101 protein-coding genes (2 of these 101 only partly in view) are annotated in these 115343 nt (G+C 44.9%); 54 read left to right on the top strand and 47 right to left on the bottom strand.

All coding sequences use genetic code 11. The features are described from left to right. The 3 genes from ilvB to ilvC all read left to right on the top strand — a co-directional run. Positions 1-479, top strand: partial view of a biosynthetic-type acetolactate synthase large subunit gene (gene ilvB / locus ON006_RS24420; protein ID WP_244822639.1) — the 3' end only. 1282 nt of this gene lie to the left of the window's left edge; the window shows 479 of its 1761 coding nt (coding positions 1283-1761); its start codon lies off the left edge, out of view; it ends in the stop codon at positions 477-479. An 18-nt stretch (positions 480-497) separates the two neighbouring features. Beyond that, the gene (gene ilvN, locus ON006_RS24415) at positions 498-1031 is read left to right on the top strand and encodes an acetolactate synthase small subunit (protein WP_244822638.1); all 534 of its coding nucleotides are present in this window, start codon (positions 498-500) and stop codon (positions 1029-1031) included. Between the two features lie 65 nt (positions 1032-1096). Further along, a complete protein-coding gene (gene ilvC / locus ON006_RS24410; RefSeq protein ID WP_244822637.1) occupies positions 1097-2143 on the top strand; it encodes a ketol-acid reductoisomerase in 1047 nt (348 codons plus the stop codon). 63 nt (positions 2144-2206) lie between these two features. Here the strand turns inward: ilvC and ON006_RS24405 are convergent, their stop codons facing one another. Both ON006_RS24405 and ON006_RS24400 read right to left on the bottom strand, forming a co-directional pair. Next, positions 2207-2653, bottom strand: a complete 447-nt coding sequence (locus tag ON006_RS24405; protein ID WP_244822636.1) for a lipocalin-like domain-containing protein — start codon at positions 2651-2653, stop codon at positions 2207-2209. A gap of 82 nt (positions 2654-2735) precedes the next feature. Further along, positions 2736-3296: a short chain dehydrogenase gene (locus tag ON006_RS24400; RefSeq protein ID WP_244822635.1), complete on the bottom strand. Its 561-nt coding sequence runs from the start codon at positions 3294-3296 to the stop codon at positions 2736-2738. 85 nt (positions 3297-3381) lie between these two features. Between ON006_RS24400 and ON006_RS24395 the strand changes: the two genes are divergently transcribed. The 11 genes from ON006_RS24395 to ON006_RS24345 all read left to right on the top strand — a co-directional run bounded on the left by ON006_RS24395 (position 3382) and on the right by ON006_RS24345 (position 13775). Beyond that, positions 3382-4239 (top strand): AraC family transcriptional regulator, encoded by an 858-nt coding sequence (locus ON006_RS24395; protein WP_244822634.1) that lies wholly within the window; start codon positions 3382-3384, stop codon positions 4237-4239. Next, positions 4236-5495: a threonine ammonia-lyase gene (ilvA, locus tag ON006_RS24390; protein ID WP_244822633.1), complete on the top strand. Its 1260-nt coding sequence runs from the start codon at positions 4236-4238 to the stop codon at positions 5493-5495. The genes ON006_RS24395 and ilvA overlap by 4 nt, the downstream gene beginning before the upstream one ends. Positions 5496-5500: 5 nt before the next feature. After that, positions 5501-6349 carry an AraC family transcriptional regulator gene (locus ON006_RS24385; protein ID WP_244822632.1) on the top strand — a complete coding sequence of 283 codons (849 nt, stop codon included), beginning with the start codon at positions 5501-5503 and terminating at the stop codon, positions 6347-6349. Between the two features lie 87 nt (positions 6350-6436). Then, positions 6437-6643: a DUF2683 family protein gene (locus ON006_RS24380; protein ID WP_244822631.1), complete on the top strand. Its 207-nt coding sequence runs from the start codon at positions 6437-6439 to the stop codon at positions 6641-6643. Next, positions 6634-6891 (top strand): Txe/YoeB family addiction module toxin, encoded by a 258-nt coding sequence (locus ON006_RS24375; protein WP_244822630.1) that lies wholly within the window; start codon positions 6634-6636, stop codon positions 6889-6891. Before ON006_RS24380 ends, ON006_RS24375 begins: the two co-directional genes overlap by 10 nt. Before the next feature lie 211 nt (positions 6892-7102). Continuing rightward, on the top strand, positions 7103-8506 hold the full coding sequence (leuC, locus tag ON006_RS24370; protein WP_244822629.1) for a 3-isopropylmalate dehydratase large subunit: 1404 nt from the start codon (positions 7103-7105) through the stop codon (positions 8504-8506). A 51-nt stretch (positions 8507-8557) separates the two neighbouring features. Next, positions 8558-8917, top strand: a complete 360-nt coding sequence (locus tag ON006_RS24365) for a four helix bundle protein (protein ID WP_244822628.1) — start codon at positions 8558-8560, stop codon at positions 8915-8917. A 60-nt stretch (positions 8918-8977) separates the two neighbouring features. Then, entirely contained in the window at positions 8978-9574 is a 597-nt protein-coding gene (leuD, locus tag ON006_RS24360; protein WP_244822627.1) for a 3-isopropylmalate dehydratase small subunit, read from the top strand. 81 nt (positions 9575-9655) lie between these two features. Further along, on the top strand, positions 9656-11227 hold the full coding sequence (locus ON006_RS24355; RefSeq protein ID WP_244822626.1) for a hydroxymethylglutaryl-CoA lyase-like TIM-barrel protein: 1572 nt from the start codon (positions 9656-9658) through the stop codon (positions 11225-11227). Positions 11228-11286: 59 nt separating this feature from the next. Further along, positions 11287-12357 carry a 3-isopropylmalate dehydrogenase gene (gene leuB / locus ON006_RS24350; protein ID WP_244822625.1) on the top strand — a complete coding sequence of 357 codons (1071 nt, stop codon included), beginning with the start codon at positions 11287-11289 and terminating at the stop codon, positions 12355-12357. Between the two features lie 263 nt (positions 12358-12620). Next, positions 12621-13775: a 2-isopropylmalate synthase gene (locus ON006_RS24345; protein ID WP_244822624.1), complete on the top strand. Its 1155-nt coding sequence runs from the start codon at positions 12621-12623 to the stop codon at positions 13773-13775. 141 nt (positions 13776-13916) lie between these two features. Here ON006_RS24345 and purU read toward each other — a convergent pair whose 3' ends face one another. After that, positions 13917-14750, bottom strand: coding sequence for a formyltetrahydrofolate deformylase (gene purU, locus ON006_RS24340; RefSeq protein ID WP_255772966.1), 834 nt, complete (start codon positions 14748-14750; stop codon positions 13917-13919). 170 nt (positions 14751-14920) lie between these two features. On the opposite strand from purU, the gene msrC reads away from it, so the two are divergent. Further along, on the top strand, positions 14921-15406 hold the full coding sequence (msrC, locus tag ON006_RS24335) for a free L-methionine (R)-S-oxide reductase MsrC (protein WP_244822623.1): 486 nt from the start codon (positions 14921-14923) through the stop codon (positions 15404-15406). A gap of 56 nt (positions 15407-15462) precedes the next feature. Here the strand turns inward: msrC and ON006_RS24330 are convergent, their stop codons facing one another. Beyond that, the gene (locus tag ON006_RS24330) at positions 15463-15759 is read right to left on the bottom strand and encodes a muconolactone Delta-isomerase family protein (RefSeq protein WP_244822622.1); all 297 of its coding nucleotides are present in this window, start codon (positions 15757-15759) and stop codon (positions 15463-15465) included. Between the two features lie 278 nt (positions 15760-16037). On the opposite strand from ON006_RS24330, the gene ON006_RS24325 reads away from it, so the two are divergent. The 6 genes from ON006_RS24325 to ON006_RS24300 all read left to right on the top strand — a co-directional run bounded on the left by ON006_RS24325 (position 16038) and on the right by ON006_RS24300 (position 22076). Further along, complete coding sequence (locus ON006_RS24325) at positions 16038-16607, top strand: RNA polymerase sigma factor (RefSeq protein WP_244822621.1); 570 nt, start codon at positions 16038-16040, stop codon at positions 16605-16607. Beyond that, the gene (locus ON006_RS24320) at positions 16579-18129 is read left to right on the top strand and encodes an outer membrane beta-barrel protein (protein ID WP_244822620.1); all 1551 of its coding nucleotides are present in this window, start codon (positions 16579-16581) and stop codon (positions 18127-18129) included. The genes ON006_RS24325 and ON006_RS24320 overlap by 29 nt, the downstream gene beginning before the upstream one ends. A gap of 123 nt (positions 18130-18252) precedes the next feature. Then, positions 18253-19491 (top strand): serpin family protein, encoded by a 1239-nt coding sequence (locus tag ON006_RS24315; protein ID WP_244822619.1) that lies wholly within the window; start codon positions 18253-18255, stop codon positions 19489-19491. 220 nt (positions 19492-19711) lie between these two features. Continuing rightward, a complete protein-coding gene (locus ON006_RS24310; protein WP_244822618.1) occupies positions 19712-21013 on the top strand; it encodes an LVIVD repeat-containing protein in 1302 nt (433 codons plus the stop codon). Position 21014: 1 nt separating this feature from the next. After that, positions 21015-21599, top strand: a complete 585-nt coding sequence (locus ON006_RS24305) for a hypothetical protein (protein WP_244822617.1) — start codon at positions 21015-21017, stop codon at positions 21597-21599. A 9-nt stretch (positions 21600-21608) separates the two neighbouring features. After that, entirely contained in the window at positions 21609-22076 is a 468-nt protein-coding gene (locus ON006_RS24300; protein WP_244822616.1) for an META domain-containing protein, read from the top strand. Positions 22077-22096: 20 nt separating this feature from the next. Here ON006_RS24300 and ON006_RS24295 read toward each other — a convergent pair whose 3' ends face one another. Beyond that, positions 22097-23218, bottom strand: coding sequence for a glycosyltransferase family protein (locus ON006_RS24295; RefSeq protein WP_244822615.1), 1122 nt, complete (start codon positions 23216-23218; stop codon positions 22097-22099). Between the two features lies 1 nt (position 23219). Further along, positions 23220-24089, bottom strand: coding sequence for a UDP-2,3-diacylglucosamine diphosphatase (locus tag ON006_RS24290; protein ID WP_244822614.1), 870 nt, complete (start codon positions 24087-24089; stop codon positions 23220-23222). A 175-nt stretch (positions 24090-24264) separates the two neighbouring features. Between ON006_RS24290 and ON006_RS24285 the strand changes: the two genes are divergently transcribed. The 5 genes from ON006_RS24285 (at position 24265) to ON006_RS24265 (ending at position 29898) form a co-directional block, all read left to right on the top strand. Further along, the gene (locus tag ON006_RS24285; RefSeq protein WP_244822613.1) at positions 24265-25713 is read left to right on the top strand and encodes an energy transducer TonB; all 1449 of its coding nucleotides are present in this window, start codon (positions 24265-24267) and stop codon (positions 25711-25713) included. A gap of 135 nt (positions 25714-25848) precedes the next feature. Further along, positions 25849-26712: an SPFH domain-containing protein gene (locus tag ON006_RS24280; protein ID WP_244822612.1), complete on the top strand. Its 864-nt coding sequence runs from the start codon at positions 25849-25851 to the stop codon at positions 26710-26712. Between the two features lies 1 nt (position 26713). Beyond that, positions 26714-26896: a type II toxin-antitoxin system antitoxin gene (locus ON006_RS24275; protein ID WP_244822611.1), complete on the top strand. Its 183-nt coding sequence runs from the start codon at positions 26714-26716 to the stop codon at positions 26894-26896. Positions 26897-26950: 54 nt separating this feature from the next. Further along, positions 26951-29128, top strand: coding sequence for a S9 family peptidase (locus ON006_RS24270; protein WP_244822610.1), 2178 nt, complete (start codon positions 26951-26953; stop codon positions 29126-29128). Between the two features lie 17 nt (positions 29129-29145). Beyond that, a complete protein-coding gene (locus tag ON006_RS24265; RefSeq protein ID WP_244822609.1) occupies positions 29146-29898 on the top strand; it encodes a hypothetical protein in 753 nt (250 codons plus the stop codon). Positions 29899-29950: 52 nt separating this feature from the next. Here the strand turns inward: ON006_RS24265 and ON006_RS24260 are convergent, their stop codons facing one another. The 5 genes from ON006_RS24260 to ON006_RS24240 form a co-directional block, all read right to left on the bottom strand. Next, positions 29951-31474 (bottom strand): M28 family peptidase, encoded by a 1524-nt coding sequence (locus ON006_RS24260; protein WP_244822608.1) that lies wholly within the window; start codon positions 31472-31474, stop codon positions 29951-29953. A 43-nt stretch (positions 31475-31517) separates the two neighbouring features. Continuing rightward, positions 31518-31925, bottom strand: coding sequence for a type II toxin-antitoxin system VapC family toxin (locus ON006_RS24255; protein ID WP_244822607.1), 408 nt, complete (start codon positions 31923-31925; stop codon positions 31518-31520). A 3-nt stretch (positions 31926-31928) separates the two neighbouring features. Beyond that, positions 31929-32165, bottom strand: coding sequence for a hypothetical protein (locus tag ON006_RS24250; RefSeq protein WP_244822606.1), 237 nt, complete (start codon positions 32163-32165; stop codon positions 31929-31931). 72 nt (positions 32166-32237) lie between these two features. Continuing rightward, on the bottom strand, positions 32238-33218 hold the full coding sequence (gene hemB, locus ON006_RS24245) for a porphobilinogen synthase (RefSeq protein ID WP_244822605.1): 981 nt from the start codon (positions 33216-33218) through the stop codon (positions 32238-32240). A gap of 100 nt (positions 33219-33318) precedes the next feature. Next, entirely contained in the window at positions 33319-34005 is a 687-nt protein-coding gene (locus ON006_RS24240) for a response regulator transcription factor (RefSeq protein ID WP_244822604.1), read from the bottom strand. Positions 34006-34067: 62 nt separating this feature from the next. Here ON006_RS24240 and ON006_RS24235 point away from each other — a divergent pair, with 62 nt between their 5' ends. The 3 genes from ON006_RS24235 to ON006_RS24225 all read left to right on the top strand — a co-directional run bounded on the left by ON006_RS24235 (position 34068) and on the right by ON006_RS24225 (position 36987). After that, on the top strand, positions 34068-35087 hold the full coding sequence (locus ON006_RS24235) for an alpha/beta hydrolase (RefSeq protein ID WP_244822603.1): 1020 nt from the start codon (positions 34068-34070) through the stop codon (positions 35085-35087). A gap of 116 nt (positions 35088-35203) precedes the next feature. Further along, on the top strand, positions 35204-36025 hold the full coding sequence (locus tag ON006_RS24230) for an enoyl-ACP reductase FabI (RefSeq protein WP_244822602.1): 822 nt from the start codon (positions 35204-35206) through the stop codon (positions 36023-36025). Positions 36026-36216: 191 nt separating this feature from the next. After that, the gene (locus tag ON006_RS24225) at positions 36217-36987 is read left to right on the top strand and encodes a hypothetical protein (protein ID WP_244822601.1); all 771 of its coding nucleotides are present in this window, start codon (positions 36217-36219) and stop codon (positions 36985-36987) included. Position 36988: 1 nt separating this feature from the next. Here the strand turns inward: ON006_RS24225 and ON006_RS24220 are convergent, their stop codons facing one another. Together ON006_RS24220 and ON006_RS24215 are read right to left on the bottom strand one after the other, a co-directional pair. Further along, the gene (locus tag ON006_RS24220; RefSeq protein ID WP_244822600.1) at positions 36989-37636 is read right to left on the bottom strand and encodes a Uma2 family endonuclease; all 648 of its coding nucleotides are present in this window, start codon (positions 37634-37636) and stop codon (positions 36989-36991) included. A 67-nt stretch (positions 37637-37703) separates the two neighbouring features. Further along, on the bottom strand, positions 37704-39245 hold the full coding sequence (locus ON006_RS24215; RefSeq protein ID WP_244822599.1) for a YifB family Mg chelatase-like AAA ATPase: 1542 nt from the start codon (positions 39243-39245) through the stop codon (positions 37704-37706). Positions 39246-39385: 140 nt separating this feature from the next. Here ON006_RS24215 and ON006_RS24210 point away from each other — a divergent pair, with 140 nt between their 5' ends. Both ON006_RS24210 and ON006_RS24205 read left to right on the top strand, forming a co-directional pair. Next, positions 39386-40378 (top strand): N-acetylmuramoyl-L-alanine amidase family protein, encoded by a 993-nt coding sequence (locus ON006_RS24210; RefSeq protein WP_267609912.1) that lies wholly within the window; start codon positions 39386-39388, stop codon positions 40376-40378. A 148-nt stretch (positions 40379-40526) separates the two neighbouring features. Then, a complete protein-coding gene (locus ON006_RS24205) occupies positions 40527-42923 on the top strand; it encodes an FtsX-like permease family protein (protein WP_244822597.1) in 2397 nt (798 codons plus the stop codon). Between the two features lie 42 nt (positions 42924-42965). Here ON006_RS24205 and ON006_RS24200 read toward each other — a convergent pair whose 3' ends face one another. Continuing rightward, the gene (locus ON006_RS24200) at positions 42966-43814 is read right to left on the bottom strand and encodes a TIGR01459 family HAD-type hydrolase (RefSeq protein WP_244822596.1); all 849 of its coding nucleotides are present in this window, start codon (positions 43812-43814) and stop codon (positions 42966-42968) included. Positions 43815-43859: 45 nt separating this feature from the next. Further along, positions 43860-44900: an aminoglycoside phosphotransferase/kinase family protein gene (locus ON006_RS24195; protein ID WP_244822595.1), complete on the bottom strand. Its 1041-nt coding sequence runs from the start codon at positions 44898-44900 to the stop codon at positions 43860-43862. Between the two features lie 162 nt (positions 44901-45062). On the opposite strand from ON006_RS24195, the gene ON006_RS24190 reads away from it, so the two are divergent. Beyond that, complete coding sequence (locus ON006_RS24190) at positions 45063-46043, top strand: 1-acyl-sn-glycerol-3-phosphate acyltransferase (RefSeq protein ID WP_244822594.1); 981 nt, start codon at positions 45063-45065, stop codon at positions 46041-46043. Positions 46044-46046: 3 nt separating this feature from the next. Here the strand turns inward: ON006_RS24190 and ON006_RS24185 are convergent, their stop codons facing one another. Next, positions 46047-47228, bottom strand: coding sequence for an ATP-binding protein (locus tag ON006_RS24185; protein WP_244822593.1), 1182 nt, complete (start codon positions 47226-47228; stop codon positions 46047-46049). Between the two features lie 65 nt (positions 47229-47293). Next, complete coding sequence (locus tag ON006_RS24180) at positions 47294-48349, bottom strand: VOC family protein (RefSeq protein WP_244822592.1); 1056 nt, start codon at positions 48347-48349, stop codon at positions 47294-47296. Positions 48350-48642: 293 nt separating this feature from the next. Here ON006_RS24180 and aroB point away from each other — a divergent pair, with 293 nt between their 5' ends. Together aroB and ON006_RS24170 are read left to right on the top strand one after the other, a co-directional pair. Next, entirely contained in the window at positions 48643-49677 is a 1035-nt protein-coding gene (gene aroB / locus ON006_RS24175) for a 3-dehydroquinate synthase (protein WP_244822591.1), read from the top strand. 89 nt (positions 49678-49766) lie between these two features. Then, positions 49767-50342, top strand: a complete 576-nt coding sequence (locus ON006_RS24170) for a DUF4136 domain-containing protein (RefSeq protein WP_244822590.1) — start codon at positions 49767-49769, stop codon at positions 50340-50342. A gap of 61 nt (positions 50343-50403) precedes the next feature. Here ON006_RS24170 and mraY read toward each other — a convergent pair whose 3' ends face one another. The 5 genes from mraY to rsmH form a co-directional block, all read right to left on the bottom strand. Further along, positions 50404-51615 carry a phospho-N-acetylmuramoyl-pentapeptide-transferase gene (mraY, locus tag ON006_RS24165; protein ID WP_244822589.1) on the bottom strand — a complete coding sequence of 404 codons (1212 nt, stop codon included), beginning with the start codon at positions 51613-51615 and terminating at the stop codon, positions 50404-50406. 71 nt (positions 51616-51686) lie between these two features. Beyond that, complete coding sequence (locus ON006_RS24160) at positions 51687-53168, bottom strand: UDP-N-acetylmuramoyl-L-alanyl-D-glutamate--2,6-diaminopimelate ligase (protein ID WP_244822588.1); 1482 nt, start codon at positions 53166-53168, stop codon at positions 51687-51689. Between the two features lie 8 nt (positions 53169-53176). Next, entirely contained in the window at positions 53177-55321 is a 2145-nt protein-coding gene (locus ON006_RS24155; protein ID WP_244822587.1) for a PASTA domain-containing penicillin-binding protein, read from the bottom strand. Positions 55322-55388: 67 nt separating this feature from the next. Further along, a complete protein-coding gene (locus tag ON006_RS24150) occupies positions 55389-55802 on the bottom strand; it encodes an FtsL-like putative cell division protein (RefSeq protein WP_244822586.1) in 414 nt (137 codons plus the stop codon). Next, positions 55789-56724 (bottom strand): 16S rRNA (cytosine(1402)-N(4))-methyltransferase RsmH, encoded by a 936-nt coding sequence (gene rsmH, locus ON006_RS24145; RefSeq protein WP_244822585.1) that lies wholly within the window; start codon positions 56722-56724, stop codon positions 55789-55791. Before rsmH ends, ON006_RS24150 begins: the two co-directional genes overlap by 14 nt. A gap of 140 nt (positions 56725-56864) precedes the next feature. On the opposite strand from rsmH, the gene ON006_RS24140 reads away from it, so the two are divergent. The 4 genes from ON006_RS24140 to ON006_RS24125 all read left to right on the top strand — a co-directional run bounded on the left by ON006_RS24140 (position 56865) and on the right by ON006_RS24125 (position 61787). Continuing rightward, complete coding sequence (locus ON006_RS24140; protein WP_244822584.1) at positions 56865-58124, top strand: peroxiredoxin family protein; 1260 nt, start codon at positions 56865-56867, stop codon at positions 58122-58124. A 136-nt stretch (positions 58125-58260) separates the two neighbouring features. Then, a complete protein-coding gene (locus ON006_RS24135) occupies positions 58261-58734 on the top strand; it encodes a MarR family winged helix-turn-helix transcriptional regulator (RefSeq protein WP_244822753.1) in 474 nt (157 codons plus the stop codon). A 39-nt stretch (positions 58735-58773) separates the two neighbouring features. Beyond that, on the top strand, positions 58774-61179 hold the full coding sequence (locus ON006_RS24130) for a 3-hydroxyacyl-CoA dehydrogenase/enoyl-CoA hydratase family protein (protein ID WP_244822583.1): 2406 nt from the start codon (positions 58774-58776) through the stop codon (positions 61177-61179). 164 nt (positions 61180-61343) lie between these two features. Continuing rightward, positions 61344-61787, top strand: coding sequence for an RrF2 family transcriptional regulator (locus ON006_RS24125; RefSeq protein WP_244822582.1), 444 nt, complete (start codon positions 61344-61346; stop codon positions 61785-61787). Here the strand turns inward: ON006_RS24125 and ON006_RS24120 are convergent, their stop codons facing one another. The 7 genes from ON006_RS24120 to dctA form a co-directional block, all read right to left on the bottom strand. Beyond that, complete coding sequence (locus ON006_RS24120; protein WP_244822581.1) at positions 61788-63395, bottom strand: hypothetical protein; 1608 nt, start codon at positions 63393-63395, stop codon at positions 61788-61790. It abuts the gene before it with no gap. Positions 63396-63401: 6 nt separating this feature from the next. Beyond that, positions 63402-64349: a glycosyltransferase gene (locus ON006_RS24115; RefSeq protein ID WP_244822580.1), complete on the bottom strand. Its 948-nt coding sequence runs from the start codon at positions 64347-64349 to the stop codon at positions 63402-63404. A gap of 58 nt (positions 64350-64407) precedes the next feature. Then, entirely contained in the window at positions 64408-65484 is a 1077-nt protein-coding gene (locus tag ON006_RS24110; protein ID WP_244822579.1) for an NAD-dependent epimerase/dehydratase family protein, read from the bottom strand. A 244-nt stretch (positions 65485-65728) separates the two neighbouring features. Further along, positions 65729-65980, bottom strand: coding sequence for a hypothetical protein (locus tag ON006_RS24105; protein WP_244822578.1), 252 nt, complete (start codon positions 65978-65980; stop codon positions 65729-65731). 77 nt (positions 65981-66057) lie between these two features. Then, complete coding sequence (locus ON006_RS24100; protein ID WP_244822577.1) at positions 66058-67791, bottom strand: M3 family oligoendopeptidase; 1734 nt, start codon at positions 67789-67791, stop codon at positions 66058-66060. A 152-nt stretch (positions 67792-67943) separates the two neighbouring features. Next, positions 67944-68126, bottom strand: coding sequence for a DUF433 domain-containing protein (locus tag ON006_RS24095; protein ID WP_244822576.1), 183 nt, complete (start codon positions 68124-68126; stop codon positions 67944-67946). A gap of 51 nt (positions 68127-68177) precedes the next feature. Beyond that, on the bottom strand, positions 68178-69449 hold the full coding sequence (gene dctA, locus ON006_RS24090; protein ID WP_244822575.1) for a C4-dicarboxylate transporter DctA: 1272 nt from the start codon (positions 69447-69449) through the stop codon (positions 68178-68180). Between the two features lie 246 nt (positions 69450-69695). On the opposite strand from dctA, the gene ON006_RS24085 reads away from it, so the two are divergent. From ON006_RS24085 to ON006_RS24065, 5 genes are all read left to right on the top strand, one after another. Beyond that, positions 69696-70535, top strand: coding sequence for a heme/hemin ABC transporter substrate-binding protein (locus ON006_RS24085; protein ID WP_244822574.1), 840 nt, complete (start codon positions 69696-69698; stop codon positions 70533-70535). Positions 70536-70542: 7 nt separating this feature from the next. Then, positions 70543-71658, top strand: a complete 1116-nt coding sequence (locus ON006_RS24080) for a FecCD family ABC transporter permease (protein ID WP_244822573.1) — start codon at positions 70543-70545, stop codon at positions 71656-71658. After that, complete coding sequence (locus tag ON006_RS24075; protein ID WP_244822572.1) at positions 71655-72452, top strand: heme ABC transporter ATP-binding protein; 798 nt, start codon at positions 71655-71657, stop codon at positions 72450-72452. Before ON006_RS24080 ends, ON006_RS24075 begins: the two co-directional genes overlap by 4 nt. A gap of 24 nt (positions 72453-72476) precedes the next feature. After that, positions 72477-73526, top strand: a complete 1050-nt coding sequence (locus tag ON006_RS24070) for a hemin-degrading factor (RefSeq protein ID WP_244822571.1) — start codon at positions 72477-72479, stop codon at positions 73524-73526. A gap of 277 nt (positions 73527-73803) precedes the next feature. After that, positions 73804-76356, top strand: coding sequence for an adenosylcobalamin-dependent ribonucleoside-diphosphate reductase (locus ON006_RS24065; protein WP_244822570.1), 2553 nt, complete (start codon positions 73804-73806; stop codon positions 76354-76356). Between the two features lie 57 nt (positions 76357-76413). On the opposite strand, the gene ON006_RS24060 is transcribed toward ON006_RS24065, so the two are convergent. The 3 genes from ON006_RS24060 to ON006_RS24050 are packed head-to-tail and all read right to left on the bottom strand — an operon-like array spanning position 76414 to position 80495. Then, entirely contained in the window at positions 76414-79548 is a 3135-nt protein-coding gene (locus tag ON006_RS24060) for a T9SS type A sorting domain-containing protein (RefSeq protein WP_244822569.1), read from the bottom strand. Between the two features lie 56 nt (positions 79549-79604). Next, on the bottom strand, positions 79605-80048 hold the full coding sequence (locus tag ON006_RS24055) for a carboxypeptidase-like regulatory domain-containing protein (RefSeq protein WP_244822568.1): 444 nt from the start codon (positions 80046-80048) through the stop codon (positions 79605-79607). Positions 80049-80051: 3 nt separating this feature from the next. Next, a complete protein-coding gene (locus tag ON006_RS24050; protein WP_244822567.1) occupies positions 80052-80495 on the bottom strand; it encodes a hypothetical protein in 444 nt (147 codons plus the stop codon). Positions 80496-80767: 272 nt separating this feature from the next. On the opposite strand from ON006_RS24050, the gene ON006_RS24045 reads away from it, so the two are divergent. Next, a complete protein-coding gene (locus tag ON006_RS24045) occupies positions 80768-80989 on the top strand; it encodes a helix-turn-helix transcriptional regulator (protein WP_244822566.1) in 222 nt (73 codons plus the stop codon). A gap of 57 nt (positions 80990-81046) precedes the next feature. Here the strand turns inward: ON006_RS24045 and purB are convergent, their stop codons facing one another. Next, positions 81047-82402: an adenylosuccinate lyase gene (gene purB, locus ON006_RS24040; RefSeq protein ID WP_244822565.1), complete on the bottom strand. Its 1356-nt coding sequence runs from the start codon at positions 82400-82402 to the stop codon at positions 81047-81049. Between the two features lie 155 nt (positions 82403-82557). Here purB and ON006_RS24035 point away from each other — a divergent pair, with 155 nt between their 5' ends. Continuing rightward, the gene (locus ON006_RS24035) at positions 82558-83298 is read left to right on the top strand and encodes an MIP/aquaporin family protein (protein WP_244822564.1); all 741 of its coding nucleotides are present in this window, start codon (positions 82558-82560) and stop codon (positions 83296-83298) included. A 3-nt stretch (positions 83299-83301) separates the two neighbouring features. On the opposite strand, the gene ON006_RS24030 is transcribed toward ON006_RS24035, so the two are convergent. Together ON006_RS24030 and ON006_RS24025 are read right to left on the bottom strand one after the other, a co-directional pair. Beyond that, positions 83302-88758, bottom strand: coding sequence for an alpha-2-macroglobulin family protein (locus tag ON006_RS24030; RefSeq protein WP_244822563.1), 5457 nt, complete (start codon positions 88756-88758; stop codon positions 83302-83304). Positions 88759-88901: 143 nt separating this feature from the next. Beyond that, positions 88902-90125: a 4-hydroxy-3-methylbut-2-enyl diphosphate reductase gene (locus ON006_RS24025; RefSeq protein ID WP_244822562.1), complete on the bottom strand. Its 1224-nt coding sequence runs from the start codon at positions 90123-90125 to the stop codon at positions 88902-88904. A 168-nt stretch (positions 90126-90293) separates the two neighbouring features. Here ON006_RS24025 and ON006_RS24020 point away from each other — a divergent pair, with 168 nt between their 5' ends. The 3 genes from ON006_RS24020 (at position 90294) to ON006_RS24010 (ending at position 92738) form a co-directional block, all read left to right on the top strand. Further along, positions 90294-90857: an RNA polymerase sigma factor gene (locus tag ON006_RS24020; RefSeq protein ID WP_244822561.1), complete on the top strand. Its 564-nt coding sequence runs from the start codon at positions 90294-90296 to the stop codon at positions 90855-90857. 254 nt (positions 90858-91111) lie between these two features. Then, positions 91112-91720 (top strand): hypothetical protein, encoded by a 609-nt coding sequence (locus tag ON006_RS24015; protein ID WP_244822560.1) that lies wholly within the window; start codon positions 91112-91114, stop codon positions 91718-91720. Then, a complete protein-coding gene (locus tag ON006_RS24010) occupies positions 91680-92738 on the top strand; it encodes a DUF4097 family beta strand repeat-containing protein (RefSeq protein WP_244822559.1) in 1059 nt (352 codons plus the stop codon). Before ON006_RS24015 ends, ON006_RS24010 begins: the two co-directional genes overlap by 41 nt. 9 nt (positions 92739-92747) lie before the next feature. On the opposite strand, the gene bshC is transcribed toward ON006_RS24010, so the two are convergent. The 7 genes from bshC to ON006_RS23975 all read right to left on the bottom strand — a co-directional run bounded on the left by bshC (position 92748) and on the right by ON006_RS23975 (position 103200). Further along, entirely contained in the window at positions 92748-94298 is a 1551-nt protein-coding gene (bshC, locus tag ON006_RS24005) for a bacillithiol biosynthesis cysteine-adding enzyme BshC (protein ID WP_244822558.1), read from the bottom strand. 248 nt (positions 94299-94546) lie between these two features. After that, entirely contained in the window at positions 94547-96361 is a 1815-nt protein-coding gene (locus tag ON006_RS24000) for an acyl-CoA dehydrogenase FadE (RefSeq protein WP_244822557.1), read from the bottom strand. Positions 96362-96504: 143 nt separating this feature from the next. After that, positions 96505-99396 (bottom strand): putative Ig domain-containing protein, encoded by a 2892-nt coding sequence (locus tag ON006_RS23995; protein ID WP_244822556.1) that lies wholly within the window; start codon positions 99394-99396, stop codon positions 96505-96507. 1 nt (position 99397) lies between these two features. After that, positions 99398-100513, bottom strand: coding sequence for a glycosyltransferase (locus ON006_RS23990; RefSeq protein ID WP_244822555.1), 1116 nt, complete (start codon positions 100511-100513; stop codon positions 99398-99400). Beyond that, positions 100510-101517, bottom strand: a complete 1008-nt coding sequence (locus ON006_RS23985) for a glycosyltransferase family 2 protein (protein WP_244822554.1) — start codon at positions 101515-101517, stop codon at positions 100510-100512. The genes ON006_RS23990 and ON006_RS23985 overlap by 4 nt, the downstream gene beginning before the upstream one ends. Before the next feature lie 107 nt (positions 101518-101624). Then, positions 101625-102803, bottom strand: a complete 1179-nt coding sequence (locus ON006_RS23980; RefSeq protein ID WP_244822553.1) for an acetyl-CoA C-acyltransferase — start codon at positions 102801-102803, stop codon at positions 101625-101627. Positions 102804-102966: 163 nt separating this feature from the next. After that, positions 102967-103200 (bottom strand): PspC domain-containing protein, encoded by a 234-nt coding sequence (locus tag ON006_RS23975; protein WP_244822552.1) that lies wholly within the window; start codon positions 103198-103200, stop codon positions 102967-102969. A gap of 298 nt (positions 103201-103498) precedes the next feature. Here ON006_RS23975 and secA point away from each other — a divergent pair, with 298 nt between their 5' ends. Further along, a complete protein-coding gene (gene secA, locus ON006_RS23970; RefSeq protein ID WP_244822551.1) occupies positions 103499-106843 on the top strand; it encodes a preprotein translocase subunit SecA in 3345 nt (1114 codons plus the stop codon). Between the two features lie 224 nt (positions 106844-107067). Next, positions 107068-107727: a phosphatidylserine decarboxylase family protein gene (locus tag ON006_RS23965; RefSeq protein WP_244822550.1), complete on the top strand. Its 660-nt coding sequence runs from the start codon at positions 107068-107070 to the stop codon at positions 107725-107727. On the opposite strand, the gene ON006_RS23960 is transcribed toward ON006_RS23965, so the two are convergent. Then, a complete protein-coding gene (locus ON006_RS23960) occupies positions 107719-108339 on the bottom strand; it encodes a rhomboid family intramembrane serine protease (RefSeq protein ID WP_244822549.1) in 621 nt (206 codons plus the stop codon). The genes ON006_RS23965 and ON006_RS23960 overlap by 9 nt on opposite strands. Positions 108340-108365: 26 nt before the next feature. Next, positions 108366-109337 (bottom strand): polyprenyl synthetase family protein, encoded by a 972-nt coding sequence (locus ON006_RS23955; protein WP_374760232.1) that lies wholly within the window; start codon positions 109335-109337, stop codon positions 108366-108368. 160 nt (positions 109338-109497) lie between these two features. Here ON006_RS23955 and ON006_RS23950 point away from each other — a divergent pair, with 160 nt between their 5' ends. After that, positions 109498-110328 (top strand): aminotransferase class IV, encoded by an 831-nt coding sequence (locus ON006_RS23950; RefSeq protein ID WP_244822547.1) that lies wholly within the window; start codon positions 109498-109500, stop codon positions 110326-110328. 60 nt (positions 110329-110388) lie between these two features. On the opposite strand, the gene ON006_RS23945 is transcribed toward ON006_RS23950, so the two are convergent. The 3 genes from ON006_RS23945 to ON006_RS23935 form a co-directional block, all read right to left on the bottom strand. Then, positions 110389-111246, bottom strand: coding sequence for a hypothetical protein (locus tag ON006_RS23945; RefSeq protein ID WP_244822546.1), 858 nt, complete (start codon positions 111244-111246; stop codon positions 110389-110391). 132 nt (positions 111247-111378) lie between these two features. After that, entirely contained in the window at positions 111379-112398 is a 1020-nt protein-coding gene (gene thiL, locus ON006_RS23940; RefSeq protein ID WP_244822545.1) for a thiamine-phosphate kinase, read from the bottom strand. Between the two features lie 84 nt (positions 112399-112482). Further along, complete coding sequence (locus tag ON006_RS23935; RefSeq protein ID WP_244822544.1) at positions 112483-112938, bottom strand: hypothetical protein; 456 nt, start codon at positions 112936-112938, stop codon at positions 112483-112485. 135 nt (positions 112939-113073) lie between these two features. Here ON006_RS23935 and ON006_RS23930 point away from each other — a divergent pair, with 135 nt between their 5' ends. The 3 genes from ON006_RS23930 to ON006_RS23920 all read left to right on the top strand — a co-directional run. Next, positions 113074-113316: a cytochrome b5 domain-containing protein gene (locus tag ON006_RS23930; RefSeq protein ID WP_244822543.1), complete on the top strand. Its 243-nt coding sequence runs from the start codon at positions 113074-113076 to the stop codon at positions 113314-113316. A 50-nt stretch (positions 113317-113366) separates the two neighbouring features. Continuing rightward, the gene (locus ON006_RS23925) at positions 113367-114212 is read left to right on the top strand and encodes an N-acetylglucosamine kinase (protein WP_244822542.1); all 846 of its coding nucleotides are present in this window, start codon (positions 113367-113369) and stop codon (positions 114210-114212) included. Between the two features lie 61 nt (positions 114213-114273). Then, a protein-coding gene (locus ON006_RS23920; RefSeq protein ID WP_244822541.1) for a sensor histidine kinase crosses the window boundary here: on the top strand, positions 114274-115343 show its 5' portion. Its footprint extends 178 nt past the window's final position; the window shows 1070 of its 1248 coding nt (coding positions 1-1070); it begins with the start codon at positions 114274-114276; its stop codon lies off the right edge, out of view.

The raw sequence follows: 115343 nt of genomic DNA, 5'->3' as shown, positions 1-115343 counted from the left end.
AGTTCAAAAAGGCGAATTCGTTTATCACTTCCGGTGGATTGGGTACAATGGGTTATGCATTACCAGCTGCTTTCGGAGCGAAGGTAGGAGCGCCGGACCGTGAAGTAGTGGCGATCATTGGCGACGGATGTTTCCAGATGACCATTCAGGAACTGGGTACCATTGCACAAAGTGGCTTGCCTGTGAAGATCATTATCCTGAATAACAACTTCCTTGGAATGGTGCGCCAGTGGCAACAGCTTTTTCATGCAAAACGCTATTCGTTTGTAGAGCTTCAAAACCCTGATTTTATCACGATTGCCAAAGGTTTCGGTATCAACGGGCACACTTGTTCGGCGCGCGAAAACCTGAACGATTCACTGGATACGATGCTCGCTTCCGACAAGCCGTATTTGCTGGAAGTATTGGTGGAAAAAGAAGAGAACGTTTTCCCGATGGTTCCAACCGGAGCTTGTGTGGCGGATATCAGACTTGAATAATCAGACACTCATAAAATTATGACATCATACACCATCTGTGTCTTTACTGAAAATACCATTGGTATTCTGAATAAGATCACAACGATTTTTACCCGCAGACGGATCAACATTGACAGCTTAACGGTTTCTGAGACAGAACGTAAGGGTATATCACGCTTTACAATCGTCATTCATCACGAATCCCGCGAGGCAGTGGAGAAACTGGTCCGCCAGATTCGTAAAGTGATAGAAGTACTGGCTGTTTTTGGGTATCTCAATGACGATATCGTGTACAACGAAATTGCAATGTTCAAAATTTCGACACCTATCGGAGCCAAACCGCTTGACATTGAAACAATTAATAAAGTGTACAAGGCTTGGGTCGTTTACTGGCACCTTACTTATGTAATCATTCAGAAAACGGGTACGGAAGAAGAGATTTTTGAATTCTTTGACTATATCAAACCTCACGAAATTCTGGAATTTGTAAGATCGGGACGGGTAGCGGTGAGCAAATCGCCTCAAACCCTGGTAGATTATCTTCCGGAAGCTGAATGGGAGTATTATCAATAGTCAATCAACTTTTAAGTAGTATTGTTTTTTAATTCGTAGTAAATCAATAATCCAATCAATAATCAATGGCAAAATTAAATTTCGGCGGGGTCGAAGAAGAAGTAGTAACCCGTGAAGAATTTCCTCTTGAAAAGGCACGTGAAGTACTTTCTAATGAAACCATAGCTGTAATTGGTTACGGCGTACAAGGCCCAGGCCAAAGCTTGAACATGCGCGACAACGGTTTTAATGTAATCGTTGGTCAACGCAAAGGTGGTAAGTCATGGGACAAAGCCGTTGCTGACGGTTGGGTACCAGGCGAAACACTTTTCGAACTGGAAGAAGCATTGGCAAAAGGAACGATCATTTGCTACCTGCTTTCTGACGCTGCTCAGATTGAATTGTGGCCGACTGTAAAAGCGAACCTTACTCCCGGAAAATCATTGTATTTCTCACATGGTTTCGGTGTAACTTATAAAGATCAGACTGGTATCATTCCTCCTGCGGACGTGGATGTGTACCTGGTTGCTCCAAAAGGTTCAGGAACATCACTTCGCCGCTTGTTCGTTGAAGGAAAAGGTTTGAACTCTTCTTTCGCTGTTTTCCAGGATGCAACTGGCAAAGCACGTGAAAAATGTATTGCTATGGGTATCGGTGTTGGTTCAGGATATTTGTTCGAAACAGATTTCTACCGTGAAGTAACGTCTGACCTTACCGGCGAGCGCGGAACTTTGATGGGTGCTATCCAGGGAATCTTTGCTGCTCAGTATGAAGTACTTCGTTCAAACGGACACACTCCATCCGAAGCATTCAACGAAACAGTGGAAGAATTGACCCAATCATTGATGCCATTGGTAGCTGAAAATGGAATGGACTGGATGTATGCCAACTGTTCAACTACCGCTCAACGTGGTGCGCTTGACTGGTGGAAACCTTTCCGTGATGCTACTAAGCCTGTTTTCGAACAACTTTACAACTCTGTAAAAAGTGGCGAGCAAGCGACAATCTCTATCACACGTAACTCACAACCCGACTACCGTGTGAAACTGGAAGTTGAATTGGCAGAATTGCGTGACTCAGAAATGTGGCAGGCAGGTTCTACGGTTCGTGGCCTTCGTCCGGAACGTAGCTAATCAGCTTAAATGCTATTTCAAGGTCCCGGGAGTTTACGCTTCCGGGATTTTTCGTTTGACAGGCTAAGGTTTTTTCTTTTCCCAGACAACTACCGCCGTCACGGCCCCTCCATTGGTCGTATTCGTGACGACATAAGAAAGCCGGTTGTCTGAAAGCGTGTAAGTTCGTTCTTGAATTGTACCTTCCCAATTTGGATAAAAAGCATGATCAACATGAAACGTGATGGCTTGCTTTGACTCATTCAGGGAGTAAGTTCCAAAATGAGAGTTGTTCCCTTGAACGAGCGCAGCGTTTTCCTCCGGTGTTGCTTTGTTTTTATCATTAGCAGCCACTTTCGGGCGGACAGCCTTCAAAATCTGAATGGCATAATTCCGGTCAGCCAGTACCAGCATACCGACGGGGTTTTGCCCATACGGGAATGTTTTGGTACCGTCAGGATTAGTGTTTTCTACGGCTACCAACGACCAGATTCCTTCCAATGGGCTGATTTTGTGCGATTTGTCGGACACAGTTTGCCCATGAGTTTGGCAAATAGTTGTGATTATCAAGAAGAGAAGTGACATTGTTTTCATTAGTGATATCGTTAAGATTTTAGTAACCAAGTTTGATAATTTCCCCAGACGCGGTGCCTTCAATGCTGTGGAAATAGGCGTTCAAAACATCCTGAGGAGGAATAATGGAAACGAGTCCCGGACTTACAGCATTAATCCTGATGCCTCTTTCCAAATCCATTGCGGCGGCTGTTACAAAGCTGTTGATTGCACCATTGGCGAGTGCTTTCACTGTATTTTGAGGGGCAGGCAATTCGCCCATTTTACCCGGAGTGAGCGTAAAAGAACCACCATCATTCAGATAATGCTGCCCGACGATAACCAGGCCCGTTTGCCCGAGTACCTTATTCTGTATGCCTGAGATTAAATGTTCATTTGTAACATTTTGAATGGGCCCAGAGAAGGTAGTACCGGCGACGCAAACCACGGCATCCAGTTCTTTTACTTCTTTAAAAAGGTTTTCAATGGAAGCAAAAGAGGAAATATCAACCCTGATATCGCCGCTATTTCTCCCGGCTGTAATGATTTCATGCTTTTTTTGCAATTCCGGTAGCAATATGCGGCCAATCATGCCACTGGCTCCTATTATTAAGATTTTCATACGTTAAGATTTTTTGATCAAGGCAAAATTATACAAATATTGAATCGCTACTTTTGTACAAAAAATCACTAATTCTGTACTTTTGATGTCACAGGCCAAAAGCGTTTTACACCAGCCTTTTGAATTTGAATTCAGACAGTTGTCCATTTTTCCCAAGCGTACTTATCAGCATAATTTTTTCCTGCTGATTTACATTGTGGAAGGGACGGGGATACAATATCTCAACAATCACCGGTTCAATTACAGGAAAGGAAATTTGTTTTTGATCACGCCACAGGATACTTATTCGTTTGACATCGCGAATTCCTCACAGTTTTTTTTCCTGAGTTTCAACAGTTCCTACATTAAAGAGAGGCGTGAAACGGATTGGGGGCAGCAGATGGATTTTATTTTGCATAATGCGAGCCACAGACCGGGATGTATATTGAAGAACCGGATCGATAAACCGCTGATTGCGTCGCTGGTGGAAAGCATTATGCAGGAGGATAATAACCGGCAGCTATATCATTCCAAAATAACGGAACAGATCGTGAATACGATTATACTGGTCGTAGCGCGGAACATTGCATTGAAGCTGCCGAAGAATATCAAAGAGACCACGGGAGAGCCGGTACTTGACATTCTGCATTACATTCAGGAAAATATTTTTAGCCCTGAAAACCTGAAAATTGATGTAATTGGGGCACATTTAGGGATTTCGCAGACCTATCTTGGTAAATATTTCAAGAAGCAGACGGGCGAAACTTTGAAACAGTACATTATCAATTATAAACTAAGAATGGTCGAAACGAGACTTTTGCATAGCGACATGCGAATCAATGAAATCGTTTATGAACTTAATTTTACGGATGAAAGTCATTTGAACCGGCTATTCAGAAAATACAAAGGGCTGAACCCATCCGAATTCAGAAAAATACAGCTCCTTAACACTAGTAAATCATGACGTCATCCCCACAAACTGCTCCTACACTCGACAACATTTTCCTCGCTGCCGAACGACTCAGGGGCATTATAAATCATACTCCTATATTTTACAATGCGCATTTATCGGAGCAGTATCAGGCGAATATCTATTTGAAAAGGGAAGACTTGCAGACTGTCCGGTCGTATAAAATCCGTGGTGCGTACAACAAAATGGCCAGCCTGAGTGCGGAGGAGCTTGCGAGCGGGGTAGTCTGCGCCAGTGCAGGTAACCACGCGCAGGGCGTTGCATATGCATGCAGGAAAATGGAAGTAAAAGGGGCGATTTTTATGCCTACAACCACTCCGGCCCAGAAAGTGAAGCAAGTAAGGCTTTTTGGTCAGGAATGGATAGAGATTCATTTGGTGGGAGATACTTATGACGATGCTTACCACGCTTCAATGGAATATCGCGACAGTACCCACGCGATTTTTGTGCATCCTTTCGATGATTTGCAAGTAATTGAGGGCCAGGGAACGGTGGGGCTGGAAATTTTCAAGGATGCCGATTTTAAGATTGATTATCTGTTGATGGCGATCGGTGGTGGTGGATTGGCATCGGGAATTTCTACGGTTTTCAAGCAGCTTTCGCCCAAAACACATTTGATAGGCGTAGAACCGGAAGGATCTCCGACGATGCAAAAATCGATCGCCGAAGGGCATGTGGTCACGCTGGATCACATTGATAAGTTCGTGGACGGGGCAGCAGTGCGGCGCGCAGGGGACATTACATTTGAAATTTGCAGTAAGAGTCTGAACAAGATCCTGCTCGTTCCGGAAGGGAAAGTTTGTTCGTCGATTTTGCAATTATATAACGAAGAGGCGATCGTAGCAGAACCGGCCGGCGCACTCACGGTGGCTGCTCTGGATTTGATCAAAGATGAAATAAAAGGCAAGAATGTGGTCGCGCTGATCAGCGGAGGCAATAATGACATTACCCGGACTGAGGAGATCAAGGAACGGTCGCTGCTTTATGAAGGGTTGAAGCATTATTTCATCATCCGTTTTCCGCAAAGGTCCGGAGCATTCCGGGAGTTTTTGAATGTACTCGGGCCAAACGACGACATTGCCAGATTTGAGTATGTTAAAAAGACAAACCGGGAACAAGGGCCAGCATTAGTAGGGATCGAGTTAAAGAATCGGGAAGATTTTGTGCCATTGATCGAACGAATGAATGATAACAGGATCGTTTATGAATACCTGAATGATCAGCCGGATTTGTTTCAGTTTATGGTTTAGAAAGTATGTTACGAGTTCCCTCCGATATCAGCTCACAGGAATTTGAATCTTTGAAGATTCAGGATATGACCTTTGTTGCTTATCGCAATGAAGTGTATCCATCGAAATATGACGTGTTCTTTGAAGAGCACGCGGTGATTGTTGTTTTGGAGGGGGAGAAGAAATTCACTAGCCCGACACAGGAAGTACATGTTGAAAAAGGGGATATCCTGTTTATTCAGCGTGGTTTTTATTTAATGTCGGAGTCAATCAATGAGTCTTACAAAAGCCTGGTCTTCTTTTTCGACGAAAAACTATTGAAGGAATTTGTCGGCCTGCATCCCGAACTTTTTGATCCGCAGGAAGGCACTACCATTCTTGAAAATCCGATCCTGATCCTGAAATCGGATGATAACTTTGAAAAGTTCATTCAATCAGTGTTCCCCTATTTCCGGTCCAGAACAGAACTGAAAAACCATTTTCTTCGACTAAAATTTCAAGAGCTGCTTTTGCATTTGCTGGAACTCGACAATTCGCGGCAGCTTCGCGCCATTCTTTACAGTTTGTATAAAGGTGAAAAAGTAGATCTGTCATTTTTAATGAACAGTTATTATCTCAAACCATTGACATTAAACGAGCTGGCCCGACTTTCCGGACGCAGTCTTTCCGCATTTAAAAGGGATTTTCAGGACGAATTCAATACTTCCCCTGCATCGTGGCTGAAAAACAAGCGACTGGATTATGCGGATTTTCTGCTGCGGAACAGTACCAAAAATGTTTCTGAAATCAGTACAGAGATCGGGTATGAGAGCGTCTCTCATTTTATAAAAACCTACAAAGAGAAGTTTGGGATGACACCTAAGAGGCAGGGATGACTTAACATTCAAGCTGATTGCAAGGTGTTTGATGTAAAGAAATAAGGAGAAAATCTTAACTTTATACGTTCAAAAAATCGAAAATTCATGGAAACGCTGATATTTCGCTCTGACAGTCAGGAAAAGTTGGATGCCTTAAAAGCTGTTGCTAAGGCTTTGAAAATGTCTTTTGAAACACAAGAAAAACCTTATGACCCTGAGTTCGTTGCGATGATCGCAAAAGGGAAGCAAGATTTAAAAGATGGAAAGGGAATTCCAATGACTCTCGAGGACCTGGAAGGTCTATGCAAATAATTTACACGCCTAAGGCCAAGGAACATCTGGATTTCTGGGTTAAATCAGGTAATAAATCTATTCTCAAAAAGATACTTCTGTTAATCCAATCTGTACAACAAACGCCTTTCGACGGCATTGGTAAGCCAGAGATGCTTAAACATGAGCTTTCTGGCCTATGGTCAAGAAGGATGAATCAGGAGCATCGTTTAGTTTATGAAGTGAGAGACGGAACGATTTTTATTCATTCTTTGAAAGGGCATTATTGAGAATCTAACCAGCACCAACCCCGCAAGTGCCAATTTTCGCTCAAACTGCACGTTCAAACCAAAATCACTACTTTTTGAGCCTTTACCGTTATACTTATTCGCTTGAATTTGTGGTAATTTGTATTCTCAATACTCCTTTAAAGAAGCAGTACATCATTTGATTGATTCTTTAAGGCCAGTCTTGGAGAGGCGAAATTTTAATTTATAAAAAATGAGTAATCAAGCTAGTACCCTTTTCGACAAAGTGTGGGACGCACACGTTGTCCGTAAAATCGCTGATGGTCCCGATGTCTTCTTTATTGACCGTCATTTTATCCACGAAGTAACCAGCCCGGTTGCTTTTCTAGGACTGGAAAGCAGAAACATTGGTGTAATGTATCCTGAGCGCACATTTGCCACTGCGGATCATAACACTCCTACTATTAACCAACACCTTCCCGTTGCCGATCCGCTTTCTGCGAATCAGCTGAAAGCATTGGAAACCAACTCATTGAAATACGGAATTTCACATTGGGGCCTGGGCCATGCCAGAAACGGAATTGTGCACGTAGTAGGACCTGAAAACGGTATTACGCTTCCTGGAATGACCATCGTTTGCGGTGATTCTCATACTTCTACCCACGGCGCTTTCGGTGCGATAGCATTCGGAATTGGTACTTCTGAGGTTGAAATGGTGCTTTCTTCGCAATGCATCATGCAGCCTAAGCCTAAGAAAATGCGTGTAAATGTTACCGGTAAACTGGGCAAAGGTGTTACTCCAAAAGATGTTACATTATATGTTATTTCAAAACTGACCACAGCTGGTGCCACAGGATATTTTGTGGAATATGCAGGTGATGTTTTTGAAAATATGAGCATGGAAGGCCGTATGACGGTTTGTAACATGAGTATCGAAATGGGGGCACGCGGTGGTATGATCGCTCCCGACGAAACCACATTTGCATATATCAATGGCCGTGAGCAGGCTCCAAAAGGAGAGAAATGGGATCAGGCGTTGGCTTATTGGAAAACGCTTAAAACCGACGAAGGAGCTACTTTTGACAAAGAGTACCATTTCGATGCTGCGGACATTGAGCCAATGATTACTTACGGTACCAACCCGGGAATGGGCCAGGGAATTTCAAAATCGATTCCTACTTCCGATCAGGTTGAAGGCGGTAAGTCAACTTATGATAAATCGCTGAGCTACATGGGTTTCCATGAAAATGAATCCATGTTAGGCAAGAAAATAGATTACGTTTTCATTGGTAGCTGCACAAACGGACGCATTGAAGACTTCCGCGCATTCGCATCAATCGTAAAAGGCCGTAAAAAGGCAGATAACGTTACGGCCTGGGTGGTTCCGGGGTCACATATCGTTGAAGCACAGATTAAAGAAGAAGGTATCCTGGATATCCTTACTGAGGCGGGATTTGAGCTTCGCCAGCCAGGCTGCTCGGCTTGTCTTGCCATGAATGATGACAAGATACCAGCAGGAAAATATGCAGTAAGTACTTCAAACCGGAATTTCGAAGGTCGCCAGGGCCCCGGTGCCCGTACGCTTCTGGCTAGCCCGTTGGTAGCAGCAGCAGCAGCCGTAACCGGAGTAGTAACGGATCCAAGAGAGCTTCTTTGAGTACTTCGGCTGTCGGCTTTCGGCAGTCGAGATTTTTACACACACTGATATATGAGAGATTTTCGCAAGTATGCGGTTTGGGAACAAAGCCATAGGTTAGTTCTTGAACTTTACCAGATAACTGCCCGATTTCCAAATGAAGAGAAATTTGGCTTAGTATCGCAAATAAGGCGAGCGATTGTTTCCGTTCCAACTAATATTTGTGAAGGATGCGGAAAGGCTAGTGAAAAGGATTTTGCAAGATTTCTTGGAATTTCATTTGGATCGTGTCAGGAAATCGAATATCTGATGTTACTCGCGAAGGATCTTGAATATTTAAATGAACGAAGTTATGATCCGATTCAAATCGAGATTGTATCGATAAAAAAGCAGTTATACCATTTAATTAAAAAACTAAACGCTGAAGTCTAAGGTTAAGGTGAAGATCCAAAAGATCGACAGCCGACAGCCGACAGCCGACAGCCAATTAACATGGCTTACGATAAATTCACAGTTTTAAGAAGTACGGCAGTTCCTTTGCCGATTGAAAACGTTGATACCGACCAGATTATCCCGGCACGTTTTCTTAAAGCGACTAAGCGCGAAGGATTTGGAGACAACCTTTTCCGCGATTGGCGTTACAATGGAGATGATACTCCAAAACAGGATTTTGTATTGAACAACCCTATCTATTCAGGAAAAATCCTGGTAGGCGGTCACAATTTCGGGAGCGGGTCAAGTCGCGAGCACGCTGCCTGGGCCATTTACGATTATGGTTTCCGTTGCGTTGTTTCCAGCTTCTTTGCAGACATTTTTAAAGGTAACTCGTTGAACATTGGTATCTTACCGGTGCAGGTGAGTCCTGAGTTCCTGGACAAAATTTTCCTTGCTATCGAGGCAGATCCTAATGCAGAATTTGAGATAAATCTGGAAGAACAGACCATTACAATCCTCGGCTCGGGTGAATCGGAATCATTCGATATCAATGGTTACAAAAAGCATAACATGACTAATGGGTTCGATGATATCGACTATCTGCAGGCCATGAAGGGAGAAATTAAGGAGTTCGAAGCAGAGAGAATATATTAATCTGGCTATCGGTTATCGGCTTTCGGCTCTCGGTTTATACTGAATCGCCGATAGCCGGCAGCTGAATGCCGACAGCCGCATATGACTAGTCGCTATATTGAAATAATGGATACGACGCTTCGGGATGGTGAACAAACCAGCGGAGTGTCGTTTTCTGCGTCAGAAAAATTAACAATCGCTCAAATCCTTCTTCAGGAAGTGAAAGTTGACCGCATTGAAATCGCTTCGGCCAGGGTGTCGGAAGGTGAATTTCAGGCAGTTAAGAAAATCACGGACTGGGCGAAAGTGAATGGTTTTTTAGATAAAATCGAAGTTCTGACCTTCGTCGATGGAGAACAGTCTATCAACTGGATGCTGCAGTCGGGAGCGAAGGTGATGAATCTCTTGACGAAAGGTTCGCTAAACCATTTGACTCACCAGTTAAAGAAATCCCCTCGGGAGCATTTTGAAGACATTCGGGCTGTAATTGAACTGGCCGAGTCCAAAGGAATCGATTGTAATGTTTACCTGGAAGACTGGAGTAATGGTATGCGGAATTCTCCGGACTACGTTTTTGCGTCGCTGGATTTTCTGGTAACCCAGCCTGTGAAGAGAATTCTTCTTCCTGATACATTAGGAATATTGACCCCTTCGGAATCCTACACATTTGTGAAGGCGATCGTGGACAAGTATCCCAACCATCATTTTGAATTTCATGCCCATAACGATTACGATCTGAGTGTGGCAAACGTGATGGAAGCATTGCGTGCAGGTGCTCATGGCCTTCATCTAACGGTGAATGGAATGGGTGAAAGAACTGGAAATGCTCCTCTGGCAAGCACAATCGCTGTTTTGAACGATCTGATGCCGGAATTCAAAACCTCCGTTAATGAGCGATCGCTTTACTCGGTCAGCAAGCTGGTCGAGACGTTTTCGGGGATACGGATTCCTTCCAACAAGCCCATTGTCGGAGAGAGCGTATTTACACAGACTGCTGGTATCCATGCTGATGGAGACAAAAAGAATGGTTTGTATTTCAGTAAGTTAATGCCCGAGAGATTTGGCAGACAACGTCTGTATGCACTAGGCAAAACTTCTGGAAAGGCCAATATCGAGAATAACCTGCGTGATCTGGGAATATATTTGTCGGACTCGGACCTGAAAAAGGTTACGCAGCGGATTATTGAACTGGGCGACAGGAAAGAAGCTGTAACTCCTGAGGATCTCCCTTACATTATTTCTGATGTTCTGGCGAGTAATGCCATTGAGGAAAAGGTAGTGATCGTCAACTACGTGCTGACCCATTCCAAGAACCTGAAACCTTCTGCAACGCTGCAGATCAAGTTCGGAGACGAAGTTTTTGAGGAAAGTGCGCAGGGAGACGGTCAGTATGATGCGTTTATGAATGCGCTCAAAAAGATATATTGTCTGAAAGGGATCAGCTTACCGATGCTGACCGACTATGCGGTACGGATTCCGCCAGGGGGAAAAACGGATGCCCTTTGCGAAACCATTATTACCTGGGAGATCAACGGCAAAGAAGTAAAAACCCGCGGCCTTGACTCCGATCAGACAGTTTCAGCGATTATGGCGACTCAAAAAATGCTCAACCTGATTGGCATTCCGGACAGCGTAGCGCTAAAACCTGAACCTCCTTTGGTTAATGCTTTATGAAATCCGGGCCTCAACCCGGATAATGTTTTATTTTACTGATTATCAATCAAAACCACTTAATGAAGAAGAATATCCTAATCGTTCCGGGAGACGGAATCGGACAAGAAGTAACAGAGGTTGGAAAGAATGTGTTGGTAAAAATTGCTGAGAAATTCGGCCATGAATTCAGCTACGATGAAGCATTGATGGGACACGTTGCGATCGAAGCAACAGGTAACCCGCTTCCTGATGAAACATTGGCAAAGATGCGCGCATCGGATGCAATCCTTTTCGGAGCGGTGGGTCACCCAAAATACGATAATGACCCTACTGCGAAAGTACGCCCGGAACAAGGGCTGCTGAAAATGCGTAAAGAGCTGGGATTATATGCCAATTTACGTCCTATCAAGTTGTTCGACGAATTATTGGGAGCATCTTCTATCAAGCCTGAAATTCTGAAAGGTTCGGATATTCTTTTCTTCCGTGAGTTGACAGGAGACATTTATTTCGGAGAGAAAGGACGGAAAAATGATAATAATACAGCATTCGATATAGCTGAATACAGTAGGTACGAAGTGGAGCGCATTGGTCGTAAGGCATTTGAGGCAGCACGTACCCGTGGCAAAAAATTGTGTTCGGTAGATAAGGCAAATGTTTTGGAAACCAGCCGCCTGTGGCGTGAGGTGATCCAGGCGCTTGCTCCTGAGTATCCTGATATCGAAGTTGAACATCAGTTTGTAGATTCTGCGGCGATGATGCTGATCAAAGATCCACGCCGTTTTGATGTGGTTGTAACAGCCAATTTGTTCGGAGATATTCTTACAGACGAAGCAAGTCAGATCGCAGGTTCAATGGGTATGCTGGCTTCTGCCTCTGTTGGGGACAGTACCGGCGTATACGAACCGATTCACGGATCGGCCCATGACATTACCGGAAAGGGAATTGCAAATCCGTTAGCGTCAGTACTTTCAGCTGCTTTGCTTCTCGATATATCATTTGGTCTGAAGGAAGAATCGGATGCGATTATTTCGGCAGTTGACAAATTGCTGAAAGATGGTTTCAGAACCCGGGATATTGCCGATGCAAGCACTCCTGCCGAACTGATCCTGAACACGCAAGCTGCTGGTATTGAACTTTTAAAAAGAATATAATTTACAGCAAGTTTTGCCAAATTATATTTGTTGAAAGCAAAACTTATGTTTTCTTTGCAGAAGAAACTCGCGGCCAGCGAATTTTCGCAAACACAAAATGAACGCACTCGATAGAAACCTAAATCTTCTCATTCTGTTAATTCCGTAATAACGGGAAAGGTTATGTTTTGATTCGTTCCAAACCCTTTCTCTAATCCGGAAAGGGTTTTATATTGTTTGAAAATTATTAAATTCGTCTTCCATTAAAATTTTAATACCCACCAATGAGTAATCGAGTTCAAATCTTCGACACAACTTTACGAGACGGCGAGCAGGTACCAGGCAGCCAATTAACCACGGAAGAAAAGATTGTTGTAGCCAAGCAACTCGAAAAGCTAGGGGTGGATATTATTGAGGCCGGTTTTCCGGTATCAAGTCCTGGTGACTTCCGGTCGGTGGTAGAGATTTCAAAAGCAGTGCGCGAACCTATTATTTGTGCATTGTCACGTGCGGTACAGGGGGATATAGATGCGGCTGCAAATGCGCTGCAATATGCGCAGAGAGGAAGGATTCACACAGGTATCGGATCTTCGGATATTCATATTCAGCACAAGTTCAATACGACCCGCGAAAAGATCATTGAAAGAGCGATTTCGGCTACCAAGTATGCGAAATCGAAAGTAGAAGATGTCGAATTTTACTGCGAGGATGCAGGCCGTGCGGATCTTGTATTTCTTGCTCAATTGGTTGAAGCTGTTATTGGTGCAGGTGCAACGGTTGTGAACATTCCGGATACGACCGGCTACTGCTTGCCTGACGAATACGGTGGGAAGATCAAGTATATATTTGAAAACGTTTCCAACATTCATAAAGCGACTATCTCCATTCACTGCCATAATGATCTCGGTCTGGCGACTGCAAACTCAATTGCGGGAATCAACCAGGGGGCACGTCAGGTGGAAGTTACAATCAATGGTATTGGAGAGCGCGCTGGAAATACTTCGCTGGAAGAAGTAGTGATGGCACTTCAGGTTCATAAAGAGCTTGGTTTGGAAACGGGTGTTAATACCCAGTTTATATATCCAACCAGCCAGCTTGTTTCCAAAATGATGCGTATGCCGGTCCAGGCCAACAAGGCGATTGTGGGCCGTAATGCATTTGCGCATTCATCGGGGATACATCAGGACGGCTTCCTGAAAAATACATTGAATTACGAGATTATGAACCCGCATGATGTGGGTGTAGATAAATCAGACATCGTTTTGACGGCCAGAAGCGGACGTCATGCATTGAAGCATCGCCTTGAACTTTTAGGGTTCAGTTTTGATAAAACTGCCTTGGATGAACTTTACACAAGGTTTCTGGAGGTAGCTGATTTGAAGAAAGAGGTGAACGATGCAGATCTTGTTGATCTTGCCAGGACGGCTATTCCTGTCTGAATTAGAATATCATTAGAATTAGTTAACCCCTTGAATCTGAATTTGATGTTTTAAAGATTTTTTTGTAACATTACATATTCAATAACATCCATCAGATTGCAAAAAGCCCTCGGTGATTCTGACTAAGGGCTTTTTTCTTGCCTAAAGGATAATCGTCCTGTTGTTGTGAATGAAGACACGATCGTTAAAAACGAGCTTCAACGCCTTCGATAAAACCGCTTTTTCTGTATCCTTCCCCAGAGTTGCCATATCAGACGCAGTCTGCTTGTGATCGACGGCCTTTACGTCCTGAGCAATGATTGGCCCTTCGTCCAGATCATTATTGACAAAATGGGCAGTTGCACCAATGATTTTCACCCCTCTTTCGTAAGCTTGCCGGTAAGGGTTTGCCCCGATAAATGCGGGAAGAAATGAATGGTGTATATTAATGATCTTATTGGGGAAATGATTGACAAACTCAGGCGTGATAATGCGCATATATTTGGCCAGTACCAGATATTCGGGCCGGTATACGTCAAGCGTTCTCAAAATAGCTTCCTCATGCTCTTCGCGGGTTTTGTTTTCATGTGAAATGAAATGAAAAGGTATCCCGAATTTACCAACCAGTGGCTGTAATGTATTGTAGTTACTAATAACCGCCAGTATAGTCGCGTCCAGTTCGTTAAATGCGTACCGGATCAGCAGTTCACCGAGACAATGATGCTCTTTGGTGACCAGTAGAACGATATCCTTGCCTTTTTTGGGATTAATGCGAAGGTTTAGTCCGGCAGGTAGCTCGGCTTGAAGCGTTTGCAATAGCTCAGTAACATCAGCCTCACCCTCAAATTCCGTCCTCATGAAGAAGTATTTGGACGGGCTCACATATTCGTCATTGCTTATAATATTCTGATTATGAGCGAAAAGTATCTTGGTTACCAGATAAATCAGGCCCTTGTGATCGGGGCCGTCCATGAGTAAAATATGTCTTTGAACCATTAAAAAGCAATCTTGGGAATGACAATTGAAAATCGCAATGCAACTATGCACCAAATATACTCAGTCGGGGCATTTTACGGGTAGTATTTAAAGTCAATATTGTTTTTAGGCTAGCATGTAACTATTTACTGCACATTGGTGTTTCTCATGCTAATAAAAGAATCATTGAAATGGCAGAAGAATTATTAATTCCAACAGATACGGATCGCGGGACATTGTATGATGTGTTGTTTCCACAAATTCAATCATTGGTTGAAACAGAAAGTGATCTGACTGCAAATCTGGCTAATGTAGCGGCTGCGCTCAAAGAGGCTTTCGGGTTTTTCTGGGTCGGATTTTATATTGTAAAAGAAGGACAGTTGGTACTTGGGCCTTTTCAGGGGCCGATCGCCTGCACCAGAATTCCGTTTCATAAGGGTGTTTGCGGGGCAAGTTACAGCAGGCGGGAAACCATTATAGTGCCTGACGTAGAGCAGTTCCCGGGGCACATTGCATGTAGTTCAGCATCCAAATCAGAAATTGTGCTGCCTGTTTTTCACAGGAATGGCACAGTTGCCATGGTACTGGACGTAGATAGCGATCGTCTGGATGATTTCAGCGAAGCAGACGCTGTTGGTCTGCAAAGGATTATCAAACTGATTGAAAGAAAATTGTAGTTCAATAAAAACCCCACTAAAATATATTAGTGAGGTTCAAAAAATAAGGTCATTTATTAGTTCAATGAAAACATTGGTAACCTCAGGGCAACAACATTATTAAACATCAGCTTTGAAATCTTGGGGTCCATATAATCAATCAAAGGAAACTCCGAGACAAGTGACATTACTTCAAATTCACTTTCAGCTCTTACCACGCACCAGAGTCTGGCGTAATCATCGGACAAGGCATAAGACATTAGTCTGCCTTGCTCCATCAACTCGTTAATCTTTTTTCTCTGAGCAGGTATTTTCGCTGTGAAATCTTCCGACATGACAGCCGGAAGCTGTATTTCAACCATATATTGGCTCATGGGCGATAGAAGTTAGGTGTTCAAAAATACCTTACATTTTACATTACTTGTATTAAAAGGATATGTACCACTGATTAGTTCCTGCAAGTAATGTACTAAATATTTAATAAAACCTTCGGACATTTTCCAACCATTCTGATCATGAACGTGTCATACCCTATACGAATTAGAGCGCTCAGGATTTCGGTCCGGTGCCTGGCCAGGCAGTATTCACTTATCTTTGGGATAGCGGTGCTGATTTTTAACACTAAACCGAACGAAGCACCCCTAAACTTCGGATGACCTTTAACGAACAGGAATTGGTGAAAGGCTGCAAGCAGCGCAACCGCATCGCCCAGAAGCAACTTTATGATGTTTTTGGGGGTAAGTTGTTTGCTATTTGCCTTAGATATACCAAAAACCGTACAGATGCAGAAGATGTTTTACAAGATGCGTTTATTAAAATTTACGAAAATATAGATTCTTTCAGGAACGATAGCCCATTAGAGTACTGGTTGCGTTCTGTTGTAGTGAATACAGCGCTGAATCATTTGAGACAGCAGAAATATTGGAAAGACCTGGATGATATTGATATCCATCATAATGGAATTGCCGACAAAGAGATTACGCTCGGCAATTTTCAGATGCAGCAGTTGCTTGAACTGATCCAGGAATTGCCTCCGGGCTGCCAGACGATCTTCAATTTATATGCAATTGAAGGTTTTCAGCACAATGAAATCGCTCAAAAGTTGGGCATTTCCGAAGGAACCTCCAAGTCGCAGTATGCGCGGGCAAGGGGGATACTTCAACAAAAATTGAACAAGGAAAAAAGATTTGACGATGGATCCGTCCGAAATAAACAATTTTGAAGATCAGTGGCGAAAGGCTTTCAAGGAAGCCTCTGAAACACCTCCTCAATCCGTTTGGGAGGGAATAGAGGCGCGCCTTGATGAAGGTAACAAGAGAGGGGTAATACTTCCGCTTTGGTGGCAATCCAGCAAAGTTTGGTATGCAGCGGCTTCTATTGCGGCCATTTTAATGGTAGGTGGAGGAATCTGGTATAATAATAATTCGGGTGTCAAAAACGATGCGGCCAATACCGGTATTGCCGCAACTCATCATGCTGAAAAGGCTGTGACTGAAAAGGAAGTCTTGCCTGAAACTAAGACCAATGCTCCTGAAGTAATTTCAGAAAACGCTCAACTTGCGAAGAATTCTGCTGGAAATAAGGCTATAGAGAATAAAGTAACGAAGCAAGATGTAGAAATTGCTCATCAAGGTAAGTCACAGAACGCCAATAGCATAGCGGCGAAGTTAAAAGGGAACGCTGCAAGCCAATCTGCTGCGGCAGTAGCAGATCAAAAGCTTGCCGTTACCCGGTCTGCGGGGGAGAATGTTAAAGTTTCTGACAAATCATTTGCAGATCAAAAAGCATTAAATCCTGCTGCTGATCAGATTCTGCCCAATCAGGCGAAAATTGCTTCCAATGAGAATGTATCAGCCAAAGCTACGCAGCAGTCGAATATCGCTGCTGAATCTCTGGCGGCATTGCCTTACAGTGATTTGGATGTGCATGTACAAAAACGATATGTATTCTTTCGTCCGGACATTAAATCAGAAGAACCGGTCAAATTATCGAAACAGAAAGAATATTGGGCAGGCCTGAACCTGATGCCGGCGTCATTTAACCCGGATCTGAAATTAAAAGAAGCGCCGATGGCGTTTGCCAATCAATCGGTAGCGAACAAAAAATCTGTGTCGGGAGAAAGCGAATCGGGTGTGTCCTACGCCGTCCAGACGCAAGGAGGGATGCGACTTTCCAAACATTGGTCCGTTGAGCTGGGTGTCAGCTATCTGAAAGGGAATTCGGATTATATAGGAGGTGGATATGTGTTAAGTGCCTATAATAGCCAATCATCCAATGTGTTGGAAGATGCGTTGGCAGGTTTGGCAGCAAGCCCCAATCCTGGTTCCGATAAGTCTGCGGGCTTTGTCAACAATGGAGCGCTTTACATTGATGTTGCGAAGAAAGTAAGTAACAATTATCAATATTTGCAGCTACCGGTTCAGGCGGGATTTACGGTTAATCCTGATAAAAAGTTGAGCTATTCGGTTCTGGGCGGAATGTCGGCTAATTTTTTCCTGACCAATGAACTGGAATCAGCGTCGGGTGAAATTATTACGACAACAGCCAATGATGAGATTTATAGGACCACAAACTGGTCTGCGACCACCGGTTTAAGACTGAATTACAAGCTTTCGACCAAATGGAAAGCCAGTTTGACAGGATCATATCAAAAGGCGATTACTTCCGGTTTCAGATCGAATCAAAGCCTCGAATCACATCCTTATTTGTATGGAGTGGCGTGGGGTGTGCGCTATTCTTTTTGAAATAATATAAAAGGCTTTCCAACCATCGGGCGGCTTTTTGAATCTAACTAATGTAGATTTATTTGAGGGACTAGATAGTGATTGACTATTTGTTTCGAGAGAATGCTCTAACATTTATTAGCCATGAATAAAATTCTTAAACGATCCTTAATAGTACCTGTTCTCTCGGCAGGCCTCTTGTTTGGATGTACCAATGACGGTAATGTTGGTCCCGACGTAGAGGTTAACCCGGTTAGCATTCCAACGGGTGTTTCAGAGGGGACTACTGCCTTTGCCTTCGATTTTCTTCACACATTACAAGAAACCCAGCCAGCTAATGACAATTTGTTCGTGTCGCCACTGAGCCTGCACATGGCTTTGGGGATGCTGTTGAACGGCGCTGAGAATGGAACTGCTCAGGAAATCCTGAAAACACTCAAAATGGAAGGGGTTTCTATTTCAGATCTGAACAATGCCTACAAAACGCTCATCAACGATTTACCGGTTGCAGATTCAAAAGTAAGTCTGGGTTTGGCTAACTCAGTTTGGTACAAAAGTGGTTTTCAGGTTGAATCAGATTTTCAGAATGTGTTGAAAAATGATTTCAATGCAGAAGTAACCGGGCTTCCTTTTGACAATGCGGCCAAAGACAAAATCAATCAATGGGCGAATGATAAAACCAAAGGAAAAATCACCAAGGTAATCGACCAGATCAGTCCCGAACATGTAATGTTCCTGCTCAATGCGCTGTATTTCAAAGGCGATTGGAAAACTCAGTTTGATAGTAAGAAAACACTGGATGCATCATTCAAACTGGAAAACGGTTCGGATAAGAATGTAAAAATGATGTATGCGAAGTCTGACTTTAATGTTGCCAGCACATCAAAATATAATGCGGTGAGATTGCCTTACGCCAACGGGCAGTTCAATATGACGCTGCTGATACCAAGTGGTCAAAATACAATAGATCAGGTACTGAAAGAATTCACAGCCTCACAATGGAATGACTTGCAATCAACTGGGTTAAGGCAAGCAGCTGTGACGGTGGGTCTCCCGCGGTTTAAGCTGGACTATTCAGGAAAGCTGAACAAGACGTTGGAGCAAATGGGTATTCAAAAAGTATTTACAAATGCAGCAGAACTTGGTAAAATCAATAAAACTGCGGATTTATTCGTCGATTTTGTAAAACAGGATGCATACCTGGGCATCGACGAGCAGGGAACCGAGGCTGCGGCCGTGACGACCATCGGGATTGGCCTTACATCGGCTGGCCCGGAAGGTCCGAGATACATTTGTGACAGACCGTTCGCACTGGTGATCAGTGAAAACACGTCCAACACGATTTTGTTTATGGGAAGAATCAAAAACCCGTACAGCAAGTAAAAAGGAATTTCAATGACTGACTCGTCAGTTCTATCTATTAGCCATTAAAGAAATCAAAAATAAAAAATGCCGTTAGTTACGGCATTTTCGGGGTGCGTTATCGTCCGGAGGCATTGCTTTCGGACGATTTTGTTTGGTGTTCCAACCAATTATTATTAAACGGTGTCATCATTATGCCAAGTCGGAATGTAATAATTATTAGCCTCTAACTCTCAATGCTATGAAACTCAAACTTTTACATCTACTTCTTCTTTTTGCTACTACTGCACTCTGGTCGTGCAATGACCAGTGCAAAGAAACCCGGGTTACCCGGCGCTTTTCCAATGTTACCCGCTCCCTCATGGAGCTTCGTACGCAGGTCAAATCGGAAGCTCCGCGAGCCATGGAAAGACCCGGTAAAATGTACATTAAGGGTAGCTACCTTTTTGTCAATGAAATAAAAGAAGGTATTCATGTCATCGACAACAGCAATCCTTCCAGTCCGAAATTTGTATCGTTTATAAAAATCCCGGGCAATGGAGACATTGCCGTTCGCGATAATATCCTTTATGCCGACAGCTTTTCTGATCTGGTAGCATTGGATATTGCTGATCCTACTAAGCCGAAAGAAGTGGAAAGGATCAAAAACGTCTTCAAATTCGGTCTGTTCGACGGTGGTTCGTGGTCTTTGAATGAGTCCGTTGGCGCCATTAATGATCAAAATGTAGAGTATGTTACGGAAACAGTGACCGTTAACTGCGAAGAAAATGTCTCTCCTAATTTTTGGTGGACTGCTGGTTGGGCTTTGGCCGATCGAGCATTTTTGAGCAGTTCAGCGTCATCTGCCTCGCCACAATCGTCAGGCGGAAGCAGCGGCCAGGCCGGTTCTATGGCCCGTTTTGCGTTGCATCATAACTTTCTTTATACCGTTAGCCAGAATGATCTCCATTTGTTCAACATTGCCACTCCTTCCAAACCCGTCGATTTCGCGATAGTCAATGTAGGTTGGGGGATAGAGACGATATTCCCTTATGAGAACAAACTTTTCATTGGGTCTTCCACAGGCATGTTCATTTACGATAACAGTAATCCAGCCGCCCCTAAACAACTTTCAACATTTCAGCACGGCAGAGCCTGCGATCCCGTGGTCGTACAAGGCGACATTGCCTACGTGACATTGCGTACCGGCACGGCATGTGCAGGAACACAAAATCAAATGGATCTGGTGGATGTTAGCAACCCCTCAGCCCCCCAGCTGATCAAAAGCTACCAAATGCAGAATCCGCATGGGCTAAGTATCGATTTCCCGACATTATACCTTTGCGAAGGCGAGAATGGTCTTAAAGTGTTTGACGTAAAAGACAAATTCGCAGTGGATCAACACTTACTGGCGCATTTCAAGGATATGGATGCCTATGATGTGATTTCTCTTGGAAAAACATTACTACTGATCGGTAAAGATGGCTTCTATCAATACGACTCGTCGAACCCGCTCGATTTGAAATTACTTAGCAAAATACCCGTCGGCAAAGCCACCATATAACATGAGAAAATCCCTATACTTCCTCTGTGGCTTGTTGTTCATCACCAATGCACTCAGAGCGCAGGACCAATTTGTAAAGCACTATGTCAATCACACTGAATTCGGCGGGTTATTTGGCCGGGTTAAGTTTCCCAATCAGTACAACGGGAACCAGGAGCAGGTGGATAACCGGCTTAGTATGACGATACAGACGTTCAACGGCATGCAATTAACCAAACGCATGTCGGCGGGCGTAACCATTGGCATGGATTGGTATAAGACTGCGCTGCTCAACCCCGTTGCGGCCGGATTCCGGTACGATCTGACGCAAAAAGGGAACGTGAAAATATATGGTACCGCCGATGTTGGTTATGCTTTTGCGTGGTTTCACGATGATGCGGAAGGATTTAATACCAAAGGAGGTTTAATGGTCAATCCGGGAGTTGGTTTGCGAATTGGCAAACCGGGAGCTACCGGAGTAACCCTGGCCTTTACTTATAAAAGGCAGGAAGCGGATATCAGCAAACCACCACTCTGGGATCAGACTGAGCGATCTGAAGAAAGAGTTTATAATCGTTTAGCAATCAGACTAGGAATTAGTTTTTAAGTATTGGCTATGAAAAAAATAGCATCGTATCTAGCAATCTTCGCCTTTTTTGGACTGACGGCTTTTGAATGTGGTAACCATGTTGACTGCTGCGTCATGCCGGCATGCAGTGAAAAGGCTACTTTAACAGGTACCTGGCGATTGGAAAGCTACCAGAACGTTTCCACCGGTGCAGAGGAAAAAGACCCGGAACCTGAGGGAAAAGGCGCGGTATTCACTTTTAAAGATGATGAAAAAGAGGGGACGATAACCGGGCATACATTCGCCAATGAAATTAGTGGAGCGTACACTTTGATGGGTGGCTGCTCCGTGAAGATCACGGCATTCGGAGGAACAAAAGTGGGAGAACCGGGATGGAGCGGAAAAGCATGGCTCAATTCAAACGCGACCGCTAATTTCCAGGTTTCAGAAAGCAAGTTCATACTTACCTACCCGAATGCTGCTGAAAGAATGATCTTTAAAAAGACGCAGAAATAAGGTTATAGCAACCGAAATGATCAGGCTTCCGATTTAACTTTTGGGTTAACGGAAGCCTGTTTGTCAAATGTATGGATCTCTTTGACAAACGTTTCCTCTCCCGAATGATACCAATTCCTGAATTTCTCTGACTGATCAATGTGCTTGGGAAGGTAATCCAGCAGAATGGAAAGATCGAAGGATTTGGTAGTGACGCCAGCACCCGAAATTACACCGTCGATCGCATTACATTCCTGCTCAAAATGATTGGGTACCGGGACCATCATTACCGGCTTGCCAAGATACATAGCCTCACAAACTGATTCGAAACCAGCCGTAGTGACCAATGCGCCACAAGTAGCCAGCATATCCAGATATTTACGGCTGTTGATCCGATGAAATGTCAACGTTTCGTCAAAGGCAAACTCATCGGAAACATCGGCATTGTCCCAAAAACAATGCAGCACAACCTCCGGATGGGCCAGATGCCAGTCAATGACTTGGCGGCTGAGGCTGTGGTGGGTCATGTATACCAAAAAGAAATTTCCCCTGGTTGGTACCAGCTGTACAACTTCTTTCCGCAAGAGCGGCGGTACTACCGTGATTTTAAGGTCGGGCCGTGACGGAATTTCACGGAAGGAAAGTGCCAGACGCTTGGCTGCAAACCAAGATGTTGATTTTGAATTAAGATTGATCAGCAACTGGTTGATCAGGCTGTTTTTGGGGAAAATAAACTTAGGATGCATGAGCAGGTACTGGTGCGCAATGCAAACCATCGGTATCCTCGACCTGTAAACGAGGTTGTACAGGCCACCAAAAGTGTCGTAAAAGCTAATGATCAGGTCGGGCCTGATTTCCTGAATGGCTTTGTTGATCTTACCGAGGCTTTTGAGATATTTCGGTAAGTTGGAAAAATGGGTATACAGCGTTTTTTTGAGGTTCATTCCACCGCCCTGCGCATTGTAAATGATGTTTGGGGCATCGAAATGAAGTACCGGAGCTAAAATCTGTTCGTCAAAAAAAGATGGGACCTGCCGGCCTGGTGAAGTACCGACCATAGCAGCCACAATCTTATGACCGCGCGAACGCAGGATTTGACCCATTGAAATAGCCTGGGTCAAATGACCGCGGCCTTCTCCCTGTACCAAAAAAAGGATCTCCATATTATAAGTAACGTTGGTTTCTCCCAGTCAAAAATCCGGTGAAAGCCACTTGTTTTTCGACAGTCGGGAAATTTTCAACCACAGGCTGGTCCGGTGTCTTTTTAGTTTCCGGCATCGGCACAATGTTGTGTTGGTCGTAATACAAAAGACTCCAGTTACCGTCGAAATCTTCCACCAATGCGCTGAGTGTCTCCACCCAATCACCGGAATTCATATACATAACACCATCAATTTCCCGGATTGCGGGATGGTGAATGTGCCCGCATATCACGCCGTCGCAGTTACGTGAGCGAGCAAGTTCGGTCAGTTTTTCTTCGAAGTCGGTCATATAATTCACCGCCATCTTCACCGACTGCTTAATCCGTTGAGAAAGGGAATAATAGGATAACCCTCTCCATGCACGGTATTTGTTGTAAAATTTATTGACCCAAAGCAAAAAGGTATAACCCATATCGCCGAGGTATGCCAGCCATTTCAAATGCGTGGTAATGGAGTCGAATACGTCGCCATGGGTAACGTAAAAGCGCTGGGAGCCCGAATTGAGGATATAATCTTTGCGGATCTGGAAGTGTTTACCCAACCGCAGAGGTATGATCTGATCCAGGAAATCGTCGTGATTTCCCCGAATATAAATGACCTTTGTTTTATTCTCCTCGATCATTTTCAACACCCGCTTGAAAAACATAGTGTGTTTACGTTTCCACACACCATATTTTTTAAGTTGCCAGGCATCAATGATGTCACCATTCAAAATAAGCTTTTTGCAAGAATAGCTTTTCAGGAAATTAGTGACTTCTTCTGCCTTTGAACCACCCGCGCCGAGGTGCAAATCAGAAATAATTATTGTCCGAAAGTGAGTTGTATCTCCCATGATACAAATTTTCTCATTTAATATTACCTGGATATTACTGGCAGGTTATCAGTTGGTTAAGTTTTTACTAAAAACTAGTTCTACAAGTAGCCATGGTAATTAATAAATAGTAACTATGAGTTAATAAAGAAAAATGGATACATTTTTTATATTTGTTTAAATCAACTCATCAACTATGAAAGGAATTTTTTTAATCCTCGTTCTTTGCAGTACGGCTGTTTTTGGCCAAAATATTTACCTCCCGCACGAAGTTGAAAAACAGGCTGAGCCAGCAGGAGGATTAATACATCTGAATCAGTTCATTGCATCCAATCTTCAGATACCTTTCAAAAGTGCCATCAAGGGGCTTAATGGACGTGTTTACATTAAAGCCGTAGTAGAGCCGGATGGTAGCATGAGCCAGATAGAAGTTACCAGGGGCATCGACTCATTGTGCAATCAGGAAGCGATCCGGGTCATGAGTTTGTTCCGCGCCTGGAAACCGGGCACGATCAAAGGGGAGAAGGTCCGGCAGTTTGTGCATTACCCGATGCCATTCAAATCCCGTGCAAAAACCGCCTATGACAGTACCAAAGCAGCGCTGGTAGATTACTTTGACGAAAAATATAATCCTGTATCTGATCCCAAAAAATACGAATACCGCAGCATTTTACCGGTTGATGATAATGGCTATATCAGGGCAGATGTCGTTTACGAGCAGTATAGGAGTGGCAAATGGAAGGAAATCGGGAAGGCGAATTTTGAGAAAAAGGAAATATGGCACAAGACCGGATATGCAGGAAGTGTCGCGGACTCGGTGAAGGCTTACTGGATTTCCGCAAGGGATAAGAATTTGGCTAGCCATTCCTCTGAGGCCATTTTTCAAATGAACGGCAAGCTGCTTTCTTACACGGAATATGAATTGCACAACAAGGCATCCATGCATAAAGAGTATGATTTGACTGGTATGGTGAGGGTATTACGCCTTTTCTCAGATTCGTTGACATCAGAGCTCTCGTGGTTTGACAATGGGCAGATTAAGAGCGTAATAGAAACGCCTGTCAGTAAACAGAATGAATTTGTGGAGTCGATTTATGTTAATGCGTGGGATAGGAATGGTACGCAGCTGATCAAAGACGGCGATGGTTATTGGCGGTCGGTAGACGAGACTAATGATCGAAAATTGCTGGTGGAACAAGGGCGGGTAGTGGCTGGGGCTAAAACCGGCCGGTGGATAGGCAAATGGGCGGACAGCACCTTGTTTTATCAGGAAAATTACGAAATGGGCGTATTGCGGGAGGGCTTTTCTTTTTATGACGGGGAGAAGCGAAACTATACCCAGTCGCAAATTAATCCTCAGTTCAAGGGAGGTATCAAAGAGTTCTACAGGTTTCTTGGGAGCAATATGCGCTACCCAGTCGAAGCCGCGAGGCTTGGCGTTACCGGGAAGGTTAATCTTTCTTTTGTGGTTTGCGAAGACGGCACAATGTGTGAATATAAGGTGGAGAGTGGTGTGGGGTTTGGCCTTGACGACGAGGCTCTGCGGGTTATCAAGAAAATGAATGGATTGTGGGAGCCGGGTTCTCTGCGTGGGAAGACGGTGCGTGTGAGATACAACGTACCAATTAACTTCCAGCTCAACTGATTTACAATCATATATACCATTTATCCGATCCCGGAGCCGATCAAAAGCTCCGGGATTTTTTTATCCGTAATTTAACCGGAATATGATTTTGATTTGATAATATTGTGATATCATTTTACTATCACAATTAAAGCTATGAATGAGAAAGAATTACGTTCGATGTCAGGGTATTTTCTTTTCCTGATAGGCCTGGTCTTATTGTTTGGCGGGGTTATTTATGTAGTGACAACCGGCAGCCCTATTGCCGGTATTATCATCTCGGTTACCGGATTCATTATTTTAATCGGATTGACGGTCATTAATCCCAATGAAGCGGTGGTTACCACGTTTTTCGGGGATTATATGGGTACTATGAAACAAAGTGGCCTGCGTTGGGTTAACCCATTATTTCGCAGAAAAAAAATGAGCCTTCGTGCCCGAAACCTGAATGGTCAGAAATTAAAGGTGAATGATAAGCTGGGTAATCCTATTGAGATCGCGGCGGTAGTGGTATGGCGTGTGGGAGATACTGCCAAGGCCTCTTTTGAAGTGGACGATTATATCAAATACGTGGAAATTCAGTCGGAAGCGGCGGTTAGGCACCTTGCCGGGATATACGCCTATGACACGATGGAGGCAGAGGAACTCGAAATTCATGAAGTGACATTACGCGACGGAAGCGGTAAGATCAACGAAATGCTCGAAGCTGAATTGACCGAACGCCTTAGCCGTGCAGGTGTGGATGTGTTAGAATCACGGATCAGCCACCTGGCCTATGCACCGGAAATTGCCGGAGCAATGTTACAGCGCCAGCAGGCATCAGCCGTTGTCGCTGCACGCCGCCAAATCGTGAATGGAGCGGTTGGGATGGTAGATATGGCCTTGGCTATGCTGTCGGATAAGGGAATTGTAAATTTGGACGAGGAACGGAAGGCGGCGATGGTGTGTAACCTGTTGGTGGTATTGTGTGGAGAGAAGTCTGTTACGCCCGTTTTAAACGCCGGTACTTTGTATCCCTGATATGGCAGAGAAGAAACCATTTGTTTTAAGAGTAAATCCTGATATGCTCAAGGCCCTGGAAGCCTGGGCACAGCAGGATTTTCGTAGTTTGAACGGTCAGATTGAATTCTTGCTTAGCGAGGCTTTGAAGAAACAAAAACGTTCAAAAATAAAAGGAACGGGTCCGGAAGATGTAAAAGAATAATTTATGTGTTAAAATTGTGTAATTATAGTTGTCGTACTAATTTTTAGAGCTCCGATGAAGCACATTATAAGGACATTGATCCTCGCATTTTTTTCAGTTCAACTTTTTGCACAAATCCCTGATACATTTCAATGGCTACCCGACGGGAGCGGTTATCGTGATGTGAGTGACGATGGCATCGTGGAAATATCACTGCCGTCGATGCAGGAAAAAATCCTGGTTTCGAATGCTCAGCTCAAAAATGGCGATAAGCCATTGACTATAAGAAGTTATACGATTAGCAAGACGGGTGACAAGGTGCTGATTTATACCAACACAAAAAGAGTTTGGCGCTATGATACGCGTGGCGATTACTGGGTTTTTGATATGGTTTCCAAGACATTAAAACAGCTTGGAAAAGGACTTCCGGCATCGTCCCTGATGTTTGCAAAGTTCTCGCCTGACGGTAAAAAGGCCGGATATGTGAGCCAGCACAATGTATATGCCGAAGATCTGCAAAGTGGCCAAGTAACGCAGCTGACTAAAGACGGTACCGACCGGGTTATCAACGGAACATTCGACTGGGTTTATGAGGAAGAGTTTGATTGCCGTGACGGTTTCCGGTGGAGCGACGATAGCAAATCTGTCGCGTACTGGCAGCTGGATGCAAGGAAGATCCGTAATTTCCTGATGATCAACACCACGGATTCTATTTATTCTTTCAATGTCCCTGTGGAATATCCCAAAGTAGGCGAAACGCCTTCACCTTACAAGATCGGGGTAGTGGACGTGGCTTCGGCCCAAACCAAGTGGATGAACATTCCGGGAGATCCGCAGAACACTTATTTGCCAAGAATGGAATGGTCGGGAGTGCCGGATGAGCTCGTCGTGCAGCAGCTGAACCGTAAGCAAAATGAAAGTACTTTATTATATATCAATACCAAAGACGGCAGCGCCAAGCCATTTTATACAGAAAAAGATGCAGCCTGGATCGACATTAAAAGCCGCTGGGAGGATGACCCGATGGGCTGGGATTGGATCAATGGAGGAAAGGAATTTTTGTGGGTGAGTGAAAAGGACGGCTGGCGACATACTTACCGCGTGAGTCGTGACGGCAAGAAGGAAACGCTCATTACTGCCGGCAATTTCGATATGATCAATCCGGTGCGCATTGATGAAAAAAATAACGCCTACTATTTCATGGCTTCACCGGATAATGCAACTCAAAGCTATTTGTACAAAGTGTCATTGGACGGTAAAGGAAAAGCGGAACGACTGACACCCGCGGACCAGTCAGGTACGCACGCTTATGAGATTTCACCGGCTGCAAAATTTGCGCAACACAGTTTTTCCAATGCGAAAACAGCTCCATTGAGAGAATGGCTGGCGTTGCCGAAGCATATAGCTCTTGATCCTGAGCATTCAATCGCAAGATCGGCCTCGAAAATTAATTCAGCCAAAACCAACATTGAGTTTTTTAAAGTAAAAACCGCGGAGGGTGTCGAAGTCGACGCATGGATGGTGAAGCCGACGAATTTTGATCCGGCTAAGAAATATCCAATTGTGTTTACGGTTTACGGCGAAGCTGCGGGTAGTACCGTGAAGGATGTCTATGGAACCGGACGTAATCGCTTGTACGCAGGAAGCATGGCCGATGACGGATACATTTATGCTTCTATGGACAACAGGGGAACGCCTTCGCCGAAGGGAAGCGCGTGGCGAAAGGCGATTTACAAAAATATTGGGACCATTAACATCAGGGATATGGACGGAGCTGCGACAGCAATGTTCAAGCAATTTCCATTCATTGATACCAGTCGCGTGGCGGTGCATGGTTGGAGCGGAGGTGGTTCGTCTACATTGAATTTGTTGTTTCAATATCCGGAGCATTTCAAAACCGGAATTGCGGTAGCGGCAGTGGCCAACCAGCTAACGTACGACAACATTTACCAGGAGCGTTATATGGGCATTCCGCAGGAAAACCGGGAGGATTTTGTAAAAGGATCTCCGATCACGTATGCTAAAAACCTGCGGGGAAATTTGCTTTACATCCATGGTACCGGCGATGACAATGTACACTATCAAAATGCAGAAATGCTTGTTAATGAGCTGATCAAGAACAATAAGGTATTTCAGTTTATGCCTTATCCGAACCGGTCACACGGGATTTATGAAGGGGAAGGCACTTCGCAGCATTTGAGAACATTATTTACCGACTATTTAAGAAAAAATTGTCCTCCCGGCGGGAGGTGATCTGGCAAGTTAGAAAAATGAAAAAAAAGCATATCACTGGCTATTTACTAGCTTTAATAATCAGTTCATCAGCAGCATTTGCGCAAGTTTCTGACGGGACCAAAGTTGGAATAAACAGTGGAAGAGGCCTTAATGCATTAAAATCAGACGTATTCTGGACTTCGCCTACTGAGGCACCCAACGTGATCGGGGACTTTTACATTGATTCGTTGTGGCAGGAAGGGAAAGTGAAATTTACCTCCATTGTACCGCAGTTAGGCGGCTGGAATTCAGATAGTTTGGCTGGAATTCAAATGCGTTATAACACGCTGAATGATGAGCTGGAAGTACTGGCGGATAAAAGCAAAAATGACATCCGGGTGATCCGCGGCAGTCAGCTGAAAAACTTTACGATAAATGCAGGGACTGATCCGGTCATGTATGTGAATGCCGCGGCGTTTAAATCCGATAAGCCATTGAAGGGTTTTGCAAGAATGGTGGCAGACGGCAATTTATCGCTTGTTGAATATTTTTATCCAAAAATCACAAAGCCCAACTACAACCCAGGATTTAATACCGGCGAGAAAAACACGGTTGTCCGCCAGGGAAGCGACTATTATGTGATTTCTAATGGTACTGCGGAAAAAGCATCGCTAAGTAAGAAAGGCATTCTGGCTTTCATGAAGGAAAAACAGAAGGATGTGGAAGCTTATGTGAAGGAGAAGAATATAAACTTCAAAAACGAATACGACGTCGTGCAGTTGTTTAAGTTTTATAATGGGTTGAAATAAAAACGAGGGCTGGCTGAATCATTCAGCCAGCCCTCGTTTTTTTAAACGGTTATTACTTTCCGTATAATTTCTTCGCAGCCGGTTCATATTTGTCTCCCGCTGACCATTGCGGAGCCACTTTGCGATCAGCGATTAATCTCGTAGCATAAGTATAAGCCTGACTGAATTTCAGCAGATAGTTAAAATCAATCGTTTCAGGATTGTCGGAAACCTGGTGGTAGTTTTTCATGATATCACCGTTGAATTCCTTAAAACCAGGCGTGAATGTAGGCGCAGGAACGCCTTCTTTGGCAAAACTCACATTGTCCGATCTGTCGAACAGGCCTTGTTCCGGCGAAGGATCAGCGAACACGCCCAGTCCAAAAGCCTTGCTAGCCGTTTCAATTTCAGCTCTTGCTCCCGTTCTTTCAAGCCCCATTACGGACACAATGGTCGTGTCATTATAACCAGCTCCGTCCGAGTTCATATTGAAAATGCATTTGTTCAAAGGCATCAATGGATGAGCGGCGTAGTATTTACTTCCCAGCAGCCCCACTTCCTCGCCTGTCAGTGCCACGATCAAAATCGAACGTTTAGGAGGATTCTTGGAAAGTGCCTCGGCAGCTGTTAGCAAGGCGACAGTACCAAATGCGTTGTCACGGGCGCCATTGAAAATGCTGTCCTCCGGCGTGAATGCCTGGCCACCCTGCTTGCCTACCCCTACGTGATCATAATGCGCGGTGAGCAAAACATACTCTTCTTTCAACTTAGGATCGGTTCCTGGAATGTACCCGACGACATTGTAGCTGTTTACCAACTTTGATTTCCGTCCGGCGGTTTTAAATTCCACTTCTTTCACAGCGCGTAAAGCACGTGCATATCTAGCTTCCTTGCCATTCACCCAAGCGTGAGGAATGGATTTTGCTTTGTTGCTTTCTGCCAGTGAGATTTTTTCTCCTGCAAAGTTGCGGGTTACAATATTCCAGGGAACAGGGGCATTGAAAAGCTCTATAACGGCTATTGCACCTTTATCCATGGCTATTTTACGTTTCTCAACGGAGGTAGCGATGATTTCTGATGGCGTTTGCGTTTCGGGCGTGCCGCTTTCAACAAGCACGATCTTGTCTTTTACATCAAGACCTTTGTAATCGTCCCAATTTTTGGAAGCATTTTCAAGCCCGAAACTGGCGTAAACGATCGGAGCTTTCAGATCAACGGCTTCGCCATTCATCAGCAGCCAATCTTCTCCGCTTTTCATGATCTCAGCGTCGGCCGAAATGAGTCCAGCACCATTGGACCCCATTTTTTCAAAAGGGACATTCTGAAAATAAGAAGATGTACCAGCAGTGGCGCTGGGAACAGGAACCACACCCAGCTTCCTGAACTGCTCGGCAATGTACCTGGCAGCAACAAAGTTACCTTGCTCGCCGGTACGCCGCCCAAGAAGTTCGTCCGCCGCCAAAAACCGCATATGAGCCTCCGCATCCGCTTTTTTGATCTGAAATTCGGGGAGGGTAGTGTTTTTCTTTTGGGAGAATGCGGGAATTGAAATGATCAAACATCCTAAAAGGGCGATCAATGGACTACTTCTTTTCATTACTAAAAGGGTAAAGTTTTGTAAAATTATCTCAAAGGAATGTTTATAAAATTACAATTTCCAAACTGGTAAGTTTTTGGATTCGCTTGAAATCCGACTTGTTATAGGTATACAGAACTTCGCAATTCAAACTTTCGGCAACAGCGACGTGAACGCAATCATTGATATGCTTGAATCCGATCACTTTCGAAAGCTCCAACGCCCTCGACAAATGCTGCTTTTGTATTTCGGTGATATTCAGAGAAACCAGATAATCCAGCTCTTCTTTAATTAGGTCATTGCCAACCTCAAATCGCGCAAGACCATAGCCCACTTCGTGAATTACAAGGGTGGAAGCTATGAAATTATTGTGAGCAATTGCGTCCAGCATTAGCCGATTGGCACGGTCGTATTTAGCCGGATCCTGTATTACTATGTAATTAAAGATCACATCGGAGTCAAAATATCGCACTGGTCAGCAATTCAAATCCTGAACAAAATCATTAAAATCACCTTGATCAGAAATCGTAATCGCAGGGTGAGTTTTTCTGTGAGTTAAAAATCTGTTGATCTCAGCCTGATTTATGTCCTGACGACTTATTTCGACTTCTTCAATGACTATTTTGATCTCTTTATTGCCAAAAATAGATTTGACTGATTCAACGAAAGATGAGCCAAGTTGTGACGTGTTGATCTGAAAAGTGTGATGCATAGTCGTATTTCTTGTTTAGACAAATATAACATTTTCTTGTTTAAACAGAAATCATTTAGGGGATCAACACTTCTACCCATTCAAAATCACAGCAGCCTCCTTCGCAAAGTATGTCAGGATACATTTTGCACCGGCGCGACGGATGCTGGTGAGGACTTCCATCATGGCCCTATCGCCATCCAGCCAGCCATTTTGCGCAGCGGCTTTGATCATCGCGTATTCACCGGAAACATTGTACGCGGCAATGGGAATGTCGAAATTTTCGTCCAAAAGGCGGATAATGTCGAGGTAGGAGAGCGCAGGCTTTACCATTAGCATATCAGCACCTTCTTCGAAATCCAGTTGTGCTTCCAGCAAAGCCTCGCGTTTGTTTGCGGGATTCATCTGGTAAGTTTTTTTGTCACCAAACTTTGGTGCAGATTCCAGGGCATCACGGAAAGGACCGTAAAAAGCGCTGGCATATTTGGCAGAATAGGACATAATGCTCACATCTGTAAATCCTTGGCTATCAAGATGCTTGCGGATATAACCCACGCGACCATCCATCATATCGCTCGGCCCGAGAATGTCAGCGCCTGCTTTTGCCTGTGCGAGAGACATATTACCAAGAATTTCCAGCGTAGCATCATTCAATATTTTGCCGTGCTCTACCAGTCCGTCGTGTCCGTCGGAGCTGTACGGGTCCATTGCGACATCAGTCATGATCACAAGCTCGGGGAAACGCTCTTTGATAGCAGTAATGGCCCGAAGGTAGAATGTATTTTCGTGGTAACTTTCGGAAGCAAACTTATCTTTTTTGCTTTCAGGATAGTTGGGAAAAAGATCGATGGCGCGAATACCCAGATCGGTCACTTCTTTCAGTTCTTCCAGCAGGTTATCCACTGAATACCGGTAAATGCCTGGCATGGATTTCACCTCGCTTTTTTGGCTGGTACCGTCCACAACGAACATGGGGTATATGAAATCGGAAACCTGAAGAGTTGTTTCCTGCACAAGATCTCTGACGGCAGCGGATTTTCTATTGCGTCGTGGGCGACGGGATAAATTGATCATTTGGGCTTTCGGCGATCAGCTTTCGGCTGTCGGCTTTTTTACTTGCAGCTGTTACTCTGTTTAACTGAATGGAAAACCAACCCGCGAAAACGGAAGTTCCTTACCCCACCATCAACTTAAAACCCTCTCCGTGCAGGTTCATGATTTGAATGGATGGATCTTCTCTTAAATATTTCCGCAATTTGGTAATATAAACGTCCATACTTCTTGCATTGAAATACGAATCGTCGCCCCAGATGGTTTTGAGAGCGAAACTGCGGCTAATGGGCTGATTAAGATTTTGACAGAAAAGTCGGAGGAGCTCGGATTCCTTACTGGTAAGCCTCGCTGATTTATCGTTGGCAGTCAGTTGCTGGTGGCTGTAATCGAAAATAAATTGTCCCACCTGAAAAACCTTTGCTTCTTCGGGAGCGTCTGGTTGTTTTTTGTATCTTCGGAGAATGGCTTCAATGCGGAGCAGCAACTCTTCACGGTCAAAAGGTTTGGTCACGTAATCGTCCGCACCTACCCGGAACCCCTGCATAGTGTCTTCTTTCATTGATTTGGCAGTCAAAAAAATAATGGGCACGTCGCGTCCGCTCATTCTGACTTCCTTGGCCAGTGAAAAACCATCTTTCTTCGGCATCATCACATCGAATATGCAGAGATCGTAAGTTTTATCAACAAAACACTGCCATCCTTTCTGTCCATCAGTAGCAAGGTCGGTAGGGAAGCCTTTATCTATCAGATATTCCTGAAGTAAAGATCCAAGATTGGCATCATCCTCTACGAGCAAAAGATTGGGCATTGGAATGGATAATTAAATATGTTTGCAAGATAGTATTGATAAACCTTCTTAACTCATAAAAAATGTTAAAATTCATCCTGTGGATTGTTGCGCTATTCGTAGTACTGGGCATTGTGTACTTTGTCGGGCCGAAAGTTCCGGAAGCAAAGCTTACTCCGGTTTTGCCAACGATCACCTCTGATTTACCGAAACTGGAAGAGGAAGTCAAGAAAGCTGAAAAAGCCACGCCGAATCTGAAACCGGATAATGAGGCGCGCATTATTTGGGCTGACAGTTCCAAAAAGGAAAAAACGCCTTATAGCATTGTGTACATTCACGGATTCGGGGCCAGCTGGGCAGAGGGTGATCCGATACATAAGGATCTTGCAAAAAGATACGGCGCTAATTTATATCTGTCGCGTATGTACGATGCCGGTATCGCCGATACGAATGCTTTGGAGGATCTTACCCCGGCTAACTTTATGGCAGGAGCAAAAAGAGCTTTGGCAATCGGAAAGGCGATCGGGGATAGTGTAATTGTAATCGGAACCTCGGCGGGAGGTCTTCTTACTGTTTACCTCGCAGCGACACATCCGGAGATTAAAGGAGTTGTGCTTTATTCGCCGTGTATCAAGGTGGCCAATTCCACACTCAAACTGATAACCGGCCCGTGGGGCAAGCAAATCCTGCACAATGTGATCGGAGAACATAATGTATCAAAGGATAGTATACCGGAACGTGCGAATTTCTGGCTGCAGGGCTACCATACCAATGGCTTGGTTACATTGCAGCAAATGATGGATGCGATCTCGCGCCCCGAAGTTTTTGCGCAGATCAAGCAGCCGATTTTTGTGGGATATTATTACAAAAATGAAGAAGAGCAGGATAAAGTAGTTTCGGTTAAGGCCATTCAGGATATGTTTCCATTGCTGGGAACGCCTGACGAGTTAAAAGTTGAAAAAGCATTCCCGGAAAGTGGCGATCACGTGATCGGGTCCAGATTGCGTTCCAAAGATGTAAAAGGCGTTTATGATGCGACAGACCAGTTTTTTCAGGAAAAGCTTCATTTGAAACCAGTAGAAAAACTCGTTTTGCAACCTTGAACAGGTAGCCGGCAAATTTCAGATCAGGCATTGAATCTGGTTTAACCCGCTAAAAATGCTTTACTTTGCCGCCCTAAACGGACAGATCCTAATTAATCTACAATAAAAAGGAAAACATGGCTTACGGTTTATTAAAAGGAAAAAGAGGAATTATCTCAGGGGCATTGGACGAAAACTCAATCGCCTGGAAAGTAGCGTTAAAGGCAAAAGAAGAAGGTGCTATATTCACATTGACCAACGCCCCCATCGCGATGAGAATGGGTGCTATCAATGAATTGGCTAAACAGTGCGACGCTCAGATCATTCCTGCCGACGCTACTTCTGTTGAAGATATTGAAAACCTGTATACTCAGTCGATGGAGATTTTGGGAGGCAAGATCGACTTCGTTCTGCACTCCATTGGTATGTCCGTAAACGTGCGTAAAGGCAAGGCATATGGCGACCTTAACTACGAATGGTTCCAGAAAGGCCTGGATATTTCTGCGTTATCACTGCACAAATTTTTGCAGGTAGGCGAAAAACTGGATGCTATCAATGATTGGGGATCAGTTGTGGCATTATCCTACATTGCGGCTCAGCGTACCTACTCTTTCTACAGCGATATGGCCGAGGCAAAAGCATTGCTTGAAAGCATTGCGCGCAGCTATGGGTACCGTTACGGAAAAGCAAAAAATGTAAGGGTTAATACCATTTCACAATCGCCTACCAAAACGAAAGCGGGATCCGGTATCGAAGGATTTGACGCATTCTATGATTTTGCTCAAAAAATGAGCCCGCTGGGCAATGCTACCGCGGACGATTGCGCCAATTATGCCATTACATTGTTCTCCGACCTCACCCGTTTCGTGACAATGCAAAATCTGTTTCATGACGGGGGCTATTCGTCAACCGGTATTTCGGAAGAATTGGTTGAAATGATACAAGCCCAGCACAAATAGGTTCAGCAATAAATATTAAGACGAAAATCCCTTCAAGGCACGTGTTTTGAAGGGATTTTCTTTTTTTTATTAAAATATATCTACCGTACGTCCGTTTGGCGTTGTGTGATATTTGTGAACCAATTAGTTTCGCTAAATTATTTCAATCTATGAATCCTCAAAGAAATCACCCCCTTTTCAGAAAAAATTCAATGCATCAAAAGTTAGTGCTGCTATCGGGAATGTTACTTGCCCTTGCTTCCTGCGGGAGTGACAAGGAAGCCACCAAGGCCGTGGCCGACGCGCCGGTTTATACATTGGTGTTTATGGATAAAACACAAAGTGTGCACGTGGATAAAAACTATGTCAATGATAAGTACCGCCAGGCGCTGACCGACATTGTTGAAGGTAACATGAAAAATAAGGGAGATAAGCTGGAAGTATATTTTATCCACGAAAACACCTCCAAAGCCAGAGCGTTGTCGCTGGCTGTCAGAAGTGAGAAGGATAATGCAGACGGTGCCAACGCAACGGATCTGGAAGGTATCGAAACGGCATTCCAGTTGTCATTGCAGAAGGAAAAGAGCATTTACCTCCGACAGCTTTTGGCCAAGTTGAACCAGCAGAACACAGGTGCTTCCAATCTGTCAACAGACATTTGGGCGAGCTTACCAGTCATTGCCAAGGCGGGTGAAAGTGGCGCGCAGGTGAAGGTTTATTATTTCAGCGATATGATTGAAAGTGTAAAAGGCTCGGACAGAAGGGATTTTCACATTAATCCGCCCAAAAGCGATTCACAGGCAGAAGAAGAAGCTAAGGCTGATATGAAAAAGTTGGAAAAGTATGCGATCGGCTCACCGCAGGTTACGATCATTTCTCCCTTCGAACCCACCGCATCAACCAAAGAAAATAACCCGCACGTTACACATTACTGGCAGACCCTTTTTCAGGAACTGGGAGGAGTTAGTATAGAGGAACTTTGAGCTAAATATTTTGAAGTGCTTTCAAATTTTCAGAAACGTCAAAAATAGCTGCAATGGGAATTTGAAAGCCCTCCACTACAAAGCTCTTTACATTGCCGACAGCAGACTTAAGGATCAGCTGATGTTCTTCTCCGAATAGATGGTATTGTTCGATTGTCTTGTCTTTCGGATCAACAATCCAATATTCTTCGATTTTATGAGCCTGATAATCTTTAAACTTCACGCCACGGTCGCGGACTTCTGTTGAGCTGGAAAGTATTTCAATGATGAGATCAGGTGCTGGAAACAGCATTTGTTCGTCCGTGAATTGCGTCGATTTTTCCTGACGAAAAAAGCAAATGTCTGGCTCATAATCATTGCGTGTCAGCGAAATCATAAGCTTTTCAAATCCTACAAAACCTAGTTGCTCTCTGGCAACATATATATTTAAAAGGTTAAGTAATAATCCGGTTGCCAAATTATGTCGTAACATCACTGGTGAATGCATTACGACTTCACCATTGATAAATTCAGCCTTGTCGTCTTCGGTAATATCGTCGTAAAATTTCGACCGAATTTCCTTCTCTTTATCCAACGCGGCTTGAACAGCCTGTACAATCAAGTAAGCATCCGGTCTGTCCAAAATTTTAGAAAAAATGCGGCGGCCCATGTCCTTCGTCAAAAGTTGTGTCTCCAAATTTAATAAAGTTTAAGTGTAAAGAAAGTTATTCCCAGGGTTACCCAGCCCAATTCTCCCGATCGAGACTACGATATTGAATAGCTTCCGCCAGGTGCTCAACTTTAATATCATCACTTCCTGCCAGGTCGGCGATGGTTCTTGAAACTTTTAAAATGCGGTCGTAAGCACGCGCGGAAAGGCCGAGTCGTTCCATTGCTTTGCGTAACAGGGCCTTGCCGACATCTTCAATCACACAGATCTCTTTCACCATTTCAGGCGTCATCATGGCATTGGAATAAATTTCTTTTTTGTCTTTGAACCGCTCCGTCTGGCGTTTTCTAGCCTGAATGACCCTTTCGCGGATCTGTTCGCTGCTTTCAGACTTTCGTGTTGAAGCGATCTGGTCAAATGAAACAGGCGTCACCTCGACGTGAAGATCAATGCGATCCAGTAGTGGTCCGCTGATTTTGTTGAGGTATTTTTGAACAACACCCGGTCCGCAGACACAGTTTTTCTCGGGATGATTATAATAGCCACATGGGCAAGGGTTCATACTCGCAATCAGCATGAAATTGGATGGAAATTCGACCGTCATTTTTGCCCTGGAAATGGCCACTTTTCGTTCCTCCAATGGTTGGCGCATTACTTCCAATACCGATCTTTTGAATTCAGGAAGCTCGTCAAGAAAAAGTACGCCATTATGAGCCAGGGAGATTTCTCCCGGTTGCGGAAAGCTGCCTCCCCCCACCAAAGCAACATCACTGATGGAATGATGCGGAGAGCGAAATGGTCGTCTTGAAACCAGCGTGGCCTTCTTGCCTAACTTCCCTGCTACCGAATGGATTTTGGTCGTCTCCAATGCTTCGGGCAGGCTCAGCGGCGGAAGTATGCTAGGAATGCGCTTGGCCAGCATCGTTTTTCCAGAACCCGGCGGACCGATCATGATCGCATTGTGCCCACCGGCAGCGGTTATTTCCAGCGCACGCTTGATGTTTTCCTGCCCCTGGACGTGTTCAAAATCAGCGTCATACTCATTTTGGGAGGTGAAAAATATATCACGAGTATCGATCGTCAAAGGCTCAATGGCCAGCTTTCCTTCAAAAAAAGCAATGGCTTCGGTGAGCGTTTCTACCGGTATTACATCCATGTTGTTGACAATAGCAGCCTCATGTGCGTTTTCGGCAGGTAAAACAAAGCCCTTGAATCCGCGCTTTCGCGCTTCGATCGCAATGGGCAGTACGCCTTTAATCGGCCTGAGAATACCGTCCAGCGACAGCTCGCCCATGATTATGTAGTCTTCAAGATTACGTTCAGGGGTAATTTGTTCGGAGGAAAGCAGCGTACAAAGCGCAATGGGTAGGTCGTAGGCGGAGCCTTCTTTGCGGATATCAGCTGGCGCCAGGTTGACGACCAGCTTTTGGCGGGGCATTTTGTATCCGAAGTATTTGAGGGAGGCTTCTACCCGTTGCTGGCTTTCTTTGACCGCACTGTCGGCAAGGCCAACCATGTAAAAACCAAGTCCCTGGCCGACATTTACTTCAACGGTAATCACAGTGGCATCCACGCCGAAGACGGCACTTCCGTAAGTTTTAGCTAACATTTGTGTGTGTTATGAGTAATAAGTACTAACAAGATTTGGCAAAAATAGCAGGAAATCGGAGAAACAAATCATTAAAATAAGATTGCTTGCCGATCCGCGGAATGATCCCTATTTTATCATCAAATTGGCAATATTCACTCATGAAAAAACTGTTTGTACTTCTCTTTTTCCTGCTAGCCCTTCAAGGGACAGCCCAAAAAATGGCTAAAACTTTGACCGGTAAGACCATTTGTATTGATCCCGGACATGGAGGTACGGCGCTGACAGACAGTTATAGAGTAGGACCTTCCGGCGAACGTGAAGAATGGATTAATTTGCGGGTAGGGCTGATGCTTCAAAAAATGCTGGAAGAAAAAGGAGCCAAAGTGTTGATTACCAGGACTGAGGATAAAGTTGTGTCTCTGCCTGACCGGGCCAAACTCGCTGTTGAAAACAAGGCAGACCTGTTTGTTTCGATCCATCATAATGCGACGGCGGACTCGTCGGTTAATTTTCCGATCATTTATTTTCACGGGAATGCCTCCGAGAATGTAGCCAGCGTCGATTTTGGAAGGAAACTGGCAGCGGGTTTATTAAAACATTTACATCAGCCTAATGCGCCGGTTTCGCTGGTATCCGACTTCACCATTTTTGCGGAGGCGGGTGCTTCCGTTTTGCGTAATACCTACGGCATTCCAGGTGTTCTGGCAGAAGCATCGTTTTTTACAAATGCGGCCGAAGAGCAAAAATTGAAAAACGAAGCACATAACCGCCAGGAAGCGCTAGCTTACACTGAGGCGATCGAAGCATTTTTCTCAAAGCCTGTTGAAAAAATCGCCGCTAAAAACAGCATTGTTCCCGTCATCCCTCCTTTCAAGGTATTTCAAGAAGCGGAACGCATGACGCCGATCGCCAAACGTTGGAAGCAAGACTTTGCAGAGGCACAAACATTGTTCTCAAAGAAGGATACGGCGTCGCTTTCGCAGGCATATGACCTTTTCACGCGTTCCGTGCGCTCATTTCCTGATTCTTATGTAGCTGCCGAATGTCACACGAACCGTGCTGCGATTTTGAAAATGCGAGGTCAATCAAAAGAGGCGGAACAGGAAGCGCAGCGGGCAAGAGAGTATTATGTTGTTTTTCCCAAAAAATAGCTCTTCATTTTTTGTACGATATCATTCGGAAATGTCCGCTTTTGAACAAATAAATTTTTAATTTTATATGTAAATAATTGATATATAGAGGTATCAATTATTTGGCATAATAATTTTTGCTGTTCAACGGTAAACAACACGATCGGATATGTTCAAAAACTACTTCAAAGTTGCTCTTCGCAATCTCTGGCGAAACCGGACTACGAGTTTGGTCAGTATTGCGGGGTTATCTGTGGGTCTTGCGAGCGGAATTGTGATTTTTCTGTTGGTAGGTTACCTGTTCAGCTTTAACCGTTATCATTCCAAAGCAGACCGTATTCATTGGATAGTGACCGACATTATCGGCGACCAAACCCAGCATACCGATGTGACGCCGCGTCCGCTTGGTGAAGTACTTAGGAATGAATATCCGTTTGTCGAAAGTGCGGTGAGGCTTAACAATCTTTTCGGAATGGTCATCAGCATTCCGGACGGTATAGGGGGCTTTGCTAAAAAATTCGAGGAATCACGAAACATTTGCTTTACGGAGCCTCAATTTTTCGAGGTTTTTGACACACAATGGGTGGAAGGAAAAGCCACTGATGCATTGAAAAGCCCCAATTCAGTCGTGCTCTCCCGCGACTATGCGGTGAAGTATTTCGGACAGGAAAACGTAGTGGGCAAGATCCTTCGTTTTGACAATAAAACGGACGTTACCGTGACGGGTATCATTGAAAACCCTCCTGCCAATACCCAGCTTCGCTACGATGTTCTGGTGTCTTACAGCACATTGCCTGCACTAAACAAAGATCCTGGCATGCTGAATGTGTGGGCAGAGCCATCTACGATGTGCTGGGTAGCTTTGAAAAAAGGCAATGATTTGCCCAAATTGATCAATGCATTGGCTCAAACGGGGAAGAAATATTACGCACAGGAAGAGGCAAAAATGTATGGTTTCCATACGATTCCGTTAAGCGAAATGTTCCATACACCCGGCTACGGACCCGCCCCCCGCCCAATCCTGTATGCGCTGATCGCGGTTGGCTTATTTTTGGTTCTGGCTGCTTGTGTGAATTTTATCAACCTCTCCACAGCACAGGCGATCAAACGATCGAAAGAAGTGGGTGTTCGCAAGACAATGGGCAGTACGCGACGCCAGCTGATCGGCCAGTTTATGACCGAAACGGCTTTGCTTTGTTTAGCCGCGTTCGCATTGGCTTTGATCATTACACAGCTCAATTTACCGATGCTGAACAATGCATTGTCGATGCTTCATGCCAATATTTCCGTTATTAATCTTTTTCATCCCAATGCATTGTTCTGGTTTGGAGGGCTGATAGTGGGAGTGATTGTATTGGCAGGATTATACCCGGCAGCCGTGATTGCACGTTTCAATCCGATAGCTGCATTGAAAGGGAAGCTGACTACGCAAAAGGCTGGCAAAGTATCGGTCCGCAAAAGTCTGGTAGTGGTTCAATTCTTTGTCAACCAGCTTTTTATCATTGGGGTTATTGTCATGTCCGCCCAGGTGAAATACTTGAAAACGGCTGATCCAGGCTTTAAAAAAGATGCCATACTAACCGTTCGCATTCCTCCTGCCGGAGTTAATAAACAGCAAACTTTACGCGACCAGCTGGCGGCAATAAAAGGTGTTGAAAAGCTCACATTAGGTGCAGAGCCACCAATGTCGCAGATGCAGAATAATGAACCGTTTGTGTTTGATCATCGCTCCGAAAGAGAGAAGTTTCCGGTGCGCGTAAGAGTAGGCGACATGAGTTTCGTGCCGGTTTTTGGATTGACAATAATGGCCGGTCGTAATTTCATTTCCAATGATTCAACGCGGAATGAGGTGCTTGTGAACGAGACAATGCTTAAGCAATTGGGCATAGCCAGTCACGAGGCAATTCTTGGGAGGAGTATGAAGGTTTTGGGGCAGGAGAAAATTATTGTAGGTGTCGTCAAGGATTTCAATGTAGATGCGCTGAGTGAAGGTATTCCGCCCGCCGCGATCGTTAATGAAAGCAGGGCAAATACAATGGCCGCCATTAAAATCAGTCCTGCTGGCGTGCCTCAAACTCTTAGGGACATTGAAAATACATGGAACAAGCTTTTTCCGGAAAGTGTCTACAACGCCGGTTTTTTGGACGATCAGATGGAGTCGTTTTATGCGACTGAAAACATTCTGCTGGGCCTAATCCAGGTATTTTCTGTCATTGCTATTCTCATTGGCTGCCTTGGATTGTACGGGTTGGTCACCTTCATGGCCGAGTCGAGATCAAAGGAAATAGGGGTCAGGAAAGTGCTAGGGGCGACGAAAAATCAGTTACTATGGATTTTTGGAAAGGAATTTACAAGGTTAATGCTGATAGGATTTGTAGTGGCCGCTCCATTGGGCTGGTTTGTGATGCAAAACTGGCTGCGGGGATACGCTTATAAAATCAATCTGGGCTGGTGGGTTTTTGCATTAACAGCCGGACTGGTAGCATTGATCACGTTATTGACCATTGCATTTCAATCGGTAAGAGCTGCCCGTATGAATCCTGTGAAAAGTTTGCGGACGGAGTAAGACTTGGTAAGTCTCCCAGACTTGCCAAGTCTCTCTAAAAGTCTACTCCACCACCGCCGACACGCAAATGTAAGTAGGAATGATCCCGGTAGCCCTGATCCGCACTTCCGCGTCTTCCGCCTGTGTATTCCCAGTCAAAACCAGGGCAGTATCCAGCCCGAATTTATTCCCGCCTAAAATGTCGGTATGCAGTGTGTCGCCCACCATCAGAATGTCCCTTTTATCGACATTGGGATAATTTTTAATGTGCTGGTAAGCAAATATAAACATCTGAGGATCAGGCTTTCCGAAGCGGATAAACTGTCGGCCGATCGTATCTTCGATCATTTTGGCCAATGCACCAACGGCGATCGATAAACGGCTCTTGGAAGCAGGGTAGGTTTTATCGGTATTGGCGACAATCACCGGAATATTACGTTTACGAAGCAGGTTAAGCGTTTTTGTCAAATCCGTATTCCAGTCAAAACCTTCGTCGTCGAGAAATACTAGGGCATTCACGTCGCTTACGGCATTAAGATCCAACTCTCTGATTGACAGTGTTTTTATATCTGATGTTTCAATGTAATGTGCCGAATTATCTGTTCCAAGATATGCCACGATCCCTTTCCTCACTTTGAGGTCCAGGTACTCCCTGGCAAGCATACCGGAAGAAATAATGCGGTCGGGCGTTACATCATTAATACCCAGTTTTACGTAGCTTTCGGCCAGTTGCTCCGGGCTCCTGGAAGCGTCATTGGTCACGACATAGAAATCCTTTTGGGTCTCTCTCAGATACGCAAAAGTGTTCTCTATTCCCGGTATGAGGCCATTATAGGTTTTCAGAACACCGAAAGCGTCGAAGAAAATAACATCGTACTTGGATATTACTGATTTAAAATTGTCGAGGATCATAGTAATTGGTGTCTTGGAGTGTAAAAGAAATGGAGGGCCAACTCGCTATAAGTTCAGTACTCTCAGGATTTTCTCTTCGTCAAAACCATCTATCGAAGGAAAATAGAGCTCATATGCTTCTTTTTGCAGCTTGGTACAGTATGACCTGTGGAAGAAATATTTACCGTATTTGATCACATAATTCAAAATAAAGAAGCGGTAAGCCTCTTTCATAAACCGGACCTCTCTTTCCGTCAATGGATAAACTTTGTGGTACTCCTGAAGAAAAATCATAAAGCGATCTTCCATCAATGGGCCCATGAGATAGCTGAACACCGTGCGGTCCCCGACATTGGAACAAACACGACTAAAAAAGTAGAAATCCATAACCCGCGAAGAAACCCTGAACCAATCGTAATCCCAGCGTGAAAACAATTTCATGTCGTCGGTCACCGAAAAGTTGCCAATATTCCAGTCCACAAAAACAGGCATAAGATCAAAAGAACTCACATTAAGCCGCTGGATATTCTTCATGAAAATATCGCATTGCTTTTTCAAAATATGGATAAAACCGCGATGCTCGTATTGGCCGGTGTCCGTTTCGAGAATGTCAAGCAAATGCTGAATATCTGTGCGCAGGTTCTTGGACGATTTCGGAATTGATTTCCCCGCCCTGAAACAAGCCAGGTGAAACTTAGCTGCTTCGGTACCCAGTTTCCGGATCTGATCCTCATTGAGCCGCTTAGGAAGCCGGTTCATAGCCCTGATCGGATTATAAAACACCACCCAGGTGTCCACAAAATCTTCCTGGTAGCGATAGGTATAGACCTGGTTATTTTTTACAAGAGACTTGGCGAGCACATTTTCAAAGGGGTACAACAGGTTGTTGGAAAGGGTTTGAATGATCCGGTGGTCTTCTTTGAAATGTTCATATTTCCCGAAATAGGAAAGCTTGGCCACGACCTTATCATCATTGTCCAGCGTTACCCTGAATACGTGATTGGTTGATACTTTGGCACTGATATCCTCCACAAATTTCACTCCGATGGAATTATCAAAACCTGCCCAGGCTTGGCGGATAATTTCGGGATAATCTTTTAAGCGCATTACTGATTTTGCATTAGGCCTTGCAGCATGTTGATGTTAAGCTACTGAGGGAAATTATACAGAAAGTCAAAGGTAGCAACTTCGCGGGAGCGGAATACGGTACCTGGACTGTCAGAATAAAAAAATAATCCCATAATTTTGTAAAAACTTACCTTTCAGATTTTGTTTTACTATTTCTCGCGTTTCCTGGTTCGTCTGGCACTACCTATTTACTTAAAAAAGCTTTGTGTTGCCAATTTTGATAAACTTCCCAAAGGTGCGCCACTCATGCTGGCCTCCAATCATCCGGATTCATTTTTTGATGCTGTTGTAATAGGCTCTGTATTGGAGCAGCCTATTCATACATTGACCCGTGGTGATGTTTTCAAAAAACCTGCGGCGGCTTTCTGGCTCAGGCAGATTAACCTCATTCCGGTGTTCAGAGGGTCGGAAGGGCGGCAGTATGTTAAAAATCACGATGTTACCGCTCAGGAAAGCCATGATGCGCTGAAAAAAGGTGACGCGGTAGTTGTATTCTCAGAGGGAATATGTGTGAATGAATGGCGATTACGGCCATTGGGGAAAGGTACCGCCCGCATGGCCTACAAAATCTGGTATGGCGATGATCCATTGAAAAGTATGAAAGTGATTCCCACCGGCCTCAATTATGAGCATTTCCGCGGTCCCGGGAAACGTGTTTCATTGCGTTTTGGAGAAGAAATCGGTCACGAGGATATCCAAACCAGCCCGCAGGATTACGAGAAATGGCTCCGGGAATTCAATGACATCCTCGACCGGAAAATGAATAATGAAATTCTGACGATACCAGACGATTTGTCTCAAACGGCGAAAAAAGACAGACTGAATGCTTTCTTCGGAAATTGTACTGTCGCTGAGCGGAGTAATCCGTTGCTTAAAGCGATCGGTTCTATCGGACGCTTGATTCACAAGCCGTTGTATTCATTTTTTGTCAAGAAAACAGCCAAACTGACGGCTAGATCGGTCTTTTATGATTCGGTACTATTTGGAATGCTCATGTACTTGTACCCGACCATTGTTGCGCTACTCGCGATCGTCGTAGGTATCATCGCGGGCTGGCCTGTGGGACTGGGACTATTCCTTGCATTGCCTTTGCTAGCTTGGATTGGGGCCAGGTATCGGTAAATCTTAAATGTTGATAATTTTAAGAGTTCTGAGGTTTTGGAGCAGCTCATTCAAATTACAATGGAGCCAACCGGGTTTGACGGCTACATTTCCTCCTTTTGGGGTAACTAGAAAATTATTTACAGTCTTCAGATCGTTTACGGATTCCGACGATCCTCTTTTTAGAGCGGGAGCTAATGATATCTTTATTTCTATCGAAACTACCGGTGTAAGTCCATCAACCAGAACAAGATCCATTTCAGCACCATTTGATGTACGGTAAAAGAAAGGTTGAATAGCCGGATCAAGCACATTGATCACTTGTTCTATTACGTAACCTTCCCACGAAGCACCAGCTATCGGGTGGGCAGTAAGGTCATCCGGTTGTTTGATGTTATGAAGAAAATGTAAGTTACCCGTATCTCGAATGTAGATTTTGGGGCTTTTCACAATTCTCTTGCTCACATTGACAAACCACGGCTCGAGTCTTCTTACCAGATATGCCTGTTCCAGAATTTCGATATATCTTTTAACTGATGTTGCGGAAATTCCTATGGAATTGCTAATTGTCAGATAGTTAAGCAATGATCCATGGACGTGCGAAATCATTCGGAGGAAATTATTCAGTAGTGGAATTGAAATAGATATCCCGAGTTTCGATAAGTCCTGCTCAACGTAGGTCTTGATAAAATTTTGTTGCCATTGCAGCCAAAAACCATCGTCTGGTGCAAGCAAAGCGTCTGGGAAACCGCCTCTGTGCCAATGTGTCCGCATAGGAATTTCAATGGAATCGGCCTCACTTGCCAAAATCGGAGACAACTCGTGGTAGGCAATTCTACCTGCAAGAGATTCAGAACTCTTTTGCAGAAAGTCGGGAGAAGCTGATCCTAGTAGAATAAATCTTGCAGCTTCTCTTTTTCGGTCTATTAAAGCGCGAAGTTGGGGGAAAAGAGGAAGCAGGCGTTGAACCTCATCAATCACAATGGTTTTATCAACATTATTCTCGATCACCCAGGAGGTATTTTGAGATATTGTTTGAAAATCTTCAGCCAGCTCCAAATCGAAATAGATTGAAGGCTTGTTTAGCTCCGACATTAACTTTTGTGCCAAAGTAGTTTTCCCAACCTGTCTTGGACCTAAAATTCCAACCGCAGGGAAAAAGCGGAGCGAGCGTAAAATTCGGTTTTCAAGAACTCTTGATATCATTAACCATGTAAATTCAACATTGACTGGTGAATTTACATGGTTAATTTAATTAATCATAGTAATTCTCAATCTTTAACCCTGCTCAATCCCATCAATTTCAACATCCAGTTGGGCAATGGTCTCTGGTGCTTTCTTTTCTGAATATCGAGGAACCAGCCGATTTTTTTCAAAATGGGCAGTTTGTGAGTTTCTACTAATTCTATTAATGTGCCGTCGGGATCTTCCAGGTAGGCAAATCGTCCCGCAGCCGACTCCATTCCAAATGAACTTTCGCTGTCAATGGTGAATGGATAACCCTGAGCCTGCAATTTGGTTTTCAACGTAACCATATCCAGTGTGTCGAAACACAAATGGATATAACCGCAATCTCCCCAGAAGCGATTTTCGAATATCTTCTTAGGCGTTCTGTCCAGCGCCTGAATGAGCTCTATCTGAATGTCACCCAACAACCGGCTGAATGCACCGTCTGGCGTGAAACTTTTGCGCAATAGCATTCTTCTGAAACGCTGGCCGGGAATCGATACCGGCAGATCTTCAAAAACGCCGGTTTTATCATAAACCACTTCCAGCGGCTGCAAAAGATTTTTATAAAAAACGACAGATTTATCAATGTCAGAAACGCCTACCATTACTCCGGCTACTCCACCAACAGCGCTGCCGGTTTTCTGGAACCAGGAATTGTCGCTGGTGATCTGAAAAGTGTTTCCATAAGGATCATTTCCCCAAAAACCTTCGCCTTCCGGTAATGCTACCAAAGGCCCAACCGCTTCTTTGGATTTACTTTTGATCCAGTCGTGTGCCTTCCTGACGTCGGGCGCCTTAAAACGGATCGCGTTAATGCCAAGATCACCTGGTTCGGGTTTGAAATTGGCGGGCTGTGAGGTACGGCTTGTAAATGACCATATTTCCAGTCCACCGCCACCGGCCATATTGAGCGCCAGAACGGCATGTCTTTGTTGAACTTTGCCGCCGGTATAGGGCGTCATCAGCGGGGCTTCGGCTTTTTCATCAAATACCGGTACGTCGAAACCCAGGACCTGGCGGTACCATTTCCATGCGTCGGGCACATTTTGAACACCAATTCCTACTTGTTGAATTCCTGAAATCAGCGGAGCACTCATTCGTCGAGATTATAATTAAATAAAGGATGGATATCTGTAAACCAGATTTTTAAATAGTCGGCAATTTTACGAAATAAAAAGCAAACCAGACATCTGTTGACATGTTTGTGGAAAATTGTGGAGTGTGGAAAAATTTTCTTGGGATACAAAACCTAATTGATTATTTGATAAACATAATAATTCCTATCTTTAAATGAGATTTCCAGAATTTTATTTTAGAAAGCTGAATTTCAACGCATCCATTTGGATGCTCTCATCGTACATGTGATGAGCCTGTCTCAATTAAAGTAAGAATGAATCAGTCAGTAGTAATTGCACCGGTAGGCGAAAGCTTAGCGGCATTTTTAAGTTCATCGCAGTATTCAAAAGTAATTGTGATAGCGGATAATAATACAAAAAGGCACTGTTATCCCATTTTGAAGGCTTTTTTACCAAAACATAGCATCGTATCCGTTCCGGCTGGTGAGGCGCATAAGACGCTAGCAACTTGCGAGAAGATCTGGGAAGCGATGACGAATGAGGAGTTGGACCGGCATGCGTTGGTTATTAATATTGGTGGAGGAGTGATTGGGGATATGGGCGGTTTTTGTGCGGCGGTTTACAAGCGTGGAATAGATTTTATACAAGTGCCGACGACATTGCTTTCACAGGTTGATGCGAGTGTGGGAGGCAAATTAGGAATTGACTTTCAGGGGTTTAAAAACCATCTTGGTGTTTTTAATATTCCGAAAAGCGTCTTAATCGACCCGGTATTTTTGAAGACATTACCGGAAAGAGAAATTCGGTCAGGTTTCGCAGAAATTATCAAGCATTGTCTGATAGCTGATGCGACGAAGTGGGAAGAGATCAGGCAAAAGGATTTTGACAGACAAAACTGGCAAGACCTGATTGCACATTCGGTGAAGATCAAACAAGAGGTGGTGGACCAGGATCCTACGGAAAAAGGTTTGAGAAAAATCCTCAATTTCGGTCATACACTGGGACATGCGGTTGAAACCTGCTTTTTGAACAAGGCAGCAAATCAGCGGTTGTACCACGGAGAAGCCATTGCAGTGGGGATGATCATGGAAAGTTATTTGTCTTTTGAGAGAAAGATGATCGACCAGCAAACGCTGACAAACATTGAAGAATTTCTTTTTGCCACCTATGGCAAAGTGAACATAAAACCTGAGGACGTAGAGCAAATCATCGCTTTGACGCGCCAGGACAAGAAAAATAAGGGAAAGGAAGTGCGGTTTTCATTGCTGAAAGGAGCGGGGCAATGTGCGTATGATATAGTGGTTTCTGCTTCTGAAATGCGTAAATCAATAGCCTATTATTTGGGATAGTTTTAGTGGCATCTGGCATAAGCTATTGGTTGAGTAAAAGAGTATTCAATACATTCTCGATATATTATTTCACAACCTGACAAAATTAAATGCTTATGCTGAGGTCTATTTTAACTTATTCCGTTTTGCTCCTGGTGATTGTAATTGCGGGGTGTTCCAGTGGTCGAAAAGTGTTTGTGGAGCACGATTATAGTTACGAAACCAACTTTAAAGATTACTCTTCCTATACGTTTCTGGAATGTGAGAGAGATACCAATAATCTTTGTACAGAAATTTACGAAGCGATCCGTCGCCAGATGCAGGTAAGAGGTTATAAGCTTACGGCTGAAAAACCTACATTGCTGGTTAACTACGGTATTTTTTATGATAACCTGAGATACCAGGGTTATATGCAGCCGGTGATCAAAAACTGGGTGGATACGGAAAATGAAGGTTTCAGGTATGAGCCTATCAAATATGCGCTGGACAAAGGAACGCTCATTGTTTCTTTGATCGACGCTGAAAGTGATCAGGTAGTGTGGAGAGGATACGCGTCAGGTATCTTCAAGGGTGTCGAAAGTTCCAATAACCATTACCGAAGCGTAGTAAGGCGTATTTTTGACCAGTACCCGCTATTTGCGAAAGGATATGATCCGAGAAGATATAGCGAAGCGGTTGGAAGATAATTATTATTGTCAGAGCGGAGTCGAAGTGCATGTACTTCGACTCCGCTCAGTCTGACAAAGCCTACCTCAATTTCAAAGTAGCAAGCGTCAGAATTGCCAGAATGATCCCTACAATCCAGAACCGGGTCACGATTTTGGATTCGTGAATTCCTTTCTTTTGATAATGGTGATGCAGCGGCGACATGAGTAGTACCCTTCGCCCTTCCCCGTATTTCTGTTTGGTATATTTAAAATAGCTGACTTGCACGATCACCGAGAGGTTTTCAGCAATGAAAATTCCGCACATGATTGGGATAAGCCATTCTTTGCGGATCGCCAGTGCTACTACTGCTATCACTCCCCCCAGCATTAAACTCCCGGTGTCGCCCATAAAAACCTGGGCAGGGTACGCGTTATACCAGAGAAACCCGACACAGGCCCCGATAAATGCGGCACAAAAAATCACCAGCTCTCCCGAATTAGGAATGTACATGAGGTTCAGGTACTGCGAAAACTTGGTGTTACCCGACAAATAGGCCAAAACGCCCAGCGTAAGCGCAATGATCCCTGACACGCCCGCCGCCAGACCGTCAATACCGTCGGTAATGTTAGCTCCGTTGGAAATGGCTGTAATGATAAAAATAGCTACAATGGTGTAGATAATCCAAGTGTATTCTTCTGGCAGGCCAAAAAGTAGTGCCTTGTAGTCGAATTCGTTGTTTTTGGTAAATGGAATGGTGGTTACCGTCGGATGAATAATGTCGCGGTACCGCTGTATTTCACCCAGATTAGAGCTCAGCAACGGTTTGTCGTAAATCCTGATCCTGACATTGTCATTGAATGATAATGTAAGTCCCACAATGAGTCCCAATCCTACCTGGCCCACGATCTTGAACCTGCCGTGAAGACCGTCCTTATTGTTTTTGAACTTCTTTAAATAGTCATCGATAAAGCCGATCAACCCTGTCCATAGTGCTGTAATGATCAGGAGGACAATGTAAACGTTACTTAGTTTGGCGAAAAGCAGTACCGGGATCAGAAGTGAGGCCAGAATGATAAAGCCTCCCATGGTAGGAGTACCCGCTTTTTCCATCTGCCCTGCCAGGCCGAGGTCACGGATCGACTCGCCCATTTGCTTTCTTCTCAGCAGATTAATGATTGACTTGCCGTAGGTGGCTGCAATAAATAAAGACAAAACAGTGGCTCCAAGCGCCCTGAATGAAATATATTGGAATACGCCGGCGCCGGGTATGTTGAAATTCTTGTCTAGATAATCAAATAAGTAATAGAGCATGTAAAAGCATGTTGGGATGACGGCTGCAAAGTTGCGTCTTTTCAAAGACTGTGCAAAAGACCGGCAGGTTTTTAATTGGAATACCGCTTCTCAAATACCTCTAAAAGCACTTCTTTGTCGTCAAAATGGTGCTTTACCCCCTGAATGTCCTGATAATTCTCGTGACCTTTTCCCGCGATCAGAATAATGTCCTCCGGATTTGCCTCTAATCCGGCTTTCAAAATAGCTTCACGCCGGTCCGGGATGACCGTTGTTTTTTTGTAATCCAATGGTGGTACACCTTTGCGCATTTGTTCCAGAATGTTCAGCGGATCTTCGAATCTCGGATTATCGGAAGTCAGGATTACCTGGTTGCTGTATCTGCAAGCGATCGCGGCCATTTTGGGTCGTTTTTCTGCGTCTCTGTTTCCTCCGCATCCTACGATAGTAATGACTCTTTCATTCCCATTTCTCAAATGCGTGATCGTTTCCAGTACGTTTTCCAATGCGTCTGGTGTGTGGGCGTAATCGACTATACCTACAATGTGATCTTTGGAATGAAATTGTTCAAACCTGCCCGGAGGACTCTTAAGGTTAGAAAGCTCAGTAAGCACCTCCGCAGGTTTTTCACCCAATAGAACCGCTGCTCCGTAAACCGAAAGCAGATTATAAGCATTGAATCGCCCGATTACGCGGAACCATACCTCTTGCTGATTGATCTCCATATGCATACCGGCGAGCGTATCGGAAATGATCTTGCCCTTGAATGTGGCCAGAGTTTGCAGCGAGTAAGTTTCTATTTTAGCCTTCGTATTTTGAACCATTACCGAGCCGCGGCGGTCGTCCACATTGACCAGGGCAAAAGCAGTTTTCGGTAATTGGTCAAAGAAACCTTTTTTTGCCTTGATATAATTGTCAAAAGTCTTGTGAAAATCGAGATGATCGTGGGTAATGTTGGTGAAAATTCCTCCCGCAAACTGCAAGCCGGTAATGCGATGCTGAGCTACGGAATGTGAACTTACCTCCATAAAAACGTGACTGCAATTGCTGGCGAGCATTTTTGAAAGCAGCTGATTGAGCGCAACCGAGTCGGGCGTCGTGTGGGTAGAAGGAATGATCTCGTCCTCTATTTGATTTTGCACAGTTGACAGCAAGCCGCACCGGTATCCCAGTTTACGAAACAGCTGGAAAAGAAATGTAGCGACGGAAGTTTTGCCATTTGTGCCTGTCACACCCACCAGAGTCAGTTTACCGGAAGGATAACCGTAGAAAGCCGCAGCTATCTGACCCATCGCCTCTGCCGAATCTGCAACCTGAATGTAAGTAACCTCGCCTACCGGATTCTCTGGCAGCTCTTCGCAAAGTATCGCCGAAGCACCCAGTCCGGTAGCAGTGGTAATGTACTGATGGCCATCGGTTTGTGTTCCTCTTAGCGCCACGAACAAACTGCCGGGCAATACTTTTCTTGAATCTAAAATGATATTTTTAATAATAACATCACCGGAACCATGAATGGTGGCGTCTTTCAGATCGCCAAGAATGCTGCTTAAATTTTTCTCCTGATTGGTTTCCATGAATGGAATTACTGTAATGTTAGTAGGATCGTTTTAATACCGTTTTTATTGGACCCGGGTGGTAACGATTGTTCCACCACTTTGCCAGATCCTTTAAATGTAACCTTGAAACCTTTGTTTTCGAGAATGTACAGGGCGTCGCGCATCGGCATTCCCTGCAAATCAGGGATATCTCTGGAATCAATGTTCTGCGATTTCCATTTCGTTTTCCCTTTTTTAAATAATGAAGCAGAGGCGTATTCAGCGTCTTCGGGAGCCGGTGTCAGTTTTAGTTCGCTGCTGATAATTTTCAGGTCCGACGATCTTCCCGCCCATTTCACGTCCTGCGAAGTTTCAGGGATCGAATCTTTCACCGGTTTTTGAATGCTGGCGTCATAGGCGTAGATCCTGTCCGCTACCTCCTTGAACACAGGCGCGGCAACACTTCCCGCATAACGCGTGTAATCTGCCCCGGAGCTTTTGGGATTATCAATGATAACAATGCAGCTGTACTTAGGCTTATCGGCTGGGAAGTAACCTACAAAAGAGGTGTAATTCTTGCCCTCCGTGTACACTCCATTAATCAGCTTACGTGCAGTACCGGTTTTGCCCGCGATTTTATAAAGATCTGATTTAATGTTTTTTGCCAATCCGTTTTGCACCACGCCTTCGAGCATTTTCTTTACTTTTCGGATCGTTTCTGGCGAGCAAATCGGCTTTTCCTCCACGTATGGGATCATTTTATCTTCTACTCCCTCCGCGTTTCTGATCTCCTTAACGATCATCGGACGCACCCAATAACCATCATTTGCAACAGCATTGTACAAGGCGAGGGTTTGCAGCGGCGTCATTTGCATTTCGTAACCATGCGCCATGAAGTAAAGCGAATAGTTACTCCAGTGTTTCGAAGTCCGGTCGCGGATCAATGGAGGCTTCTCGCCCTTCATTGGAATCCCGGTTGGTGTAGTCAAATGAAACTGCTTGAGATAATTCAGGTACTTATCAGGTTTTGATGCAAAATACTTTTGCATCAGCAATACGATCCCAATGTTAGACGATTTTTCAAGTACCTGAGATGCGGTAATGGTCCCGAAACCCCCCCGGTGCGCATCCCTGATCACGTGATTGCGGAACCTGAGGGCGCCCGCACCAGTATTCACCATCACCTGATCCGGATTCATATGTGTTTCTTCCAGCAGCGCCATCATCGTCGCCAGCTTGAATGTCGAACCCGGGTCGTTGCTACCCGCCAAAGCATAGTTAAAGACTTCTTCATATTTTTCGTCGCCGCGTTTGGTCAGATTAGCCATCGCCTTGATCTCCCCAGTGGCAACTTCCATTACCACTACCGAGCCAAAATCTGCCTGCATTTCGGTCAATTTTCTGCGTAGTGCCATTTCAGCCCGTTCCTGGAAATTCATATCCAGCGTCGTGTAAATGTCCCTTCCAGCTTCCGGCTGCACATTCAGCGCGTCGCCCACCGGGATTTTCATGCCGCCTTCCACTTTTTCTACCCAGCCAATACCCGATTTCCCTTCCAGTTTTTTATCAAAACTTGCCTCGATACCAATGTACCCTCTTCCACTTTTGGGATCGATACCGCCAATAGTGCGGTCGGCCATTGGACTGAATGGTTTGTACCTTCTGTAAATGGTTTCAAACTTTCCGCCGCCACCTTTTTTGTCTTTTGCAAAGAATGGCCACAGCTTGATTTTTTCTCTGTCCAAATGGCTGATCTGTTTGGATTTAAGCCTTAGGTATCTTTTACTTTTGCTTACCCGGTAACGCATGATCTTGGCGCGGTAACCGGCAGCAGTATTTTCCCCGAAATTTTTGGCCAGTAGGGCAGACAGTTTATCAATGTTGTTGTAGAAGTAGGCAGAGTCAGCTACTTTGGTGTCAAACCCAACAAAATAATAAGGTAGTGACGTAGCCAGCAGCCGGTTGTCGGCCGAATAAATATTTCCCCGCATCGCAGGAATGGTATCCAGTTTCAGGTCGTTTTTGACTGAATATTCCGCCCAGGTTTTTCCTTTGAAAGTATCGTAATATTGAACACGGATTAGCTTGGCAAACACCAGGATTGCCAGCAAAAACAAAAGCCAGCCTACCGTCCTCGCCCGGTTGATCAGCGCTTTCTTATTATTCTGACCACTTTCAATATCGTTCTTCATAGCCTGTTTAGAAGAAAAAAGTATCTTGATTGATGAATTTGACCGTTTTGGATAAAAGCAGAAACTGTTACTCTTCTTCTTCCTTGATAATGATCTTTTTGGGAGGGGTCAGGTTTTCTTCCAAACCGTTGGGTTTCACTTTTTCAATGATGACCGATTGCAGGCCACTTTTCATGTATTCCGCATGAATGGATGTGTACTCTGCCCGAAGATCATCTACTTCCTTTTTGAGTTTGATACTATTCCGCACATATTGTTCAGACTGGAACCCAATCCGTTCGTAAGCCACAAGCAGCATCACGACCCACCCGAAATAGTAGAAATATTTGACCGGAAGCCGCTCCTCCTTACCCGGAAGTTTTTCGCCAAACACTTTATCCAGAGGCAAAAAACGGTTGAGCCAGTTAAATAAAGAGTATTGACGCTTACGTTTGGGCGGTTTTGGTGTGATCGGTTTAGGCCTTCGTTTATTTTCCGGCATTTTCCTCAGGTTTTTCTGCGATCCTTAATTTTGCACTTCGCGCCCTTGGGTTTCTGGCTACTTCCTCTTGCGTCGCTTCCACGGGTTTCCTTGTAACGCTGACCAATGGCCTTATCGCATTTCCGTAAAAATCCTTTTCCACTTCGCCGTCGAATTTTCCCTTTTGAATAAAATTCTTGACCAGCCTGTCTTCCAATGAATGGTATGACATTACTACCAGCCGTCCGCCTGGGTTCAGGACCTCAGGTATCTGTGTCAGAAACTCTTCCAGCACGCTCAGTTCGTCGTTTACTTCAATTCTCAATGCCTGAAAAACCTGTGCGAAATACTTGTTTTCACGATGTTTGGGGGCATAGCGCATCAAAATGCCTTTCAGGTCATTGACCGTTTCAATGGGCGAATTATGCCTGGCTGCGAAAATAGCCTCCGCGGCGGTTTTCGCATTGGTAACCTCCCCATACATGCCTAATATCCTCTGCAGCTCCGCCGTAGACCTCACATTGAGAACTTCCCGTGCGGTTTTTTCGCCATTTGGGTTCATCCGCATATCAAGGTCAGCCTCGAAGCGTGTTGAAAAGCCTCTTTCCGGCGTATTGATCTGATGAGAAGAAACGCCGAGATCTGCCAGGACACCATCTACTTTTTCCGCTTTATGCAGTTTCAGGTACCTTTTAATATGCCTGAAATTAGCTGCAATGAATGTAAATCGTTTATCGTCTTTAAATTTCTCAGCATTGGCCACTGCGTCGGGGTCCTGGTCAAACACCAGTAACCTGCCGGTCGTCAGGTTTTCGAGAATGGCCCTCGAATGTCCGCCGCCGCCAAAGGTGACATCCACGTAAGTGCCTTCCGGCTGAATGTTAAGCCCATCCAGGCATTCGGATAACATGACAGGTTCATGATAGGTACTTTGTGGATCCATTTGTTAAAAGCAACGTACTGAGGAACTATTTCTTGCCGTGAGGCAGTTACAAACTTAGCAATTTTCAAGCGTAGGAATCACGGTTGAGGAGTGATTTAATTTTAACACCACAAGGAGGTTTTTATAATAACGAATTGTATATGAGATATATAAATTGGATTGCTGCTTCGTTGTTTTTGATTGCATTAACTAGCTACACATCTTCCCCTGAGACAACTTTCGGATCAACATTAAAAAACGGCATCTGGCGGGCTACCTTAGCCAGGGATACGCACCGGCTCCCATTGCTTCTTGATATTTCCAAAAATCCGGATGGCAAAACATTCAGCGTTTTCGTCGTGAATGGGCCTGAGCGATTGAAAATGGATTCTACATACATTCAAAATGATTCGTTGGTAATCCCTATGCAGCTTTTTGATGCCAGAATTGTAGTGAAACAAGACGACGACCATTTAAAAGGAAGATATTATCGCCTGGCAAACGGAGTAGTGGCGGGTTCGATACCTTTCGAGGCGAGGTTCGGGGATGACTACAAATTCTATAAAAAAGGCGAAGCCAAAAGCAGTAGGAATGTGGCCGGCAAATGGGCGACATTGTTCAAAAACGAAATCACAGGGGATACTACCCGCGCAGTTGCCAACTTTGCACAGCAAGGTACGGACGTGACGGGCTCGTTCCTGACACCTACCGGCGACTACCGGTTTCTGACTGGCAGTGTGAATGGGGACAGTCTGTTTTTATCTACATTCGACGGCTCCAATGCCATGTTGTTCAAAGCGGCGATCGTTGCTGACGGCAGGCTGAAAGGTGCGATGTGGACAGGCCTGAAAGGTTACAAAACCTGGAATGCAGTGCTCGATCCGCAGGCGAAACTGCCGGATGCGACCAAACTGACTTTCCTGAAACCAGGATACGAAACCGTTGACTTCACATTTCCCGATGTAAATGGAAAGGAATGGTCGTTGAAGGATCCGAAATTTAAAGATAAGGCTGTGATCATCCAGATCATGGGTTCGTGGTGTCCGAACTGTATGGACGAGACCAACTACATAGCGCCCTGGTACAAAAAGAATAAAAGCCGCGGTGTGGAAGTGATCGGCCTGGCATTTGAACGCTCCGATAAACCTGAAATCGCAAACCCAAGGATCAAACGCATGATCACCAGATTTGGCATTGATTACCCCATTGTACTGGCGGGAACCAATACCGATGCGGCAACCGCAAAAGCGTTACCCATGCTCAACAAGGTAATGTCATACCCCACCACCATTTTTATTGATAAAAAAGGAAAAGTCCGCGAAATACATACCGGCTTCTCAGGGCCGGGGACTGGCAAATATTACGACGATTTTGTCTCCGATTTTAATGCACTGATGGACAAACTGATCAGCGAAAAGTAAGAAGTCCGGAACGCACCGGCCTCAAAAACCGGTGCGTTTTTTCTTGAACTAAAATTAGTATGCTTGCATAATACTAATGGGATTTCTTACATTTGTGACAAGGGGTACACCTGACACCAAATCGCTTTTTCAGACCATGCGCAAGGAAAAAACAATTGATTTCCAGATAAAATGGGCCTGGCATTCTATTTCGCGAATGTACAATGCGTATGCGGCACGGTTTGACACTACCATGGCCGTCGGCTATGTATTGCTCAATATTGACATCGAAAATGGTACTCCGGCTACCAAAATAGCCCCGCTGCTGGGAATGGAACCCAGGAGTCTCGTGAGAATGCTTAAAAACCTGGAAGAGCGTGGCCTCATTCAACGAGAAGTAAGTAAAAGTGACAAGCGCTTCGTCAGGATCGTACTCACCGAGCTGGGAAAAGAAAAGAGAGAGCTGGCCCGTGAAGGAGTAATCTCGTTCAATACGATGATCCGTGATAAAATTCCCCTGGACAAGCTTGTGACATTTTTTGAGGTGATCAAAGACATTAACAAGCTCGTAGAAGAAGAAAATCAAAAATTGAAAGCCGGAGACATAGGAGAAGTAGACGGAGAATTCTAAAAACTGAAAGCCGACGGCCATAAACTAACTCTTTAAATAATGAATCGTTCAATTCGTAAAGTAGCTGTTCTGGGTTCAGGGATTATGGGTTCGCGGATCGCGTGCCATTTTGCCAATATTGGTGTGGAAGTGTTATTACTCGACATTGTCCCGAAGGAACTTTCTGAGGCTGAAAAAGCGAAAGGACTTACCACCGACCATCCTGCTTTTCGGAACAGGCTTGTGAATGATTCTTTCCAACAAACATTAAAAGCCACGCCGGCTTCGCTATACAGCCCTTCGTTTGCCTCGCGGATTAAGTTGGGCAACTTTGATGATAACCTGGCCGATATTAAAAATTATGACTGGATTATCGAAGTCGTGGTGGAGCGGCTGGATATCAAAAGGAGCATTTATGAAAAAGTGGATGCGCTGAGAAAGCCAGGTACGTTGGTAACTTCCAATACTTCCGGCATCCCGATCCATTTGATGGCCGAAGGGAGAAGTGAAGATTTTAAAAAGAACTTTTGCGGAACGCACTTTTTTAACCCGCCAAGATACCTGCGATTGCTGGAAATCATTCCTACTCCCGATACCGATCAGGCTGTGATCGATTTTCTGATGCATTACGGCGATCTTTTTTTAGGGAAAACGACTGTTCTGTGTAAGGATACGCCCGGCTTCATTGCCAATCGGCTGGGCATTTATGCTTTGATACAAACCATCCGGATAGCAGAGGAGATGGGCCTAAGTGTGGATGAGGTGGATAAGCTCACGGGGCCGGTTGCGGGACGCCCTAAATCAGGTACTTACCGGTTGTCTGATGTAGTGGGGCTTGACACTACTGTTCACGTAGCCAACAACTTATATGCCGCGGGCGAAGGAAATGATGAGTCGCGTGACGCATTCATTCTTCCTGATGTAATGCAAAAGCTGTTTGATAACAAATGGCTTGGAGACAAAACAGGCCAGGGCTTTTATAAAAAGATCAAAGACGAAAAGGGTAAGTCAGTCATATTGGCGCTGGACTTTAATACACTGGAATACAAGCCTTCCGAAAAAGTAAAGTTTGCTACATTGGAAGGTACCAAAGCGATCAGTGACGTTTCAAAACGTTTTGCGGTACTGGTGGCGGGCAAGGATAAGGCCGGCGAATTTTACAGAAAAACATTTGCCGATATCTTCCGGTATGCCACAATGCGGATCCCTGAAATCTCCGACGAAATTTTTAGGATCGATCAGGCTATTACGGCGGGCTTTGGCTGGCAATATGGCCTTTTTGAAACCTGGGATGCGATTGGCGTGAAAGATATGCTGACCATTATGGAAAGCCTGGACCTGAAACCGGCGGCATGGGTATACGAAATGATCGCCGATGGGAATACCAGTTTTTATAAAGTAGAAGCCGGAAAGCGGCACTATTACGACATTCCATCCAAATCCTACAAAAAAGTACCGGGGCAGGAGAGCTTTATCCTGCTGAGTAACCTGTCGGACAACATTGTCTGGAAAAATGCAGGGGCTAACTTGTACGACATGGGTGACGGTATTCTGAACCTGGAATTCAAGTCAAAAATGAATACAATGGGTTCCGAAGTAATCGAAGGGATTCAGAAAGGTATCAGCATTGCCGAGAAGGATTTTCGTGGGTTAGTGATTGGAAATGAATCGGTTGAAGCATTTTCGGCGGGCGCCAACCTGGCCATGCTGTTTATGTTTGCCATCGAGCAGGAGTTTGATGAGATCAATATGGTGATTGCGCAGTTCCAGCAAACCATGATGCGGGCGCGCTATTCCTCGATACCTGTTGTCACCGCGCCTCACACGCTTGCGCTCGGAGGTGGCTGCGAGCTTAACCTGCACGCAGACAAGATAGTAGCACACGCGGAAACGTATATGGGACTAGTTGAATTCGGCGTTGGCATAATCCCGGCTGGCGGTGGTACCAAGGAGATGGCATTACGTTGCTCCGACATGTACCAGGCAGGAGACACGGAATTGAACATTCTTCAGACTGCTTTTATGAACATTGCACAGGCCAAAGTGTCGACGTCGGCCAGGGATGCGCGTGAAATGAATTATTTGCAGGAAAAAGATCAGATCGTGCTCAACCGGTCGAGACTGATCGCGGAAGCCAAGCAAGCGGCGATTGATCTGGCGGACAATGGATATACACAACCGAAGCAAAGAGCTGACATTAAAGTGCAGGGAAAAACGGGTATAGCGTTGTTCATGGCCGGTATAGCGCAAATGCGACTGGCGAATTACATTACCGATCACGATGCCAAAATCGCTAATAAACTGGCATATGTGATCAATGGGGGAGATCTGAGTTATGCCCAGAATGTGACCGAACAATATTTGCTGGATCTGGAACGGGAGGCATTTTTATCGTTGTGCGGCGAAAAGAAAACGTTGGAAAGGATGCAAGGTCTATTGAATGGAGGGAAACCGCCCCGCAACTAGCCTCGTCAGCAGTTAGGGAATTATTGCTTAGCCAATTTATGTTCTGGAGTTAATAGGATATTCGGTGAAATGTTCGATATTTAGAATTAATCAACTGAAATATTTAGTGAAACCGGTTCATCTTTACGCATACTAATTCCCCTAAAAAGTACATTTGATCAACAATGATTTCAAAAAAAGCAAAATACGCCCTGAAGGCCTTGAAAGTTTTGGCAGAGCAATACGGAAAAGGACCCGTATTGATATCTTATATTGCTGAAAAAGAGAAGATTCCGAAGAAATTTCTGGAAGCGATCTTACTCGATCTTCGCAATAATGGTGTGCTGCAGAGCCAAAAAGGGAAGGGTGGTGGATATTTATTAAGAGTGCCGCCGGGCGAGGTGAATTTTTCCAAAGTCTTGCGGATTATCGACGGGCCCATAGCTCCTGCACTTTGCGTTTCGATGTTCTTCTACGGAAGGTGCGACGATTGCAAGGATGAGGAAACGTGCAGCCTGCGCACAGTATTGGAAAGATGGAGAGACGCTAATCTTGCGGTTTTGGATAAAACCACATTGAATGACCTTCTTCAGGCCGAGAATGCAGAGCCTACGGACATATTATCGTAGTCATAACCGGTCTTTTCTGACGTAAAGCCTCGTATCGTCGAAGCTACCCAGCAAAGAATAATTTTTAAGGAGATATTGATACAACTCAGGGTAACTTTCGATGCCCTGGGTTTTTTTGTTTTGAACCCAGAAACTGTTTTTCCCCACCGCATCCAGTACCACAGCAGGTTTGGTTCTTTCAATGTCGGTAAGATAGCGATCGCGGTATGTTTGCCGCATAGCCAGATCGAAGATCGAACGCTCGGTGTGGTTTTCGGCAGTTCCCTGCGCCAGTTGTGCCTCTACGTAATAAACACATTGCCAGCCCCATACGGCCATATAGTCGCCTGGTTTGCTATATTTTTTGAGCTCTTTCACGACGGGGCTTTGCCAAAGATCCCTGGCTCCTACGGACGGGAAATCATTTAGTTTTCTCTCTTTTATAAAATAATAGGCATCATTTCCTGCAAACCAGACCATTAAAAGTGCTGGAAAGATCAGTGACCATTTTTCCAGTCTGGATAAACCATATGCAGCCAGCAATGTCCAGGGAACAATGCAGAAATTGAAATAATGGATAAAATCATTACCCGATTTGGTAACTGCGTAGATGCTTGCAAGAACTGAGAATAAAATGGTAAGTGGAATGGCGTAGTTCTGAGCTTTGCTTTTTGAGGGGCTAAAAATATTTACTAATCCCAAAAACATTGGAATGATCAATGTTAGGGTAAAAAACTGAAAGTCAGATGTCCGACGGAAAATGGCTGCAAACTGTGCAGGAATGGAGAGGAAGCCTTTTCCTTCGGCATAAATCGCATTGCCGAGCAGATAGAAATCGATGAAGTCGGTGAATACGTGAAACGCAAGTGTCCACAAAAGAACAATGACCGGGAATGTCAAGCCGCCGGAGATGAGTGCCAGAAACGGGCGATAATCTTTTCGCTCACGATATACCTCGTAACAAAACCAGCACGCTGCCAACACCAGTACCATCGCCTGAGGCACGGCCTGCAATTTGGCAAAAGGAATAGTGCCTGCTACAAAGCCAATAAAGTACGCATTTGCCGACTTTGATTTTTCATGCTGGCCAAGACATGACAGGAGCCACAAACATAAAGACAGCAGAAATACCGGAAGCTGCTCGCTCGAATAATGCACAAAATCAACCTCTTGTGTAAATGCAAGGAAGATCAGCGGGACGGGAAATATCTTCTTAGCCAGAGATGTTCCGAACCAGTTTTTTAATGTAAAAAACAGAAAAAGCAACGAGCCGCCAGCGCAAAGAAGCCCCATGAACCTCCCGGAGGTGTAGTCAATTTGAAAGCCGAATAATTTGGGAATAACGAGCAGGTAGTTGTCGAGCGGCCCAATGGTGGTACCGTCGACCGAGCGCCAGTAAATAGGGTCCTGAAACAATGTAATGGCGTGGCTGAGCATCTGGCTTTCATCGGGATTGAGTTCCCGGTTGAAAACAATGACCGGCAATCGCATCACCAGCAGCAACAGCATACTCAGAGCAATGTAGGCTTTGGTTGGAACAGCCTTATAATGACCTGAAAGAATGACAATTCCTGCCAATAAATAACCCAGAAGCCAATACACCGGAGGGAAACTGTCGAAAGTGATCATGACAACTTAGTTGAAAGTGTCTACTTTTTCTACGAAATCGCGGTAATGTACGGCCGGGATGAAATGTTGCTGCGAACGGTACTGAAGTACCATAAACACTAGAAAAAGAGAGATCAGAAAGGATTGCAGCATCAGGATCATTAATGTGCTGCCTAATGTAGAGGCCCAACCCGGCGTCGCATTGCCGATCAGTTTCAGGAAAACAATAAAAAATATGAATGCGATGGCTACCCCGGACATAAAGATCGAGAATATCAGGATCCTGACCGCTGTGGTGTCGACCATTACTGAAATGGCACTTAAACCGTGTAGTACCAGTGAAACGAAATTCATTTTGCTTTCGCCGGCCAATCTGGTTGCCCGGTTAGTCAGTACCGAGTCGTAAGGAATGCGGGATTTAATGATACCGCCCGGATAGTTGTTCCAGATCTCTGAAACGCGTACCAGGTTTTGCAGCCGGCTTTGTGGGATCAGACTGAAATTTCCGAATGTGATCACTTTCCCGGTCAGGAGCTTGAAAAGCAATTTGTAAATCACATAAAACGAGCGGAAAAGCAAACTTTCTGTACGCTTGTTTCTCTCGGCAAAAATAATCTTGTCAGGTTCTTCCAAGGATCTGGCTGCCAGTTTGTTGATATCGCCAGGAGCGTCTTCACCATCTGCGTCCATGACGATCACCTTGTCGGTAGGCATGTGTTCCGCAACATACGACAGACCGATCGCAATTGCTTTTTGATGGCCCAGATTCCGGTAGAGCCTGAGCACTTTTATTTCTTTCCCTTCAAACGATGCAAATGGCTGCGTTCTTGACTTGGAAGAGCAGTCGTCGACAACTAGTAATGTGGTGTTTTTTAATATCGGAGCGTTTAGGTCCGCATTAATCTTTTGTATCAGCAGGTTTAGTGCCTCCCAGTCATTGAATTGAGGAATGATAATGACAAAATTTTCTGGCATGGGGGAGGAGATTAAAAACCTCCGAAGTGAACTTTGCTTCGGAGGTTTCTGAAATGATTTATACCGTTTTAACGCCTAGTCGGGAAGAGATACCGTCGTGGATCTGCGTTAAAGTTTCTACCAGACCGTATTCCCAGTTCCAGCCAGGGTAGTGGGATTTGAATTTGGTAAGGTCGCTCACATACCAGATGTGGTCACCGATCCTGTTTGTATCTGAATAAGAGTAAGAAAGCTTGTTTCCAGTGATTTGCTCACATAATGCAATGGCTTCCAGCATAGAGCAGTTGGCAAAACGGCCACCACCAGCATTGTAAACTTCGCCCGGACGTGGGTTCTGGTAGAAATGCCAGAACATATTTACAAGGTCGTGGCTGTGAATGTTGTCACGAACCTGTTTTCCTTTATAGCCGAAAATGGTGTAATGATTGCCGGTAATCGCGCATTTCATCAGGTAAGCCAAAAACCCGTGCAACTGGGCGCCTGAATGATTTGGTCCCGTAAGACATCCGCCGCGGAAAACGGCTGTTTTCATGCCGAAATAGCGACCATATTCCTGAACCATGATATCAGCAGCAACTTTGGAAGCGCCGAAGATAGAATGTTTGGTATGGTCAATGCTATGGTTTTCGTCGATACCGTTTGTGAAGTATGCGTGGCTTTCGTCAATTTCCCAGCGTGTTTCCAGCTCTACCAATGGAAGGTAGTTAGGATTGTCGCCGTAAACCTTGTTTGTTGAAGTAAAAATGAACACAGCCTCAGGTGAGTGAAGACGGGTCATTTCAAGCATATTCAATGTGCCTACTGCATTGACCCCGAAATCGGTAAAGGGTTCGCGGGCTGCCCAGTCGTGGCTGGGTTGTGCAGCAGCGTGAATGATGAGCTTAATGTCGGTTCCGTACTCTTTGAAAATCGGTTCCAGCTGGCTTACTTCACGAATATCGGCTGAATAATGCTTGTAGTTGCTATATGCGCTTTCGATCCGGCTTTTGTTCCACGCTGTATTCCCGTCTGCTCCGAAAAAGTATTCCCGAAGGTTATTATCAACTCCAATGACCAGATCAAATTTATCAGCCAAAAAAGCAACCGATTCACTTCCTATCAATCCGGCTGAGCCGGTTACCAAAGCTATATTCATGTTTGTGTATACTTTTAATTGCTTATGTTATTCTTGAAAATAGGATTTCAATATGCCTCGAATACGTAAAGTAAATTAAAAATGTTCAATTGTCACAACTTCACTTATTCAATGGACATGGGCCAAAAGGATTATACGTATAAACCGATATTGAAATTGTTCAATCCTTAATAAATATGGTTCCAAAAAAAAGATATCCCCCTTTGAGTGAGGATATCTTCAACATCTATATTAAGAAATAGTCTTATTGCTTTACAACCGAACTGGTAGCACCGCCATATAATTTGGCTCTGATGTCATTGACGCGGACATCCAACGCAGGGTCTGCTGCATATTTGTAAGACATCTGACGAGGTAATGAATCGGGGCTTACGCCGTATACTGTCTGATTGCCTGCATTCAAATCCTTCTGCTCGATGTGATTGTATTTTTGGTAATCACATGAAGAAAGTAAAGCCAGACAAGCAACAAACGCAACTATTTTATTGAATTTCATTTCTTTGATCGTTCATAGTATTATCAGCAAAAATAACCGCCATTTTCATAACCACCAAATTACGGTGAAACGAAATGCTATTTTTTTAACTCTTCCAGTTCATTACGTACAAACTGCATTAAATCTGAAATGTGTTGTTCCGAGAAATCGAACGGAATGTTGGCCGCCTGGTATATTTCGCCGATCGTAGCGGTATAGCCCAGCTTCAACGCATCGAGGTAACCTTTCAGTCCTTTTGCGGAGTCCTCACGGTAATTTTTCCAAACCCCGATCGCTCCCAGCTGCGCTATTCCGTATTCAATGTAATAGAATGGTACTTCATAAATGTGAAGCTGGCGCTGCCACAGGTACTTTTTGAAGTTTTCAATTCCTGACCAATCCATAATCGTGTCAGTAAATTCTTCGTAGATACGCACCCATGCTTCCGTCCGTTGTTCTGGCGTATGTTGCGGGTTCTCGTACATCCAATGTTGGAATTTGTCAACCGTAGCTACCCAGGGAAGTGTTTCAATGATCGATTCCAGATGCTGGATCTTGGCGCGTTTCAGATCATTTTCATCTTCAAAAAACTCATCCCAGAAATCCATTGTGATCAGCTCCATCGACATGGAAGCGAGCTCGGCCACTTCCGAAGGCGTATGTTTGAACGCATTCAATGCAAGATCCCGCGTTACCAGCGAATGTACCGCGTGCCCGCCCTCGTGCAGGAGCGTAACCATATCGCGCAGGTTGGAAGTCGCATTCATGAAAATAAAAGGAACGCCAATTTCGTCGAGCGGATAGTTATACCCTCCCGGAGCCTTCCCTTTCCTCGATTCCAGGTCGAGGTGTTTCATCGTTTTCATGATTCTCAGGCAGTCGCCCAGGAATGGATCAAGCCTTGAAAAACAACGGATCGTTTTATCCAGTAGCTCTTCACCAGTTGAAAATGGTTTCAATGGAGGCAGGCCTTTCGGGTCTACTTTGGTATCCCACGGACGAAGCTGCTCTACTTTTAATGCGTCTTTTCGTCCGGACGCCATGTCGTTCAATAACGGAACCACCGCTTTTTTGACCGATCCGTGAAAGTTGAAGCAATCCTCAGGTGTGTAGTCAAATCGGCCCATTGCGGCGAACATATAGTCGCGGTAGTTGTCGAAACCGGCGTTTTTACCAACCTGGTTTCTTAATCCTACCAGTTTATTAAGCAGCTCATCCAGTTTGCCATGATCCTCGTAGCGTCGCCCGCTGATCGCCCGCCAGGCTTCTTCACGAATCGCACGATCGGTGGATTGAAGTCGGTCAGCTGCTTTTTGCAAAGTCATTTCCTCTCCATCCAATGTCACTGTCATCGCTCCGGCAATGGCGCCGTAGTGACGCTCTTCGGTTTGCATTTCGGTAATCAGCGGAATGTTTTCATCACGGAATATTTCAATGGCTTTTTTCATGCCACGAAGCGTGATCGCAAACCCGGGTGCGGTTAGTTGGTCGAGGTATGGGCTATCTACCACTTTTTTGTCAAGCGCATTTCCGTACTCAGCCAGTTTAGGTTGAATTTCAGTAATGAAAAACTGCAATGCGCTGATCAGACTTTGGTTGGCAGTGTCGCATGTCTGGCGAATGTAGCGCCATGCAAAGTTTTCGGACAGATAAGACTCGATTTCACTGCGGTCTGAAAACCATTGTTTGAGGTCCTCAGCAGAATTGATGTCACGATTTTTCAGATTTTCGAAGAACGGTTCCAGGTCTTCCCATTTCTTCAGATCAAATTCTTCTCCAATAAAAACCCTTTTCGAACGGGTTGGTATATGTACTGTTTCCTGAGTTGTCATAATGATTATATGCTATTAGAAATCCAATTTAAAATTGATAGAAGTGTATCACTTATACAAATGGTCGCGAACGAATTTTGTGAATAGTAACAGTCGTAAAATGACCAAATAAGTCATTTGTACGTTCAGAAAGAAGTTTTAGTAGAATCATTTTAGAGAGCCACCGCCTGTATTGCCTCTTTACTTAAATGAGGGTACATAGCCAGCAAATCGTCGTTTTCTGCTCCCTCGCCAAGTTTACGAAGAATCATCTCGACAGTCAGACGCGTGCCTTTAACGACTGGTTTACCCAGCATCACGCGATGGTCTGAAACGATGAAATCCTGATATTTCATTGAAGAAAGGTGTTGATAAAAACTGCTTAAAAATAGTAAAAATTATCAGAGCTACAACTTGGTTTGCTCCGGTTGAGTCCGGTCCGTTAAATTATCCGTGATCACATTTTCCGTTTCCTTGACATTCTCGAAGGCGTAGTGCATTTTGTCGCGGTCGAATTCTTTTTCGTTGTTGGCAAGCCAGATAGTCGCTACTCCGTTTCCGATGAAATTGGTAATGGCACGAGCCTCGGACATAAACCTGTCAACTCCCAGTAGTAAAGCCAGACCTTCCACCGGGATAACCTTAATGGCCGTCAATGTAGAAGCCAGTACCACAAAGCCGCTTCCGGTAACGCCGGCAGCGCCTTTCGAAGTAACCATTAAAATACCGATCAATGAAAGAATCTGCCCGATAGTAAGGTGTACATTGAAAACCTGCGCAAGGAAAATCGTCGCCATGGAGAGGTAAATCGTCGTTCCGTCCAGATTAAACGAATACCCAGCCGGTACTACCAGTCCCACCACCGGTTTGGAGCAGCCCATTCTTTCCAGTTTTACCATGAGCGAAGGCAGCGCAGCTTCCGACGACGATGTACCTAAAACGATCAGCAGTTCTTCCCGAATGTATTTCAGGTACGACCACAAACTGATTTTATAAGTCCTGAGAATGAAGCCGAGTACGCCAAAAATGAAAATGGCCATCGTCGCATAAACTGTGCCCATCAGCTTGGCAAGTGGAAGCAAAGTATCGATACCATACTTGCCAATCGTATATGCCATCCCGCCAAATGCCCCGATCGGCGCGAAGATCATGACCAGGTGCAATGCGCGGAAAACGTATTTGGAGACAAAATTCAGCCAGTGAATGATCTGATCCTTACCCGAATATTTACTTAAAACCGTTCCCAGCACCAGCGAGAACAACAAAACCTGCAAAGTGACATTGTCCAGAAAAAATTGCAGCCAGCTAAAATCGTGCACTTTATTGGCATAAACCGAAATGTCCCCTTTTTGAAGATTGCCAGTCACCACGCCGTCACCGGGACGAAGAATGTTGGCCACGATCACCCCCACTATTAATGCAAGCGTAGTCACGATCTCGAAATACAAAAGTGCCTTAGCTCCCACCTTCCCGACTTTCTTCAAATCCCCCATGCCCACGATCCCGAGCGTAATGGTCAGAAAAATGATAGGATTGATAAAGATCTTAACAACCTGAATAAAGCTCTTGCCCAAAATTTCCATTTGCACCCCCTTTTCAGGATAATAATGGCCCAGAAGAGCCCCGCAGGTAATGGCCGTAAGAACCCAGAAGGTGAGGTTGGTCAATAGCTTTTTCAATGTATGCCTGATATAAAGGTTAAGGAATACGACCCGGACGTTCGGAAAATGTCGTTTTGAAGCGGTGGTGCAACTTTTGAATTTACAATAATAAAAGCCTCTGCGCGGATTTGAACCCGGTAAATGTAAATTTTTATTGACTATTTATACTTGGTCTAAATTAAAAACATATATTTGCCAACAACAATGACCATGGCGGAATCCTTTGATTGAAGTAGATAAATATTCACATGTAAAAAATAGATCATGCAAACCCGTGAATTTTTTAAATCGTTTATTGTCCTTTTTGCTATCTACCTCGCGGGTAGCTGCGCATTTGCTGGTGTAAATTTAAAGATCGTCTCGGCTAACGGAACGCTGAGCGAAATCCTGGTCGGACTGGGCCTTGAAAAACAAATTGTAGGTGTGGACGTAACCAGTACCTATCCCGCAACCCTGGATAAAATTCCTAAAATCGGTCACAACCGGAGCATTGCTGCCGAAGGAATCCTTGCCCTGAACCCGGACGTGGTGATTTATACGAACCAAAGTATGTTGTCGCCCAATGTGATTACACAACTGAATAGCAGCGGTAAAAAAGTAGTTGAATTCAAACATGAATATACCAAGGAGGGTGCGATCAAGCTCATTCGCGAAGTAGGAAGCTATTTCAATGCCAAAGCGCAGGCTGAAAAGATGGTAAAAAGCCTGCAGGCTGATCTTGCCAAAATTCCTAACGCTACCAGTCCGAAAAAGCTGTTGTTCATTTACGCGAGAGGCACCGGTACCTTAATGGTGGCCGGTACGGACACTTCGCCAGATAAAATGTTCCTGCTCGCTGGTTTCAAAAATGCGGTGCAGGGTTTCAATGATTTCAAACCGTTGACGGCAGAATCGCTTATTACCGCTAATCCTGACGTACTCGTGCTTTTTTCAAGTGGGTTGGAAAGTCTGGAAGGGATTGATGGGCTTCTGAAAGTGCCCGGCGTAGCGAATACGAACGCTGGTAAGAACAAAAAAGTCATTTCAATGGACGGACAGCTGCTGACCGGTTTTGGGCCCCGGCTTGGAAAAGCGGCGCTTGAACTTTCGCAAAAAGCAAAATAATATTGGAATGATAGCCGAGATCACAAGCAAGCCGGATTCTATAAAAACAGGAAGAGAGATTCCTGAAAAGCACCATTTGGCTTCATCGAAAGGCAAAATGATGTGGATACTGAGCACGCTCCTGGTTATTTGCGTTGTTTTTTCGGCAGGTAACGGAGCGGTACATATTTCGGTAGCGGAACTGGGCGAGATCATTGCATTCAAACTTGGCCTTGTGAACAGTACCCAGGTTGAAGAGCAAAAATCCATTGTATTCTGGGTGATTCGCCTGCCTCGTGTATGCCTGGGTGTAGTGATAGGTGCAGGCCTGGGTATAGCAGGCGCGTCACTGCAGGGGCTTTTCCGCAATCCTATCGCCGATTCTACATTAATCGGGGTAACCTCGGGAGCATCATTGTTTGCGGTATTCGTCATCATGCTGAATGTGAAATATTTTGGAATATTGAATGAGATAGCGGGCGCTTACGGAATATCGTTTGTCTCGTTTTTGGGAGCAGCTGTCACTACTTATTTAGTATATCAATTATCCAAAGTCACCGGCGATGGGGGCGGTGTGACGACCCTTTTGCTTTGTGGAATTGCCATTAACGCATTGGTGGGGGCAATTACCGGTCTGATGACCTACATCGCCGACGACGAACAGCTTCGTTCTATTACATTCTGGAACCTGGGTAGCCTCGGTGGTGCCAACTGGACTTCTGTGATGGCGGTAACGCCTTTTGTAGCAGTTTCGGTATTCTTTATGCCCTATCTGGCAAAGGCCTTAAATCTGTTGGTACTGGGTGAAAGTCAGGCTGCTAGTCTGGGGGTTAATATGAAATCTCTCAAACGAAAAGTCATTATTTTGGCAACTATGGGAGTGGGAGCTTCGGTAGCAGTTGCTGGTACGATTGGCTTCGTAGGCCTGGTAGTCCCGCACATTATCAGGGCCACATTCGGGCCCAGCCACCGGACATTGCTGGCGGGATCGGCGTTGGGCGGGGCCATTGTTTTAACATTGGCGGATATGCTTTCTCGAACCATAGTAGCGCCGACAGAGCTGCCGATTGGTATTCTCACATCATTGCTGGGCACGCCTTTCTTCATTTATATTCTTTGGGAACAAAAAAGAAAGAGGATATGATAGCGGTTCGCAACGTAGGGTTTGAGGTCAGAAACAGAAGGCTTTTGCATGAAGTCAGTTTCGACGTGCATCCCGGCCAGTTCTGGGCCATTGTAGGAGCAAATGGTGCAGGCAAATCAACGCTGATCAAGTTGCTTTCTTCTGAGCTTGCACCTGCTTCCGGCTCTGTTTTTTTTCAGGGAAAAGATTTGAAAAAATATGAACTGAAAGAACTGGCTAAGAAAAGAGCGGTACTAGCTCAGCAAAATACGATCACATTATCATTCTCAACGCAGGAAATCGTGCTCATGGGGAGGTACCCGTTTTACGATACCGAACCTGAGCAACGAGACCTGGCTATCGTTGATTTGTGTTTGAAAAAAGTAGGTATAGCAAGTCTAAAAGACAGGCTTTATCCTACACTCTCCGGTGGGGAGCAGCAAAGGGTACAGCTGGCACGCACGCTCGCCCAGATCTGGGAAACAGAAAACGGTCTCTTATTACTCGACGAACCGACGACCGGAATGGATTTGCTGCATCAGTTTGAGACTTTTCAGCTGGCCAAAGTAATGACTTCCCGCGGATTCGGCGTGGTAGCCGTGGTGCATGACCTGAATCAGGCTTTACAGTATGCAGACCAGGTTTTAATGCTGAAAGGCGGACAAACCTTTGCGTCGGGCCGGGCGGAAGATGTTTTGACAGAAGAGCACATTAAGGCAGTTTTTGGGTTAAATGTGCAAGTTATCCGGCCCGAAAACACCAGTTACCCGATCATTGTGCCGCAGGTTGCCGCGGCCTTATTAAGCGAAAATTAAGTGTCATCTTCAAAAATAAATAAAATGAAATCAACCCTTTCACCGGATAGAACTGAATTAAAAGAGCGCTGGTCAGAATTTAAGGTGATCAATCCTAAAACGAGGATTCGTGATGCGGCCAGAGAACTGAACACGACAGAGGCGGAATTGCTGGCTGCCGGAATTGGTGAAAATGTGATCCTGCTCGAAGGAGACTTTCGCGAGCTGATCAAGGAAGTAGGCTTGCTGGGGCACGTGATGGCGCTCACCCGCAATGACCACGTGGTGCACGAGCGTAAAGGCACGTACGAGAAAATTTCTTTCAATAACCATGTTGGATTAGTGCTGGGACCCGATATTGATCTCAGGTTATTTCTGGGCGACTGGAAATTTGGTTTTGCGGTTTCAGAAAATGACCGGCACAGTCTTCAATTTTTTAATAGCTACGGCGAGGCCGCCCACAAAATTTATCTGACCGAAAAGAGCAACAAGGGAGCATACGACGCATTGGTCGGGAAGTATTCAGCCGCTGACCAGAACCTGAATTTATTTTTTTCCCCAAAGCCTGAGAAAGCTGTCGAAGCAGAAGCATTGCCTGACCTGGATGTCGCTGCTTTTCAGGCAGAATGGCTTGCTTTGAAGGACACACATGATTTTTTTACACTTCTTCGCAAATATAAGTTGTCCCGTAAACAGGCGCTGCGTCATGCGCCTGCCGGGTATGCATATCAGATTGAGCCGGGAAGTATGAAGCCGGTTTTCGATGCAGTTTCAGCTGCGCAGTTGCCGATTATGGTTTTTGTTTCCAATCCCAATTGCATCCAGATCCATACCGGGCCGGTAAACAAGATTTTTGTCATGGGGCCGTGGCTTAATATCATGGACCCGGAGTTTAACCTGCATTTGCGGGAAGATGCCATTGACGAGGCCTGGGTGGTGAGAAAACCAACGGAGGACGGAATCGTGACTGGTATTGAACTGATTGATAAAGACGGTGTAATGTTCAACCAGTTTTTCGGAAAGCGCAAGCCTGGCATTCCGGAGCTGGCCGAATGGCCTGAGCTGATCGAGCGCACCGTTACCAAAGCAAACTGAGCATTGTAAAGTATTAAGAATAAAATTTCGCCATAGTAATTAAAAAAAACCGGTTTCAATTAGAACCGGTTTTTTTTGGTCAATGTTTTTTAGCGGTAATAATTTGGAATATAAAAATTTGTAAACTTTTCTAAATTTATTGAAGCATAAAAAATTGATTAATAGCAGGTTACTTATCTTTTCTTGTAAACTTTTTCAATTTTAGTTATAATAAATCTATAAAATCTCTACATTTACAGATTCAACTTCTTAACAAAAACTTCACATACACCTGCCAATGGAAACCATAAAATCTTCACAATCAGAACGTACCTATACCTCAGAAGAAGCTTATCAGGCCTCACTTCAATACTTTAAAGGAGATGACCTGGCTGCCCGGGTTTGGGTGAATAAGTATGCATTGAAAGATTCATTTGGAGCTATCTATGAAGCTACACCGGATGATATGCACAGGAGGATTGCGAAGGAAATTGCGCGCATTGAAGAGTCGTATCCAAACCCGCTCAGCGAAGACGAGATTTTTGACCTGATCCGGGATTTCAAATATATCATTCCGCAGGGAAGCCCGATGACGGGGATTGGCAATCCATACCAGATCGCATCCTTGTCCAACTGCTTCGTAATCGGTAATAATGGCGCGTCCGATTCGTACGGAGGCATTATGAAGGTTGACCAAGAGCAGGTACAGCTGATGAAAAGACGCGGTGGAGTAGGTCACGACTTGTCCCACATTCGTCCAAAAGGCTCGCCGGTGAAAAACTCGGCATTGACCTCGACAGGTATCGTGCCTTTTATGGAGCGGTTTTCGAATTCTACCCGCGAAGTGGCGCAGGATGGCCGTCGTGGCGCGTTAATGCTTTCAGTGGCGATCAGGCACCCGGATTCCGAGGACTTTATCGATGCTAAAATGGAGCAGGGCAAGGTCACCGGCGCCAATGTTTCGGTTCGGATCGACGATGAATTTATGAAGGCGGTGGATGCGGGTGGTGTTTACAAGCAACAATACCCGATCAACAGCTCTTCGCCGTCGCACATCAAGGAGATTGATGCAACGGCACTTTGGAAAAAAATCGTGCATAATGCGTGGCAATCGGCCGAGCCCGGGATTCTATTCTGGGACACGATCATTCGCGAATCCGTACCGGACTGTTATGCAGATCTTGGATATCAAACGGTTTCTACGAACCCTTGTGGTGAGATTCCGCTTTGTCCATACGATTCCTGCCGTTTGCTGGCGATCAATTTGTTTTCATATGTTGAAAATCCGTTCACTGCAAAGGCGGTATTCAACTGGACGTTGTTCAAAAAACACATTGCCGCTGCCCAGCGCATGATGGACGACATTATTGACCTGGAACTTGAAAAAATAGACGCGATACTGCTGAAAATAGCTGCTGATCCGGAAGATGATGAAGTGAAACGTGTAGAACGTAACCTTTGGCTCAACATTCAGACCAAAGCAAAAGAGGGTAGAAGGACGGGCATTGGCATTACCGCAGAAGGCGATATGCTGGCCGCATTGGGTTTGCGTTACGGAAGTGATGAGGGCAATGAATTTGCAGTGGAAATTCATAAAACCGTTGCGCTGGAAGCTTACAGGGGCTCTGTTCATACTGCCAAAGAAAGAGGTGCATTTGCGATTTTCAGCTCGGAAAGAGAAAAAGAGAATCCATTCATTATCAGACTGAAAGAGGCCGATGCTCAGCTTTACTATGAAATGCTGGAATACGGAAGACGTAACATCGCATTGCTGACCATTGCTCCGACTGGTACTACCAGCCTGATGTCACAAACGACTTCCGGGATTGAACCAGTTTTCCTGCCGGTTTATAAAAGGAGAAGAAAAGTAAACCCGAACGACAAGGATGTACGGGTGGACTTCGTCGATGAGGTTGGCGACTCGTGGGAAGAGTACATTGTTTTCCACCACCGTTTCAAGGAATGGATGGAGATCAATGGTCATGATCTGACTAAAAATTACTCACAGAAGGAACTGGACGATCTGGTTAAAAAATCGCCTTATTACAAAGCGACTTCCAATGATGTGGACTACCTGAAAAAGGTGAAAATGCAGGGGGCGATCCAGAAATGGGTGGACCATTCGATCAGTGTGACGATCAATATGCCAAATGATGTTACCGAGGAACTGGTAGGTGAATGCTACATGGAAGCCTGGAAAGCGGGTTGCAAAGGTGTTACTGTGTACCGTGACGGTTCACGTTCAGGTGTTTTGATCGCGACTACCGAGAAAAAGGAGGAAAAAGGCCCAGAAGCTCCTACGCCTTTCCCGACCGAAAGACCGCAGACTTTGGAAGCGGATGTGGTGCGTTTTCAGAATAAAAAAGACAAATGGATCGCATTCATTGGTATTATAGATGGCAGACCTTATGAGATTTTCACTGGTTTTGCAGACGATGAAGACGGTATCCTGATTCCGAGATGGGTGAATGAAGGACTCATCATCAAAAATCGGGAAGCAGATGGCAGCTCGCGTTACGATTTTCAATATAAAAATACCAGAGGTTATAAAACGACCATTGAAGGGTTATCCTACAAGTTCAATCCTGAATATTGGAACTATGCAAAGCTGATTTCCAGCACATTAAGGCATGGTATGCCCATTGAAAAAGTAGTGGACCTGATCAGTAGTCTGCAATTGGACGAGTCAATCAACACCTGGAAAAACGGCGTGGCCCGTGCATTGAAACGCTACATTCCGGACGGTACCGAAGCTGCGAAACAGAAATGTCAGAATTGTAATTCTACCAACCTGCTTTACCAGGAAGGCTGCCTGACTTGTAAAGATTGCGGTTCTTCGAAGTGTGGGTGATATATATAGAGAGACTTGCCAGGTTTTCAAAACCTGGTAAGTCTTTTTAACAACCGATTATTTTTTCACGAAAGACAGGCTCTTTTCCGTACCGTCCCGCAGCTTAATTTTTACGATATATTTTCCCGGAAGCAGGTCCTTTTCAATCAATCCTTTCGAAGGTTTGCAGGATTCCCGCAGAAGATTTCCATTAAGATCATAAATGCTGATCGTATTAACCTCGTGTTGTTTTCCTGATAAGACGCTCAGGGACTCTCCTGTGACTAGGGGATTGGGGAAAACAGCCCATTCGCCCTCATCGTCGAATTGCAAATTCCGGATCTTGCTGAAAGCGTAGGTACTGTCGATGTCAACCATTTTCAAACGATAGTATACCATCCCGGTAATCGGTTCAGGGTCTGTAAACGAATAATAGACATTATCAGAGGTGTATTCGCGTGCTGGCACTTCCCCGATACTTCGCCATGCCCGGCTATCGGAACTCTTTTCTATTTCAAAGTGATCGCTGCCCATTTCCTCGGATGTTTTCCATTCCAATATCACCTTACTTCCTTCCGCTCCAACATCAAAACTGACGAGGTGCACGGGTAACGCAATGCGTGGATCAATTTCGGCAAAGAATGAAGCGAATTCCTGAAACATGCCGCGGGCAATCAGCGCGGAGGCTGGTACAAAAGTGCCGTTTTCCGTGGCGGCATACAGGATATCCGAAGTCGAGTAATGAGCAAATACGTTGTCGTTGTTGGCCAGAGTTAACACAAAATCATCCTCCCAGTTATCATTCACAATGGTTTCTGCTATTATACTTTGGGGACTGCAATCCTTCACCTCCACACTAACCGTGTAAGTGCTGCTGATATCCTTGCGATTGGGGTAAGTCCGGGTACATGTCACATCATAATGGTCTGCTCTTTCCGCCTGAAAGGTGATCTGGTCGCCAGTCGTTGTAAAATACTGATTGGCAGGCAGTACCGTCCAATTGTGCACATACATTCCATTGGAAGGAGTAGCCAGTGACATTGTAATGTTGGCCGTGTTATCTTCTGTGGTTCTTTTGGCAGCAAACGGAAAGCAGATACTGAATGGCGGTGCAATGGTTGGCACCGGCGGAGGGGCAAGCGGCGGGCAGGCGACGATATTTGCTAGGAGGCCTTCGGCTTGGCCGATGTTGTCAAATCCAGAAAAATCAGTGTCAACATGGGTAGAATTAAGGCCGTCTGCTCGACCATATATTGCAGCGAAAGGTGTTTGACGGTTAACGGTTGCTGCATCTACGTTCCAAACATTAAGCAGCATACGCTCATTTTGCGTATTTCTCGGTCCTTGATAATCAATAGAGCTAAATGTGGGTACGAAACAAAATCGAAAATCTGTTTTGTTTTTACCGAAAAACTTATTGGGAATTGGTGCTTGGGTCCTTCCACCCGGAAGAAAATCATCATTTAATGCACTATTATATTTCTTGTTCACTCCCAACGCTGATGCAAGTAATCCCCAGGTTGCATACCTGAGCACTGACTCATTTTGATTTAACTGATTGGTGTGGATATCTATATTTGCATTCTGCAGGTTCTGGAAATTTGGAGTGAAGCTAAGCAAAATCCTGCTTCCATAATTGTATTGACCGAATAGACTAAGGTCACTGGCGTTCATACTTCCGTGTATGACTGCTATATTTCGACAACTCTGAGGATATCCTCCGTTGCCAAGTGCCAGAAGCTGTGCCCGAAAGGAATCAAAGAACGGGCTTTTATTTCCCACACCCGTGTTAATGCTGCCGCCCCAATGCAAGAGCATTTGCTGGGCTGCCGGCGTATTCAATGCTTCGTAATAATTTCGCCATCCTTTGGCAAGAAACTTAAAAATGACCTGAGTTAGAACAGTCACATTAGTTTCCCAGTAAAGTTGCGTCATTCCGACTGGAACATTGGCACCCTGATGAGGCGTATCATAGCAGATCATTAGATTTACCTGATGCGGAATTCCCTGATTTTCCATTTCCCGAAGCGCCCAACGCGCCACTAACCCGCTCATGCTTTCCCCCACCACAATAGAGGGATTGTTGCCGGTTTTCATTTGGTTTACTTGCTGAATCAAGGCTTTTAAAACTTGTGCATTGTTTTGAATCGCATCCCGCGCATCGGTGTAATCCAGAAGGACTAAGTCGTATCCCTCGAGAAGGTAATCTCTAAAGGCATCGCGGTATTTCGCTTCCAGATAGTCCAGATTAACATTTTGTCCCATATCAAATCCTTCGGCAATGATGATGGGTTTGTTAAGAATGTTGTCACAGCCCAGAATAATCCGGATGTTGCCGCCTGCGAGCGCGGTTCTGGCGGTCTTATCTGCGAAGTTTGCTGATGAAGTGTCTGTCCAGATCCGGGGAGCGTTAACCTCAAATTCCATAAAAGGCTTGAGACGTTCCAGCTGCAACACATTTACTTGGGTTTGAAAGGCAAATATTTTATCCCCTGATGTTAAACGAAAATCGATCTTCTGTTTACCCAAATTGCTGAAATGATGCGGGATCAGCTGCGCGGAAAGAGGGTATGTGGCATACCCTTTACCGTCATGAAAGTCAATTTCCAGATTCTGAATGGAGTGATCATGATTTGAGATATAAAGACTTGGATTTAACCTGAACAAAATGTCTGCCTCAAATACATCTTCCTGTAAAACGGATGCCGTGATAATCCTGACAGGCTCGTAAGTGGAAAAATCCACGAACTGGTTGTTTTTCTTGCTTTGTTCATTGTCAGCAATTTGCTTACCGGTGAGGTATATACCGTCCAGATCCAGGATGCCAATCGGGACTACATTATTTTTGGTTGCCTTGTTCGGGTCTGTTTCGGTCAGCGTGTTCAGATCCGGCAGACGCTCATTTTTAGGTCGTAAGTCCGTATCAATAAGTCTTTGATAAAGACTTTGCCAGTCCTCTGCCGTTACCGGCTCTTGTGAAGGAACATGTCCAGATTTGGAAAGCGATTGAAATGACGCTATTTCATGCGAACTGATCACGCCATTATTTAGTAACAGCATTTTTCCCAGACCAGTTAGATCTAGCCGGGAAAGTTGCCCTTGCTTTTGTTTCTGATAATTGTCAACAATTTGGGCAAGGGATGAAGAAAGGCTGAAAAGAATGGCGATACTGATTTTAAGAAGGGTATTCCGGAAATTGTAGGTGTGTTCCATTTGAAATTTGACGATTAATGTGTGATAAAGAATTGATCATTTTTAATCTTAGGGGCTTATTTGGGGATTAGTTGGAAATTGTATTTGGTCTTTTTTCCCAGTTCAGCATAACAACAATCATTGGTTTTGACCTCGTTTCGGAAAACGTAGTGACCTAAGTATTGTTTAGTGAATTTTGGATTCAAAGAGTTGGAAAATGGAATCGCAATTGAAAGTGATGAATATTTTTTTGGCACATCCAACATTATTTCGTATTCCCCCTCTTTATCGGAGTGAATTTCTTTTAGTATTTCATATTTAAAACCCGTAACCCCTCTAACTCTTAATAAGATACTATCCACCGGCTGCCCATCCTGATCCGTAACCGTGCCATAAATAGTCGTCGTCCTGTCCTGTTTCAGGAAGCAGTCACTGAGTAGCAATGCCAGGCTTCCGAAAAGGATAGCAAAGGAAAGAATGCTGAATAGCTTTGAAAATGAGCGCATTAGTGGTTGTTTCATGGCTTATTTAGGGATTAGTTGAAAGTCGTATTTGGTCTTTCTTCCCACTGATGCAGAGCAACAATTATTGGTCTTAGCCCCATCCTTACTTACAAAAAAGTCGACATAGTCCCGCATATATTTTGGATTTTCGCTCTTACCGTAGGGCACATTTACGATAACTGAGGAATAGTGTTTCGGTACTTCAACAACCATTTCATAGCGTCCGTCAATGTGTGAAAAAGTTTCTTTGAGGCGATCATACCGGAAATCTTGAACACCCTCAACTATAACCAAAATACTATCAACCGGTTGCCCATTCTGATCCGTAACCGTTCCATAAATAGTAGTCGTCCTGTCCTGTTTCAGGAAGCAGCCACTGAGTAGCAATGCCATGCAACCGAAGAGGATAGTAGCGTAAAGTGTGCTGAATGGATTTGAATGTGAGCGTTTTGACTTTTGTTTCATTGTCCGTTAAGGGAGTTATAGCATGTTTTCATTTCAATATTGGCAGGGCAAGACGAGCTACCCATAAACTTTTACAAAGTCAGCAGAAATTTTATTACTTGAATTATAAATTTTAAACGCAGCTTTACAGTAATAGTAAAGCGGTTACTCCATGGGATCTTTGCTATCCAGATGGGTTGTTTGGAGTTACAAAATCTTAGCTTTATGTTTGCCCGCAGTCAACGTTTGAAGCCTCTAATGATGAAATACATGTACGCTATCAAACCGGAAATATGTCCGCTGAGGAATTATTGCGCCGCTATCGTCTTGAAAATAATTTGACACAACAGCAGATGGCCAATTTGCTTGGCGTTTCGCAGGCTGCCTATCACAAATGGGAAAGTGAAATCACTAAAATACCGCTTGACAGATATTTGAGTATTTCCGTAGTCTGTAATGTAAAATTGCAGGATATGCTGCCAGAGAACTGGCAGAAGAAGATAAATTCGGAATAAACTTTCCAGGTCTAGGTGACCCCGTCTCCAAGACCTGGAAAGTCTCATTTTCTAATATCAATGGTTTTCCTCTACTATCCCCAAATAATTAAAAGGAGTAAGTTCCCTAAGTTCTTCACGTATTTTTTCTGAAACATCAAGGGTTTCAATGAAACGGGAGATCGAGTCGTGCGTGATTTTTTCGTTAGTACGAGTCAATTCTTTCAGCGCCTCATAAGGTTTCGGATAGCTTTCCCGACGGAGTATGGTCTGGATCGCTTCCGATACCACCGCCCAGTTTTCTTCCAGCTCAGCTTTCAGGATCTCTCCGTTGAGCTCAACTTTGCCAAGGCCTTTTAAAAGTGAATTCAATGCAATCGCCAAATGCGCCAAGGGTACTCCAATGTTTCTTAATACAGTGGAGTCGGTAAGGTCGCGCTGCAAACGTGAAACAGGAAGTTTTGCAGCAAAATGTTCAAACAATGCAGAAGCCAAACCAAGGTTTCCCTCCGAATTTTCAAAATCGATAGGGTTAACTTTATGTGGCATGGCAGAAGAACCTACCTCACCCGCTTTGATCTTTTGTTTGAAATAACCCATCGAAATGTACGTCCACATATCCCGGTTCAGGTCGGTCAGGATTGTATTCAATCTTTTCAAACAATCAAAAGTCGCAGCCAGGTTGTCGTAATGCTCGATCTGAGTAGTATGACGGCTTCTTTTCAATCCTAAACCTTCCACAAAATGATGCCCGAAAGCCATCCAATCCTGTTTAGGGTATGCAACATGGTGTGCATTAAAGTTACCAGTTGCTCCACCGAATTTAGCAGAATGAGGGATTTTGTCCAGCATTTCCAGCTGACGTTCCAGACGTTCTACGAATACCAGAAATTCTTTTCCTACCCGTGTTGGTGATGCAGGCTGTCCGTGTGTGAAAGCCAGCATGGGTACATTTTTCCATTCAATGGACATTCTTTTCAATACAAAAAGAACCTGACGGAACAATGGTTTGATCTGACGTTCCAGCGCATCTTTGAGCGAAAGCGGGATGGCGGTATTGTTAATATCCTGAGAAGTAAGCCCGAAATGGATAAATTCCTGGTAGCTCTCAATTTCAAGTTTTTCGAACTGTTCTTTGATAAAATACTCAACCGCTTTGACATCGTGGTTGGTTACTTTTTCAATATCCTTTATATGCAGGGCATCGTCTTCACTAAAATCCTCATAGATTTTGCGGAGTGATGCGTATTTCTTCTTGTCAAATTCTGATAACTGTGGCAGAGGGAGTTCACAAAGTGCGATGAAATATTCGATTTCAACATACACTCTATAATAGATCAGAGCATATTCAGAGAAATATGCCGAAAGTTCAGAGACTTGTTTGTAATAACGGCCATCAACGGGAGAGATAGCCGTAAGTTGATTTAATGACATGATTTTCAATACAAAAATTGATTATCAGGCAAAGTTAGTAGAATTCAGCGTCCAAAAATGGTAAAAATCTCATGAAATATTCTTTTTGGGATTTGGAGTAGAATTTATAAAACTATTCGCATATTCGTTCATTCAACCAGATTTTTACAAAACTCATGCAGCCTTCCCCCTTTATCGGCGAATTAGTCGGAACAATGGTACTTATTTTGTTAGGCAATGGCGTTGTAGCCAATGTAGTACTCAAAAAGACAAAAGGTGAAAGCGGCGGCTGGATCGTCATCACAGCAGGCTGGGGGTTTGCAGTCATGATCGGAATATTTGTAGCCAATGCATTTGGTAGCGCAGCTGCGCATCTCAATCCTGCCGTTACCGTTGGCCTGGCAGTGCTTCGTCAGGATTATAGTTTGCTTGCGAGCTACATTCCCGCTCAGTTGATCGGCGCTTTTTTAGGTGCTGTATTGGTTTGGTTGCAATATCTGCCACATTGGAAGGCTACGGAGGATGGAGGCGCCAAGCTCGCGTGTTTCGCAACCGATCCCGCCGTCAGATCAACAGGCTCTAATTTTATAAGTGAATTTATCGCCACCATTTTGCTGATCGTCGGTGTAGTGGCGATCGGTTATGCCGGTACTTCTGACCCCGAAAGAGGCGGAATTCCTTCGGGGGTAGCGCCTTATCTGGTAGGTATGCTGGTATGGAGCATTGGTTTGTCATTGGGGGGCACCACTGGTTACGCTATCAATCCTGTGCGTGATCTGGGACCCCGAATCGCTCATGCTATCCTGCCCATACCCAACAAAGGTGGCTCGGATTGGGGCTATGGCTGGATTCCGGTGGTGGCTCCCATTGCAGGAGCCATTATTGCCGGATTAATTCTTCGCTTTTTTTACTTCTGATCTTTATTCGACTGTAATTTTTCCACCGCTGGAATAGCTTCTGTATTCGCCTTGGTACATGGCGTCCGCAGCGGCTGGTCCGGCCGTGAATGTGCCTTTGGAAATGATCCGTACCTGGTAATAGAATGATTTTTCCTGCTTATCGGCCGTCGTGAAGAAGTGAATGCGGTCGTCGCGGATGTCATAATATTCAGGAATCGCTGCATTGGTAATCCATGGCATGTCACGAGGTTCGGTAATGCGCGGGTTTTCGATTTCAAAACCTGACGGAAGCAGATCTGTCACCACGATATTTTCAATGGGTAAACCGTTGGTACTGGTCAATGTGAGCTTTACCACAACCAGATCATTTTGATGGAAAGCCTGCATTGGAGTTCCGTTGCGGGTTAAGTATTGTCTGCGAATGCTCAATCCCTGATCTTCCTCGACATAAGTACCGGTGGCGGACATACCTTCTGACTGCGCAAACCAGTAAAGATCTCCTTTACCCTGCGTTTTGATTGCAATCTTCTGATTGACAATTCCTTTCGAAATTTTGACCTCTTTTCCGGTAAATGTGGCCAGTGATTTTCCATTGACCGTCGCAGCGGCCGTAATGGTCGATCCGGAAGTTTTCTTAGCCAGTTTTCCCAAAGCGAGTACGGCAAATGATGCTTCCTGAGTGTTCAGATACGATGCAGATTGAATGGCTTTGGACAATTGGCGGGCCAGAACCGGAATCTGTAAGTTAGCCGCATCGGTTTCCAGCAATGTATTTAGTACCAACGAAATATTGCGGAGCGACGACGAATAACTGTTGTCGTAGAACTGCGGACCGGTTTCCAATGTGTATTTTTTCGGCAACAATGCAGCAAAACTTCTTGCGTCACCAGCCAATTGAAATGCTCCTGCGAGTAAATACTTGGAATCAATGGTTAGCAAATTTGGATTTTGCTTGTAATAATTCATAGAAGACCGGTTGGGGTGACCATTCAGCGCGAGCACATAAAGCGAGTAAATGGCTTCCCTTCGTGCAACCGTTTTCCGGATTTGTGTAGCAACCGTCTGTCCATCCACGGCGGGCGCGGAGTTAGTACTCGCCGTAACTACTTCGCGATTTGCAGTGGTACCAGTTTGTGTGGTTAAATAGTCCAGTGCCCGGCTGATCGTTTTTGCATTCGTTTCAAATCCTGCCCTGCGTGCCTCTTCCAGGAAATGGACCGCGTAAGCAGTTGCCCACCAATCCTCCTGAGTGGCGCCAGGCCACATGCCCATACCGCCATTGTAAATCTGCTGCGATTCTATTTTGCGGATCGCCTGCTGCACATTGGTCATCGGATTGAAATCACTTTCACCATTTTTTACGATATACACCGGCGCGGCTATTGCCTTGGCCAGGTCAGCGAAATAAATTTGGGGAAATGCCTTGGATACGGTTTGTTCCAGACAGCCAAAAGGGTAGCCCAGTAATGTCGAAAGCGCTTTTCCGCCTCCCTGTACCAGCGGCGACCGGCTCAGTACTACCTGGCTGCGGCTCGTTGCGGGAATAAATGATGAAGTCAGATCGATCAAACCCTGCTTTTCTCCTGCTATTATTCCTGAATTGCTGGTTTTCAATAAAGGCGAGGCAGGGCGAATGGTCAGTTCCGTCTGATTTACAAATGTTTCGTTAAACGCATTGACCTTCACAATGATCTTCCCGGTACCAATGGCTTGCAGTGCGCGAATCGAAAATATAGCTCTGGATTCTTTCCCCGCTGCGATGTTTATCTTTTGGGTAACTGCCGTTCCGGCGGCCAGCGGGCCACTGAGTTGTAATGACACCGTCGCATTGGCCGGTCTTTTTTCCGTATTACTAATGTTAACAGGGAGCACCAGTTCATCGCCGGGGCTCAGGAAACGAGGTAATCCCGCGCTGATCACGACCGGGTCGGCTACTTTCATATTTTTTGTAGCGGAACCAAATGCGTTGTCTTTGTAAGCCACGGCCATTACTCTCAAATCACCGCTGAATTGTGGAATGTTAACGTCGAAAGAGGCTTCGCCGCTTCCATTCGCGGTCAATATGCCGCTCCAAAACGAAACCAGTTCAGTCCGACCATTGCTCAACGGATTGATCCTTCTTTCCAGATCGTAACCGTCACCACCAAAGCTCGACGTTCCGCTGATGCTTAGCTCGGGGAATAATTGTGCATATAAATCGTGGCTTGTAACTTCCAATGCCCTTTTTTGGTAAAAATGACCGTGAATGTCAGGTGTTTTGGTATTCTTAATTTGTAAAATACCTTCGTCAACAACGGCCAATGTGATCTGTGCATTAGGCTGGGTTTTAATCCTGATCGTTTGCTTCGTTTTCGAACGTGATTTTTCAACCGCGGTGATTGTTACAGCTAGTTTGCGGTCGGGATCTTCTACCATTAATGGTGTAAATCCGTGTGCTACCGTCAATGGCATGTCCGACGCGTCCAATGTTCGGATCAATGTGGCGGTTACGAAAACATTGGGTAGATGTTCTTCCTTAATGTCCAGCTTCAATTCTGCCGCTTTCTTTTCAGTGGTTAGAATGTGCTGTTCCAGGACATTATTTCTTTCGACCGTAACTAGTAGCCTGCCGTCGAAAGGTGTTTTGAATAAAATTTTAGCTTTTTCTCCGGTTTTGTATTTCTCCTTGTCAGTTTCCATCAACACCCGCCCTTCATTACTTACTTCGAAAGAGGAATATTGCGTGTAACCGTAGCCGTAGGCATAGAACCGGGAGAGCGTATAATGCTCAGCGCCAGGACGTCGCACCCGTATTTCGTACTCGCCGGAAACCGTAGGGATATATTGGAATGTACCTTTTCCGCTTGGTAAGTTCAATGCGTTGGAATAAATTATCTTCTCATTTTTCCGGGAAGTGTACCTGAGTTGCTCATATTTTTTTTCCACAACCGTCTGGTACTCAATCCTCACCACTTCCACTTGCGCCGAGGAACCGTTTTGCAAAACTCCTTTGCGGTTAACGCCCACGATTTCAACCGGAAGCGGGGCATTGGTACCTACATAAAAGTCTGGTAACCGAATGCCATAAAATATGGGCTGCGTGTAAACATCAAATCGTTGAAGTCTGTTGACGGGCCGCCCGTTTTCGTCAAATACGGTAACATAAATTTTCCCTTCTAGCACACCAATGTCTTTGAGACCTGCTGCGAGTACAAATTTCTCAGTCGCTTGTCCCTGTTCATTCGTCACTCCCTGCCTTGTTTCACGTTCAAATGTAGTTTCTGCCGGAATGTCGAATGAAAAATCGGGAAATGATGATGCTGTAAAACCTTTTCTTTTGAGCTGCGACTCCATTTCGTAAGTCCTGTTAGTAGCAGGCGGTCCGAATAAATTCAATGCTGTGGCAGTGAGGGAAACCGTTCCGCCGGAAACATAATCGGCGGTAGCTCCGCTTAAATCCACTTTAATGCGGTCTGGCATGAACTCTTCCACACTGACGGCCCGGGAAGCAAGCAGTATCTCGTTAGCATTGTAAACTTCAAGTATATAAGTACCCGTCAGAACGGCGGCATCCAATGGTACCTCTGTTTCCACGGCACCCTGTCCATTGGTCGTTTTTCGCCAGGTCCGGTACTCTCTGCCATTGGGTGTTACTACCCTGATTTTTAAAGGAATATCGTTCGCCTTTTGCCAGTTCTGCGTTCTGATAACCGTGTTGAAATGCATGGTTTCCCCAGGCCGGTAAATGTCCCGCTGACCATAAATGAATGCCTGGAAACCGGAAGTATTATCCCGAAGACCGTCCACTTCGAAACGCGAGGTCTCAACCTGGGTATCAGCCAAAATGAGATAGTTGAAATCCTCCTTACTATCCGCGGTAACCATCGCGATCTTGAAACCAGGTGCTTTTTCACTCAATTTGTCCACGTGCGCTACCCCTTCTTTGTCTGTGGTAAGTGTGTGTACAGTCTGATTGTTGGAGCTAACCAGTGTTATTTCAAGGTCTGAAATCGGCTCATTGGTTTTGATTGAATTAGCAAAAATCCAAACCTCATCCTTGCCCTGCTTGGCAATCAGGCCAATGTCGGAGATAGAAACCAGCTTGGTGTCAAACACAAAGCTTTCATCACTGGAATGAACACTGACCAGATAAACGCCACGACGTTGGTTGTCGTCAGGTAATGCAATGTTCAGAGCGGAAATTCCTTTGCTTTTGGGCAGATTTTCCGTTTCTACGGTTTTATCGACAAGTACATCACTGAAAGCTCTGTCAGTATCATCACTATAATGAAAGATGCCATTTGGGACAGCTTGATCTTCAATCCAATCATAATCTCCCCATCTATTGGTTCGGAGGAAGCCCAGAATGTTGTTAGCATACAATTTCGAAATGCGAACCTGCACTTTGGGCACATTCACGATCTGGACACCAATGTTTTTTGATCCTTTGGTGGACATATAGAGCGCCTTTTTATTGGCAAATGAGATCGCCGAAGGCATTTTACCAAAAAACAAATCTCGTGACGTTTCTTCTTCCAATACGGGCCCGAGAATACCTTTCAGTGTTTTATTCAGGAGTAAATTGTAAGTCTCGGTTTCATTGAAGTCGCCCCGGAGAATGAAGCCATTCTCCGTCGGCTCAGTCTGTGCGGTGGCCTGCGGATTAAGGACAAAACCAGTTTCAATGCTTTCCTTATTCAGTTCCTGAGTGGTAATGATACGTGCATAGGCAGCATTATTTTCAAATCCCGTTTTTATATCGACGATTTCCAGGTGCAATGGAGAAGGCAGGCTCGCAGTCTTGGAAATGGCTTCCTGACTTGTATAGGTTGTATTAGGTACTTTCAAACCTTTATCCACCGTAATGTTGAGAGGGACCGGGTTGTTGTCGGCTTTGCCTGTGTTGGTCAAAGAAAGGGTTACAGATTGATCATTGTCAGAAGGCAATATTTTGTAATCCAATGATTGATCTGCCAATGTAACTTTCAGCTTTTCAGCCAGATTCTGCCCATTTAGTGGATAATTGAAAATCAATCTTAACCTGGCTTCCTGCCGACCAGTCTCCTGTGAAAGTGTCCACCAACTTTCGGTTTCAACCAGTTGCAGATAAGGCGTGTGGAAATCAATTGGGTCAGCGGAAACGTCATATTTTTTATCCTTTTCCACTTTTGCCGTCAATAAACCGGTCAGTTTGGCTTTGTAGGCAGTGGCTGCACCGAACCCTGCGACAGGTGAAAAAATCAGTTCATTGGGTGCTGTCCATTTGAACTTACCACGAACGGCCGGTTCAAACTGCACATATTGCGTTGAATCCCAGCTGTTGAGGTCGCTTTGGGAAACGAGATCTTTGTTAAATGTAAAGACCAGGTTTTGCGACTGGCTGATCTCGCCTGTGAAGTTGGTACCCGCAATTCGGACCTCATTGAGAGAGGAGCAGGCATTGAACAACAGAGAAAAAGCAAGGAGAATGAAAATGCAGGCGGCGGAAGTCTTTTTCATAGGGAGAGATAAGAACTATAAAAAACGGATGATTTTTTATGACAAAAAACCATCCGACTAATTTAAGTTTTATAAATCAAATCGCTCTAAATATTAGCGTTATAATGATTCTGCGGTGCAAAATCATATTTCCCGGTAACTTTTTAAAAGGCCAGCATAATTTCCTCAATGGGTTTGGCTTCATCGAAAAACAATAGCAGCCTGAGAAGGATTCCTTCCACGACGGCGTCGGGGCATGAGGCGCCGCATGTGAGCATAATCCGTACCGGTTTTTTGTCCGGAATGTAGTTTTCTGTGACCGTTTCTTCTTTGGTATGCAGGTTAAAATGACGGATCAGTTGCTTGTCCAGGATTTTGTTAACAGATTCAATGAAGTAGGTAGGGAATTTTTGCTCACAAAGCTCCACCAAATGCGAAGTGTTGGAGCTATTATAACCGCCCGCCACGATCACCAAATCGGCTTCATGGGTGAGTAAGGCATAGGTCGCATCCTGATTATCATTAGTCGCATAGCACAGGGTATCGCGGGTATTGGCGAAATGATCTTCCACTTGTTCCGGACGAAGTTTGTAATGTCGGGTCATGACATTCTTTAAAAAATCGGCAATGCCCTGTGTATCAGAAGCCAGCATAGTGGTCTGATTCACCACGCCGATCCGTTGCAAATCTTCTTCGGGATTAAAACCGTCTGAGTATTGACCTTCAAAATCCTTAAAAAACTGGCGTACCGGCAGTGAGCCGGTGATATAGCCAGCCAGGATTTCGGCTTGTTTCATATTTTCAACGACAATCGTCGGGGCATTTTCCTTGCTGTGCGAGAAGGTAGCCCGGGTTTCCTCATGGTTGGGCTTGCCATGGACGATGATGGAGTATTTCTTTTCTCCGATCTGAGCGGCACGGTTCCACACTTTTTCCACAAAAGGGCAGGTTGTATCGTATACATAGGAGTTGATACCCAGTTCAGACAGCTTATTCTGGTTTTCAACAGTGGTACCAAATGCGGGGACGATGACGATATCCTCGGTAGTCAGCTCTTCCCAGGGAATCAGCTGATTTCCTTTGGTATCCATAATGAAGCGCACGCCCCGGTCAACCAGGTCGCGGTTTACATCAGGATTGTGGATCATTTCGCTGAGCAGGAAAATTCGCTTGCCTGGATTTTCGGCAATGGCTTTGTAAGCAATGTCAATCGCATTTTCGACTCCGTAACAGAAACCAAAGTGGCGTGCAATCAAAAATTGAACCGGTCCGAAATCAAGCAAAGTAGGCGCATAATCACGTTTCAGCTTGTCATTTTTACGACGGAACTCCTTGATAGGGGTAATGATACGGCTCCGGTAAAAATCAGGAATATTAAACGTTTTCATTTACTTAATCGGTAGATTGCAGAATGACAAAATTGGTTCTTTTTAAGAACAATCTATGGTGTGGCTTTGTTCAGATTGCAAATTTTGAAAAAAATCTTTTCAAATGATGCAACACGGCGCATGATCCGTTGTCTTTAATTCAGAACGTTCAAAATATAAACCTTCTGCTTGAAAACACAATTTTACCCCGACCGGCACGTCGAACTGGTGGAGCGTTGTAAACTCGGTGAGCGTAAAGCTCAGTACGAGTTGTACAAGTGTTACTCGAAAGCCATGTTCAACATTTGCATGCGGATATTGAATCATCTGGGTGAAGCAGAGGACGCTTTGCAGGAGGCCTTTGTGGATGCGTTCACGAATTTGCACCAGTTCAGGCAGCAATCGACGTTTGGTGCCTGGCTGAAACAGATCGTGGTCAACAAGGCGATCAACCATATGAGAAGCAGGAAGGTGAAATGGGTTGAGATTGATGAGTATCAGGAGTTGCTGGAACATAGTGACCGCAATGAAGATTCGTTCGGACTGGACGAAAGCGACACGTCGCTGGAAGTAGAGAGGGTACGCAATACCGTGCAGAAACTGCCCGACGGGTACCGTGTGGTGTTGAGCCTTTACCTGTTCGAAGGGTACGATCATGAGGAGATTGGTGAGGTGCTGGGAATCAGCGAAACTACGTCCCGGACACAATATATGAGGGCAAAAAGAAAATTAACGGAGATGCTGACGAGATAATTTATAGTCAGGGGTAGTCATTTATAGTCAGGCATGGTCATTATAGTCAGGAGTGTCATTAGTAGTCAGGTATGGTCATTTGTAGTTTTTTAAGCAGACAGTATCAATCATGACAATGAATGACAAAAAATGACCACCCATGACGACTAATGACAATTCATGACGAAAACGACCAGTTAAGTGGATTTTGAATGTTTTACTTAAATAATTACTGATTTGGAAAGATTATTTACACATGACAAGTTAATGAATCTATGAAAAATTCTTCTGATAAAAAAGATCGTCTGGAGCGGTTTGTGCGTGATAATAGGGATGGACTTGATGCTTTCTTACCGCAGGATTCTTTGTGGAGCCGAATTGAGAGTGAGCTGCATAACGAGATTCCAATAGTTCCGGAGAAATCCAAAAAAAAGATCAGGCGGCTGAGTAGCCCCTATTTCGACTGGCGCATTGCCGCCGGCGTATTTTTGGCCTTAGGAATCGGATTTCTGGTTTACCTTAATAATGAATACGGCATTACCCGTGATCCGCGCGTGGCACTTAAAGTTCCTACCTATGCCCGTGAATTCAATCAGTATAATGTTGCAATTGACCAGAAAAGAGAGGAAATCATCAAGCTCGCCCGGAACAATCCGGAATTGTATAAAGATTTCTCTGCTGATTTGGAAAGCTTGGAAGTAAGTTATCGCAACCTACGGTCCAACTTGTCCAATGCCCCTAACCAGGAGGCATTGCTGGAAGCCATGGTCCAGAATTTACAATGGCAGGTTGATTTGCTCAACCAACAACTAAATATTTTGCAACGCATTAACAAAGTGAAAAATGATAACGATAAAGAAAGCAGCACTGCACCTACTATTTAGCATGCTAGCCGTGCTACCGCAGGTAGTAAGTGCGCTCGATCCCGAACCTGAACAAAATGGACTTGTTGAAAAACGCAGAAATATCGTCAAGGTCTTTGATGTCAAGAACAATGACCTGTTAATGGTCGATAATCAGTTTGGCCAGGTGAAGATTAACCTTTGGAGCAAGGAAGAGATTAAGGTTGAGATCATCATTACTGCCAATGCGCCTACCGACGGAAGAGCGTCAGAATACCTGGGAGCGGTGAACATTGAAGAAAAACGTATAAAGAATCAGATTAACCTGATCACTCACATTGACAGAGGGCGCTTTGGGAACAATGGATGGAATAATAAGAAGGGCGAAAAGAACTTCATTCAGATCGATTACACGGTTTATATGCCCAAGGAGAATGCCCTCATTGTCCATAATAAATTCGGGAATACCGATATTCCTACGTTTCACGCCCCGCTTACCGTTGATTCCAAATACGGCAGCTTTGTAGCCAACAACCTGGAAAACGCCGACAACTCCATTGACGTACGTTACGGCAGCGCCAAAATCGGCAAAATGGATGGCGGCAAACTCGAATGTCAGTACTCGAACCTGAAACTGGATTGGGCTAAAAAGATCTTGCTAAGCAACAAATTCGGGGAGCTGAATATCGGCGATGTTATTAACCTGGATGCTGATATTGATTATTCGGGAGCGAAAATAGGTATCATCCGTGGCTCAGGAAAAATCAAACTGAACTACTCGGGGAATTTTAAAATTGATGAATTGACGAATTCCGCTGAGAACGTGGATATACAGGCAGCATACTCGTCCGTCATTCTCCCCGCGGATGCCAACCAGTTTAATGTAACGGTCAGTTATGGTAATTTTAGTTATCCGTCTACCAATGTCAACTTTTCAATGCAGCCCGGGAAAGACGATAAGTCTTACAAAATGAAGCAGTATCAGGGCAAAGTCGGTGCCGGTTCCGGAACCAAAATAACGGTCAATTCCAAATTCGGGGACGTAAGATTGAAAGATTAACGTTAATATTTAGTCCTCCAATAAGACATTATACTTGAAATCCAGCGGATCAAATGCATTGAACAGCTTTTGAATGAATGCGGGATCATTAATATAGAAATTCAGCAGATTGTCATACCGTTCCTGGGCGATTCCGTTCGGGAACAGTTTGTTTTTAAGCCCTAGCAATTGATCAATTTCTGACTCATGGTTGCGCTCTTCCGCTCTCACGATCCGTTTTTCCAGGTGTTTTAACGAATTAAGAAGGCGGGTATGTTCGGCTTTGACGGCCCCCGCCATGGTCTGGTCAACAGTCGTGGCCTTTTTTAGTATTTCTTCAAAAATATCATTGAACGAATCTTTCTGGTCGGCCAGGCTGAGTACATGCTCCGTATTTCGCTCGATAAAAGTCTTGCGCAGCGCTACTTCATCGAGGAACAGATCATTGAAATTGATTTTCAGCTTTTGTGCCTTTTTACACTGATGGCCATTGATATACAAGGCAAAATTCCTTGGCATGAGCATCGGGAAGGGTACTTCAAAATGATCAAACACACCTTTCAGCTGCATCCAGTAAGGCACCTCTGACGGTCCGCCTATATACGCGAGATTGGGTAATATAATTTCTTCATATAGCGGTCTGAGAATCACATTGGGACTGAATAATTCCGGTTGTTTTTCTGCCAGATCCAGGATTTCACTTTCTGAAAAAGACAGTTCCGTATTCAGTACCTGGTAGGAACCGTTTTCTTTGACAATCCGCTCTCTGAGGTTGTGATCGAGATAAAATAAGTTGATTTCCCTTGCGTGAAGCGGCGTATGGTAGCCGAGGGCATTGAGTCTTGAGGTAGTTTCGGTGACCAATTTTTCAGAAACCGATCCGGTCAGTTCTTGCTTGATAACCGGTAGAAGGTGGCGTTTTAGATCCGCGTGATCGGCGTCGATGGTAATCAGGCCCTGCTGCCCGAACAATTCGTGCATATAACATCGAACGGCGTCGGCCAGGGTATTATTTTCCAGATATGCTTTTGCAAACAAAAGTGGTTTGTCGGGAAGCTGTTTCAGGATACTTTCAAGTTCTTTCGGGTTCAGCCTTCCCACAGCGCCTTTGTGTTCGCCGGTCCATTTATGTGTTTGTCCAAACAGATGGAATGTCGCTATTTCTTCAAAATCGTGATCCTCCGTCGCCATCCAGTACACGGGCACAAAATTGTATTCGGGGTAAGCATCTTTCAATGCCCTGGCAAGCTTGATGGTAGTGACGATTTTGTAAATGATATACAACGGGCCGGTGAAGATATTCAGCTGGTGGCCGGTTGTTACCGTAAATGTGTTTTCGTCCAGTAAAATCGAAAAATCAGGGAGGTACGGAAGTCCGCGATATTGCTGGTTCAGTACGTCCACCAGCGTTTTGCGCTTTTCAACGTCGAAATCCTTTTTATTCAGAATGACTTCCTTCGCATTTTCCAGCGTAGGATAGGTACTGTAAAACTCTTCCAATGCAGGTTTTTGATCGAGATAATCAAGCAATAGAGCAGGAAACTGGCCTGTCGTACGCAGATCTACGGAATGCAGGGTCATGAAAGGTGGTTTTTCAGTAGCTAGTAGAGAATCCAACGTAATTTTTTTCGATTTAAATCCAAAATAGAGTCTACTACCTAACGTGAAATCTGTCGATTTTGGTTTCCCAAATTTGCGCAATTTGAGGTAGAATAAAAAACCTTTTATCCCGGGTGCAAAAAAGCCGGACCTGAGGCAGATCCGGCTTTTGTTTATTCATATTTGGTTTTCAGTTGCGCAGGTTATTCACCTGAAATATCGTAATTAGATCAGAATACGTAATCATTTTTTGCAATCAGCTCATCTGCAATGCGGCGGCGCGCATCTTTGAGATTGACGGGCTCAATTTTCGTAAATCTTTTGAGGCCCATCAGCATGACGCGTAGCTCGTCGCTTTCGGCAAAACTGGTAATGGCTGACCTGCCGGCATTATTGACCCTCTCTACCGCCCGGTTCAAATAAACCACAGCCAGGTCTTTTTGGAGGCTGTTAGCTTCTTCGCCCAGCAATCCGATCCGCTTTTCTACCCGGAGAAGGACAGATTCGGCTGCGTAAATTTCAATGACCATGTCGGCAATGTTCATAATGATCTCCTGTTCATCAGAAAGCTTCATCATAAATTTCTGAACAGCCGCTCCCGCGATCATTAATGCAGCTTTTTTGAGGTTTTTGATCACCTTTTTCTCGGCTGCGAATATTGAATCGTCTTCTTCTGTGTTAAAATCAGGTATCGACATGATCTCTTTGCCGACAGCCATAGCAGGTCCCATCAGATCGAGCTGACCTTTCATGGCCCGTTTCAAAAGCATATCTACCACCAGCATGCGATTGATTTCATTGGTACCTTCGAAAATGCGGTTGATCCGGCTGTCGCGGTAGGCCCGGTCCATTGGCGCGTCGGCTGAAAAGCCCATACCGCCATAAACCTGAACACCTTCGTCGACTACATAATCCAGCACCTCGGAGCCATGTACCTTCATAATGGCACATTCTATCGCCAGCTCCTCCAAAGCTTTCAGTTTGGATTCGGCGTCTGACATTCCTTTTGCCTGATGCGCTGCAATGAGGTCGTCGATATTTTGTCCAACGCGGTAGGCTGCGGATTCGGATGCGAACATACCTACCGCCATTTCGGCCAGTTTATGTTTGATCGCACCAAAATTGGCTATGGCAGTTCCGAATTGCTTGCGTTCGTTGGCGTACTTAATGGCTTGTTTTGCTACCATTTTAGCGCCACCCAGGGCAGCGGCAGCCAGCTTGATCCTGCCAATGTTCAGAATGTTTACCGCGATCTTGAAACCGTTGCCTCTTTCGGACAACAAATTTTCGACAGGTACCAGACAGTCATTGAAGAAGATCTGGCGCGTATCAGAACCTTTGATACCCATTTTGTGCTCCGGCTCGTTCATCGTAATGCCGCCGAAAGACTTTTCAATGACAAATGCGCTGAGATTTTTATCGGTCTGCCCGTTTTCTTCGATTTTGGCAAAAACAATAAATATATCAGCAAATCCTCCGTTGGTAATCCACATTTTCTGACCATTGACAACATAATGTTTGCCGTCTTCGGTGAGCTTGGCTTTGGTTTTGCCAGAGTTTGCGTCCGACCCTGAATCAGGTTCTGTCAGGCAGTATGCGGCTTTCCAGGCGCCAGAAGCCAGATGGGGAAGATATTGCGATTTTTGTGCTTCGTTTCCGTAATAGAGGATAGGCAATGTGCCGATCCCGGTATGTGCGGACAATGCGACTGAAAAGGAATTCCCTGCGCCGGTCGTTTCCGCTACCAGCATAGAAGTGTTGAAATTCATTCCAAAACCACCATATTCCTCAGGTACCACCGTCCCCAGTAAGCCTAGTTCTCCGGCTTTGTCCATTAGTTCCGATATGAGTTCCGGCCCTTTGGCGTGGTCTATTTCATCCAGACGCGGCCATATTTCTTTGGCAAGAAAATCACGGCAGGTGTCTGCAATCATATGCTGTTCTTCCGTAAACTCTTCGGGAATGAAAATTTGGGAGGCTGATGTCTCTTTGATCAAAAATTCCCCTCCTTTAATAGACGTTTTATTAGCTTCTTCAACGGCCATGCTGGTCATTTTTACGGTCAAAACTGATTGAAAAAGTATGCGTGCATACTACTTATGCATAACGCAAATATATGGCATAAATAGTATTATGCAAGCATACTATTAGCGAAATATATCTCCAAAGGCATTGAAATCAAAGGGGGTTATTTTTTGAAAATCCTGAACTGTTGCAAGAATGATCCATTGTTTTCCACTCTTACAAAATAGATCCCGGACGACACACCAAGCTTGAATAGATCAATATTGGAAAGGTTATCGGAAGTTGTGATCACACTTTCAGGAATAGGGATGCGTATCCCGGAAGCGGTGATCAATGTGTATTGCAGGCTGTCACCGGGTTGTTGTTCGGGAAGTTTAATGTTGATCACACTCTCCACCGGGTTCGGATAAAAAGCCCAGTCCGCCATATTTTTCGTAATGTTGACCATATCTCCATAGGAAATACTGAACTGAATGGAGTTGGTCACAATCGCGGAATCTTCCTTCGCTGCCGTGACCGTTAGGGTGTAGCGACCGACGTAAGGTGCAAATCCCAACTCATTTTCGTAGAGTGCGTAAGGAAATGTCTTGGTCGTAGATTGCTTTCTGTATGGACCATTCAGGTCAAATGTAACGCGGTCGTATTCAAAGTTTCCGTAGGCGTAAATGTTCAGCATCGGAGGCAATGAATCGTAAGGTAGTACGTCATCGCCGTCGAGCTTGCGGATCACGCTTTGGTCAACCTTACTGCCGCCTTTTACCAATTCAAAACGAAGCTCCGGAATTTCCACGATCAAGATAAAGGGTACTTCCACATATGCTCCGGCATTGTCGTACGCCCTGATAATCAGCCTGTACTCGCCTTCCTCAGTAGGTGTTCCTGAGAAAACATTCAATGAGAAATCAAGCCAGGAAGGACGGTTTTGAATTGAAATAGATGAAATATATCCGTCCGGATCACCAAAGATATTGGTAGGCAGGATAAAGTTAAATGGCATGTTGATCTGCGCATATTTCACTGGTAATGTGCTGCTTGCGTACGGAGGCGCGTTCAGGAACTGCGGCTCTACGACTTTAATCGTGAAATAGGTTTCTACAAATGCATTGAGGTCATCATATGCTTTCAAACTGATCCGGTATTCTCCCAATTTGGTCGGTGTCCCGCTTAGTATACCATTAGCAAATTTCAGCCAGGAAGGCAGTTCGCTTGCTTCAATTTTAACAACTTGTCCATCAATGTCTTCAAATGCACCTTTTGGCAAAGTGTATGTGAAAGGTTTATCGATCGCGACAGTCTGATTGGAGAAATTACTGTCGACAGTAGGCGGTTTGTTGGCATTCTCGCGGGTATCAACACGAATCGTCAGAAATGCATCTGCGGCCCCGCCTTCGTCGTCAATTCCTTTTAACTGAATGCGGTAATCGCCGAGGGTGGTAGGTTTACCTCGCAGCTGGCCGCCCTCATACCTGAGCCAGGACGGCAGTGCTCCCACGTCAATCCTGACAACCGTACCATCGACATCAGAGAATGTATCGATCGGTAGTTTGTACGCAAAATCTTTATTGACCGGTATAATTTGCATCGGCACCGGCCTGAAAACGTAGGGTACGTGGTTGGCTGCCTCATTCCAATATTCCTGCGTCAATAAATCTTCTATCAGACGAACGCGGATTGGCCGCGGCCTGGCGGGATCTGCATATGCTTTCTTGGACCAATCGTCATAAGCTACATTAATAGCCCCTTTTTTCTCAACTGCGGCAGACAAACGGTAACCGACTGAATCGGAGTAAACAATTGGTGTCATAGACTTGTTAAGCCATTGTGCTGCTGCGGGGCGAAGGAATGGCTCTGAACGGGACATCTGATCCGCCGCAGAAATAACGACAGCTACCACATTCGCTCCATGCTCAAAATTTTCGGTGATCTGTTTTAAATGCGCATTGTTGTCGAAATAGGAGCTGACAAACAATTCATTGGCGGTAATGAAGCTGGCAGGCGCATCGCTTTTGATGATATCTACAGACCAGCGGTGATCATGCGTAGCGATGTTATCATTCACCTTAATTCCGTCCGCTTTTTTATTCAAATCTTTGTAGGCAAGTGTTCCGCGCATGACAGACGGACTGTCGAATACAGAGCCATAGTCTGACACGAATTTGATGGCCGGGTCAATGGATTTGACTGCATCGATCATCTGCTCCATGTATTTCTTGAACATCATGTGCCGGTAAATGTACCAGTCCTTTCCATAACGCTGCCTGAAAGATTCGATCGGGTCCCAGGGTGTGGAAGGCGGGCCGGGTTCTTCAAAAGTTTTGTAGGTTGTTCCCCAAAGAAAATTCAGACGCTCTATTTTGGTGTAATGCTGTTTCAGAAAAGCCCTGAAACCGACTTCCATGGATTTGGAATAATCGTATACCGCGGAGCTTTCCTTGCCAGCAGTAATGAGGGTGCTGGGATATTCACCTTCCTGGGTGGAAGTGTTGGTGACCGATACATATAGCAGCTTGTTGCTGGTTTGTAAATATTTGTAGCGGTTAACCGTTTCTTTTACGAAGGCAATTCCTTTATTAACAATGGGTTGGTTATCAAATCCGAAGAAAGTATCCTGGTATCCGCTCAGCAATGGTTTATTGGTTTCACTAAACTGGCTATCCGAAACGTCCCAAAAACCTTTGATCCTGGTACTATGGCGCCCGAGGTGAATCCTTAATGCGACTTTCATGCCGAGATCAGTCGCTATTTTGATCTGCTCATCATACTTGGCCCATTTTGGGGTTTCGGTAGGCGAGCTGAAATACACTTTGTCCCAGGGAATGGTAATGTAAACTGCATTGAGGCCGTATTGGTTGGCCGTCCTGATCAGGCTGGGCTCCGGGCCAATATTGTCAGGATCGGTGAGATTGAGGAGCATCAGCGCCAGATATCTTTGGGAATCGGTCTCGGTAGTTTTTTGGTTTGTTTGGGCTGATAGCGGATGCGCCGCCAATATCCAGCATAAAATTAAAAACGGGATCCGGGTTAAGAGGTTAAAAGCGTACGTAAAGTTTTGCATGCTAATAGTTTTTGTCAATTAATTTGATCCACTCTTTATAGCCATTTTCCACATTGAATTGACTTGCTACCTCAACGCTTTTCGAACTGTCGGTGGTGATCTCCCCCTTCATCAGCGATCGCATCGCATTAACCATTTGTTTTACACTCAGGTCCTGTGTGACCAATCCCATACCCTCCTGAACGAATTCAGAAACACCTCCTGACGGAAAAGAGATAATAGGTTTACCCAGCAACGCGGCTTCAATCATCACCAACGGAAAGGGATCCTGGCGCGAGGTGAGCAGAAATCCATTTCCCATGTTAAGATAATTATAATAATCTTCTTTCTGCTTTCCTACCAGATGAATTTTGGTAGCAGACGTCGAATGCAGGCAGCGTTGTTCTGTGTAATACACTAATCCATCGTCGATTGTGGCGCCGACCCAGATCAAATGTACGTTTGGGTCATTCAGTTCTTCGGCGATCTCAGGCAACATATCGAACCCTTTTCTCTCCGAAGTCATGCCCGAAAGCACCCACACATATGCATTGCCGGGTATGCCCAGCTTTTCTTTCAGCTCATTGGTCCGGGCATCATTTTTCTTAACTTTTGACCCGTCAATAAAGGAATATAGCAGGCCAATGTTCTTGCCACCTGAATGCTTTAATGCATCGCAGGTCGTTTGCGAACAGCCTATCAGCAAGTCGGAATAATCAACGATACTTTTGAAATCCGGTGCGCTGAGGTAGGCGTAGGTCAAAGGCATTTCATGAAAATGAGTAACGACTTTGATCGAAAACTCCTTGGCGACTACGATCGTTTCAGGAATCATGGTGGTATTGACATACCAGAAATCCGCCTTAAAATCCTTCGCAAGCTTTCGGAGGTATTTCAAAGTAGGGTTGATCCCGAGGTGGAATGAGACCTTTTGCAAAATATTGAATTTCCGCGGCGCAATGTAGACCGGGATATCTTCGGGGAACTCCATTAATAATTCCCCGTTTGCAAAACTTACAATGCCTATATCGAAACGTGAGCGGTCAATTTGTTTAAGGATGTACAGGAGCATCATCTCTGACCCTGTCCGTGTGGCATAAGGGGTAAAAAAAAGAACCTTTTTTTTCTCGTTGTTCATGCAGAGGCGGTTAACAGGTCAATGTTTTCGTCGGGCCTGATTTTAAACAGGCCTTTTTTTAGGAATAGGGTCTTCCAGAAATATTTTAAAAGTACACGCGTCTTGCGTACATATATATGTTGGGTGCGCAGCTCCGAAAATGGATTTCCGTCCTTTTTCAGATTAAAAAGCATTTTCCAGGCAAATACAACCGGTGTCATGATCAGGTAATGCAGGATCAGCAACAAATATTGAAAGATACCGTACTGTTTCCGTATCCATAAGAAATTGGAAACCTGCATTTGCGTGCTAAACCGGTTGATCCACGAAATATTGGTACGACGGAAAGGATTGTCGTTTTCAAGATGTATAAATGTACAGTCCTGAAAATAACAGAGCTTACCCAGCTTTCCGAGGCGCCCCGACCATTCGACATCCTCACCATACATAAAAAAGTCGTTGCTAAACCCTCCGGTTTGTTCAAATCCTTCCTTTCTGACAAAAATAAAAGCACCGACAAGCCAGTCATATTGATCCGGGTCAGCATACTTTGGTTCAGGATAAAGTTTGTTTATTACCTTATCTACCAGACCGCTGGGGGGAAGTATGAAAAAAGTTCTACGGAATTCGTTGAAGCTTCTGTAAAAAGGCATGGGCGTACCGTCTGCATAATATTGCAATGCGCCGCAAGCCATAATGTCCGGCCGGTTATTCATCCGGTCGAAACATCTTCCTATTACATTGTCTGTAACCAAGGTATCGGCATTGAGGAGCAGGAAATATTTGCCTTTTGCTACCGACATTCCGCGATTGTTGGCAATGCCAAAACCGGCATTAAATTCCATGTCGATCCATTGTACGTTTGGATAAGCCTCCCTTACAATGGCACCGCCGCCATTTTTTGGGTCGTTGTCAACAACTATGACTTCAAAGGTTACTTCCGGAGTGTACTTATATATAGAATTTAAGCAATTGATAATAAGCTGAGGAGTCCTGTAATTGATAATGATGATGGATACATCCATGAAAAAAGGCGTGCATGTTGGATGAGCAAAAATAAAGAATCTCGGTGGAAGATAAGTAACTCTTCTACCGAGACCCGGAAATAAGTGATTTTTGTTATCCTACGGCGTCAATTCAGCCTTTCGTAGATTCCGGCAACGCCCTGCCCGCCTCCTACACAGGCTGTCACCATGCCATATTTTTGATTCTGACGTTGCATTTCATTGAAAAGCTGCACTGAAAGTCTCGCACCTGTAGATCCCAATGCATGGCCCAATGCAATGGCGCCACCATTCGGATTTACGATTTCTGGATTGATACCCAGTTCCTGAATAACCGCCAGTGACTGCGCCGCGAAAGCCTCATTCAGTTCTATTTGTTCAATGTCATTGAGTTTCAAACCAGCCTGTTTCAAAGCAACGGGAATGGCTGCAACCGGGCCTATGCCCATGATCCTCGGATCCACGCCAGCAGTGGCGTAGGACAGCATTTTGGCTATGGGTTTCAGATTCAGTTCATTAACCAGCTTTTCGGACATTACCACTACAAATGCAGCACCGTCGGAAGTTTGCGAAGAATTTCCTGCTGTTACCGAGCCGCCTGCCGCGAAAACTGGTTTCAGTTTGTTCAATGCTTCAATGGTCGTGTCAGCTCTGGGGCCTTCGTCCTGGCTCACCACGATTTCACGGGTTTTTTTCTTCCCTGACGCGGCGTCAAAGTATGTTTCTTTGACTGTTACCGGTACGATGCCATTCGTAAACCAGCCCTCTTTTTGAGCACGCAATGCTTTCTGGTGAGATTGAAACGAAAACTCATCCTGCTTTTCGCGACTGATATTGAAATCTTTCGCCACCTGCTCGGCCGTCAGGCCCATACTCAGGTAGTAATCAGGATTGGTATGGGCGATTTCGTAATTCAATGCCGTTTTCCAGCCCATTGTAGGTACCATCGACATGGATTCGGTTCCTCCTGCAATGATACATTCGGCCATTCCGGCATGTATTTTCGCCGAAGCCATGGCGATAGCTTCTACGCCTGAGCCGCAATATCTGTTAATGGTAATACCTGAGACATTTTTAGGAAGCGCCAGCAACGCCACGTAGCGGCCCATTTGCATGCCTTGTTCTGCTTCTGGTACTGCGTTTCCTACGATCACATCATCCACACGGGCGGGGTCGAGATCTGGCAATTTTTCCAGCAAATGTTTGATAACTGTTGCTCCCAGGTCGTCGGGGCGGGTAAACCGGAAACCACCTCTGGAAGCTTTTCCGACCGCGGTGCGATAGCCGGCTACGATGTATGCATTCATATTTTGGATCGAAATTTGTTCAAAGAAAAGAAGCAGGCTGTGAGAATAGTATGCCTGCATACCATTGGTAAAAATAGCAATTAATCATAAAACAACAAACCGCCGGAATCTGTTTCCCGGCGGTTTGCAATTACTAAGTCTTTGCTGATGGAGTTTTTAAAATCTACGAAGAAAGGTGGCTTTCTTCCATTGAGTTGGTGCGTTTTGCGCCTTCTGGCATCACGATCCACATGATGATGTACAATAACGTTACGGGGAAAGTGACAGGAATAAAGACTGCCAGTACTAAAATCACCCGGATGACCGATACATCAATTTGGAAGTAATCTGCAAGGCCGGAGGCAACGCCACCAATCATTTTATTGCTTGTGTTTCTGAATAATCTATTGTGGTTCATGGCTGTATCTGTTTTATTTTCTTTTGATGTGTTAAAGGTACTATGCATTACACAGTAGTTGTTTGATTTCTTTACAGACGGTTATCTGACGTGAGAACGGGTTAAATTCCATGGCGTGGGGTAAAGTAAAAAAAGATTAGAACTGTATTAGGATTATGCAAGTTGTTGCGTATTACTATTGGCAATGAATTACCTTTGAGATTGAAAATGATAGCTTTGCTGACAATCTGGCATCCATACGAAAGCAGGCTCAATATTTTTGAATGAAATGATCGGTTAAAAAACATACGTTAAAATCATGTTTAAAATATTTTCTAAGCTATTTGGCACAAAATCAGAGCGGGATTTAAAGGAATTAACCCCGTACGTTGATAAAGTCAATGCCGAATATGCGCTATTGGCTTCCCTATCCAATGATGAACTCCGTGCTCAGTCCGAAGGCCTGAAACAACATATTAAAGACCAGCTCCAATCTATCGACGAGCAGATCGCGTCTTTGCGACAGCAGGCCAATGACGAGCCTAATGTGGACAACAAGGAGGCGATTTTCAAAAAAATAGATGCGCTGGAACTGGACAGGAACAAGGAACTTGAAAGAGTACTTCTGGATATACTGCCAAAAGCGTTCGCCATTGTAAAAGATACGGCCCGTCGCTTTAAGGACAACGAGAAAATAGAGGTTACAGCATCGTTTTTTGACCGCGAAGTAGCAACCAGAAAGTCACATGTAGTGATTGAGGGTGACAAAGCCCATTGGAATACTACCTGGGATGTGATCGGGCAGCCTATCAAATGGAACATGCTGCATTATGATGTGCAGCTGATCGGTGGGGTTGTATTGCACCAGGGAAAAATCTCTGAAATGGCAACGGGTGAAGGTAAGACATTGGTAGCAACGCTTCCTGCCTTCCTGAATGCACTTGCCGGACAAGGTGTACACATTGTAACTGTCAACGATTACCTCGCCAAGCGTGATGCCGAGTGGAATGCACCGCTCTTTGAGTTTCACGGCATGAGCGTTGATTGTATCGACCGTCACCAGCCTAATACCATTGCCCGTAGAAATGCTTATAAGGCAGATCTTACCTACGGGACCAATAACGAGTTTGGTTTTGACTACCTGCGTGACAATATGTCACGCACACCGGAAGAACTGGTTCAGCGTAAACATCATTTTGCAATGGTGGATGAGGTTGACTCCGTGTTAATTGATGATGCACGTACACCTTTGATCATCAGCGGCCCGGTTCCCCGCGGCGACGAACAGGAATATCTGGAATTGAAGCCACGTGTTTCGAGGATCGTTGAAGCGCAGAAAAAACTGGCGATGGATTTTCTGAATGACGCCAAAAAGAAGATCACAAGCGGAGATAAAAAAGAAGGAGCCCTTGCATTGTTCCGTGCGCACCGCGGTATGCCGAAATACAAACCTTTGATCAAGTACCTGAGTGAGTCAGGGATCAAACAGTTGATGCAGGAATCCGAATCCATATATCTGGCCGAAAACCAGAAACTGATGCCGGTGGCGGATGCACCATTGTATTTTACCATCGATGAGCGTCACAACAGCATTGAGCTAACCGAAAAAGGGATCGACTTCCTGACCGGCGAATCGGACCAAAGCAATTTCTTTATCCTTCCCGATATAGCGGTTGATCTGGACGCGATTGAAAAAGATGGTTCTTTAACTGAGCAAGAAAGAATTATTCAGAAGGAAGCATTAATCCGCGATTATTCTGTAAAAACTGCCCGTATCCACACCGTTAACCAGCTTTTGAAGGCATTCACACTTTTTGAAAAAGATGTGGAATATGTGATCATGGACGGAAAGGTGAAGATCGTTGATGAGCAAACAGGTCGTATCATGGACGGTCGTCGTTATTCCGACGGTTTGCACCAGGCCATTGAAGCAAAGGAGAATGTACGTGTTGAAGACGCAACGCAAACTTATGCGACCGTTACCTTGCAGAATTACTTCCGTATGTATCACAAGCTGGCTGGTATGACCGGTACGGCGGAGACAGAGGCAGGTGAGTTCTGGGAAATCTATAAGCTGGATGTTGTTTCGATTCCAACGAATGTAAGTGCGGTCCGTAAGGATCACGAAGATAAAGTGTATCGTTCGGTACGTGAGAAGTACAATGCGGTAACTGATGAAATCGTAGAGCTGGTGGAGGCTGGCCGACCAGTTTTGGTAGGTACTACTTCGGTTGAAAACTCAGAAATTATCAGCCGGATGCTTACCCTGCGTAAGATACAGCACCAGGTATTGAACGCCAAGCAACACCAGCGTGAGGCTGAGGTAGTAGCCGAAGCAGGTAAGCCAGGTACGGTGACGATCGCAACGAACATGGCCGGTCGTGGTACCGACATTAAGCTGACGCCTGAATCGAAAAAGGCTGGCGGACTTGCGATTATCGGTACGGAAAGACATGAAAGCCGCCGGGTTGACCGCCAGTTACGCGGACGTTCCGGTCGTCAGGGTGACCCTGGTTCATCTCAGTTTTTCGTTTCATTGGAAGATAACCTGATGCGTTTGTTCGGATCTGACCGTATGGCAAAGGTAATGGACAGAATGGGACTGGAAGAGGGGGAAGTGATCCAGAGCGGAATGATCACCAAGTCCATTGAAAGAGCTCAGAAAAAAGTAGAGGAAAATAACTTCGGTATGCGTAAGCGTCTTCTGGAATATGACGACGTGATGAACTATCAGCGTGATGCCATTTATACCCGTCGCCGTAACGCACTCTTTGGAGATCGTTTGGCAGTGGACATTGCGAACACATTATATGATGTGAGCGATGAGCTGGTAACGACGGCAGGTTCTTATGCAGAATTGGAACTGGCAACTATTACTACCTTGGGTATGGAGCTTCCATTCAGCGAAGCAGAGTACGGTTCACTTAAAATATCGGAACGTTCTCAAAAACTATATGACGCTGCTGAAAAGCAATATCAGGACAAAAACCACGCAATCTCGCAAAAGGCGCTTCCGGTACTGAGTTCGATTCATGCCGATCGCGGTGCGACTATTTCTGAGATTATGATTCCTTTCAGCGACGGTATCCGTCAGGCTGGGGTTGTGGTAAGCCTGAAAAAAGCATTGGAGAATGAAGGACGCGAGATTTCCCGTGAAATGGAGAAAGCTATCGTTCTTTCACTGATAGACCAGGAATGGAAAGAGCATTTGCGTGAAATGGATGACTTGAAACAATCCGTTCAGAATGCGGTATTCGAGCAAAAAGATCCATTGCTGATCTACAAGTTTGAATCTGTGGAATTGTTCAAACGCTTTTTGAGCAAAGTGAATTTTGATATGATCTCCTTCCTGATGAAGGCTGATATTCCACAAGAAGATGCTGCCCCTGCCACCGCGGTTCAGCATACGGTGCGCCGACCTGCACCTGCACCGGCTTTGCATACCAATCGCGAAGAAGAGTTTGATACTGAGCTGGATGGACCTAATGAATATGCCCGTCAGATGGAATCAACCACTAAGACGCAACCTGTTCGCACCATTAAAATCGCAGACAGAAATCAGAAAGTTTCGGTACAATACCGTGACGGACGGATTTTGCGGGACGTGAAATTCAAAAAAGTGGAGCATGAAGTGAAGAACGGAGATTGTGTGGTAATTGAGTAAAAGTCATTTGTCTTCAGGTGTGGTCATTTGTTGTCATGACAACAAATGACCACACCTGACAACAAATGACAATAAATGACAATGAATGACTATATATTAATTAAGTGAAATATCCGGGCCCTGCCTTTCTAAATCAGATCGGCAGGGCTTTTTGATTGAAAGGAAATCAGTATTTATACGATATTTGTATTTCAGAGACGAACATTAACGAAACATAAACCTGCATGAAACTGCATAGAGAAGGATATACCATCATGGCTGTGACGGCCATCATATTGATTTTGATAAACTTAGGTATAAACTATCTCCTTCCGGAAGGCTACTGGATCCCCAGGCTTGTACTGATCGGTAGTGTTATTGTCTTCCTGCTTGTAGTTCAGTTTTTCCGTGTACCCACCAGAACGGTACATAAAAGTGACCGCCAGATCGTCGCCCCCTGCGATGGGAAGGTGGTTGTGATTGAGGAAGTAGTCGAAAGCGAATATTTTAAAGGCCCCCGCAGGCAGGTGAGTATTTTTATGTCGCCTCTTAATGTCCATATCAACTGGAACCCGGTGAGTGGTGTTATTCAATATTTTAAATATCACCCTGGCTTGTACCTGGTAGCCTGGCATCCCAAATCCAGTACCGATAATGAGCGCACGACTGTCGTGATCCGTACAGTGGAAGGCATCGACGTTTTATTCAGGCAAATTGCCGGCGCGGCAGCACGACGTATCCGCTGGTACGTGAAGGAAGGCGATCAGGTGGAACAGAGCACTGAAATGGGTTTCATCAAATTCGGTTCACGGGTGGATATATTCCTCCCGCTCGATGCCGAAATCAAGGTTAACCTGCAAGACAAAACAGTAGGAAGCGTAACTGTGCTGGCGGAATTAAAATAACCGCCAGGATAATATCTGCTCAAAAAAACCCGGCACTGCTGGCGGGTACACCACGGCCATAAAGATCATCCCGAACAATGCGCCATACATGTGTGCACTGTGGTTGACGTAGCTCGTTCCGCGTTTTGCTTCGTAAAGCGAATATCCCAGGAACAGAAGACCGAAAATAAATCCCGGCATCTGAATAAAGAAGTACAGTGATACCGTCATCAAAGGCGCATAAAGTATCGTAGCGAAAAGCACAGCAGAAACTCCTCCCGAAGCACCCAGAGAATTGTATTTGGAATTGTTGCGGTGTTTCAGAAATGTCGGTATGTCGGACACAATGATTCCGACGATATACAAAAACAGATAATAAATGGTCCCGCTCGGCCCGAAAAGCATAGAAAACAGCCTTTCAATGCTTTCGCCTACAAACCACAAACTCAGCATATTGAAGATCAGGTGGCCGAAATCCGCGTGTACAAAGCCTGAGGTCACAAAACGGTAGTATTCATTGTATTTGCTAACCCGGTAAGGATTCAGGATCAGCTTATCCATCAGGCTGTAATTATTGAACGCGTAATAGCTGATCCCGGATGTGATAATGACTAGTATGAGGGTAATCGACATAGAATTTTGAATGTTGACGTTTAAAATTATTTTTCCCGCTCCACAAGCTGCTGGGCAAATTGCAGTAACGGCTCCTTGCGCGATTCGTCTATGCTTAGCTCGTTGAGGCTTGCAAGTCCTTTGGCAAAGTATGCGTTGATTTTTTGCTCGGTGAATGTGCGAATGTCCAGTGTTTCGTAAATATTCCGGACAGCATTCACTTTTTCATCATTGTCAAAAGTTTTCATTTCAATCCATTTTTCCAGCTCGGCTTTCACGGTACCTTCCGCTTTGGACAATGCTTCAATGAGCAGGAAAGTTTTTTTGTTGGCAATAATGTCACCTCCTACCTGCTTCCCGAACTTGGTTGGATCGCCATATACATCAAGCAAATCATCTTTAAGTTGAAATCCTATTCCCATGTTTTCACCGGCAGAATAAAGCAGTTGAATGGCATTCTCGTCAGCCCCTCCGATGATTCCGCCCAGTTCCAGGGCAAATCCCAGTAGTACCGAAGTTTTCAGCCTGATCATTCCAATGTACTCTTCCTCGGTAACATTCCACCTTGTTTCAAAATTCATGTCCAGCTGCTGCCCTTCACACACTTCCGCTGCGGTTTGGTTAAAACGGGCCAGTACCAGGCGTAATTTATCTTTTGGAACGTCCAGCAGCAGATCATAAGCCCTGATCAGCATCACATCGCCGGATAATATCGCGGTGTTAGCATTCCATTTTTCGTGAACCGTCGGTTTACCGCGTCTGAGCGGGGCGCGGTCCATGATATCGTCATGCATTAATGTGAAGTTGTGAAAAACCTCTACCGCCATAGCAGGTTTGATCGCTTTTCCCCAATCCTCGCTGTAAATGGACGTGGCAAGTAATGTCAGTAATGGACGAAAACGTTTTCCGCCCAGTGCCATAATGTATGCTATGGGGTCGTACAGTTCCGCGGGATTTTCTCCGTAAGAATGTTTGTCAAATTCTATTTGAAGTGTTTGAAGGAGTTGTTCGGGTTTGATCATTCGCAGTAAAATAGCAGTCTGCCTGTTGCAGGCCTCAGATTATATTGTAACGTTTTTGTTTGTCCGGAGATGTATGCAAAGTAGGGAAATATCCCTGAATAAGCTACATTTCCCTACCTTTGGCACTGAATGAATCGTATTCTTTAAACACTTCCACATGCCTTTTCACCAATATTTCAACGGAGACATTATTGATATCAACAGCGCGGTTTTCAAAACCAATGACCTCGGGTTACTGCGCGGTTATGGCCTTTTCGACTATTTCAGGACATATAATGGAGTTCCGTTTCGCTGGGACGATTACTGGCAGCGGTTCGAAAATTCAGCCAGATTGTTAAAATTGGAGTTACCGGTTTCAAAGGGAGATACAGAAAAAGCACTCGCTGACCTGCATGCATTGTCGGGCGAGCAGGAGGTTGCGTTCCGGTTTGTACTCACAGGCGGATACGCGCCTGACAGCGTGCATGTGGTACAGCCCAATTTCCTGATCCGAACCGAACCTTTACCGCAGGATAATCCAGCTGGGCGACTGAAAGGGATCAAAGTGTTACCATACGAATATGTACGCGATCTGCCGGAGGTGAAAACTACGAACTATGTGCATATGGTGCTCATGGCCGATGAATTGAAACGCCAGCAGGCTGCGGACCTGCTTTTTCACAAAGACGGAGAAGTAAGCGAGCTCACGAGGAGCAACGTGTTTATTTTTAAAGGCGATAAACTGGTTACCTCAGACAGGAATATCCTGAACGGCATCACACGGCGGGTCGTGATGGAACTCGCCAAGCCACATTTTGACGTAGAAGTGCGACCAGTTTCTTACAAGGAAGTCATTACGGCTGATGAGGCCTTTACAACCAGTACCACTAAATGGGTGATGCCCGTCGTGCAGATCGGCGACGTGCCGGTCGGAAACGGATTGGCTGGAAAGCGTACATTGTTCTTGCAGGAGTTATTTGAAAAACTGGTTGCAGATTGGGGCAAATAAACAAAAAGTGGCTTCCGTACAGGAAGCCACTTTTGCGATACGTTGTTGTAATAAGCCGACTTATTTCGGTGCGTTGGGTGAATCCTTGTTAACAATCGGCCAAATACCCGGTTTTGGAACGCTTACTCCTTTCGTAGCGCCCCTGGTAGTACCGTCCAGGCCGAAATAGTACAATGGCCATCCTTTGTAGGTCAATTGTTTTTTGCCGAAAACATCAATGGTTGTGAATAACGCTTTGTCGATCCCTGAGGGAATGTCGGTAACCTCAGCGGTATAGATCGGCCATGTTGCATCATGCGTCGCGTCGTTGGTCGTGAAGTTATTATTGTTTGTAGAGTCTCTCGCAAAAGCGTAAAGCGTGCGGCCCATAGCATCCACGAAGAACTGGGTATCAGCTGTTCCTTCTGTGTAATCCGCTTTGTACGACTTGCCATCATTACCTACGAGCTGGGCATTTGCCAGCATGATGGTATAAGTTGGCTTGGCTACAAACCAGACTCCGCCTACATTTTCACCTTTCAACTCGCCCGCTGCGGCATCGTCCTGGTAGTAGTACAAAGGCCATCCTTTGTATGTGGTCTGTGGTTTTCCGTCCGCTCTGGTGATCGTTCCGAAATCGGCAGCAGTTAATCCCGCATCCAGTTTCATTTTCGCTAAATCCGTAACTGAAAATATCGGCCACTTGGTCGCGCAGCCGCCCGAGCAAACAGAAGTGCCTGCAACGTCTTTTGTGAAGAAATAAAGCGTCTTACCGTCCTTGTCAGTCAAAACCTTGCCTAATGTCTGTGTGTCTTTGAGCTGAATATCGTTGGGGATAACCGGTGTGGGAGTAGGTTCGTCGTCATCGGAACAGGAGACCGTGACGGCCATTAAAAATCCCAGTGCAAGTAGCATGCGGGAAACAGAAAAGATTTTCATGGATTTCTTATTTTTTGTTAGAGATGAATTGGTTTATTGTGAATACGACCGAAACATTCTGATGGTTGCGCGCCAAATAAAAAAGCATAACCGGGTAGGTTATGCTTTCCAAAAACGAAGATTATATGATGTTCAGCTCCAACCCTGGGCCGTAATCGGCACCCGGCTGTCGCCTTTTGTATGCAGTACGATTTCTTCCTTATTAGCTGTGGTGTAGCCAATAAAACTGATCTTGGGATTGTTCTTAATGAGTTCGTAAGAAGCTTGCGAGACGGTAAAAAGCAACTCATAGTCTTCTCCACCATTCATGGCGGCAGTCACCGGGCCAATGTTCAACTCCGAAGCGGCCAGGTAAGTCTGTTCGTCGATAGGCAATCTTTCTTCAAAAATCACCGCTCCTACGCCAGATTGCGCGCAAATATGTAGCAAGTCAGAAGCAAGTCCGTCGGAAACGTCGATCATGGCTGTCGGTACTACGCCAGCCTCAGCGAGTTCGTAAATTACGTCCATTCTCGCCTCCGGGCGCAGCTGCCGCTGAACCACGTAATCTTTTCCATCCAATTCAGGCTGCATTTCGGGGTTCGCAAGAAACACTTGTTTTTCCCTTTCCAGCAGCTGTAATCCAAGATAGGCACCGCCCAAATCCCCGGTCACGCAGATCAGATCATTAGGTTTGGCAGTATAGCGATAGGTAACTTTTTCTTTGTTGACTTTACCAAAAACGCTCACTGATATCAGTAGTCCCGATCTCGAAGAAGAAGTATCACCTCCTACCAGGTCAACATTAAAGTCCTTGCAGGCCGCTTTCATACCAGCATATAGCTCGTCAATGGCTTCCACAGAAAACCGGTTGCTCAATGCAAGGTTAACGGTCACTTGCCGCGGGGTACCATTCATCGCAGCAATGTCGGACACATTAATGGCAATGGCCTTGTAGCCCAGATGTTTCAGCGGAAAAAACGTAAGGTCAAAATGAACGCCTTCGAGCAGCATATCAGAAGTTAGCAACCCGTATTCTTCACCCGTGTCGATCACCGCCGCATCGTCGCCTATTCCTTTAATGGTATCAGGTAAAGAAATTTTTATTCCTTCATTTATTCTTTTAATCAACCCGAATTCTCCCAGGCTGCTTATTTCAGTTCTTGTTTCCATGATACAAAATTAGACAAAAAAGCGAAGCCACTTCCCGAAAGAAATGGCTTCGCTTTTTGAAATATATAAAGGGTTAGATTATACTTATGGATTCGTCAATGTATATTCATTGATAGAGCCACCTGTTTTCGGACTTGCTTTCAGGCGTGTCAGCACCACTTTGGCATCGTCAAGCGAAGTAATAGTGAATTCCAGCGTACCGCCGCTTCCGGTTGGAGGAGGCGTAAGATCTTTCAAAATAAGTTTGGAATCGCCTTCCAGGTCCCAGTTTCCAGTGAATGTAGTTCCGTCAACGTCTGTAAAAGATACCGTTTTGGCGCCGGAAGCATTGGTTAATGTAAGTCTGAACCCTGAATAAGCAGGAGTGGTGTTATTAGATCCTCCCCTGGTGTAAACGGTTGTACTTCCATGTTTCACAGTTTCTGCAGTCCAGGCCTTTGCGATGCGCTCGGATACCGGCTTTACTTTTTTCTTACACCCGGTTGCGGCCAATGTAAGAACCAGTATCGTACACCAAAGAAGAGAGTAACTTTTTTTCATATTTATTTTCATGAATGTCTTAACAAAACGCCAAGTTCCTACTTTTTAGTCTTATTATCAAAATATTCCCGGAAGATCATTTTTAATTTCCTGCCGAATGAGCGTTATCATTAAATTGCGGGCTAAAAGTTTAAAATGAAGGAATACACAAGGGCACAATTGGCGCTTCGAAACGGGCAGGACCGGGAGGAAATCTGGTGTGCATACAAAGGAATTATTTACGACGTAAGTACCTCCCGGCTGTGGCGGAACGGCCATCATTATGAGCATTGGGCCGGGCAGGACCTGACCAAAGAACTGGGCGATGCCCCGCATACCGAGCGCGTTTTCGAACGTTTCAATGCAATAGGTAAGCTACAAAAGGAACATTCCAACTAACAATTATCATTCAATGGCCGACAGCCGACAGCTGAAAGCCGACAGCCACTATGACTTCCTATTTAATCGCCGACAGCGGATCTACCAAAACAGATTGGGTGGTGATTGGCTCCGGATCGGAAACGAAAAATTTCCAATCGGCAGGAATCAATCCTTTTTACCAAACGGCCGAGGAAATCATTCCTGTGCTGGAAACACAGGTGTTACCGCACCTTGCGGACACTGTCGAAAAGGTGTTTTTTTATGGGGCGGGTTGCGCAGATGAAAAATCAAGCCGGCCAGTCATGAGTGCTTTGTTACATTGCATTCCCGCTGCGGATACCATTGAAGTGGCGTCGGATATGCTCGGCGCGGCCCGCGGGCTGTGTGGACATGCGCCCGGGCTTGCGTGTATATTAGGTACAGGCGCGAACAATGCTTTTTATGATGGCAGTCATATAGTACGTTCCATCGGGTCGCTCGGTTTCTGGCTGGGGGACGAGGGGAGCGGGTCATATCTTGGGAAAACATTGGTGGTACATTTCCTTCAAAATGAATTGCCGGCTGACCTGCATGCACATTTTGCTCAAAGATATCCTCAGACAAACCGGTTGAATGTACTGGATCATGCATATAAAAAACCATATCCAAACCGGTATTTTGCGGCATTCTCCCAATTTATTGCTGAAAATATAAAACATCCATTTATGCATAATCTGGTAGAGAATGCGTTTGGTTTGTTTATTGAAAAGTACATTCTGAAACATGAAAATGCCGGGGAGTACCCAGTACATTTTACAGGCTCCATTGCATTCTATTATCAGGATATCCTTAAAAATATATTGAAAACGAAAGGGTTACAGGCTGGCAGGATACTAAAATCTCCGCTGGAAGGTTTGGTACAATATTATTCCTGAAAGCATGAAGGATCAGAATTTTATCCTCAATGGCTTAACTTAGCTGTCAGATCAATTTCAAATGTCGAGACGTACCATCCAATCACTCACTGTTTTTTCGGCCCTGCTCATCATCGGGGTTGTGATCACGCAGATCTACTGGGTGAAACAAGCTTTGGACCTGCGGCACCGTCAGTTTAACCAAAACGCCCACGTAGCATTACAGGACGTTGCCGGAAAGCTGGCGTCCGTGAATGGGGTCATGCAAACTTCCAATCCGGTGGAACAATTGTCGCCTGAGTATTTTCTGGTGAATACCAATTCCACCACTCAGCCGGACCTGCTCGAACATTTTATCAAAGACAGCTTTCAAAAGCACAACCTGATCACTGATTTTGAGGTCGGGATATATGACTGTACTACCAACAGAATGCGGTATGGCATGTCGCTTAGCACGAAGAACAATGCTAAAATCCCTACCAAAACGACCAATTGGATCAAAACCGACAAGTATCCGTACTATTTCGGGGTAAGGTTTCCGGAGCAGGAGACCTATTTTGCCGGTAGTATCAATGGGGCCATCTGGTCGTCGATACTGGTCCTGGTTGCCGTTTCATTTTTTGCTTATGCCCTGTTTGTCATTTTGCGGCAGAAGCAACTTTCAGAAGTGCAGCGGGATTTTGTAAATAACATGACCCACGAACTGCAAACGCCTATTTCGACGATCCGTATCGCAGCAGATGTACTCAATTCCGACAACATTGTAACCCAGCCAGCACGCCACAAACGATACTTACAGATTGTGCAGGATGAGATTTTGAGGTTACAGGGGCAGGTTGAAATGGTACTCTCCATGGCAAAGGCGGAGCGCAATGCACTGACATTGGAGAAGGAAATGCTCAATGCTGAGGAAATGATCAGGTCTATATTGATGCCTTTTGAAGACAAAATTCAATTTGAATGCCACGCGGAAAACAATGTGATCTATGCAGATCCGTTCCATTTCCGGTGTATGATCAATAATCTGATAGACAATGCATTAAAATACTCCGACGACGTGCCCGACGTGGCCATTAAAACATATAGTAAAGGCAAGTATCTGGTGATAGCCGTCCGTGACCAGGGAATTGGCATTGCGCCGGAGTACCAGAA

Source organism: Dyadobacter pollutisoli (assembly GCF_026625565.1).
GTDB lineage: Bacteria > Bacteroidota > Bacteroidia > Cytophagales > Spirosomataceae > Dyadobacter > Dyadobacter pollutisoli.
The sequence above is the reverse complement of the archived record's forward strand: the minus strand, read 5'-3'. Positions and strand labels throughout refer to the sequence as shown.

Coding starts and splice junctions, on each gene's coding strand:
- ilvN (WP_244822638.1), top strand. CDS start 498: ATGACATCATACACCATCTGTGTCTTTACTGAAAATACCATTGGTATT.
- ilvC (WP_244822637.1), top strand. CDS start 1,097: ATGGCAAAATTAAATTTCGGCGGGGTCGAAGAAGAAGTAGTAACCCGT.
- ON006_RS24400 (WP_244822635.1), bottom strand. CDS start 3,296: ATGAAAATCTTAATAATAGGAGCCAGTGGCATGATTGGCCGCATATTG.
- ON006_RS24395 (WP_244822634.1), top strand. CDS start 3,382: ATGTCACAGGCCAAAAGCGTTTTACACCAGCCTTTTGAATTTGAATTC.
- ilvA (WP_244822633.1), top strand. CDS start 4,236: ATGACGTCATCCCCACAAACTGCTCCTACACTCGACAACATTTTCCTC.
- ON006_RS24385 (WP_244822632.1), top strand. CDS start 5,501: ATGTTACGAGTTCCCTCCGATATCAGCTCACAGGAATTTGAATCTTTG.
- ON006_RS24380 (WP_244822631.1), top strand. CDS start 6,437: ATGGAAACGCTGATATTTCGCTCTGACAGTCAGGAAAAGTTGGATGCC.
- ON006_RS24375 (WP_244822630.1), top strand. CDS start 6,634: ATGCAAATAATTTACACGCCTAAGGCCAAGGAACATCTGGATTTCTGG.
- leuC (WP_244822629.1), top strand. CDS start 7,103: ATGAGTAATCAAGCTAGTACCCTTTTCGACAAAGTGTGGGACGCACAC.
- ON006_RS24365 (WP_244822628.1), top strand. CDS start 8,558: ATGAGAGATTTTCGCAAGTATGCGGTTTGGGAACAAAGCCATAGGTTA.
- leuD (WP_244822627.1), top strand. CDS start 8,978: ATGGCTTACGATAAATTCACAGTTTTAAGAAGTACGGCAGTTCCTTTG.
- ON006_RS24355 (WP_244822626.1), top strand. CDS start 9,656: ATGACTAGTCGCTATATTGAAATAATGGATACGACGCTTCGGGATGGT.
- leuB (WP_244822625.1), top strand. CDS start 11,287: ATGAAGAAGAATATCCTAATCGTTCCGGGAGACGGAATCGGACAAGAA.
- ON006_RS24345 (WP_244822624.1), top strand. CDS start 12,621: ATGAGTAATCGAGTTCAAATCTTCGACACAACTTTACGAGACGGCGAG.
- purU (WP_255772966.1), bottom strand. CDS start 14,750: ATGGTTCAAAGACATATTTTACTCATGGACGGCCCCGATCACAAGGGC.
- msrC (WP_244822623.1), top strand. CDS start 14,921: ATGGCAGAAGAATTATTAATTCCAACAGATACGGATCGCGGGACATTG.
- ON006_RS24330 (WP_244822622.1), bottom strand. CDS start 15,759: ATGAGCCAATATATGGTTGAAATACAGCTTCCGGCTGTCATGTCGGAA.
- ON006_RS24325 (WP_244822621.1), top strand. CDS start 16,038: ATGACCTTTAACGAACAGGAATTGGTGAAAGGCTGCAAGCAGCGCAAC.
- ON006_RS24320 (WP_244822620.1), top strand. CDS start 16,579: ATGGATCCGTCCGAAATAAACAATTTTGAAGATCAGTGGCGAAAGGCT.
- ON006_RS24315 (WP_244822619.1), top strand. CDS start 18,253: ATGAATAAAATTCTTAAACGATCCTTAATAGTACCTGTTCTCTCGGCA.
- ON006_RS24310 (WP_244822618.1), top strand. CDS start 19,712: ATGAAACTCAAACTTTTACATCTACTTCTTCTTTTTGCTACTACTGCA.
- ON006_RS24305 (WP_244822617.1), top strand. CDS start 21,015: ATGAGAAAATCCCTATACTTCCTCTGTGGCTTGTTGTTCATCACCAAT.
- ON006_RS24300 (WP_244822616.1), top strand. CDS start 21,609: ATGAAAAAAATAGCATCGTATCTAGCAATCTTCGCCTTTTTTGGACTG.
- ON006_RS24295 (WP_244822615.1), bottom strand. CDS start 23,218: ATGGAGATCCTTTTTTTGGTACAGGGAGAAGGCCGCGGTCATTTGACC.
- ON006_RS24290 (WP_244822614.1), bottom strand. CDS start 24,089: ATGGGAGATACAACTCACTTTCGGACAATAATTATTTCTGATTTGCAC.
- ON006_RS24285 (WP_244822613.1), top strand. CDS start 24,265: ATGAAAGGAATTTTTTTAATCCTCGTTCTTTGCAGTACGGCTGTTTTT.
- ON006_RS24280 (WP_244822612.1), top strand. CDS start 25,849: ATGAATGAGAAAGAATTACGTTCGATGTCAGGGTATTTTCTTTTCCTG.
- ON006_RS24275 (WP_244822611.1), top strand. CDS start 26,714: ATGGCAGAGAAGAAACCATTTGTTTTAAGAGTAAATCCTGATATGCTC.
- ON006_RS24270 (WP_244822610.1), top strand. CDS start 26,951: ATGAAGCACATTATAAGGACATTGATCCTCGCATTTTTTTCAGTTCAA.
- ON006_RS24265 (WP_244822609.1), top strand. CDS start 29,146: ATGAAAAAAAAGCATATCACTGGCTATTTACTAGCTTTAATAATCAGT.
- ON006_RS24260 (WP_244822608.1), bottom strand. CDS start 31,474: ATGAAAAGAAGTAGTCCATTGATCGCCCTTTTAGGATGTTTGATCATT.
- ON006_RS24250 (WP_244822606.1), bottom strand. CDS start 32,165: ATGCATCACACTTTTCAGATCAACACGTCACAACTTGGCTCATCTTTC.
- hemB (WP_244822605.1), bottom strand. CDS start 33,218: ATGATCAATTTATCCCGTCGCCCACGACGCAATAGAAAATCCGCTGCC.
- ON006_RS24240 (WP_244822604.1), bottom strand. CDS start 34,005: ATGCCCAATCTTTTGCTCGTAGAGGATGATGCCAATCTTGGATCTTTA.
- ON006_RS24235 (WP_244822603.1), top strand. CDS start 34,068: ATGTTAAAATTCATCCTGTGGATTGTTGCGCTATTCGTAGTACTGGGC.
- ON006_RS24230 (WP_244822602.1), top strand. CDS start 35,204: ATGGCTTACGGTTTATTAAAAGGAAAAAGAGGAATTATCTCAGGGGCA.
- ON006_RS24225 (WP_244822601.1), top strand. CDS start 36,217: ATGCATCAAAAGTTAGTGCTGCTATCGGGAATGTTACTTGCCCTTGCT.
- ON006_RS24220 (WP_244822600.1), bottom strand. CDS start 37,636: ATGGGCCGCCGCATTTTTTCTAAAATTTTGGACAGACCGGATGCTTAC.
- ON006_RS24215 (WP_244822599.1), bottom strand. CDS start 39,245: ATGTTAGCTAAAACTTACGGAAGTGCCGTCTTCGGCGTGGATGCCACT.
- ON006_RS24210 (WP_267609912.1), top strand. CDS start 39,386: ATGAAAAAACTGTTTGTACTTCTCTTTTTCCTGCTAGCCCTTCAAGGG.
- ON006_RS24205 (WP_244822597.1), top strand. CDS start 40,527: ATGTTCAAAAACTACTTCAAAGTTGCTCTTCGCAATCTCTGGCGAAAC.
- ON006_RS24200 (WP_244822596.1), bottom strand. CDS start 43,814: ATGATCCTCGACAATTTTAAATCAGTAATATCCAAGTACGATGTTATT.
- ON006_RS24195 (WP_244822595.1), bottom strand. CDS start 44,900: ATGCGCTTAAAAGATTATCCCGAAATTATCCGCCAAGCCTGGGCAGGT.
- ON006_RS24185 (WP_244822593.1), bottom strand. CDS start 47,228: ATGATATCAAGAGTTCTTGAAAACCGAATTTTACGCTCGCTCCGCTTT.
- ON006_RS24180 (WP_244822592.1), bottom strand. CDS start 48,349: ATGAGTGCTCCGCTGATTTCAGGAATTCAACAAGTAGGAATTGGTGTT.
- aroB (WP_244822591.1), top strand. CDS start 48,643: ATGAATCAGTCAGTAGTAATTGCACCGGTAGGCGAAAGCTTAGCGGCA.
- ON006_RS24170 (WP_244822590.1), top strand. CDS start 49,767: ATGCTTATGCTGAGGTCTATTTTAACTTATTCCGTTTTGCTCCTGGTG.
- mraY (WP_244822589.1), bottom strand. CDS start 51,615: ATGCTCTATTACTTATTTGATTATCTAGACAAGAATTTCAACATACCC.
- ON006_RS24160 (WP_244822588.1), bottom strand. CDS start 53,168: ATGGAAACCAATCAGGAGAAAAATTTAAGCAGCATTCTTGGCGATCTG.
- ON006_RS24155 (WP_244822587.1), bottom strand. CDS start 55,321: ATGAAGAACGATATTGAAAGTGGTCAGAATAATAAGAAAGCGCTGATC.
- ON006_RS24150 (WP_244822586.1), bottom strand. CDS start 55,802: ATGCCGGAAAATAAACGAAGGCCTAAACCGATCACACCAAAACCGCCC.
- rsmH (WP_244822585.1), bottom strand. CDS start 56,724: ATGGATCCACAAAGTACCTATCATGAACCTGTCATGTTATCCGAATGC.
- ON006_RS24140 (WP_244822584.1), top strand. CDS start 56,865: ATGAGATATATAAATTGGATTGCTGCTTCGTTGTTTTTGATTGCATTA.
- ON006_RS24135 (WP_244822753.1), top strand. CDS start 58,261: ATGCGCAAGGAAAAAACAATTGATTTCCAGATAAAATGGGCCTGGCAT.
- ON006_RS24130 (WP_244822583.1), top strand. CDS start 58,774: ATGAATCGTTCAATTCGTAAAGTAGCTGTTCTGGGTTCAGGGATTATG.
- ON006_RS24125 (WP_244822582.1), top strand. CDS start 61,344: ATGATTTCAAAAAAAGCAAAATACGCCCTGAAGGCCTTGAAAGTTTTG.
- ON006_RS24120 (WP_244822581.1), bottom strand. CDS start 63,395: ATGATCACTTTCGACAGTTTCCCTCCGGTGTATTGGCTTCTGGGTTAT.
- ON006_RS24115 (WP_244822580.1), bottom strand. CDS start 64,349: ATGCCAGAAAATTTTGTCATTATCATTCCTCAATTCAATGACTGGGAG.
- ON006_RS24110 (WP_244822579.1), bottom strand. CDS start 65,484: ATGAATATAGCTTTGGTAACCGGCTCAGCCGGATTGATAGGAAGTGAA.
- ON006_RS24105 (WP_244822578.1), bottom strand. CDS start 65,980: ATGAAATTCAATAAAATAGTTGCGTTTGTTGCTTGTCTGGCTTTACTT.
- ON006_RS24100 (WP_244822577.1), bottom strand. CDS start 67,791: ATGACAACTCAGGAAACAGTACATATACCAACCCGTTCGAAAAGGGTT.
- ON006_RS24095 (WP_244822576.1), bottom strand. CDS start 68,126: ATGAAATATCAGGATTTCATCGTTTCAGACCATCGCGTGATGCTGGGT.
- ON006_RS24085 (WP_244822574.1), top strand. CDS start 69,696: ATGCAAACCCGTGAATTTTTTAAATCGTTTATTGTCCTTTTTGCTATC.
- ON006_RS24080 (WP_244822573.1), top strand. CDS start 70,543: ATGATAGCCGAGATCACAAGCAAGCCGGATTCTATAAAAACAGGAAGA.
- ON006_RS24075 (WP_244822572.1), top strand. CDS start 71,655: ATGATAGCGGTTCGCAACGTAGGGTTTGAGGTCAGAAACAGAAGGCTT.
- ON006_RS24070 (WP_244822571.1), top strand. CDS start 72,477: ATGAAATCAACCCTTTCACCGGATAGAACTGAATTAAAAGAGCGCTGG.
- ON006_RS24065 (WP_244822570.1), top strand. CDS start 73,804: ATGGAAACCATAAAATCTTCACAATCAGAACGTACCTATACCTCAGAA.
- ON006_RS24060 (WP_244822569.1), bottom strand. CDS start 79,548: ATGGAACACACCTACAATTTCCGGAATACCCTTCTTAAAATCAGTATC.
- ON006_RS24055 (WP_244822568.1), bottom strand. CDS start 80,048: ATGAAACAACCACTAATGCGCTCATTTTCAAAGCTATTCAGCATTCTT.
- ON006_RS24050 (WP_244822567.1), bottom strand. CDS start 80,495: ATGAAACAAAAGTCAAAACGCTCACATTCAAATCCATTCAGCACACTT.
- ON006_RS24045 (WP_244822566.1), top strand. CDS start 80,768: ATGTCCGCTGAGGAATTATTGCGCCGCTATCGTCTTGAAAATAATTTG.
- purB (WP_244822565.1), bottom strand. CDS start 82,402: ATGTCATTAAATCAACTTACGGCTATCTCTCCCGTTGATGGCCGTTAT.
- ON006_RS24035 (WP_244822564.1), top strand. CDS start 82,558: ATGCAGCCTTCCCCCTTTATCGGCGAATTAGTCGGAACAATGGTACTT.
- ON006_RS24030 (WP_244822563.1), bottom strand. CDS start 88,758: ATGAAAAAGACTTCCGCCGCCTGCATTTTCATTCTCCTTGCTTTTTCT.
- ON006_RS24025 (WP_244822562.1), bottom strand. CDS start 90,125: ATGAAAACGTTTAATATTCCTGATTTTTACCGGAGCCGTATCATTACC.
- ON006_RS24015 (WP_244822560.1), top strand. CDS start 91,112: ATGAAAAATTCTTCTGATAAAAAAGATCGTCTGGAGCGGTTTGTGCGT.
- ON006_RS24010 (WP_244822559.1), top strand. CDS start 91,680: ATGATAACGATAAAGAAAGCAGCACTGCACCTACTATTTAGCATGCTA.
- bshC (WP_244822558.1), bottom strand. CDS start 94,298: ATGACCCTGCATTCCGTAGATCTGCGTACGACAGGCCAGTTTCCTGCT.
- ON006_RS24000 (WP_244822557.1), bottom strand. CDS start 96,361: ATGGCCGTTGAAGAAGCTAATAAAACGTCTATTAAAGGAGGGGAATTT.
- ON006_RS23995 (WP_244822556.1), bottom strand. CDS start 99,396: ATGCAAAACTTTACGTACGCTTTTAACCTCTTAACCCGGATCCCGTTT.
- ON006_RS23990 (WP_244822555.1), bottom strand. CDS start 100,513: ATGAACAACGAGAAAAAAAAGGTTCTTTTTTTTACCCCTTATGCCACA.
- ON006_RS23985 (WP_244822554.1), bottom strand. CDS start 101,517: ATGGATGTATCCATCATCATTATCAATTACAGGACTCCTCAGCTTATT.
- ON006_RS23980 (WP_244822553.1), bottom strand. CDS start 102,803: ATGAATGCATACATCGTAGCCGGCTATCGCACCGCGGTCGGAAAAGCT.
- ON006_RS23975 (WP_244822552.1), bottom strand. CDS start 103,200: ATGAACCACAATAGATTATTCAGAAACACAAGCAATAAAATGATTGGT.
- secA (WP_244822551.1), top strand. CDS start 103,499: ATGTTTAAAATATTTTCTAAGCTATTTGGCACAAAATCAGAGCGGGAT.
- ON006_RS23965 (WP_244822550.1), top strand. CDS start 107,068: ATGAAACTGCATAGAGAAGGATATACCATCATGGCTGTGACGGCCATC.
- ON006_RS23960 (WP_244822549.1), bottom strand. CDS start 108,339: ATGTCGATTACCCTCATACTAGTCATTATCACATCCGGGATCAGCTAT.
- ON006_RS23950 (WP_244822547.1), top strand. CDS start 109,498: ATGCCTTTTCACCAATATTTCAACGGAGACATTATTGATATCAACAGC.
- ON006_RS23945 (WP_244822546.1), bottom strand. CDS start 111,246: ATGAAAATCTTTTCTGTTTCCCGCATGCTACTTGCACTGGGATTTTTA.
- thiL (WP_244822545.1), bottom strand. CDS start 112,398: ATGGAAACAAGAACTGAAATAAGCAGCCTGGGAGAATTCGGGTTGATT.
- ON006_RS23935 (WP_244822544.1), bottom strand. CDS start 112,938: ATGAAAAAAAGTTACTCTCTTCTTTGGTGTACGATACTGGTTCTTACA.
- ON006_RS23930 (WP_244822543.1), top strand. CDS start 113,074: ATGAAGGAATACACAAGGGCACAATTGGCGCTTCGAAACGGGCAGGAC.
- ON006_RS23925 (WP_244822542.1), top strand. CDS start 113,367: ATGACTTCCTATTTAATCGCCGACAGCGGATCTACCAAAACAGATTGG.